Origin of the sequence: Flavobacterium sp. N502540 (assembly GCF_025947365.1) — a bacterium.
Lineage (GTDB): Bacteria > Bacteroidota > Bacteroidia > Flavobacteriales > Flavobacteriaceae > Flavobacterium.
Window position 1 is genome coordinate 2883170 of record NZ_CP110012.1, and the last position, 115343, is coordinate 2998512.

The 115343-nt window shown below is 37.0% G+C and carries 69 protein-coding genes, 6 tRNA genes and 3 rRNA genes (2 of these 78 running past the window's edge); 46 read left to right on the forward strand and 32 right to left on the reverse strand.

The window, feature by feature from the left end; genetic code table 11:
* On the forward strand, positions 1-112 hold the final stretch of the coding sequence (locus OLM58_RS12390) for a TonB-dependent receptor (protein ID WP_264529152.1). Its footprint begins 2264 nt before the window's first position; only the last 112 of its 2376 coding nucleotides appear in the window; its start codon lies off the left edge, out of view; its stop codon occupies positions 110-112.
* A 104-nt stretch (positions 113-216) separates the two neighbouring features.
* On the opposite strand, the gene OLM58_RS12395 is transcribed toward OLM58_RS12390, so the two are convergent.
* On the reverse strand, positions 217-1227 hold the full coding sequence (locus OLM58_RS12395) for an OmpA family protein (protein WP_264529153.1): 1011 nt from the start codon (positions 1225-1227) through the stop codon (positions 217-219).
* 199 nt (positions 1228-1426) lie between these two features.
* Positions 1427-2083 carry a ribonuclease HII gene (locus OLM58_RS12400; protein ID WP_264529154.1) on the reverse strand — a complete coding sequence of 219 codons (657 nt, stop codon included), beginning with the start codon at positions 2081-2083 and terminating at the stop codon, positions 1427-1429.
* A 385-nt stretch (positions 2084-2468) separates the two neighbouring features.
* On the opposite strand from OLM58_RS12400, the gene OLM58_RS12405 reads away from it, so the two are divergent.
* The 6 genes from OLM58_RS12405 (at position 2469) to OLM58_RS12430 (ending at position 12556) form a co-directional block, all read left to right on the forward strand.
* Positions 2469-5573, forward strand: a complete 3105-nt coding sequence (locus OLM58_RS12405) for a SusC/RagA family TonB-linked outer membrane protein (protein ID WP_264529155.1) — start codon at positions 2469-2471, stop codon at positions 5571-5573.
* 5 nt (positions 5574-5578) lie between these two features.
* Positions 5579-7150, forward strand: a complete 1572-nt coding sequence (locus OLM58_RS12410) for a RagB/SusD family nutrient uptake outer membrane protein (protein WP_264529156.1) — start codon at positions 5579-5581, stop codon at positions 7148-7150.
* Between the two features lie 183 nt (positions 7151-7333).
* Positions 7334-9304, forward strand: a complete 1971-nt coding sequence (locus tag OLM58_RS12415; RefSeq protein ID WP_264529157.1) for a putative porin — start codon at positions 7334-7336, stop codon at positions 9302-9304.
* Positions 9305-9353: 49 nt separating this feature from the next.
* Positions 9354-10715 carry a pyridoxal-phosphate dependent enzyme gene (locus OLM58_RS12420; protein WP_070905500.1) on the forward strand — a complete coding sequence of 454 codons (1362 nt, stop codon included), beginning with the start codon at positions 9354-9356 and terminating at the stop codon, positions 10713-10715.
* A gap of 189 nt (positions 10716-10904) precedes the next feature.
* A complete protein-coding gene (locus OLM58_RS12425) occupies positions 10905-12173 on the forward strand; it encodes a DUF2851 family protein (RefSeq protein WP_264529158.1) in 1269 nt (422 codons plus the stop codon).
* Between the two features lie 155 nt (positions 12174-12328).
* The gene (locus tag OLM58_RS12430; protein ID WP_026985787.1) at positions 12329-12556 is read left to right on the forward strand and encodes a PspC family transcriptional regulator; all 228 of its coding nucleotides are present in this window, start codon (positions 12329-12331) and stop codon (positions 12554-12556) included.
* Between the two features lie 38 nt (positions 12557-12594).
* Here the strand turns inward: OLM58_RS12430 and OLM58_RS12435 are convergent, their stop codons facing one another.
* The gene (locus tag OLM58_RS12435) at positions 12595-14064 is read right to left on the reverse strand and encodes an APC family permease (protein WP_264529159.1); all 1470 of its coding nucleotides are present in this window, start codon (positions 14062-14064) and stop codon (positions 12595-12597) included.
* Positions 14065-14338: 274 nt separating this feature from the next.
* On the opposite strand from OLM58_RS12435, the gene OLM58_RS12440 reads away from it, so the two are divergent.
* The 19 genes from OLM58_RS12440 (at position 14339) to OLM58_RS12530 (ending at position 32038) form a co-directional block, all read left to right on the forward strand.
* Positions 14339-15226: a ComEA family DNA-binding protein gene (locus OLM58_RS12440; protein ID WP_264529160.1), complete on the forward strand. Its 888-nt coding sequence runs from the start codon at positions 14339-14341 to the stop codon at positions 15224-15226.
* Between the two features lie 17 nt (positions 15227-15243).
* A complete protein-coding gene (locus tag OLM58_RS12445) occupies positions 15244-16386 on the forward strand; it encodes an acyl-CoA dehydrogenase family protein (protein WP_017496719.1) in 1143 nt (380 codons plus the stop codon).
* A gap of 180 nt (positions 16387-16566) precedes the next feature.
* Positions 16567-16761, forward strand: coding sequence for a 30S ribosomal protein S21 (rpsU, locus tag OLM58_RS12450; protein ID WP_070905495.1), 195 nt, complete (start codon positions 16567-16569; stop codon positions 16759-16761).
* 140 nt (positions 16762-16901) lie between these two features.
* On the forward strand, positions 16902-17798 hold the full coding sequence (locus OLM58_RS12455; protein ID WP_264529161.1) for a tyrosine-type recombinase/integrase: 897 nt from the start codon (positions 16902-16904) through the stop codon (positions 17796-17798).
* A 31-nt stretch (positions 17799-17829) separates the two neighbouring features.
* Positions 17830-18132, forward strand: a complete 303-nt coding sequence (gene hpf / locus OLM58_RS12460; RefSeq protein ID WP_017496722.1) for a ribosome hibernation-promoting factor, HPF/YfiA family — start codon at positions 17830-17832, stop codon at positions 18130-18132.
* 91 nt (positions 18133-18223) lie between these two features.
* A tRNA-Thr gene (locus tag OLM58_RS12465) sits at positions 18224-18297 on the forward strand.
* A 122-nt stretch (positions 18298-18419) separates the two neighbouring features.
* Positions 18420-18500 (forward strand) — tRNA-Tyr (locus tag OLM58_RS12470).
* An 84-nt stretch (positions 18501-18584) separates the two neighbouring features.
* Positions 18585-18656, forward strand: a tRNA-Thr gene (locus OLM58_RS12475).
* A gap of 55 nt (positions 18657-18711) precedes the next feature.
* Complete coding sequence (tuf, locus tag OLM58_RS12480) at positions 18712-19899, forward strand: elongation factor Tu (RefSeq protein WP_017496723.1); 1188 nt, start codon at positions 18712-18714, stop codon at positions 19897-19899.
* A gap of 61 nt (positions 19900-19960) precedes the next feature.
* Positions 19961-20031: transfer RNA gene (locus tag OLM58_RS12485), tRNA-Trp, on the forward strand.
* A 19-nt stretch (positions 20032-20050) separates the two neighbouring features.
* Positions 20051-20248: a preprotein translocase subunit SecE gene (gene secE / locus OLM58_RS12490; RefSeq protein WP_008466927.1), complete on the forward strand. Its 198-nt coding sequence runs from the start codon at positions 20051-20053 to the stop codon at positions 20246-20248.
* A gap of 11 nt (positions 20249-20259) precedes the next feature.
* Positions 20260-20811: a transcription termination/antitermination protein NusG gene (gene nusG, locus OLM58_RS12495; protein ID WP_017496724.1), complete on the forward strand. Its 552-nt coding sequence runs from the start codon at positions 20260-20262 to the stop codon at positions 20809-20811.
* 67 nt (positions 20812-20878) lie between these two features.
* Positions 20879-21316, forward strand: coding sequence for a 50S ribosomal protein L11 (gene rplK, locus OLM58_RS12500; RefSeq protein WP_008466923.1), 438 nt, complete (start codon positions 20879-20881; stop codon positions 21314-21316).
* Positions 21317-21329: 13 nt separating this feature from the next.
* On the forward strand, positions 21330-22019 hold the full coding sequence (gene rplA / locus OLM58_RS12505) for a 50S ribosomal protein L1 (protein ID WP_017496725.1): 690 nt from the start codon (positions 21330-21332) through the stop codon (positions 22017-22019).
* A 22-nt stretch (positions 22020-22041) separates the two neighbouring features.
* Entirely contained in the window at positions 22042-22545 is a 504-nt protein-coding gene (rplJ, locus tag OLM58_RS12510; RefSeq protein WP_017496726.1) for a 50S ribosomal protein L10, read from the forward strand.
* Between the two features lie 92 nt (positions 22546-22637).
* Complete coding sequence (rplL, locus tag OLM58_RS12515) at positions 22638-23009, forward strand: 50S ribosomal protein L7/L12 (RefSeq protein WP_007807437.1); 372 nt, start codon at positions 22638-22640, stop codon at positions 23007-23009.
* A 264-nt stretch (positions 23010-23273) separates the two neighbouring features.
* Entirely contained in the window at positions 23274-27086 is a 3813-nt protein-coding gene (gene rpoB / locus OLM58_RS12520) for a DNA-directed RNA polymerase subunit beta (RefSeq protein ID WP_017496728.1), read from the forward strand.
* A 320-nt stretch (positions 27087-27406) separates the two neighbouring features.
* On the forward strand, positions 27407-31714 hold the full coding sequence (gene rpoC / locus OLM58_RS12525; RefSeq protein WP_264529162.1) for a DNA-directed RNA polymerase subunit beta': 4308 nt from the start codon (positions 27407-27409) through the stop codon (positions 31712-31714).
* Between the two features lie 12 nt (positions 31715-31726).
* Positions 31727-32038, forward strand: a complete 312-nt coding sequence (locus OLM58_RS12530) for a DUF3467 domain-containing protein (RefSeq protein ID WP_017496730.1) — start codon at positions 31727-31729, stop codon at positions 32036-32038.
* A gap of 612 nt (positions 32039-32650) precedes the next feature.
* Here the strand turns inward: OLM58_RS12530 and OLM58_RS12535 are convergent.
* Both OLM58_RS12535 and OLM58_RS12540 read right to left on the reverse strand, forming a co-directional pair.
* On the reverse strand, positions 32651-34243 hold the full coding sequence (locus OLM58_RS12535) for a peptide chain release factor 3 (protein ID WP_264529163.1): 1593 nt from the start codon (positions 34241-34243) through the stop codon (positions 32651-32653).
* A gap of 154 nt (positions 34244-34397) precedes the next feature.
* Complete coding sequence (locus OLM58_RS12540; protein ID WP_264529164.1) at positions 34398-35840, reverse strand: alpha-amylase; 1443 nt, start codon at positions 35838-35840, stop codon at positions 34398-34400.
* Between the two features lie 538 nt (positions 35841-36378).
* Here OLM58_RS12540 and OLM58_RS12545 point away from each other — a divergent pair.
* Together OLM58_RS12545 and OLM58_RS12550 are read left to right on the forward strand one after the other, a co-directional pair.
* Positions 36379-37812 (forward strand): peptidylprolyl isomerase, encoded by a 1434-nt coding sequence (locus tag OLM58_RS12545; RefSeq protein WP_264529165.1) that lies wholly within the window; start codon positions 36379-36381, stop codon positions 37810-37812.
* 78 nt (positions 37813-37890) lie between these two features.
* Entirely contained in the window at positions 37891-38844 is a 954-nt protein-coding gene (locus OLM58_RS12550; protein WP_017496734.1) for an AAA family ATPase, read from the forward strand.
* A gap of 60 nt (positions 38845-38904) precedes the next feature.
* Here the strand turns inward: OLM58_RS12550 and xrtN are convergent, their stop codons facing one another.
* Both xrtN and OLM58_RS12560 read right to left on the reverse strand, forming a co-directional pair.
* Entirely contained in the window at positions 38905-40140 is a 1236-nt protein-coding gene (gene xrtN, locus OLM58_RS12555; RefSeq protein WP_264529166.1) for an exosortase N, read from the reverse strand.
* On the reverse strand, positions 40140-42638 hold the full coding sequence (locus OLM58_RS12560) for an XrtN system VIT domain-containing protein (protein WP_264529167.1): 2499 nt from the start codon (positions 42636-42638) through the stop codon (positions 40140-40142). The genes xrtN and OLM58_RS12560 overlap by 1 nt, the downstream gene beginning before the upstream one ends.
* Positions 42639-43081: 443 nt before the next feature.
* Here OLM58_RS12560 and OLM58_RS12565 point away from each other — a divergent pair, with 443 nt between their 5' ends.
* The 3 genes from OLM58_RS12565 to OLM58_RS12575 all read left to right on the forward strand — a co-directional run bounded on the left by OLM58_RS12565 (position 43082) and on the right by OLM58_RS12575 (position 49766).
* On the forward strand, positions 43082-45853 hold the full coding sequence (locus tag OLM58_RS12565; protein ID WP_264529168.1) for a bifunctional aconitate hydratase 2/2-methylisocitrate dehydratase: 2772 nt from the start codon (positions 43082-43084) through the stop codon (positions 45851-45853).
* Positions 45854-45979: 126 nt separating this feature from the next.
* Positions 45980-48244: an aconitate hydratase gene (locus tag OLM58_RS12570; protein ID WP_264529169.1), complete on the forward strand. Its 2265-nt coding sequence runs from the start codon at positions 45980-45982 to the stop codon at positions 48242-48244.
* Positions 48245-48617: 373 nt separating this feature from the next.
* Positions 48618-49766 carry an NlpC/P60 family protein gene (locus OLM58_RS12575; protein WP_264529170.1) on the forward strand — a complete coding sequence of 383 codons (1149 nt, stop codon included), beginning with the start codon at positions 48618-48620 and terminating at the stop codon, positions 49764-49766.
* A 3-nt stretch (positions 49767-49769) separates the two neighbouring features.
* Here the strand turns inward: OLM58_RS12575 and OLM58_RS12580 are convergent, their stop codons facing one another.
* A complete protein-coding gene (locus OLM58_RS12580; protein WP_017496742.1) occupies positions 49770-50159 on the reverse strand; it encodes a response regulator in 390 nt (129 codons plus the stop codon).
* Positions 50149-51573 (reverse strand): sensor histidine kinase, encoded by a 1425-nt coding sequence (locus OLM58_RS12585; protein WP_264529171.1) that lies wholly within the window; start codon positions 51571-51573, stop codon positions 50149-50151. Before OLM58_RS12585 ends, OLM58_RS12580 begins: the two co-directional genes overlap by 11 nt.
* 525 nt (positions 51574-52098) lie before the next feature.
* Between OLM58_RS12585 and OLM58_RS12590 the strand changes: the two genes are divergently transcribed.
* Complete coding sequence (locus OLM58_RS12590) at positions 52099-53511, forward strand: APC family permease (protein ID WP_017496745.1); 1413 nt, start codon at positions 52099-52101, stop codon at positions 53509-53511.
* Positions 53512-54003: 492 nt separating this feature from the next.
* Here OLM58_RS12590 and OLM58_RS12595 read toward each other — a convergent pair whose 3' ends face one another.
* The 5 genes from OLM58_RS12595 to dinB form a co-directional block, all read right to left on the reverse strand.
* Entirely contained in the window at positions 54004-54465 is a 462-nt protein-coding gene (locus OLM58_RS12595; protein WP_089077068.1) for a DUF1810 domain-containing protein, read from the reverse strand.
* Positions 54466-54639: 174 nt separating this feature from the next.
* Complete coding sequence (locus OLM58_RS12600; protein WP_017496748.1) at positions 54640-55266, reverse strand: alpha-ketoglutarate-dependent dioxygenase AlkB family protein; 627 nt, start codon at positions 55264-55266, stop codon at positions 54640-54642.
* A gap of 48 nt (positions 55267-55314) precedes the next feature.
* A complete protein-coding gene (locus tag OLM58_RS12605) occupies positions 55315-56703 on the reverse strand; it encodes an exonuclease domain-containing protein (protein WP_264529172.1) in 1389 nt (462 codons plus the stop codon).
* 107 nt (positions 56704-56810) lie between these two features.
* Positions 56811-59864, reverse strand: a complete 3054-nt coding sequence (locus tag OLM58_RS12610) for a DNA polymerase III subunit alpha (RefSeq protein WP_264529173.1) — start codon at positions 59862-59864, stop codon at positions 56811-56813.
* Positions 59864-61045, reverse strand: a complete 1182-nt coding sequence (dinB, locus tag OLM58_RS12615) for a DNA polymerase IV (RefSeq protein ID WP_264529174.1) — start codon at positions 61043-61045, stop codon at positions 59864-59866. Before dinB ends, OLM58_RS12610 begins: the two co-directional genes overlap by 1 nt.
* Before the next feature lie 85 nt (positions 61046-61130).
* Here dinB and OLM58_RS12620 point away from each other — a divergent pair, with 85 nt between their 5' ends.
* Positions 61131-61904, forward strand: a complete 774-nt coding sequence (locus tag OLM58_RS12620) for an XRE family transcriptional regulator (RefSeq protein WP_026110019.1) — start codon at positions 61131-61133, stop codon at positions 61902-61904.
* A 164-nt stretch (positions 61905-62068) separates the two neighbouring features.
* On the opposite strand, the gene OLM58_RS12625 is transcribed toward OLM58_RS12620, so the two are convergent.
* Entirely contained in the window at positions 62069-62830 is a 762-nt protein-coding gene (locus OLM58_RS12625; RefSeq protein ID WP_264529175.1) for a phosphatase PAP2 family protein, read from the reverse strand.
* A 247-nt stretch (positions 62831-63077) separates the two neighbouring features.
* Between OLM58_RS12625 and OLM58_RS12630 the strand changes: the two genes are divergently transcribed.
* Complete coding sequence (locus OLM58_RS12630; protein ID WP_264529176.1) at positions 63078-63215, forward strand: hypothetical protein; 138 nt, start codon at positions 63078-63080, stop codon at positions 63213-63215.
* On the opposite strand, the gene OLM58_RS12635 is transcribed toward OLM58_RS12630, so the two are convergent.
* The 9 genes from OLM58_RS12635 to OLM58_RS12675 form a co-directional block, all read right to left on the reverse strand.
* Positions 63212-64933, reverse strand: a complete 1722-nt coding sequence (locus OLM58_RS12635; RefSeq protein ID WP_264529177.1) for a sensor histidine kinase — start codon at positions 64931-64933, stop codon at positions 63212-63214. The genes OLM58_RS12630 and OLM58_RS12635 overlap by 4 nt on opposite strands.
* An 89-nt stretch (positions 64934-65022) precedes the next feature.
* The gene (locus tag OLM58_RS12640) at positions 65023-66144 is read right to left on the reverse strand and encodes a universal stress protein (protein ID WP_202702665.1); all 1122 of its coding nucleotides are present in this window, start codon (positions 66142-66144) and stop codon (positions 65023-65025) included.
* 79 nt (positions 66145-66223) lie between these two features.
* Entirely contained in the window at positions 66224-67300 is a 1077-nt protein-coding gene (locus OLM58_RS12645) for a porin (RefSeq protein WP_264529178.1), read from the reverse strand.
* A gap of 384 nt (positions 67301-67684) precedes the next feature.
* On the reverse strand, positions 67685-68236 hold the full coding sequence (locus OLM58_RS12650; RefSeq protein WP_264529179.1) for a K(+)-transporting ATPase subunit C: 552 nt from the start codon (positions 68234-68236) through the stop codon (positions 67685-67687).
* A 96-nt stretch (positions 68237-68332) separates the two neighbouring features.
* Entirely contained in the window at positions 68333-70366 is a 2034-nt protein-coding gene (kdpB, locus tag OLM58_RS12655) for a potassium-transporting ATPase subunit KdpB (protein WP_264529180.1), read from the reverse strand.
* Between the two features lie 106 nt (positions 70367-70472).
* Positions 70473-72191, reverse strand: a complete 1719-nt coding sequence (gene kdpA, locus OLM58_RS12660) for a potassium-transporting ATPase subunit KdpA (protein WP_264529181.1) — start codon at positions 72189-72191, stop codon at positions 70473-70475.
* A 130-nt stretch (positions 72192-72321) separates the two neighbouring features.
* On the reverse strand, positions 72322-72399 hold the full coding sequence (gene kdpF, locus OLM58_RS12665; protein WP_072975519.1) for a K(+)-transporting ATPase subunit F: 78 nt from the start codon (positions 72397-72399) through the stop codon (positions 72322-72324).
* Positions 72400-72593: 194 nt separating this feature from the next.
* A complete protein-coding gene (locus OLM58_RS12670) occupies positions 72594-72875 on the reverse strand; it encodes a hypothetical protein (protein WP_070905468.1) in 282 nt (93 codons plus the stop codon).
* Between the two features lie 293 nt (positions 72876-73168).
* On the reverse strand, positions 73169-74512 hold the full coding sequence (locus OLM58_RS12675; protein ID WP_264529182.1) for a sigma-54-dependent transcriptional regulator: 1344 nt from the start codon (positions 74510-74512) through the stop codon (positions 73169-73171).
* A gap of 438 nt (positions 74513-74950) precedes the next feature.
* Here OLM58_RS12675 and OLM58_RS12680 point away from each other — a divergent pair, with 438 nt between their 5' ends.
* The 6 genes from OLM58_RS12680 (at position 74951) to rrf (ending at position 82299) form a co-directional block, all read left to right on the forward strand.
* Entirely contained in the window at positions 74951-75955 is a 1005-nt protein-coding gene (locus OLM58_RS12680) for an LLM class flavin-dependent oxidoreductase (RefSeq protein WP_264529183.1), read from the forward strand.
* A 1035-nt stretch (positions 75956-76990) separates the two neighbouring features.
* Positions 76991-78504: ribosomal RNA gene (locus OLM58_RS12685) — 16S ribosomal RNA — on the forward strand.
* A gap of 125 nt (positions 78505-78629) precedes the next feature.
* Positions 78630-78703, forward strand: a tRNA-Ile gene (locus OLM58_RS12690).
* Between the two features lie 152 nt (positions 78704-78855).
* A tRNA-Ala gene (locus tag OLM58_RS12695) sits at positions 78856-78929 on the forward strand.
* 195 nt (positions 78930-79124) lie between these two features.
* A 23S ribosomal RNA gene (locus tag OLM58_RS12700) occupies positions 79125-82005 on the forward strand.
* Between the two features lie 184 nt (positions 82006-82189).
* Positions 82190-82299, forward strand: a 5S ribosomal RNA gene (gene rrf / locus OLM58_RS12705).
* Together the 16S, 23S and 5S rRNA genes with 2 tRNA genes alongside form the textbook arrangement of a ribosomal RNA operon.
* A 490-nt stretch (positions 82300-82789) precedes the next feature.
* Here rrf and OLM58_RS12710 read toward each other — a convergent pair.
* Entirely contained in the window at positions 82790-83812 is a 1023-nt protein-coding gene (locus tag OLM58_RS12710; protein ID WP_264529184.1) for a proline-specific peptidase family protein, read from the reverse strand.
* Positions 83813-84071: 259 nt separating this feature from the next.
* Here OLM58_RS12710 and OLM58_RS12715 point away from each other — a divergent pair, with 259 nt between their 5' ends.
* On the forward strand, positions 84072-84908 hold the full coding sequence (locus tag OLM58_RS12715; RefSeq protein WP_264529185.1) for a helix-turn-helix domain-containing protein: 837 nt from the start codon (positions 84072-84074) through the stop codon (positions 84906-84908).
* A gap of 87 nt (positions 84909-84995) precedes the next feature.
* Positions 84996-85541 carry a YbhB/YbcL family Raf kinase inhibitor-like protein gene (locus OLM58_RS12720; protein ID WP_264529186.1) on the forward strand — a complete coding sequence of 182 codons (546 nt, stop codon included), beginning with the start codon at positions 84996-84998 and terminating at the stop codon, positions 85539-85541.
* Positions 85542-85685: 144 nt separating this feature from the next.
* Here OLM58_RS12720 and OLM58_RS12725 read toward each other — a convergent pair whose 3' ends face one another.
* From OLM58_RS12725 to OLM58_RS12755, 7 genes are all read right to left on the reverse strand, one after another.
* On the reverse strand, positions 85686-94223 hold the full coding sequence (locus tag OLM58_RS12725) for a hypothetical protein (RefSeq protein WP_264529187.1): 8538 nt from the start codon (positions 94221-94223) through the stop codon (positions 85686-85688).
* A gap of 10 nt (positions 94224-94233) precedes the next feature.
* Complete coding sequence (locus OLM58_RS12730) at positions 94234-95766, reverse strand: hypothetical protein (protein ID WP_264529188.1); 1533 nt, start codon at positions 95764-95766, stop codon at positions 94234-94236.
* A gap of 6 nt (positions 95767-95772) precedes the next feature.
* Complete coding sequence (locus OLM58_RS12735; protein ID WP_264529189.1) at positions 95773-99270, reverse strand: hypothetical protein; 3498 nt, start codon at positions 99268-99270, stop codon at positions 95773-95775.
* Positions 99271-99413: 143 nt separating this feature from the next.
* A complete protein-coding gene (locus OLM58_RS12740) occupies positions 99414-99884 on the reverse strand; it encodes a hypothetical protein (protein WP_264529190.1) in 471 nt (156 codons plus the stop codon).
* A 41-nt stretch (positions 99885-99925) separates the two neighbouring features.
* Positions 99926-100312 (reverse strand): hypothetical protein, encoded by a 387-nt coding sequence (locus OLM58_RS12745; RefSeq protein ID WP_264529191.1) that lies wholly within the window; start codon positions 100310-100312, stop codon positions 99926-99928.
* Between the two features lie 283 nt (positions 100313-100595).
* Positions 100596-100925 carry a hypothetical protein gene (locus OLM58_RS12750; protein WP_264529192.1) on the reverse strand — a complete coding sequence of 110 codons (330 nt, stop codon included), beginning with the start codon at positions 100923-100925 and terminating at the stop codon, positions 100596-100598.
* 485 nt (positions 100926-101410) lie between these two features.
* Entirely contained in the window at positions 101411-102169 is a 759-nt protein-coding gene (locus OLM58_RS12755) for a response regulator transcription factor (protein ID WP_264529193.1), read from the reverse strand.
* A gap of 253 nt (positions 102170-102422) precedes the next feature.
* Between OLM58_RS12755 and OLM58_RS12760 the strand changes: the two genes are divergently transcribed.
* The 4 genes from OLM58_RS12760 to OLM58_RS12775 all read left to right on the forward strand — a co-directional run.
* Positions 102423-103109 (forward strand): hypothetical protein, encoded by a 687-nt coding sequence (locus OLM58_RS12760; protein ID WP_264529194.1) that lies wholly within the window; start codon positions 102423-102425, stop codon positions 103107-103109.
* 251 nt (positions 103110-103360) lie between these two features.
* Positions 103361-103894, forward strand: coding sequence for a UpxY family transcription antiterminator (locus tag OLM58_RS12765; protein ID WP_264529195.1), 534 nt, complete (start codon positions 103361-103363; stop codon positions 103892-103894).
* A 177-nt stretch (positions 103895-104071) separates the two neighbouring features.
* Positions 104072-113413, forward strand: coding sequence for a non-ribosomal peptide synthetase (locus OLM58_RS12770; protein WP_264529196.1), 9342 nt, complete (start codon positions 104072-104074; stop codon positions 113411-113413).
* Between the two features lie 322 nt (positions 113414-113735).
* Positions 113736-115343, forward strand: the 5' portion of a protein-coding gene (locus tag OLM58_RS12775; RefSeq protein WP_264529197.1) for a non-ribosomal peptide synthetase. 4818 nt of this gene lie beyond the right edge of the window; only the first 1608 of its 6426 coding nucleotides appear in the window; it begins with the start codon at positions 113736-113738; its stop codon lies off the right edge, out of view.

Here is a 115343-nt window from a genome sequence, read left to right on the forward strand (position 1 = left end):
AACCAACCATACCAATATCTTTACGAAGGAGTATAATCGTTTAACGAATAGTGTAAATCAGAAGGATCAGATTGGATTCTCTCCTGATTTTGGATATAAATTTCAGTTTTAAAATTATTAAGAGTTTAGCTTACAGAACAAATGCAGACAAAAGATCATCTCTTGTCTGCATTTTCGATATTTAAGATTCATTGCGGATTTAAGCGGGGATCTGTATTATAATTTTACAATTTCCACCCTGCGATTTTTTGCTTTATTTTCTTCGCTTGTATTTTCAACAATGGGTTTATCAGAACCCCAGCCTTTTGTTTGTAGTCTTGAGGAGTCTATTCCTTTAGAAGTTAGTGCCGCTTTTACAGCATTTGCTCTCTGTTCTGAAAGTTTTTTATTGTGGGCTGCGTCGCCACTATTGTCTGTATGACCTTCAATAGCGATTTTAAGATTAGGATTGGCCGTTAGCAATTTCTGAATCTCATCAATTATAGGTGCAGATTCTGTTTTTATAGTAGCCTTATCGGTATCGAAATTAATATACAAAGCGATGTGTCCTTTAGTATCAAGTTCTTTTTTTATGGCATCCGCTTTGATAAGAGAGGCGGTCATCTTAAAAGGTTTTGTTTCCAAAACCATCCATCCCGCCGAAACAGCATCATCATAAGGAGTAAGCTGAATCCAGATATTTCTGTCTGCACGTCGAATCAAATAGGTAGTGGTAATGGCATTTGCCATGAAACCGTAACCATTCATATATTTTACACGATTGTTGTCTGGAATTGTATGTGACGAATCTGCAGGAACTTTCATTTCAGAGATTTTTACTCCGTCTACACTTTTAATCAATTCATCTAAATTTCGTGCTACTTCGAGATCGCTATAAGATTTTCCTTCTTTTGCTTTAATTCTGGAATAGAAAATTTTTCCTTCCGGTTTTTCAAAATGATCTTTTACCCAAAAATAAGCAACGTCATAATCAGCAATAGTGTTCTTGGAAGTGTCTTCGTAATTTTCAGGTAGATTAAAATAAGGGAATGTGCCAAGTGTTTTGTCTGAAATTGGTACAGAATTGAGATCAAATTTTTTAGCCGACGATGGTCCGGAAGTGGTTTCGGCAGCAGGGGGTGTTACAAGAGAATCTGTGGTATCCGTCACATCATTCTGCTTTTTATTAGAATTACATGCTGCGATCATGCATGTAATTAGAAGTAATGTTAAAGTTTTGATTTTCATGCGGTTAGTTTTTTAGAGAATCAAAGATAACAAAGCAAAAAGATTTTAACAAAGAAAAAGATTCAATTTGATTGATTTTTTTTGAGTGTAATGTTTTGAAAAAGTGATGGTTATTATTGTTTGGATTCTGTGTTTTGTGACATGTTATTTGCCTTGCATTTTATATGAAAACAATTTGTCTGTCGCTATTTTATTTTTTTTAGAAAAGCTCCAATTGAGTAGGAAGTAGCTTAAAAGACATTCGATGGTATTTTGTTGTGCCATATTTTTTAATGGCTTCGCGGTGTTCCGTTGTTGGATAACCTTTGTTTTTTTTCCAATTATACATTGGGAACTCTTCATGAATTTTATCCATGTATTCATCGCGATAAGTTTTAGCAAGAACCGAAGCAGCTGCAATACTTAAAAATTTAGCATCACCTTTTATGATACTTTGATTAGGGATTGATTTTAGTAATTCGATTTCCGTTGAAGAGAATTGTTTTCCGACGGTATTCTTTAATCCTAGTTTAGCGTTCAGCGATCGGTTCCCGTCAACAATAATAAATTCAGGTAGGGTGTTTAACTTTAATACACATTCCTGCATTCCTTTCATCGAAGCATTCAGGATGTTTATCTCGTCAATTTCATCAGGCAGTAAATGTGTAACCGCAAAACTGATGGCCTGCTCTTCTATAATAGGTCTTAGTAAGAATCGTGCTTTTTCAGATAATTGCTTACTGTCGTTTAAAATTTGGTTTTCAAAATTGGCAGGCAAAATTACGGCTGCTGCAGTTACCGGACCGGCAAGACATCCTCGGCCCGCTTCATCAGTTCCGGTTTCTAAAAGATATCCTGAGAAGTTTTTTTGAAGCATTTTCTGGGTTTTTATATTCAAGGTCACAAATATTGTAATTTTTTTTAAGAGTGCTAAAAAACTTTTTTAATTAATAGCTTGGATTTACGAAAAAGAAAATAAAAGATTCAATTTTTACGAGGTTCATAAAAGGGGGTGTTGTTTTTTAAGATGCTTGCTTTTTCGCGGGCTCAACTGTTAAAACCATGTTAAGTGTTAAATTTACATAAATCTATGTTTTTAGCATAAATTAAGGAATATTGCTACTAAAAAGAATGGAATCCAAATAAATTATGATAGATATTGTTATATGTTTAAGTATTTAGGCTAAAAATAAGTTAAAAAATTTTGGTGTTTTAAGAAATAATTAAGATGTTTGCGACATACTAATTCAAAATAAATTAAAATGAAATTAAAATTTAAATGGATTTTTACGCTGGTTGTGGCGTTATCTATGCAGTTTTCTTTTGCTCAGGAGAGAACTGTAACCGGAAAGGTCTCTGATAAAACAGGGGTAATTCCGGGAGTAAATGTTCTTGTGAAGGGGTCTAAGGCCAGTACTCAAACTGATTTTGACGGAAGTTATTCTGTTAAAGCAAAAACTGGTGATGTGTTAATCTTTTCATATGTTGGTATGAATAATAAACAAGTAACTGTTGGTTCTTCAAACTCATTAAATGTAGTGCTGGAATCAGAAGCACAATTAATGAACGAGGTCGTAGTTGTTGGTTACGGTGTACAAAAGAGAAAGGAAGTAACTGGTTCGATCTCTAAAATACAAGGAGCGGACATCGCTAATTTAGTAACTCCAAGTTTTGAAGGAGTTTTGGCTGGTAGAGCAGCTGGGGTTCAGGTTTTAACGAACACCGGTATTATTGGTGTTGCTCCAAAAATCAGAGTTAGAGGAGTATCTACGATCTCTGGACTTACAGAACCATTGGTTGTGGTTGACGGAATGCCAATTGTAACAGGAGACGTTGGTGGTTTAGCAGCTGCTAATGGTTTAGGAGATATTAATCCTGCTGATATTGAGTCTTTTGAGGTTTTGAAAGATGGTGCGGCAACAGCAATTTATGGATCTCGTGCTGCAAATGGAGTTATTTTGATTACTACAAAAAGTGGTAAAAAAGGAGCTCTAAAGGTTAATTTTAGTACTGTAATGGGTGTTGCTAGTGTTTATAAAAAATATGACGTTTTACAAACACCAGATTTTATAACTATATCTAATGAGAAAAGGGCTAATCTAGTTCCTGCTGTTGGTCCATGGGCTGCAGGTAATCAATATAATACTGACTGGCAAGGTGCTATATTTAGAAATGCACCACAATTAACTACTAATCTTTCGTTCAGTGGAGGTTCTGATAAAACTAAATATTTCTTGTCTCTAGGAGTAACAGATCAGGAAGGTATCAATCTTTCTAATGATATGAAAAGATACTCGATAAGAGCAAATATTGATCAGGATATCAATAAATGGTTAAGTATTGGTACGAATTTAAATGTTGTTAGGACGGAATACAACGGTTTGTCTACTGCTACAAGTGCGCTTTCAGGGAATATTTTTAATGCAATCAGACAGTTGCCTAACACACCAATTTATGATGCAAGTAATCCAACAGGATATAATATGACTGCCGCGACTGTAGGTCAGTGGGATAACTTAGCTCCTGTAGGAGATAATATTACTAATATTGTTTATGTTTTAAAGGAAAATAAATTTACTTCAACAGTAAATAGAGTGTTAGCAAATGTTTTCGCAAACGCAAAAATAACATCTGATTTATCTTATAGATTACAGGTTAGTGCTGATAACACTAATACAGGAGGATTTAGATATCAAAACCCAATCCAGGGAGACGGTCGTAATTCTAATGGAACTTTAGTAAATGATCATACAGAATATTTAAGATGGAACTGGCAAAATATCATTAATTACAAGAAGACATTTGCTGAAAATCATAATATAGGTATAACAGCTGTGGCTGAATATCAAAAACAAAGATACCAGTACTTCTTCGGATCAGGGTCAAATTTACTAAGTGAATTTTATAATAAAAATTTAGTTACAAATTCATATGCGACTAAAGATTCTGGAGGGTCAGTGACTGAAAATGGTATTATTTCTTATTTAGCTCGTGCAAATTATAACTACAAAGAGAAATATTTTATTCAAGGATCTATTAGACGTGATGGTCTTTCTAAATTTGGAAAAGACACAAGATACAATAACTTTCCTGGTGTATCTGCTGGTTGGACAGTTTCTAAAGAAAACTTTATGCAACCAATTAGTAACACTTTATCTGAGTTTAAATTAAGAGCTTCTTACTCAGAGGTTGGAAATACAGATATCTTAGGTGGTTCAAATTATCCAAGTAAAGGGCTTACTATCAGTTCTCCTTATGGGACTTTAAATGGAATAGGATACTCTCAATTTGGTAATGATTTACTTCAATGGGAAACCAGTGCTAAAACTGATTTTGGAATTGACTTAGGTTTCTTTAACAATAGATTAAACTTAACATTTGACTATTACAAGAATGATATTAATGGAATTGTGTTAGCTGCGCCGGTTTCACCTTCTTTAGGTATTCCTTTTAATACAATTAATTCAAATATCGGAAGCATGTTAAGTGATGGATATGAGTTCTCTGCAAATTTTAAAGCAGTTAATAATGCAAATTTCACATGGGATGTGTCTGCTAACTTAACATTGGCTAAAAATAAAGTAACTGGTTTATATGGAGGTCAGGATATTGTAGGGGGTACTTCTTCTGATACTAATATTTCTCCAAACCTTATCTTAAGACAAGGAGAATCTTTGAATTCTTTATATGGTTACCAATATTATGGTGTAAATAAAGCAAATGGAAACCCAGTATATTATAAAGCTGATGGTACAATGGTACAAACGAAATTACCAGGACAAACTTTTGCGGTGTATGACCCAGCTAATCCAGCTGATGTTTCAAAAACAGGAACCCTTACAACTTCTGATAAAGTAATTTTAGGAAATACATTACCTACTTATTATGGATCATTTACTTCTAATATGACTTATAAAAACTTAGATTTCGGATTTATGTTCAGATTTAGTGGAGGTAATAAAATTTTCAACTACACAAGAAGAGAGTTAATGAATCAAAACTTTAACAATAATGGAACAGAGATTTTAGGAAGATGGCAAAGTGTTGATAATCCTGGTGACGGATGGACACCTAGATTATATGCTGGAGCTAATAATGGTGTTAACTTTTCAGGAAATGCAACTTCGCGTTTTGTTGAAAACGGAGATTTTATATCACTTGACAATATTAGTTTAGGGTATTCTTTGTCAAAATCATTATTGGATAAAATTAAGGTAGATAGCTTCAGACTTTTTGTTCAGGCTCAAAATGTTTGGTTAATTAGTGATTACAAAGGAATTAATCCTGAGATGGAAACAAATGGTGTAGATATTAATACGACACCTCGTTCCAAAGTGATATCAATGGGGATTAATGTAAGTTTATAAAAAATATGAAAAATTTAGTAAAAATACTTCTTATTTCTGTCTTAGCATTCGGGATGAATTCATGTACAGAAGAAAAAATATTGGACTTAGAGCCAATAAATAATATTGGTGAAGGTGACGCTTTTTCTACACCATCATTAATTGAAGCTTATATGAACGGTGTATATAATGCTGCTTCTATTGGTACGTATAATAGTGGAACTTCAAATGGAGGTAGAGGTTATATTTGGGGGGCAGCTTTTGTTGAGCAGGGAGATGTTAGAGGAGAGGATTTAGTTAATACGGCTACTTTCTACGAGTTAACATACAAAGCTCAAATTGATGCTGTATCACCAAATGCAGTGTACTATTGGGTTGATGGTTATAGATTAATCAACAGATGTAATTTAATGATAGAAGGTGTTACTGGTGCTGTTGCGAAAGGGATAATCACTAAAGCTGTTGGAGATGATTATATTGGTCAGGCTAAGTTTTTAAGAGCAATTACTCATCTTGAGTTACTGACATTCTTTGCAAAACCTTACAACTTTACGTCGGGAGCTACTCATCCAGGAGTAATTTACAGAGAAGTTGGTGTGAACACTCAATCAGAAATTAGTTCGGAAATAGGTAAGCCTAGAAATTCAGTTGCAGAATGTTATACAAAAATTATAGCAGATTTAAATGATGCTGAAGCTCTAATCACAACTGGTAATGGTACTACACTTGCAGGAAGAAATATTGCGAAAGCATCTAAATGGTCAGCAATTGCTTTTAAAACCAGGCTTTATTTACAAAAAAGAGATTGGGCAAATGTTATCACTGAAGGGACTAAATTAAATGGGGTATTTAGTTTGACTGCAACGCCAAGTGCGCCATTTGCTTCAACGGCCGCTAATTTAAATAACTCAGAGTCTATTCTGTCAATGCAGCATTCACCTACTTCGAACCCTAATACAAATGCAGCTTTAGCTAGTATCTTTAAATCTAGAACTTTGGTGGCAATTAGCCCAATTATTTGGAGAGATCCAAATTGGAAAGTAAATGATAAAAGAAGAGAAGAAGGTGTAATGGTAGTTACTGTTAATGGTAGAAAATATACTAACAAGTATAAAGATATTACAGATTTAACAGATGCAGCTCCTGTAATTAGATATGCTGAAGTTGTACTAAATATGGCTGAAGCTCAAGCTCGTTTGTCTGCAGCAAATTTGCCTGCTGCTATAACATTATTAAATTCTGTGAGAGATAGATCTTTAGCTTCACCGACAACAGAAAGATATACATCTGTAACTCTTCCTACACAAGTAGACGTTGTAAAAGCTATTTTAGCAGAAAGAAGAATTGAATTCTTAGCTGAAGGACGCAGATGGACTGATATTCACAGATTGCAAGGAGATGATTTAGCACCTATTGCTGGTATTCCTGCAAAATATGATAACATTCCTCCAGTTCCTGCTGATTATGCATTAGGGACTCCATACACAGGTTCTCGCCCAATCGAAGCTATACCATATACTGATAGACGATTCTTATGGCCAATACCACAAATTGAAACAAATACCAACCCAGGACTTGAACAAAATACAGGTTGGTAGAATTAAGATAAATATTTTGATTTTTTTTGAAAGCCCCCAATCATTTTTTTGATTGGGGGTTTTTGTTTTAACAATTTGGTTTGAAAAATAATCCGGATAACAATGATTTGTTTTTTTATACGTTTTTATCTTTTACCTTTGTCTGATAAATTTTATCCAAATAATTACCTATAAAACAATCAAATGAGAATATTCATTTTTCTATATCTTTTAGTTGTACCAACTTTAATCTTTTCTCAGGAAAAAACTACTTCTAAAAATAGTTTAGACATGAATACTAAATATTCAAGTATAACGGATACAGTAAAAAAGAAAAAAGCTAAGATCGCCACCATAGATCAATATCAAATTATCACATTGGAACACGATACGACATATGTAGATACTTCGTTAACTTTAAAAAGTGCTTACAGACAAAATCACCTTAGAAAAGACGATTTCGGACTTTTGGCCTTCTCCAATATTGGGCAAACATTTAATACATTACAGTACAGTCTGACCAGTTTTTCTCCTTATCCTGAAATTGGCTTTAGTGGTAAACATTTTAATTATATGCAAGCCGATCAGATTAATTATTATTCGGCAGCCACACCTTTGACAGAATTGTTCTTTAATACTACCATTAATAAAGGACAAAACGTAGACTCCTTTATCACTTTAAACACCTCAAAAAATCTCAATTTTTCGATTGCTTATAAAGGGTTGCGTTCAGAAGGAGATTATATTAATCAGCTGGTAAGTGCCGGAAATTTTAGGTTTACAACGAGTTACGCTACAACGGATAAAAGATATGCTATAAATGCACACTATACGTATCAGGATATTTCTAATGAAGAGAATGGCGGGATTACTACACCTACAGATTTTGAAAGTGATAACAAGGATTATAAAAACCGTCAGCGATTACAAGTGTATCTTACTGATGCAAAATCCTTTTTAAAAGGAAGACGCCTGTTTTTTGATCATGCGTTCAGAGTAAACCCCAAGAATGGGAACAACAATTTATATGTAACACATCAGTTTAACTACGAAAATAAACTTTTTGAATATAATCAGGCAACACTAGGTTCAAACATTGGTAATGGGACGGCGTTTCAACGCTTTGGAGATTCGTATGTTACAAGTGGTATTAACGATAAAACGAAATACGAAAGACTCTATAATAAGGCTGGACTTGCTTACGAAAACTCCCTTTTAGGAAAGTTTAATTTTTTTGTAGACGATTACCGATCCAATTACGAGTACGGGAGAATTATTATTAGGAAAGACAAAACGGTTGTACCGGATAATTTATTTGTACAAATTAATAATTTCGGAGGTCAGTACGAATACCAAAAGAATAAATGGAACGGTCGTTTTTTATATTCAAGATCGATTACAAATCAGTCGCTTTCTAACTTAGATGCGAAACTGAGATACGATCTGAATGATAAAATTCAGTTTGATTTCAGATATCGTAACATCAATAAATTGCCAAACAACAACTTTAATTTATACCAAAGCAGTTACACCGAGTACAACTGGTCGAATAATTTTAAAAATGAAAAAATTAACTCGCTTAGTGCCAATGTTTCTACACCTTGGTTAAATGCAGAAGTTCAGTATACCGTTTTAAATGATCATCTTTATTTTAGAGATAAATCTACTGATGCTCAGGCAGCGGCACATATTCAAATTATTGAACCGGCTCAATACGGGAATGCAATTAATTATCTGGAAATTAAAGCAAGCCGTGAGTTTAAATTTGGTCGATTTGCTTTAGACAACACACTTTTGTATCAAAAGGTAAGTCAGTCAGATTTGATTCTTAATGTACCTGATTTTGTGACCAGAAACACCTTCTATTATTCCGGTTACTTTTTTAAGAAAGCATTGTACATGCAATCTGGAGTTGTATTCAATTATTTTACAAAGTATTACGGAAATGACTATAATCCGGTTGTAGGAGAGTTTTTTGTTCAGAATAATAAAAAGATTGGCGGTTATCCGTTATTCGATCTTTTTCTGAACGCCAGAATTCGTCAGACCCGCTTTTATTTTAAAGCAGAACACATAAACGCTTTATTCTCAAAAAGCGATTATTATTCAGCACCTAATAATCCCTATCGTGATTTTGTAATCCGATTTGGTTTGGTTTGGAATTTCTTCCAATAAGATTAGGCGCTTCATAGATTAAAAACCAAATATTAAAATTCAAATAGAAATGGACTTTTCAAAAAACATTTTAGAAACAATAGGTAATACACCATTGGTAAAACTCAACAAAATTGTTGCTGAAATAGATGCACTGGTATTGGCAAAAGTCGAAACATTTAATCCCGGAAATTCTGTTAAAGACAGAATGGCTGTGAAAATGATTGAAGATGCAGAGGCAGATGGCCGATTAAAACCGGGAGGAACTATTATTGAAGGGACTTCAGGAAATACGGGAATGGGATTAGCACTTGTAGCGATTATTAAAGGTTACAAATTGATCTGTGTAATGTCTGACAAACAGTCGAAAGAAAAAATGGATATCTTACGTGCAGTAGGAGCTAAGGTGGTAGTTTGTCCTACCGATGTTGAGCCTACCGATCCACGTTCTTACTACTCGGTTTCAAAACGTCTGGCTAGTGAAACGCCAAATTCATGGTATGTAAATCAATACGATAACATGTCTAATGCATTGGCACATTATGAGCAAACCGGACCGGAAATCTGGAAACAGACAGAGGGAAAGATTACTCATTTTGTAGTGGGAGTAGGAACAGGGGGAACTATTTCGGGAGTTGGAAAATATTTAAAAGAACAAAATCCAAATATTAAGATCTGGGGAATTGATACCTATGGTTCTGTTTTTAAAAAATACCATGAAACCGGAATTTTCGACGAAAATGAAATCTATTCTTATATCACAGAAGGAATTGGGGAAGATATTTTACCTAAAAATGTCGACTTCTCTTTAATTGACGGATTCACCAAAGTAACAGACAAAGATGCGGCAGTTTACACCAGAAAAATTGCTTTAGAAGAAGCTATTTTTGTTGGGAATTCGGCAGGAGCTTGTATAAAAGGGTTGTTACAGTTAAAAGAGCATTTCAAACCGGATGACGTTGTAGTAGTGCTATTTCATGACTCAGGAAGCCGTTATGTAGGTAAAATGTTTAATGACGACTGGATGCGCGAACGTGGTTTTCTGGAAGAAAATGTAACAAAAGCAGAAGACGTTATTAAAGATCATATCGATAAACAATTAATTGTCGTTCGTACCGAAGAATTAGTTTCTCATGCAATCGAACGTATGCGTAAGTATAAAATTTCGCAAATTCCGGTTGTAGATATCAATGGATTTGTTGGTTCTGTTGACGAAACGGATTTATTCAGAAGTTACGTTGCTGATAAAAACGTTGCCGAAAAACCGATTAAAGAAGTAATGGGTAAACCATTTCCAATCGTAAAATTAGGAACTCCAATTGAAGAAGTTTCTAAGCTGTTTACAAAAGAAAATGATGCCGTTTTAGTAGATCTTGGAAACGGAAGTCATCATATTATTACAAAATATGATATCATCGGGTCAATAAAATAAGATCCTTTTTATACACTTTTAAATCCATAAATCTAGTTTTAAGCGACTAGATTTATGGATTTTTTGTATAAATATAAATCAGGTTAATTTTTGTAGTATAGATTTTAAGCAGATGAAAAATAAATTTTGTAAGAATATTAGTAAAATTTATTAATTTAGGACTGTCTAATCATTGTATAAGCCTGAATTATGAAAGAAGATTTTCTTCATTATCTGTGGAGATTCAAAAAGTTTGAAACTCTGGATCTTAGAACTACTCAAAATGAACCGCTCATCATTATTAAAACGGGTGATTATCTGGAACTTTCCGGGCCGGATTTCTTTAATGCTCAAATTAAAATAGGAAATCAAAAATGGGCAGGTAATATCGAAATACATCTCAAGTCGTCAGATTGGTATGTACACGGTCACGAAAAGGATACCGCCTATGACAATGTAATTCTACACGTGGTCTGGGAACATGATACAGCAATTTTTAGAAAGAATAATACCGAGATCCCGGTTTTGGTTTTAAAAGAGTATACTTCTAAAGAAATACTCACTAATTATAATGCCCTTATAACACCAAAATCATGGATATTCTGCGAAAAAAGCATCACTGAAATTGAGGAGTTTGTTTTTAAAAACTGGCAGGAAAGATTATTCTTTGAGCGTTTAGAACGTAAAGCAACATTCATTTACGATTTGTTAGAGGAATATCAACAGGACTGGGAAGCGGTTTTATTTTCATTGTTTGCAAGGAATTTTGGATTGAATACCAATGGAAATTCTTTTCTGCAAATGGCAAAATCCCTTCCGTTTTCAATGGTTAGAAAGGAAAGCTTTGAAGTTGAAAATCTCGAAGCGTTGTTTTTTGGCACCATTGGGTTGTTAGACGCTGATAAAGAAGATGTGTATTTTGCCGACTTAAAAATTAGGTATTATTATCTGTTGAACAAATACCAGCTAAAAAAGCGCCATATAGATCCGATCCAGTTTTATAAGCATCGTCCGGATAATTTCCCCACCATTCGACTCTCGCAACTTGCTAATTTATATCAAAAACAAAACCTGTTTTCAAAAATAGTTGCTGTAAAATCAGTTGAAGAAGTGCGCCAACTGTTGATCGTGTCGGCAAATCCATATTGGCAGAACCATTATCAGTTTGATAAAGAAAGTTCCAGGAAACCAAAGGCTTTATCTGTCGCATTTATAGATTTACTCATTATAAATACGATCATCCCGATTCAGTTCGCCTATGCGGCTGCAAGAGATGAATCAATTTCTGAGAAGTTAATTTCTTTTATGAATCAGGTAGTACCAGAAAGCAATGCGATTATTAGTAAATTTGAGTTCTTTGGAATAAAAGCTAAAAATGCTTTTGAAACTCAAGCGCTTTTAGAACTTAAAAAAGAATATTGCAATCAGAAAGCCTGTTTAAGATGTGCATTGGGAGTTGAGCTGCTTAAGAATAATTAGAAAATTAGATAATGAGGTAATGTGATAATTTTTTATTTTAGGGAAATGCTCACTTCAAAAATCTACAATGTGTAATTAGAAAACGAGACAATGTGATAATTTTGTACTTTTGTAGAAATAGACAAATCAAAAATCTACAATCAAAAATCAATAAAATGTCGGCTATTTTAAAACTTAAATTCTTTTTTGAAAAATATGGTTTTCACGTATCTTCAAGATTAGCTGATAAACTTGGAATGCGCGTGACAAGTGTGAGGTTGTTTTTTATTTACATTTCATTTGTTACCGCCGGGCTTGGATTCGGAATTTACCTTACTCTGGCTTTTTGGATTCGTTTAAAAGATCTGATTCGCGCCAAACGAACTTCAGTATTTGATTTATAAAAAAAGCTCCAAATTTTATTTGGAGCTTTTTTAGTTTTTTATTCTTCGATTTCGTTATTGTTAAGTCTTGATCTCTTCTTACTGTATCCAAAATAAACCAGAATACCAACTGCCAGCCAACCAAGCGAAAGTAGTTGAGCATCATGGCTTAAATTGATCATTAAGTAAGTATTGATAGCGATACCTAAAACAGCAATGATTGGTAAAGCAGGAACCTTGAAAGTTCTCGTTAATCCAGGTTGTTTTACCCTTAAAATCCAAACGGCGATACAAACCATTGTAAAGGCAAACAAAGTTCCAAAACTCGTCATATCGGCTAGTTTATTAATAGGTGTAAAAGCAGCAACTGTAGCAATGATACCACCTAAGATGATTAGATTCGTTTTTGGAGTTCCTGAAAGCGGGTTTACTTTAGAAAACACAGCAGGAATTAATCCATCTTTCGACATACCAAGGAAAATTCTGGATTGCCCCATGATCATTACCATTAATACAGAAACAAGACCTATTGTTGCAGCAATTGTAATAATAAAACCAGCCCATCCTTGTCCGGCAATATCAAATGCATACGCAACAGGAGCTTTAATAGCATCAGGATATTTTCCTAGTGGATTAAAATCTTTATAGTTCATCATTCCTGTTAGTACTAAAGAAACAAGAATATATAAGGTAGTACAAATTAATAAGGAAGCAATGATCGCAAACGGAACATCTTTTTTAGGGTTTACTGCTTCTCCGGCCTGAGTCGAAACAGCATCGAAACCTACATAAGCAAAGAAAATTGCAGCAGCACCGGAAACAATTCCTCCAATACCGTAAGCATTGTGAGTAGTTTCTTTTTCAATAATTTGAGTAGCTGCCGGAATAAACGGACTCCAGTTTGCAGTATTGATAAAGAAAAGACCAGCGATAATTACAAATATTACAGCTGAAACTTTAAGAATAACAATGAAATTGTTTGCTTTTGCAGCACTTTTAGTTCCTTTAATAAGTAAAGAAATCACCAAAACAACAATTAAAAAAGCCGGAAGATTCATAGAAAAACCCTCTCCAGAGTAACTGGCAGGGTCTGTTGTGAGCCATTCGGGCAAATGGATGTGAAACATTTTAAGCAATTTGTTAAAATATCCGGACCAGGAAACGGCGACGGTCATCGATCCCATTGCATATTCGAGGATAAGTCCCCAACCGATAATCCAGGCGAAAATTTCTCCAATTGTTCCATATGCGTAAGCATAAGCAGAACCTTCAACAGGCAAAATAGAGGCAAACTCAGAATAACAAAGAGCTGCGAAAACACAGGCAATCCCTGCAATGATGAAGGAAACAGCTAAGGCCGGACCAGCGTGGTAATAGGCTCCGGTACCTGTAAGTACAAAAATTCCTCCTCCAATAATGGCACCAACACCAATGGCTGTAAGGCTCCATTTTCCTAAAACTCTTTTTAAATCACTTTTTTTCATATCGGCCTCAAAGGCTGATATAGGTTTAACTCTCCAAATTGACATATATTATATTGGTTTATTTGTTACTAAGCTCCAAATGTATCGTTTTTTGTAAAAAATAAAAACAATTATCTCATTTTTAGTTGTAAAATATTAAATATTTTGACAAAACCTCCGTTTATCAATCTTTCCGGGCTGAGATTCATTAAATTAATTAGTCATAAATAATGAAAAATGTAATTTTTTAAAACGCAACATTTTTGCTAATTTTCTTAATAAAGCTTTAAGTTTTTCTTATTTTAGCAATTTACAAAATGAAGGAAAATTTTTATTAAAAATGAATTTAAGGCGTTTTGATGTTCTTTTGAAGTTTACTCGAGAACAGCGTAAAGGAGTTTTTTTGCTTTTTATTATTATAGCTGTATTGCAGGCAGTTTACTTTCTCGTTGATTTTGATATTTCGGAGAAGATTGATCCTGAAGAAAAGCAGTGGATGGCTTTGCAATCCGAAATAGATTCTTTAAAGCTTTTAAAGTCTGGAGAGAAAAGAAAGGTCTATACTTTTAATCCAAATTTCATTACCGATTACAAAGCGTATAAATTAGGAATGTCTGTTCAGGAGATCGATCGTTTGTTGGCGTTTCGAAAAGAGAACAAATATGTAAATTCAGCAAAAGAATTTCAGGAAGTCACAAAAATCTCAGATTCTTTACTGAGAGTGATTTCTCCACTCTTTAAATTTCCGGACTGGGTTAAGAATAAATCAAGTCATAAGATGAAAAGAATCGAGTTTGTAAAAGAACCTGTTTGTAAAAAAGAGAAAATTATAGTGCTGGATATTAACAGTGCTGGTCAGGAAGATTTAGTCAAGATATATGGTATAGGGGAAGCTTTATCATTAAGGATACTTAAGCAAAGAGAAGTTTTGGGAGGTTTTGTTTCAATGGAACAAATGAATGAGGTTTGGGGGCTTTCATCAGAGGTCGTAAAAGAATTGACAGCGCATTTTAAAGTGGTAATTCCTTCCTCTTTAAAAAAAATCTCCATAAACGAAGCTTCTTTAAAAGAGTTGGCAAAGTTTCCTTACTTCCGTTATGCATTGGCTAAAGAAATTGTAACGTATCGAAGTATGAATGGAAATATTAATAATATTGAGGATTTGTCAAAAATTAAAGGTTTTCCTATTGAAAAAGCAAAAATAATTAGTTTATATTTGGAGTTCTAAAAAAAAACAGAATTACAATGGATTTTCAATATAATGAAACGCAATTGATGATTGCGCAATCAATAAAAGATTTTGCTGAGAAAAATATCCGACCAAATATCATGGAATGGGATGAATCTCAAATTTTTCCGGTTTCCCTGTTCAAGCAATTGGGAGAAATGGGGTTTATGGGAGTTTTGGTTCCTGAAGAGTATGGAGGTTCCGGTTTAGGGTACCACGAATATATCACCGTTGTAGAAGAGATTGCAAAAGTCGATCCTTCAATTGGTTTATCTGTTGCAGCTCATAATTCATTATGCACGAATCATATTTTGACTTTCGGTAACGAAGAACAAAAGAAAAAATGGCTGCCAAAACTGGCAACAGCGGAACATATTGGAGCTTGGGGACTAACCGAGCACAATACCGGTTCAGATGCGGGTGGAATGAATACGACCGCAGTTAAAGAGGGAGATGAATGGATTATAAACGGCGCGAAAAATTTCATTACACATGCTATCTCCGGAGATATTGCAGTAGTAATTGTTCGTACCGGTGAAAAAGGAGACTCAAAAGGAATGACGGCTTTTGTTTTGGAGAAAGGAATGAAAGGATTTAGCTCAGGAAAGAAAGAAAATAAATTAGGAATGCGTGCCAGTGAAACTGCCGAGTTGGTTTTTGACGGCTGTCGTGTTCCGGATGCAAACAGATTGGGAGAAGTAGGACAAGGATTTGTTCAGGCGATGAAAATATTAGACGGTGGGCGAATTTCAATCGGAGCTTTATCTTTGGGAATTTCAAAAGGAGCTTATGAAGCAGCTTTGAAATATTCAAAAGAGAGATACCAATTTGGTCAGCCAATCAGCAATTTTCAAGGCATATCTTTCAAATTAGCAGATATGGCTACCGAAATAGAAGCCTCGGAGTTGTTATTGCATAAAGCAGCTTATTTAAAACAACAGCATAAGCCGGTTACAACATTAGGAGCTATGGCGAAGATGTATGCTTCCGAAGCTTGTGTGAAAATTGCCAACGAGGCGGTTCAGATTCATGGAGGCTACGGTTATACAAAAGATTTTCCGGTAGAGAAATTTTACAGAGATTCTAAATTGTGTACGATTGGAGAAGGAACAACTGAAATTCAAAAAGTAGTTATTTCCAGAAATTTGTTGAAAGAGTAAGGAATATAGAGTAAAGAGAACAGAACAAAGAGTATAGAGTAAAGAATGCAGGGTACATAGTACTGAAGTCTTTATTCTTTACTCTATATTCTATTTTCTAAAAAAAAATCACAATTTATAACTCATAATTCATAATTAATATATACTTTTGCAGCCTTAACGAGAGGAGGTGTCAATATTATGTTAATTATACCAATTAAAGACGGAGAAAATATCGATAGAGCATTAAAGCGCTATAAAAGAAAATTTGATAAAACAGGAACTGTTCGTCAATTAAGAGCACGTACTGCTTTTATTAAGCCTTCTGTTATCAAAAGAGCTCAAATTCAAAAAGCGGCTTACATCCAAACATTGAAAGATAGTTTAGAGAGTTAGTAGTAGCTTTTTTAGAAAATAATTACCGTTAGTTATCAAAAAGAATTAATTTTGATACTAACGGTTTTTTTGTGTTTAATTTTAAGCAGGGTTGTTTTTCTTTTTATTGGGCTAATAGGTGTTGTAAGAATTGTGTTTTTATGAAATCAAATATAGAGGCGTTTCGTGATTATCTGGAGTTGGAGAAGAAGTATTCGGTTCATACGGTTACGGCTTATTTGAATGATGTTTTTTCTTTTAAGGAATTTAATAGAGTTAATTTTGAGCAAGAGGGAATTGAGGGGGTGAATTATGGTCAAATTAGAAGTTGGATTGTTTTTTTAGTGGATGAAGGAGTTTCGAATGTTTCTGTTAATCGAAAAATGTCGTCTTTGAAAGCGTTTTATCGGTTTCTTTTGAAAACAAAACAAATTGAGGTGAATCCGATGTTGAAACATAAAGCATTGAAAACGCCTAAGATTGTTCAGATTCCTTTTTCTGAAAAAGAGCTGACTGATTTGTTGTTGGAAGTTGGTGATCCTTGTGGGTTCGAGGAGGTTCGTGACAGGCTTATTGTGGATTTGTTTTATGCTACCGGGATAAGGAGGGCTGAGTTGATTCATTTAATGAAGCGTGATGTTGATTTGTCTTCTGGTTTGTTGAAGGTTTTGGGAAAGAGAAATAAAGAGCGTATTGTTCCGATATTGCCAATAATTGCGGGGCAGATGAAATTGTATTTGCAGGAAAGGGCTTTGATTGAAAAGGTAGTAGATGAAGATTATTTTTTTATTTCAGGCAAAGGGTTAAAATTGAGTGAATCTTTTGTGTATCGATTAATAAATTCTTACTTTAGTAAAGTCTCTGAAAAGGTAAAAAAGAGTCCGCATGTGCTTCGGCATACTTTTGCGACTCATTTATTAAATAACGGGGCAGATTTAAATTCAGTTAAGGAATTATTGGGGCATTCGAGTTTAGCGTCTACACAGGTTTATACTCACAATAGTTTAGCGGAGCTTAAAAAAGTGTATGCAAATGCGCATCCTAGGAATAAACAATAGTTCTGAAATGTTTAACCCTAAAATTTGTATTATGAAGGTAGATGTTCATGCAGTTAACTTTACTGTTGACAGAAAATTGGTAGATTTTATTCAGGAAAGAATGGATAAATTGGAGAAATATTATGATCGTGTTGTTTCGGCGGATGTTTTTTTAAAAGTTGAAAGAACAAGTGATAAGGAGAATAAAGCAGTAGAGATTAAGATTAATGTACCGGGGGATGATTTTTTGGTTAAAAAGCAGTGTAAGACATTTGAAGAGGCGGTTGAGCTTTCGGCAGAATCTTTAGAAAGATTACTTGTTAAAAGGAAAGAAAAAATAAGAGCACATATATAATTGAAATTTTTTTTCAAAAAATGTTTTGATTCAAAGATAAAATAGCTACATTTGCAGTCCGTTAGAAATAGCGGACTTTTTTAATGTAATTGCCGATGTAGCTCAGCTGGCTAGAGCAGCTGATTTGTAATCAGCAGGTCGTGGGTTCGAGTCCCTCTATCGGCTCAAAAATGTTTCAAATGCGATTTGAAATTGGTTCTTAAAAATTATTGAAAAAGGTTTGTGGTTAGGAGGGTGAAGTTTTGGATTAGATCTAAAATCAGGATTCTGAAATCATAAATTATTAAGGGGAGATACTCAAGCGGCCAACGAGGGCAGACTGTAAATCTGCTGTGTGAACTTCGCAGGTTCGAATCCTGCTCTCCCCACAAATAAAGAAGAAGTTAAGGTTTTGGGCTATCGGTTTCGGATTTTTAAAATCGGAGATCTAAATCTAAAAGTCAGAACTCTCTGCCGACTTAGCTCAGGGGTAGAGTGCTTCCTTGGTAAGGAAGAGGTCACGGGTTCAATTCCCGTAGTTGGCTCAAGTAAGTAGGAAATTGAAAATTAATATATAACTAAGATTAAAAATTAAGTAAAATGGCAAAGGAGAATTTTAATCGTTCCAAACCGCACTTAAACATAGGTACAATTGGACACGTGGATCACGGAAAAACTACATTAACTGCAGCAATTACAAAAGTATTGTCTGATGCTGGTTACTGTCAAGCAAAATCGTTTGATCAAATCGATAACGCTCCAGAGGAGAAAGAAAGAGGTATTACTATTAATACATCACACGTAGAGTATGAAACAGCTAACCGTCACTACGCTCACGTTGACTGTCCAGGTCACGCGGATTACGTAAAGAACATGGTTACTGGAGCAGCTCAAATGGACGGAGCTATCTTAGTAGTTGCTGCTACAGATGGTCCAATGCCACAAACTCGTGAGCACATCCTTTTAGGTCGTCAGGTTGGTATTCCAAGAATCGTTGTTTTCATGAACAAAGTGGATATGGTTGATGATGCTGAGTTGTTAGAGCTTGTTGAAATGGAAATTAGAGATTTATTATCTTTCTACGAATATGATGGAGATAATGGTCCTGTAGTTCAAGGTTCTGCTTTAGGAGGATTGAATAATGATCCTGCTTGGGTACCAAAAATCATTGAATTAATGGATGCTGTTGATGCTTGGATCGAAGAGCCAGTGCGTGACGTAGCAAAACCATTCTTGATGCCGGTTGAAGACGTATTTACAATTACTGGTCGTGGAACTGTTGCTACAGGTCGTATCGAAACAGGTATTGCTAATACAGGAGATCCAGTTGAAATCATTGGTATGGGAGCTGATAAATTAACTTCTACTATTACAGGAGTTGAGATGTTCCGTAAAATCCTTGACAGAGGTGAAGCTGGAGATAACGTAGGTTTATTGTTAAGAGGTATTGATAAAGAATCTATCAAAAGAGGAATGGTTATCATTAAGCCGGGATCAGTAAAACCACACGCTACTTTCAAAGCAGAGGTTTATATCTTGAAAAAAGAAGAAGGTGGACGTCATACTCCATTCCATAATAACTACCGTCCACAGTTCTACGTACGTACAACTGACGTAACAGGAGTTATTACTTTACCAGAAGGAGTAGAGATGGTAATGCCAGGAGATAACTTGACTATCAATGTTGCTTTATTAAGCCCAATCGCTATGAGTGTTGGTTTACGTTTCGCTATCCGTGAAGGTGGTAGAACTGTAGGAGCAGGTCAGGTAACTGAAATCGTAGGATAATCCTATAAAAAATAAAAAAAAGCCAGCTGATTTTCTTAATTGAAATCACTGGCTTTTAATTACGGGCGTAGTTCAAGGGTAGAATAGCGGTCTCCAAAACCGTTGATGGGGGTTCGAATCCCTCCGCCCGTGCAATAAAAAAATATATCAAATGACAAAAGTTACTAATTATTTATCAGAGGCTTTCGAAGAGTTAAAGTCAAATGTTACTTGGCCAGCTTGGGCTGAGGTTCAAAAATTGACAATTGTTGTGGCTGTATTTTCGATTCTGTTCGCTTTGGCAACATGGGGAGTAGACGAATTTTTTGCAAAAGCTTTGGCTGGATTTTTTAACTGGTTAAAAGGATAATTTTTTTTGTGATGGCAGATAATAATGTGAAAAAATGGTATGTGGTTAGAGCTGTAAGCGGGCAAGAAAATAAAGTCAAAGCTTACATCGAAACCGAGATTGCCAGATTAGGTATGGGCGATTATGTTTCCCAAGTTTTAGTACCTACAGAAAAAGTAGTTACTGTAAAAGAAGGAAAGAAAATGTCTAAGGATAAAGTTTATTTCCCTGGATATGTTATGATCGAAGCCAATTTAGTTGGTGAGATACCTCATATTATTAAGTCAATTACTAGTGTAATTGGGTTTTTAGGTGAGATCAAAGGCGGGGAACCGGTTCCTTTGAGACTTTCTGAAGTAAATAGAATGTTAGGTAAAGTGGATGAGTTGGCTGTTAATACAGATACTCGTGCTATTCCTTTCAGCCTGGGTGAAACGGTAAAAGTGATCGATGGTCCTTTTAACGGCTTTAACGGTTCGGTTGAAAAAATCAATGAAGAAAAGCGTAAACTTGAAGTTATGGTTAAGATTTTCGGAAGAAAAACTCCATTAGAATTGAGCTTTATGCAAGTTGAAAAAGTATAATTTTTTGTTACACTATAATAAACCATTGTAATCGCTTCCATTGATTACAGTGATAAATTTTTTAAAAATGGCTAAAGAAATTAGTAAGGTAGTTAAACTACAAGTTAAGGGAGGTGCTGCGAACCCGTCGCCACCGGTTGGACCTGCTTTAGGAGCTGCTGGGGTTAACATCATGGAGTTCTGTAAGCAATTTAATGCTAGAACTCAGGATAAACCTGGCAAAATTTGCCCAGTGCAAATCACTGTGTATAAAGACAAATCATTTGATTTTGTCGTTAAGACTCCTCCAGCAGCAGTTCAGTTAATGGAAGCTGCAAAGCTAAAATCTGGTTCTGGTGAGCCTAATCGTAAAAAAGTAGCTAGCGTTACTTGGGAACAAATTAGAACTATTGCTGAAGACAAAATGCCGGACTTAAACGCTTTCACAATTGAGAAAGCTATGAGTATGGTTGCTGGAACAGCTAGATCTATGGGTATAACTGTATCAGGAGATGCTCCTTTTTAATTAAGAAAAAGACATGGCAAAATTAACAAAAAAGCAAAAAGAGGCTGCTTCAAAAATTGAAAAGAACAAATTATACTCTCTAAAAGATGCTGCGGCATTATTGAAAGTTGTTGCTTCTGCAAAATTTGATGAGTCTGTTGATATCGCAGTTCGTTTGGGTGTAGATCCTAGAAAAGCGAATCAAATGGTAAGAGGTGTGGTTACATTGCCTCACGGAACAGGTAAAGATGTTAAAGTATTAGCATTAGTTACTCCAGATAAAGAAGCGGAAGCTAAAGAAGCTGGTGCAGACTATGTTGGTCTTGATGACTATTTACAAAAAATTAAAGACGGTTGGACAGATGTTGATGTAATCATCACTATGCCAGCTGTTATGGGTAAATTAGGTCCATTAGGTCGTATTTTAGGACCTAGAGGTTTAATGCCAAACCCTAAAACAGGTACTGTAACTATGGATGTTGCAAAAGCTGTTGCAGAGGTTAAAGCTGGTAAAATTGACTTTAAAGTTGATAAAACTGGTATCGTTCACGCAGGAATTGGTAAAGTTTCTTTTGGAGCTGAGCAAATTGTTGACAACGCACACGAAATTATTCAAACATTAATAAAACTTAAACCAACTGCTGCTAAAGGTACCTACATTAAAGGTATTCACCTTACAAGCACTATGAGTCCTGCTATTGCATTAGACCCAAAAGCAGTATAATTGGTAGTTAAAAATTTTTAGTATGACTAGAGAAGAAAAATCAATCGCGATTGAAAATTTAACTGCGCAGTTAGCTGGTACAAATATCATTTATGTATCTGATATTTCTGGTTTAAACGCAGAGACAACTTCAAATTTACGTAGAGCTTGTTTTAAAGCTGGAATCAAATTAGAAGTTGTAAAGAACACTTTGCTTGCAAAAGCAATGGAAGCTTCTGCTAATGATTATGGTGATTTGCCAACAGTTTTAACTGGTAACAGTGCTATATTTATTTCTGATGTAGCTAATGCTCCTGGAAAAATTATCAAAGATTTCCGTAAGAAATCTGATAAACCAGTTTTAAAAGGTGCTTTCATTAATAATGAAATTTACATAGGAGATAATCAATTAGATGCATTAGCAACTATTAAGTCTAAAGAAGAACTTCTTGGAGAACTTATCGGATTATTACAATCACCAGCTCAAAGAATTATTTCTGCTTTACAAAACAAATTCGCAGGTAGCGAAGAAGAAACTGAAGCATAATAATTATCGCAGGGAGTTTATTCTCCTTGCTGCTTAAATAGCGCACAATAAACAAAATATAATTTTACAAATCATTTTAAACGATAGAAAAAATGGCAGATTTGAAACAATTCGCAGAACAATTAGTTAACTTAACAGTTAAAGAAGTTAACGAATTAGCAACAATATTAAAAGACGAGTATGGTATCGAGCCTGCTGCTGCAGCTGTAGTAGTTGCTGCTGGTGGTGGAGAAGGTGCTGCTGAAGAAGCACAAACTGAATTTACAGTTGTATTAAAAGAAGCTGGAGCTTCTAAATTAGCAGTTGTGAAATTAGTAAAAGAACTTACAGGTTTAGGTCTTAAAGAAGCTAAAGATGTAGTTGACGGTGCTCCAAGTAACGTTAAAGAAGGTGTTTCTAAAGAAGAGGCTGAAGGTCTTAAAAAATCATTAGAAGAAGCTGGAGCTGTAGTTGAGCTTAAATAATTTAACTCAGTTTTAAGAACTAGGTTTAGGTCCTGAGTTAACACTCAAAGGCCTAAACCATTTTTCGTATAATAAAATACATTAAATTTTATTATCAAATAGTTTAAAATACGGAAGAGTTTTTGATCAATACGAAGAAAAAAAATGGCGCTTGGTTTATCCGGTTTATTTTTAAAGATGTATTGATTCTAAAAAGAAAGTATAAACTAAACAATGTGTTTTACACAAAAAACTACTTTTTTTTAATCAAAATTTTGTTCATTGATGATAACAAATCAGACTGAAAGATTGAATTTTGCCTCTACAAAAAATATTCCTGACTATCCAGATTTTCTAGATGTTCAGGTTAAATCTTTTAAAGATTTTTTTCAATTAGAAACTAAATCTGACGAAAGAGGCAACGAAGGTCTATACAACACCTTCATGGAAAACTTTCCAATTACAGATACAAGAAACAACTTTGTATTGGAGTTCCTGGATTATTTTGTAGACCCACCACGTTATACAATTCAAGAATGTATAGAGAGAGGACTTACTTATAGTGTGCCTTTAAAAGCCAGGTTAAAACTATACTGTACAGACCCAGAACACGAAGATTTTGAAACTATTGTACAAGATGTTTATCTTGGAACAATTCCTTACATGACTCCAAGTGGTACCTTTGTAATTAATGGTGCCGAGCGTGTAGTAGTATCTCAGCTACACCGTTCTCCTGGTGTTTTCTTTGGACAATCATTCCACGCAAATGGAACAAAATTATATTCTGCCAGAGTAATTCCTTTTAAAGGATCCTGGATAGAATTTTCTACAGATATTAACAGCGTTATGTACGCGTATATCGATAGAAAGAAAAAATTACCGGTAACCACTTTATTCCGTGCTATTGGTTTCGAAAGAGATAAGGACATCCTTGAAATTTTCGACTTAGCTGAAGAAATTAAAGTTTCTAAAACAGGTATCAAAAAGTATATTGGAAGAAGACTTGCTGCGCGTGTATTGAACACTTGGCACGAGGATTTCGTTGATGAAGATACCGGAGAGGTAGTTTCTATCGAACGTAACGAAATCATCCTTGATCGTGATACGATTATCGACAAAGATAATGTGGAAGAGATCATCGATTCTAACGTTAAATCTATTTTGTTACACAAAGAGGATAATAACCAAGCAGATTATGCTATTATCCACAACACGTTACAAAAAGATCCAACAAACTCTGAAAAAGAAGCTGTTGAGCATATCTACAGACAATTGCGTAATGCAGAACCGCCTGATGAAGAAACTGCTCGTGGTATTATTGATAAATTGTTCTTCTCTGATCAACGTTATAACTTAGGTGAAGTTGGTCGTTACAGAATGAACAAAAAGTTAGATTTAGATATCCCTATGGACAAGCAAGTGCTTACCAAAGAAGATATCATTACAATCGTGAAATATTTGATCGAATTGATCAACTCAAAAGCTGAGATTGATGATATTGATCACTTATCAAACCGTCGTGTTAGAACAGTTGGAGAACAATTGTCTCAGCAATTCGGTGTTGGTTTAGCACGTATGGCGAGAACTATTCGTGAGAGAATGAACGTTAGAGATAACGAGGTGTTTACACCAATTGATTTGATCAATGCTAAAACATTATCATCAGTTATCAACTCTTTCTTTGGTACAAACCAGTTGTCTCAATTTATGGATCAAACGAATCCATTAGCTGAGATTACACACAAGAGAAGACTTTCTGCACTTGGACCAGGTGGACTTTCGAGAGAAAGAGCTGGTTTCGAGGTTCGTGACGTTCACTATACACACTATGGTCGTTTATGTCCGATTGAAACTCCTGAGGGACCAAACATTGGTTTGATTTCATCTCTTGGAGTTTATGCAAAAGTAAACGGAATGGGATTCATCGAAACTCCATACCGTAAAGTAACTAATGGTGTAGTTGATTTAGAAAGTACTCCAATTTACTTAAGCGCTGAAGAAGAAGAAGGAAAAATGATTGCTCAGGCAAACATTGAAATGGATGAGACTGGTAAAATTACGGCAACTAATGTTATTGCTCGTGAGGAGGGTGACTTCCCGGTTGTTGAACCTTCAGTTGTACATTATACAGACGTTGCACCTAACCAGATTGCTTCGATTTCGGCTTCGTTAATTCCTTTCTTGGAACATGATGATGCGAACCGTGCGTTGATGGGATCTAACATGATGCGTCAGGCGGTTCCTTTGATCCGTCCGGAAGCACCAATCGTTGGTACAGGTTTAGAGCGTCAGGTAGCTTCAGATTCTAGAGTATTAATTAATGCTGAAGGAGATGGAACTGTAGAATATGTTGATGCAAATATCATTACTATTAAATACGACCGTACTGAAGATGAAAGAATGGTTAGTTTTGATGCTGATGAGAAAACATACAACTTAATTAAATTTAGAAAAACCAATCAGGGAACAAGTATTAACCTGAAACCAATCGTAAGAAAAGGTGACAGAGTTGTTCTTGGACAAGTATTATCAGAAGGATATGCTACTCAAAATGGTGAATTAGCTTTAGGTAGAAACTTAAAAGTTGCGTTCATGCCATGGAAAGGGTATAACTTTGAGGATGCGATTGTAATTTCTGAAAAAGTAGTTCGTGATGATATTTTTACTTCTATCCACGTTGATGATTATTCATTAGAGGTTAGAGATACTAAGTTAGGAAACGAAGAGTTAACAAACGATATTCCTAACGTTTCGGAAGAAGCTACTAAAGATTTAGATGAAAACGGTATGATCAGAATTGGAGCAGAGGTTAAGCCTGGCGACATTTTGATCGGAAAAATTACACCAAAAGGAGAATCAGATCCTACTCCGGAAGAGAAATTGCTTCGTGCAATCTTCGGGGATAAAGCAGGTGATGTAAAAGATGCTTCATTGAAAGCTTCTCCATCTTTACATGGTGTAGTTCTTGACAAAAAATTATTTGCAAGAGCCGTTAAAGATAAACGTAAACGTACTCAGGATAAAGATGCTTTAGGCGCTTTAGAAATGGAATTCGAAACTAAATTTGTTGAATTAAAAGACAGATTAGTAGAGAAATTATTCCTGATCGTTAATGGAAAAACATCTCAGGGTGTAATGAACGATTTGGGTGAAGAAGTTTTACCAAAAGGTAAAAAATATACTCAAAAAATGCTTTACGCAGTAGAGGATTTTGCTCACTTAAGCAAAGGTCAATGGGTTGCTGATGACGCTACAAATAAAATGGTTAATGATTTAATTCATAACTATAAAATTAAGCTGAACGACTTACAAGGATCTTTAAGAAGAGAGAAATTCACCATTACAGTTGGAGATGAATTGCCATCTGGAATCTTGAAATTGGCTAAAATCTATATCGCTAAAAAACGTAAGTTAAAAGTAGGTGATAAAATGGCGGGACGTCACGGTAACAAAGGTATTGTTGCAAGAATCGTTCGTCATGAGGATATGCCATTCTTAGAAGACGGAACACCGGTAGATATCGTATTGAATCCACTTGGGGTACCTTCTCGTATGAACATTGGTCAGATTTATGAGACTGTTCTTGGATGGGCCGGTATGAACTTGGGTAGAAAATTTGCTACTCCAATTTTTGACGGTGCTTCTTTAGATCAAATCAATGCTTTGACTGATGAGGCTAACGTACCACGTTTCGGACATACTTACCTTTATGATGGTGGAACTGGAGAGCGTTTTGCACAAAAAGCGACTGTGGGTGTAATTTACATGCTTAAATTAGGACACATGGTTGATGATAAGATGCACGCACGTTCTATCGGACCATACTCATTGATTACGCAACAGCCACTTGGAGGTAAAGCTCAATTTGGAGGTCAGCGTTTCGGAGAGATGGAGGTTTGGGCACTTGAGGCTTATGGAGCTTCTAGTACACTACGTGAAATCTTAACTGTTAAGTCTGATGACGTTATTGGTAGAGCTAAAACTTACGAGGCTATCGTTAAGGGTGAAACTATGCCAGAACCAGGTTTACCAGAATCGTTCAATGTATTAATGCACGAATTGAAAGGTCTAGGTTTAGATCTTCGTTTGGAAGAATAATAAATGTTTTCAGTTACGGTCTCAGTATTCAGTTTAACACTGAATTCTGGGACTTTAGCTGTTTACTAAATGTTAGAAGTTTTTAAAGATTTATACCCGTAACCCGTTCCGATTTTTTATAGTAATGCTAGGCATTCTATAACTAGCGCTTCAAATTAAATTTTGAAGTTTAGAGAAGTAACCCGAGGTAGTGTTTTAAGTCAAAAGTTTGAAAGTCCAAAGTCTAAAGTCGTTCCTGACTTTAAAACTTTATGACGTTTGACTTTAGACTAGACTAAGAATCAATTTTTTAATTGCAAAATAAATCAATAGTAAAAACTATGATGAATAACAGAAACAATAAAGACAAAAATCCGGTAAAAAGATTTAACAAAATTTCTATTGGATTGGCTTCACCAGAATCTATCCTGAAAGAATCAAGAGGAGAGGTTTTAAAGCCAGAAACAATTAACTACAGAACTCACAAACCAGAGCGTGACGGACTTTTCTGCGAAAGAATCTTCGGACCAGTAAAAGATTTCGAATGTGCTTGTGGTAAGTATAAAAGAATTCGTTACAAAGGTATCATCTGCGACCGTTGTGGTGTTGAAGTTACAGAGAAAAAAGTACGTCGTGACAGAGTAGGACACATCAATCTTGTTGTGCCAATTGCTCACATCTGGTATTTCCGTTCTCTTCCAAACAAAATTGGTTATATCCTTGGTCTTCCATCTAAAAAATTAGATATGATCATTTACTACGAAAGATACGTAGTAATTCAAGCTGGTATTGCTAAAAATGCAGATGGAGAATCTTTACAAAGATTAGATTTCTTAACTGAAGAAGAATACTTAAACATTTTAGATACTCTTCCACAAGAGAATCAATATTTAGATGATTTAGATCCAAACAAATTCGTTGCTAAAATGGGAGCGGAATGTATCATGGATTTATTAGCTCGTATTGACCTGGATGCTTTATCTTATGAATTAAGACACAGCGCTAACAACGAGACTTCTAAACAAAGAAAAACGGAGGCTTTAAAAAGATTACAAGTTGTGGAATCTTTCCGTGAGTCTAACGAAAACCGTGAAAACCGTCCGGAATGGATGATCATGAAAGTGGTTCCAGTTATTCCGCCGGAATTACGTCCGCTTGTGCCACTTGATGGAGGTCGTTTTGCAACTTCAGATTTGAACGATTTATATCGTCGTGTAATCATCCGTAACAACCGTTTGAAAAGATTAATGGAGATTAAAGCTCCAGAAGTGATCTTAAGAAACGAGAAACGTATGTTACAGGAATCTGTAGATTCATTATTTGATAACACTCGTAAAGCATCTGCTGTTAAAACAGAATCAAACAGACCATTAAAATCATTATCTGACTCTTTAAAAGGTAAACAAGGACGTTTCCGTCAAAACCTTTTAGGAAAACGTGTGGATTATTCTGCTCGTTCGGTAATCGTCGTTGGTCCTGAGTTAAAATTATACGAATGCGGATTGCCAAAAGATATGGCTTCTGAATTATACAAACCTTTCGTTATCCGTAAATTGATCGAAAGAGGTATTGTAAAAACAGTAAAATCTGCTAAGAAAATAATCGATAAAAAAGAGCCGGTAGTTTGGGATATCCTTGAAAACGTAATTAAAGGACACCCGGTATTACTAAACCGTGCTCCTACTTTGCACAGATTAGGTATCCAGGCATTCCAGCCAAAATTAATTGAAGGAAAAGCGATCCAGTTACACCCATTAGTATGTACGGCGTTTAACGCGGATTTTGATGGTGACCAGATGGCGGTTCACTTACCATTAGGACCAGAGGCTATTTTAGAGGCACAATTATTAATGTTGGCTTCTCACAATATCCTTAACCCTGCAAATGGTGCTCCAATTACTGTACCTTCTCAGGACATGGTCTTGGGTCTATACTATATGACCAAAGAGCGTATTTCTACAGAAGATCACAAAATTATCGGTCAGGATTTGACTTTCTATTCTGCTGAAGAAGTAAATATTGCATTAAACGAAGGAAGATTAGAATTGAATGCTCGTGTGAAAATTAGAGCTAAAGATTTTAATGACGCCGGAGAATTAGTGTTCCAAATTATTCAAACAACTGCTGGACGTGTATTATTTAATGAAGTAGTACCTGAGGCAGCCGGATATATCAACGACGTATTAACTAAGAAAAACCTTAGAGATATTATCGGACACATTTTAAGTGTGACTGATGTACCTACAACGGCAGCTTTCTTGGATAATATGAAAGATATGGGTTATAAATTTGCATTTAGAGGAGGTTTATCATTCTCTTTAGGTGATATTAGAATCCCAGAACAAAAAACGAAGTTAATTGCAGATGCCAGAGAGCAAGTTGAGGGTATCTCAACTAACTATAACATGGGTCTTATTACCAATAACGAGCGTTACAACCAGGTTATTGACGTATGGACTTCTGCGAATGCTCAGTTAACAGAGTTAGCAATGAAAAATATTAGAGAAGACCAACAAGGTTTCAACTCTGTATATATGATGCTTGACTCTGGGGCGAGGGGTTCTAAGGAGCAGATTCGTCAGTTAACAGGTATGCGTGGTTTGATGGCTAAGCCTAAAAAATCTACTGCCGGTGGTGGTGAGATTATTGAAAATCCGATTCTTTCTAACTTTAAGGAAGGTCTTTCGATTCTTGAGTACTTCATTTCTACTCACGGTGCTCGTAAAGGTCTTGCGGATACCGCTCTTAAAACGGCGGATGCTGGTTACTTAACAAGAAGGCTTCATGACGTTTCTCAGGATGTTATTGTTAACATCGAGGATTGTGGAACTTTAAGAGGTGTTGAAGTTTCTGCATTGAAGAAAAATGAGGAAATCGTTGAATCATTAGGAGAAAGAATTTTAGGACGTGTTGCATTGCAAGATGTTATTAATCCTTTAACTAATGAAGTATTAGTTCAATCAGGTCACCAGATTACGGAGGCTATTATGAAGACTATCGAAGCTTCTCCTATTGAAAGAGTAGAAGTTAGATCTCCATTAACTTGTGAGGCTTTAAAAGGTATTTGTGCTAAATGTTACGGTAGAAACTTAGCTACCGGTAAAATGACACAAAGAGGTGAAGCTGTCGGAGTTATTGCAGCTCAGTCTATTGGAGAGCCTGGTACACAGTTAACACTTCGTACGTTCCACGTTGGAGGGGTTGCAGGAGGTATCTCTGAGGAGTCTAGTATTGTTACAAGATTTGCAGGTAGACTTGAGATTGAAGATTTAAAAACTGTTAAAGGTGAGGACAGCGAAGGTAATGCGGTAGATATCGTAGTATCACGTTCAACTGAATTAAAATTAGTTGATGAGAAAACTGGAATCGTTTTAAATACACATAATATTCCTTACGGTTCTAGTATCTTTGTTCAAGATGGTGAAGCTGTAGCTAAAGGAACTGTAATCTGTAAGTGGGATCCATATAACGGTGTAATTGTTTCTGAATTTACTGGTAAAATTGCTTACGAAGATTTAGAGCAAGGACAATCGTACATGGTTGAAATTGATGAGCAAACTGGATTCCAGGAGAAAGTAATTTCTGAGGCGAGAAACAAAAAATTAATCCCAACTTTATTGGTTTACGGTAAAGAAGGTGAATTGATTCGTTCGTACAACTTACCGGTAGGTGCACACTTAATGGTTGAGAATGGTGAGAAAATTAAAGCAGGTAAAGTATTAGTGAAAATCCCTCGTCGTTCTTCTAAAGCGGGCGATATTACAGGAGGTCTTCCAAGAATTACCGAGTTGCTTGAGGCTCGTAACCCTTCAAACCCGGCAGTTGTTTCTGAAATCGACGGTGTTGTTTCTTTCGGTAAAATCAAAAGAGGTAACCGTGAGATCGTTATCGAATCTAAATTTGGTGAGATTAAAAAGTATTTAGTTAAACTTTCAAGCCAGATCTTAGTTCAGGAAAATGACTTCGTAAGAGCAGGAGTACCATTGTCTGACGGTGCAATTACACCAGATGATATTTTAAGAATTCAAGGACCAGCTGCTGTTCAACAGTACTTGGTAAATGAAATTCAAGAGGTATACCGTCTTCAAGGGGTAAAAATTAATGACAAGCACTTTGAGGTAGTTATTCGTCAAATGATGCGTAAAGTAAGAGTTCAGGATCCGGGTGATACTTTATTCTTAGAGGATCAATTAATTCACACTAAAGATTTCATCGTTCAAAACGATAAATTATACGGTATGAAAGTAGTTGAAGATGCTGGTGATTCTGCGGTATTGAAACCAGGTCAGATCATTACTCCTCGTGAATTACGTGATGAAAACTCATTGTTGAAACGAAATGATAAAAATCTGGTTGTAGCCAGAGATGTAATCACTGCAACTGCAACGCCAGTTTTACAAGGTATTACAAGAGCTTCGCTACAAACTAAATCATTCATTTCTGCGGCTTCATTCCAGGAGACAACGAAAGTACTTAACGAAGCTGCTGTAGCTGGTAAAGTAGATGATTTAGAAGGATTGAAAGAAAATGTAATTGTTGGACACAGAATTCCTGCGGGAACTGGTATGAGAGAATACGATAACACTATCGTAGGATCTAAAGACGATTACAATGAAATGATGGCTAATAAAGAAGAATATATTTATTAATATTAGGAACCTATGAGTAATCCGAACCAACAACAAGAACAGATTAATATCGAGTTAGATGAAACTATTGCAGAAGGAATTTATTCTAATCTGGCGATTATCAATCACTCATCATCAGAATTTGTTTTAGATTTTGTGAGTATTATGCCTGGTATTCCTAAAGCCAAAGTAAAGTCAAGAATTGTCTTGACGCCACAACATGCTAAAAGATTATTAAAAGCAATTGGTGAAAATATTCATCGTTTTGAAGTCGCTCATGGCGAAATCAAAGAGACAGAACAAGCTCCAATACCGCTTAATTTTGGTCCTGCGGGACAAGCATAAACTTTAAAAGCCCCAGTAATGGGGCTTTTTTTATGGAAAAACAAATTTTTAAGGCAAATTTTGGTTCAGTACAAAATGTTGGGAGTTGATAGAAGTTACTCCTTTATTAACGATTTCAGCTCTTTATTTAAGAGTTCATTTTGTTACGGCTGATTTTATAATTAGTGTTCTCTGCCGGTATAAATATTTGAAATATTTAAAAATGGGCTGAAAGCCCAAAAGCATAAAAATAGTGCAGAGCACTATAAATTAAGATAGTGAATCATATTGCCCTGAAAGGGCATAAGCAGTTGCAGGAAAGTCTGGTAAAGAAAGTTTTGATGACTTTTACCACTGTGATAAAACGGACGTGTGTGAATTTTGTCAATCGCTAAAAATCCTTGTGCATTTGCGAGTAAAATAATCAAGAAATGCTGTTCAACGGATTTATTTTTACTTTCGTCGACAAAATTTCTTGTTTTAAATGAATTGTGCTAGCTTGTGACCGCTTATATAAAAAGATATTAATTTTTGGAGTATAAAAACTAATTAAGGTTGGATTAATTCAAATTAAAAAAAAGCGCTAATTGTAAAAAATTAGCGCTTTTTTTATAGTTGAAATTTTGAAATTTCTTAGTCAAATTCCGAAGTGAAGAACAGTTTTACACTTGGGTATTTGCTTTGTGTCATTTGTATCGTGAAGTCAGAATCTGCCAGGAATACCAACTGACCATATTTATCATGTGCAAGGAATTTTTGTTTAATACGTTTAAATTCTTTGAATTCATCATTTTTAGCATCATTAGGTTTTACCCAGCAAGCTTTGTGAACCGGAAAGTTTTCATAAGTACATTTTGCACCATACTCGTGCTCTAAACGATACTGAATTACCTCGTATTGAAGTGCTCCAACAGTACCAATTACTTTACGGTTGTTCATTTCTAAAGTAAACAACTGCGCCACACCTTCATCCATTAACTGGTCCACACCTTTGTCTAATTGCTTAGCTTTCATAGGATCGGCATTGTTAATGTATCGGAAATGTTCAGGAGAGAAACTTGGAATTCCTTTGAAACTCATTATTTCGCCTTCCGTTAAGGTATCCCCAATTTTGAAGTTTCCGGTATCGTGTAGTCCGACAATATCTCCAGGGTAAGAAATGTCTACGATTTCTTTTTTCTCGGCAAAGAAGGCATTCGGGCTCGAGAATTTTAAATTTTTCTTTTGACGAACGTGGTAATAAGGTTTGTTTCTTTCAAAAGTTCCTGAAACAATTTTAATAAAAGCCAAACGGTCTCTGTGTTTAGGATCCATATTCGCGTGGATTTTGAACACAAAACCGGACATTTTTTCTTCTTTCGGGTCAACCAAACGGGTTTCGGAATCTTTTGGTCTTGGAGATGGAGCAATGGTAACGAAACAATCCAACAATTCACGAACTCCGAAATTGTTCAAAGCTGAACCAAAAAATACAGGTTGCAGTTTACCATCTAAATAATCCTGACGATCAAATTTTGGATACACTTCGTCAATCAGTTCTAATTCTTCACGAAGTTTTTCAGCTGCTTTTTGCCCCACAATTTTATCTAATTCCGGATTGTTCTGAACGTCAGAGAAAGCGATTGTCTCTTCGATATTTTTACGACTGTCTCCACTAAAAAGGTTGATGTTTTCTTCCCAAAGATTGTAGATTCCCTGAAAATCATATCCCATACCAATCGGGAAACTTAAAGGTGTAACTGTAAGTCCAAGCTTTTGTTCTACTTCGTCCATCAAATCAAAAGCATCTTTTCCTTCGCGGTCTAATTTGTTGATGAAAACAATCATAGGAATGTTACGCATTCTACAAACTGCGACTAATTTCTCCGTTTGTTCCTCGACCCCTTTGGCAACGTCAATTACAACAATAACACTATCTACAGCAGTTAAAGTTCTAAAAGTATCTTCAGCAAAATCCTTGTGTCCCGGAGTATCAAGAATGTTGATTTTTTTGTCTTTATAATTAAAAGCAAGTACAGAGGTTGAAACCGAAATACCTCTTTGGCGTTCGATTTCCATGAAATCACTCGTTGCTCCTTTTTTAATTTTATTGTTTTTTACAGCTCCCGCTTCCTGAATAGCCCCTCCAAACAACAATAGTTTTTCAGTTAAAGTTGTTTTACCGGCATCAGGATGCGATATAATTCCAAATGTTCTTCTGCGTTGTATTTCTTTTAAAAAGCTCATATTTCGTATAAATAGGTTGCAAAAGTACTATTAATTACGGCTTAATAAAAATATTCACTTCTTAAATTGGGAAGACTTGTGTTTATTGAAGTTACATTGTTAAAAAAAATAAGGCTGTTTTTTTAGAACAGCCTTAGAATTGTAAGTTTTTAAATTATTGATTAATTGACCAAATGGAATATCCTTTTGGAGGGCATTGTATTTTTACCCATTTATCGGCCTGAGTCGTAGGATACCAGCTCGAATTTCCGGTGAAATCTTTAATTTGAGTATTGGCCCAATTGGTCTGAATCCATCTCTCCTGCCAGGTATCAGAGTTGTTAATGTAAACAACCAATCCGGGATTTCCGTTATAACCGTTTCTTCTTGCTACGTATTCATCATTGTCGGCGTATAAAATAGAAGTGGTTCCGGTCGCTTTATTGTTATGAATCCAGATCAGATTGTTTAGTTTGTTCTTGTCCAGCCATTCTTCATAATCTCTGTAGAAAATGGTAGGATAACCTTCATGTGTCAGGATATAAGAATAAGCTAATAGTTTACTCCAAATTTCATCGGTATCATGATTGGTCACGAAGGTCACTGCTTTGTACGGATTTCTTTTCCACATCATGTCATCATTCAAAAGGGCCAGATTATTTCCGTCGAAAGCATCATTCATTTTATAGTAACAAGCGAAATCGAATACAGAGCTGTTAGCATTGTTTGCCCAGTCATTCAGAGTATTTACATTAGAATCCCATAATTCACCAACAGAAAACCCGCCTACATTAGCATTCCATGAGTTTACGACCCAAGCGCCAAAACCTTTTACATAATCGAATCTCCAGCCGTCAAATTTCATCGTATTTTTATAATATTTCCCCACTCCGTCGGCTCTCAGCCATAGCCAATCTTGTACATGTGGGTTTGCGTGGCACAAATCAGGGAAACCACCAAATGCGCCTTCATCATTATTACCATAGCTATTTTTGTAAAAATCGTTATAATTACGAGTGAATTTTCCCGAAGCAACTCCGCTAAAATTAGTCCAGGTGTTTGTTCCGGTAAAAGGATTTGCTTCCGATTGTCCACCGCTATTGTGATTGATCACAATGTCTGCGTATACTTTTAAATTCTCGGCATGTGCATTAGTGATTAAGTTAACCAGTTCGGTTTTTGAACCAAAACGGGTTTCGACAGAGCCATTTTGGTTGTAATCTCCAAAATCAAAATAATCTGTCGGGTCATATCCCATGGAGAAGGCACCGTTTTGTGCTTTAGAAGCCGGAGGAAGCCATATCGAACCAATTCCTGCATTAGACCAGGCGGTTACTTTACTGCTCACCGTGTTCCACCAAGTTCCTCCCGAAGGAACATCCCAGTAAAAGGCCTGCATCATAACACCGCCTCCGGGATTGTCTACATATTTTCCGGTCGATGATGAATTAGAAGTTCCGGTACTAAATGGTCTTCCATCGTGATGTGTAACGTTAATAATTTCGAATTGTTCGCTCTGAGCTTTAGAATCTTTTTCAGTGGTTTCATTTTGCGAACATGAACCTAAGAATGCAGTAATCGCTGCAATCAGGTAAAGTTGTAAAATTGGTTTTTTCATGATTTTCGGTTTGGTTTAAAAAGTTAATAAAGTTTGTAATTATAGTTTTAGGAGGTAAAAAGAGTTATTATTCGTAATTTATCTCTCTTTAAATTAGCAATTACATATCTAAAGTATGTGTTTTTTGATTTCATTTGATTTTACGGGAAATTAGTTATCCAACGAAAACGTTGTAGTATGGATAGCTTTTTTAGGGTAGGGGAGTTTAATGGCTTGGGATGTAATAGAGTATCGTTATGCAACCCATTTTTTCAGGGTTTAAGGATGGACATCTGCTGGTTTTTCGGAACCATTGAACAAGACTTAGAAGTTAGTTCCTTTGAAAATTGAGATACATCTCTATAATTTTTTGTTAATAGTATAGCCGATAGTTGTATTATGTAATTGAATTGTTATTTTTGTTCGTTATAAGTCAAGATGAACTAGATCTTAATTGTTTAATATTTCAGGAATTATACGCCTGAGGTATTTTGAAAATGATTTTAGTTTATGACAAATTCTAAAGCAGGATCTTTACATTCAAATTAAATTTTAAATAATGTTATTAAAAAAATTAGCGCTAAAAACAATTGATTTCCGATACGTGTTGACAATGTGTTTTTTATTTTTTTTCAACTCAATTATTTCGGCACAAGAAGTTATTAAGGATACAGTAGTCAGCAAACCTGCCATTACGATGACATCCGGACAGAAGTTGAAAGTTGATGGTATTATTGCTACAGTTGGAGATTATATTGTTTTAGATTCAGATATTGATAAAGCATTTTTAGAAATTTCAGCACAGGGCGGATCTACAAAAGATATTACAAGATGTCAGATGTTAGGGAAGCTTTTAGAAGATAAACTTTACGCACATCAGGCAATTCAGGATAGTATCGTAGTTAGTGATGCCGAAGTAAGAAGCATGATGGACGAACGATTGAATTATATGGTACAGCAAGTAGGTGATATCAATAAAGTTGTAGCCTATTATAAAAAGAATTCTGTAGAGGAATTTAAAACCTATTTTGCAGATATCTTAAAAGAACAAAAATTAGCGTCAGAAATGACAAAGAAAATTGTTGATGCTGTAGAAATAACTCCTGAGGAAGTTCGTAACTTCTTTAAGAAGATTCCTAAAGATGAATTACCGACTTTTGGAGCTGAGATGGAAGTAGCACAGATTGTTGTGGAGCCAAAGGTTTCCAAAGAAGATGAGCAGAAGGTAATCGACAGACTGAATGCGATAAGAAAAGATGTTCTTGAGGGATCCAGTTTTGCGACAAAAGCAGTATTGTATTCACAAGATCCCGGATCTGCACCAACGGGAGGTTTTTATAAAATGACCCGAAAGACTCCTTTTGTGAAAGAATTTAAAGATGTAGCTTTTAGTTTAGCACAGGGAGAGATTTCCGAACCTTTTAAAACTACTTTCGGATACCATATTATCATGGTTGAAAAAATTAAAGGACAGGAAATTGAATTACGACATATTTTGATTCCGCCAACAGTTTCTGAAAATGCATTGAAAGAAGCAAAAGAAAGAATCACTAACGTTAGAAATAAGATTGTAAATAAAGAGATTACTTTCGCAGAAGCTGCAAGAACAGAATCTGATGAAAAAGAGACAAGAGCAAACGGAGGAACACTAGTAAATCCAAATACTCAGGATACCCGTTTTGAACTGACTAAAATGGATCCAACTTTATACGGTCAGGTTTCAAATTTGAAAGACGACGAAATTTCACAGCCACTTTTAAATACAGACGATAAAGGGAAAAAAACATATAAGATAATCACAGTTACAAACAGAATTGAACAACACGTTGCTGATTATGCTAAGGATTATACTAAAATTAAAGAACTGGCATTGAAAGAAAAACAGATCACAACCATCTCGAAATGGTTTGATACTAAAATAAAAGATACTTATATCAAAATTCTTGGAGAGTACAGAGATTGTAAATTTGTCTACAACTGGTTAAAAAAATAATTTTTATTAAATAAAGAAAAAGAGTTAGTTTTATGAATTCATAATACTAACTCTTTTTAATTTTAAAAACATATCTAAATGTCTGACGTAACAGCAATTCATAATTTAGTTCAGAAACGAAACGAATTAAAAAACGAAATAGCAAAAATTATTGTTGGCCAGGATGCCGTAGTAGACCAAATTTTACTGTGTATATTTTCAGGTGGTCATGCTCTTTTGATTGGTGTTCCGGGCTTGGCAAAAACTTTAATGATTAATACTTTGTCTCAGGCTTTAGGTTTAGATTTTAAAAGAATTCAGTTTACACCGGATTTAATGCCTTCAGATATTTTAGGAAGTGAGATTTTGGATGAAAACCGACATTTTAAATTCATTAAAGGACCTATTTTTTCAAATATCATTTTGGCTGACGAGATCAATAGAACTCCGCCAAAAACACAAGCTGCTTTATTGGAAGCCATGCAGGAGAGATCGGTTACCATTGCGGGGCAAAACTATAAGTTGGATTTACCTTATTTTGTATTAGCTACTCAAAACCCAATTGAGCAGGAAGGAACCTATCCGTTACCGGAAGCACAGTTAGACCGTTTTATGTTTGCTATTAAGCTGGAATATCCAACTTTCGAGGAAGAAGTTCAGGTAGTGAAACGCACGACTTCTGATGCTAAGACAGTCATTAACCCATTATTCAGTGCGCAGGAAATTATTGATTTTCAACATTTGATTCGCAGAATTCCCGTAGCCGATAATGTAATTGAATATGCCGTAACTTTAGTAAGCAAAACGCGTCCCGATAATGCTTTGTCAAATGATTTCGTTAAAAATTATTTGGACTGGGGAGCAGGACCAAGAGCTTCTCAAAACTTGATTTTAGCAGCAAAGGCGCATGCCGCTTTCAATGGAAAATTTTCTCCGGATATCGAAGACGTCAAAGCAGTGGCAACCGGAATTTTAAGACACAGAATCATTAAAAATTATAAAGCAGATGCCGAAGGAATAACGGAAGAAGTTATTATTAAGAAATTGATGTAATAGATTCAATAAAAAAGCAGAAACCCAAACTAGTAATGATCTCTGGTTTGGGTTTTTTATTTAATTTGATTTTAAGGTTTCGTTTATTAAAAAAATGGGTTTGCCATAAATCAATTTTATGAGTAAAACTTCAATTAAAGAGCTGTATTTTTTGCCATTAGATTCGTACCACCAATATGATTTATAATTTTGGTTGTCTTTCTCCATTTTATTAAACCATATTTCTTCTTTGTTTACCAGGATTTTCTTCGATTCAATAATTTTGTATCCGGAGCCAGTCCAGCAAACCATCGGATTGTGAGATGGCGTTTTTATATAAGTCAATTTCTCGGCAGTTTCAATTTTGAAAACGTCTTTGTTTACCCAAGAGCCTTTTTTTGTATTATACTCAGCACCAACTTCCTGATGAAAATTAGTTTCTGTTTCATTTTTGATTTTTATACTGGTCACTAAAATGAGTGTAAATGATACCAATACAATAAGTATTTTAGGTTTGATTTTGGTTGAATCATTATGTCCGATTTTTGGTTTTATATATTTGATAATTAGTAGCATCGGTATAATTTGATAAACGGTAAAACAGATTAAACCAATGGCATGATGCAAAAAGTTTTCCTGAGTACAATTGAAAAAAATTAAAGTTACGATTCTAAAATAATTAGAGGTAATATTGAGTGTTATTATAAGTAAGCAGAAAGAGAGTATCTGAAAAACGCTGAAATACTGTTTGAGCCTTCTTTCTTCCAGAGTCATTAAAATTGCGCCAAACAATAATCCTGTCTTAAACATTGACAATCCCATACAGGCAGTGTCGATGGTGATTTTTGCATTATTGATGTAAAAATTAACACCTTCGATTTTATTTATAGGTATGAAATTCTTTAGTGTAAGATAAACTACATAACAAAGACTTTGTTTTATTTCTGAGGTTAAGTGTGCAAAAAAAGCACTAAAAAGAGTCGAAAATAAAACAAGGCAAATGAAAGCAATAAAGGAAAATTTCCCAGTGAAATAATGGAAAACCAAACACAGAAATAATAGTATAGAAAGAAAATGAACCGATTTTGTGTTTAAACGCCAGCTGATGAATTCTAACAATAGAATACTTAGAATTAAAAAATAATTAATTCTGAAATTTGTTTTTCTCCCACCAACGATAAAAAGACAAAGAGAACCTAGGATTCCAAGGAAATCGTTGTTTAGATTTAAAACCAATATCTTGCTGTTTATTGTAAAAAGCAATAAGATTGCAAAAACAGCAAGTATTGGTTTTTTATGTAGAATTAAATCCTTCATTAATTCGTTAATTTTTGCTTTCTGTGATAGAATAAAATGGCAGATAAAACGATGAATAATAGTGCCCATTCGTGCGGTTCAGGTACCGCTCCGTCATTATTGATGGAAGCATTTCCTAAGGTATTAATGTTTTTCTCAATTCCGTTGTTTTTGTAATCTTCATCAGTCTCAAGTACGATTAAAGAAGAAATTGGAGTTACAATATTAGCGTCTTTTGCCAGGTCAACATAGTTGTTTTGTTTTAAGGTATCAGCCTGAATTTCGACCTGATCGTTTAGAACTTTTCCAAAACAGAACATTCTGTATAAATGATTTGAACCAGTATTAGCTGTTTGCTGGATTTCTGAATTTTCATGGATTGAGATTCCGGCAGTTTCTAAATTAATACTGTTTTCATTAGTTTGAAATTTTATAAAATGCTTTTTACTGATAAGGTCTGTACAGGTATTAAGATTTGTTTGTATAAAATTTACATATTTCTGTTCCTTTGCGGTCTGCCAAAACGGATTTATTTCATTCGAAATATTGATAACTTTTAAGTCTTTGTTTTTTGTTCGTTGTCTTATTTTTTCTAAATATTTTGAAGATTCTAATTCTTCAAAGTTTGAAGAAAATGTACCGCATTTTGTGATAATCAAAGTGTTTTCCTGTAAATCAAAAAGTGGCAGAAGTGAATAATTCAATTCATCAAATTGGTTCCAGATACTCTCGTAATTGGAAGCATTGATTTCTTGTTTCGTATTATTAAGAAGGACAAAATATTTGTTTTTCGAGAGATTGAGTATCGATTCAAGTTCTTCTATTTTCCAGTTGTTATTGAGATCAAGAATGATTTCGCTTGGTGTAAAAGCAATTCTTTCTTTAATAAGGGGTTTAATTTCATAGCTTTTATTCTTCCAAACAAATGCACTGCTCAAAGGTTTTTTGTTTAAAGGAAATTCAGCTTCCCATTTGTCCAGGCCTTTAGATTCATTTATGTGGTAATTATCCGCAAAGTCAAAATGTTTTGAAGTCTTAAACTCAGTATTTCCATTAACCTGAAATCTCGAAATAGTCGCAGCATTATTGATGTTTGGACCTTTTATATTTAAACTTTGATAGATCAATTTATCGTCTGTAACTTTTAAAGGTGTTGTAAAACCACATTTAACAGTTCGTGGTAATTCGTTTGTAATTGGAAATACGCGAACTGTAACTCTGTTTCCTTCTTTCCATTGCATTAATGAAGGGTCTCTTGCCTCAATGCCCACAACCTGATGGTATGCTTTTTTTGCTTTTTCTTTGGTAGTCAAAACACCTTTTCTTTCTATTCCATTAACCCATAATGACAAAGAAGTTGCAACAGAGCCTTCTGGTAGCTGGAAGGAATAAATAGCTTCTTTCTGACCTCTGCTTTCTTTTTCGCAGACCACATCCATTGTAATTTCGGTGTAAGCGAGTCTGTCATTTGGATAAATTTTTACATCTTCCTTAATGTTTTTTGTAATAAGATCTCGTCCGCTCCATAATTGCTCTTCGGATTCAAGTCTTTTATCAAAATTAGATTTCAGAATATTGACTTTATCATCATCACTCAAATTGATGTTTTCTGCAAAATGATAAGCGATATTTAAAAAGGGATTGTGAGTCTTTCTTTCGTGATACTGAACATTGCTATTAAATCTGCCAAAGCCATCTAATTCAAAGAAGTCTTCTGATGCAATGTATACAATGTTTTTCTTTAGCAGAATTTCATTAAAAAAATTAGGCTTAAGATTCTGAGAAACTTTAATGTAAGTTGGTAAATCGGTATTTTCTTCAAATGTTTTGGTAATGCCATATTGGTTTATTTTTTGACTTTCAATATTCAACAAAAAAGTGAATATAATAAGGCTGGTTAAGATGATCCCGATGCCTGAGAAGAACGCATAGGTGTTGTTTTTTTGTTCAAAAAGAACCCTAGATAGGATGTAAGTGTGAATTGCAAGTACAATCCCGGGTACTAATCCATAAAAGCCTAGTCCTAAGGCAAGAATTCCTATAATAGAAAACATGCTTATTGGTATCAGGAATACAACATAATATAAGATTAAGAGATAAGAGCAGCCGTTGATGAAATAAGAAATTAAGTTAATGTAGCGATTTGTTATTTCACGATTGTAAATTGCAAAGTTTGAAAAGCAAAACAGAAACGTTGTGCAATACACCCAAATGGGTAAATTTTCGAAAACATTTACATAAACATTGGTAGAGAAACATCCGATAAACCAATTGAGAAATAAGAAAGGAAGTAAATGAAGGTAGTCCTTTTTGTTTCTTAACAGGTTGTAAGTTAGGATAGCGCCGTACGGGAGCAGAATAATGATATTGAGCACAGAAAGCATTTCAAAGCTTTCGTAATCGAATCTACTTCCCAATAAAGAAAGTGTCAGCATTGTTGTGCTGAATAACGTAATAATAAGGCTAATTTTTACTCCAATTTGGTCATTTAAAAAAGAGTTTATTTTGGTTGTATTCATAGAAAGTATTTTTTAATTAAAAGAACTTTGAATTGCAAAGTTATAATAATAATTGGAAAATAAACTTTTTGTTTCGTTTTTTTGATTTAAAGATTTCTTTAAATATTCTTAATGATTTTTTGGTTTTGAAAGAGGCTGATTCGAGAAGACAAATCGGTTACTATAACGTTATAATTGCTTATTTAGAAAGGTTCTTTGTTAAAGTTGGGGTAAAATCTCACTTCATTTATAGTGTCAAATTTCGACTTTGCTAAAGAAAGGATTTTAAAATGGCAATAATTCATTTTTTTAATATAAAATTGAAATTTTGGCAAAAATAAGTAATGAAAATTGTTTTTTAGCAATAATAATGTTTGAAAAGGCGAGTTCTGTTATATTTTTTTTAATTCTCGGCTTTAATAGCTAAATTTGCAAACAAAAAATAAAAAGACTTCTATAATATTATGAATACTTATCAAGATTACATTAAAGAAATCGAGGAAAGAAAAGGCCAAGGTCTTCATCCAAAGCCAATCGATGGTGCAGAATTAGCAAGCGAAATCATTTCACAGATTAAGGATGTTAACAATCCGTATCGAGAAGATTCTCTTAAATTTTTTATTTATAATACTTTGCCGGGTACTACAAGTGCTGCAGGTGAAAAAGCTGAGTTTTTAAAAGAAATTATTCTTGGAGAAGCTGTAGTAAGTGAAATTACTCCTGCTTTTGCGTTTGAATTGTTATCTCACATGAAAGGTGGTCCTTCTATCAAGGTACTGCTTGATTTAGCTTTGGGTAATGATGTTGCCATTGCAAAAGATGCAGCAAAAGTTCTTAAAACACAGGTTTTCCTTTACGAAGCAGATACAGATCGTTTAGTAGAGGCATTCAAAAATAATAATGAAGTTGCGAAAGAAATTCTGGAAAGCTATGCACAAGCAGAATTCTTCACGAAACTTCCGGAAGTAGCAGACGAAATTAAAGTAGTTACTTTTATCGCAGGAGAAGGAGATATCTCAACAGATTTACTTTCTCCGGGTAATCAGGCGCATTCGCGTTCAGATCGTGAACTTCACGGACAGTGTATGATTACACCACAAGCACAGCAGGAAATTAGAGCTTTACAGGCACAACATCCTGATAAAAGCATAATGTTAATTGCTGAAAAAGGAACAATGGGAGTTGGTTCTTCAAGAATGTCAGGTGTGAATAACGTAGCGCTTTGGACAGGAAAACAATCAAGTCCATACATTCCATTCGTAAATATTGCTCCAATTGTTGGAGGTACAAATGGTATCTCTCCAATTTTCTTAACTACGGTTGATGTTACCGGTGGTATTGGTCTTGACCTTAAAAACTGGGTTAAAAAGGTGGATGCAGCAGGTAATGTTGTGCGTAATGAAAATGACGAACCAATTTTAGAGCAAACTTATTCTGTAGCTACAGGAACTGTTTTAACAATTAATATTAAAGAGAGAAAACTTTACAATGGAGATCAGGAACTGATCGATATTTCTAAAGCATTTACTCCTCAAAAAATGGAATTTATCAAAGCTGGTGGTTCATATGCTATCGTATTTGGTAAAAAACTTCAAACATTCGCTGCAAAAACTTTAGGGGTTACAGCTCCGGTTGTATTTGCTCCTTCAAAAGAAATTTCTCATGACGGACAAGGTCTTACAGCAGTAGAAAAAATCTTTAACAGAAATGCTGTAGGTTCGACACCAGGAAAAGTGTTACACGCTGGTTCTGATGTTCGTGTTGAAGTAAATATTGTAGGTTCTCAGGATACGACTGGTCTTATGACAGCTCAGGAATTAGAATCTATGGCGGCAACTGTAATTTCACCAATCGTTGATGGTGCTTATCAGTCAGGATGTCACACTGCTTCAGTTTGGGATAAAAAAGCGCAGGCAAATATTCCTAAGTTGATGAAATTTATGAATGATTTCGGTTTAATCACAGCTCGTGATCCGAAAGGTGTTTACCATTCAATGACAGACGTAATCCACAAAGTATTAAATGATATCACTATTGATGAGTGGGCGATCATTATTGGTGGTGACTCACATACAAGGATGTCAAAAGGGGTTGCTTTTGGTGCGGATTCAGGAACTGTTGCTTTGGCATTAGCGACAGGAGAGGCTTCTATGCCAATCCCGGAATCTGTAAAAGTAACTTTCAAAGGAGATATGAAAGGATATATGGATTTCCGTGATGTGGTTCATGCTACACAAGCTCAGATGTTGCATCAGTTTGGTGGAGAGAATGTATTCCAGGGTAGAATTATTGAGGTTCATATCGGTACGTTAAATGCAGATCAGGCGTTTACATTTACAGACTGGACTGCAGAGATGAAAGCAAAAGCTTCTATCTGTATTTCTGAGGATGATACTTTGATCGAATCATTGGAGATTGCTAAAGGCAGAATCCAGATTATGATCGACAAAGGAATGGATAATGACAAACACGTTCTTCAGGGATTAATCAATAAAGCCAATAAGAGAATTGAAGAAGTGAGAACTTCTGAGAAACCAGCTTTAACGCCGGATTCAAATGCGAAATATTATGCTGAAGTTATAGTTGATTTGGATCAGATTTCTGAACCAATGATTGCCGATCCGGACGTAAACAATGCTGATGTTTCTAAACGATATACTCACGATACGATCAGACCATTATCTTTTTATGGAGGAGAGAAAAAAGTAGATCTTGGATTTATCGGATCTTGTATGGTTCACAAAGGTGATATGAAAATCCTTGCTCAAATGTTGAAAAACGTGGAAGCGCAAAAAGGAAAAGTTGAATTTAATGCGCCTTTGGTTGTTGCTCCGCCTACCTACAATATCGTAGACGAATTAAAAGCAGAAGGTGACTGGGAAGTTTTACAAAAATACTCTGGTTTTGAGTTTAACGATAGCGCTCCAAAAGGTGCAGCACGTACAGAATACGAAAACATGTTGTACTTAGAGCGTCCGGGATGTAACCTTTGTATGGGGAACCAGGAAAAAGCAGCAAAAGGAGATACCGTAATGGCAACTTCTACACGTCTTTTCCAGGGAAGAGTTGTAGAGGATACTGAAGGTAAAAAAGGAGAGTCTTTACTTTCTTCTACACCGGTTGTGGTATTGTCTACAATTTTGGGTAGAACTCCAACACTAGAAGAGTATACCACTGCAGTTGAAGGAATTAATTTAACTAAGTTTGCACCTTCAAACAAACAGTTAGTAATGTAATTTACGATTAGTTATAATCATTATATATAAAGAGCCCGAGTGATAAACTCGGGCTTTTTCTTTAATAACTCCTCTATTTTTTGTAACTTGGGATGTTCAAAAAAAAACACAAAAACAATTATACTTATGGCTTTTGATATTGAAATGATTAAAAAAGTGTATGAGAACATGCCCGGTCGTGTTGATAAAGCACGAGAGCTTGTTGGTCGCCCACTTACGTTAACAGAGAAAATTTTATACAATCATCTTTGGGACGGAGCACCGTCTCAGGTGTTTAAAAGAGGAGTAGATTATGTTGATTTTGCACCGGATCGTGTAGCCTGTCAGGATGCAACAGCACAAATGGCATTATTGCAGTTTATGCATGCCGGAAAATCTAAAGTAGCAGTACCTACAACAGTACATTGCGATCACCTGATTCAGGCAAAAGTAGATGCTGCAACCGATTTGGCAAGAGCAAAAACACAAAGTAACGAGGTTTTTGACTTCCTTTCATCGGTTTCAAATAAATACGGAATTGGCTTCTGGAAACCGGGAGCGGGAATTATTCATCAGGTTGTACTTGAAAATTACGCTTTCCCCGGCGGAATGATGATCGGTACCGATTCTCACACCGTAAATGCAGGTGGTTTAGGAATGGTTGCGATTGGTGTTGGTGGAGCTGATGCTGTAGACGTGATGTCAGGTATGGCTTGGGAGTTGAAGTTTCCGAAGTTAATAGGAGTAAAACTAACCGGTAAGTTATCAGGTTGGACAGCTCCTAAGGATGTTATTCTTAAAGTAGCCGGTATACTTACGGTAAAAGGTGGTACAGGAGCTATTGTTGAGTATTTTGGCGAAGGAGCAACTTCTATGTCCTGTACCGGAAAAGGTACTATTTGTAACATGGGCGCCGAAATTGGAGCGACCACTTCAACTTTTGGATATGATGCTTCTATGGGGCGTTACCTGCGCTCTACAAACCGAGCCGATGTTGCCGATGCTGCCGATAAAGTGGCTTCTTATTTAACAGGAGATCCGGAAGTATATGCTAACCCGGAACAATATTTTGATCAGGTGATCGAAATTAATTTATCTGAATTAGAACCGCATTTAAATGGTCCTTTCACACCGGATTTGGCGACTCCAATTTCTAAAATGAAAGAAGAGGCAATCAAGAACAACTGGCCGTTACAAATTCAGGTAGGGTTAATAGGTTCTTGTACCAATTCTTCTTACGAAGATATTTCCCGAGCAGCTTCTTTAGCCCGACAGGTAAGTGCGAAAAACTTAAAAACAAAATCTCAATTTACAATAACGCCGGGTTCTGAAGTAGTTCGTTATACTATCGAGCGTGATGGATTTATTGATACCTTTCATAAAATTGGAGCGACTGTTTTTGCTAATGCCTGCGGACCTTGTATTGGTATGTGGGACAGAGATGGAGCAGAGAAAGAAGAAAGAAACACCATTGTGCACTCTTTCAATCGTAACTTTTCTAAACGTGCAGATGGTAATCCAAATACTCTAGCCTTCGTAGGTTCGCCCGAATTGGTAACTGCTATGGCTATTGCAGGAGATTTAAGTTTTAATCCGCTTACAGATACTTTAATCAATGAAGATGGAGAAGAAGTAATGTTAGAGGAACCTACAGGAGACGAATTGCCTCCAAAAGGATTTGATGTTAAAGATCCGGGATTCCAGTCCCCGGCTGAAGACGGTTCAGGGGTTCAGGTGGTGGTAAGTCCAACATCTGAACGTTTGCAATTATTAGCGCCTTTTGATGCTTGGGACGGTAAAAATATTACGGGTGCTAAATTGTTGATCAAAGCATTCGGAAAATGTACTACCGACCACATTTCTATGGCAGGACCATGGTTGCGTTTCCGTGGACATCTGGATAATATTTCGAACAATATGCTGATTGGTGCCGTAAATGCCTTCAATCAAAAAACAAATTCGGTTAAAAATCAATTAACAGGGCAATATGATGCTGTTCCTGCTGTGGCACGTGCCTACAAAGCTGCCGGAGTTCCATCTATTGTTGTGGGAGATCATAACTACGGAGAAGGTTCTTCGCGCGAGCATGCCGCTATGGAGCCTCGCTTTTTAGGAGTTAAAGCGGTGTTGGTAAAATCTTTTGCCCGTATCCACGAAACCAATCTTAAAAAACAAGGTCTTTTAGGATTGACTTTTGCTAATGAAACCGATTACGATAAAATCAAAGAAGATGATACCATCAATTTTACTGATTTAACCCAGTTTGCTCCCGGAAAACCATTAACATTAGAGTTCGTTCACGCCGATGGCACTAAAGATATTATTCTCGCAAACCATACTTATAACCAAGGTCAGATTGGCTGGTTTGTTGCAGGTTCAGCTTTGAATTTAATTGCAGCCGGAAAAGCCTAATCTTTAAGATTCATTCATATTAAAAATGCTCTGTGAAAACAGAGCATTTTTTTATGCAGATTTTCAAAATTCACACTAATAAACACATTTGCAGTATTCAATAAGTTTATTAGAAAGTTGCTTCTGAGATATGATTTTAGTTTTAATCGGCTTAAAAATGATACTTCTTATAAAAAGCATTATTTCAGGGGTTTGGATCAATTTTTATGCCGCGTTTGTTAATTTCAATAAAATAAGTTGTTAAAAAAGGTGCTTTTTTTACTTTAAAAAGTTAAATTCGCTTATCGGGTAAAATAATTACTTTTTTGGAGCATAAATTTCCGAAAGTAATTGCATTCAGAGCGTATAATAATAGATGTAAATGTAACAGATAATGGTTTTCAGGTTAATAGCAATTTTGTTTTTTTTCAGTGTTGGTGCTTTCTCACAAGAAAAGTATATTAAGCATAAAATCTCACAAGGAGAAAATCTTACTGTAATTGCTAAAAAGTACGGAGTAAAACCAAAAGATATTACAGCAGCAAATCCTAATGCACCCAAAGTTCTAAAGTTAAATTCGGTTTTGTTAATCCCAAATCGCAATAAAACAGTTGCTAAAGCAGCTGCCAAAAAGACTGAAGAAATTATTGCAAATGTTACTCCGCAAACTACTCCCGGATCCCATGAAGTTGCTGCCAAAGAAACACTTTGGGGAATTTCCAAAAAATACAATGTTTCAGTTGATGACTTAAAAAAAGCCAATCCACTTCTGGAAAGTGAAGGTTTAAAAATCGGACAGCAAATTAATATTCCGTCTAATACAGCTACAACAGCTGTAGCAGCTGTACCTGTAATCGAAAATGTTCAGGAGCCTGAAATGGTTGAGGTAACCAGGGAAGTTTTGTCAAAAGAAACGAAATATGCGATAGCAAAGGAGTTTGGGATAACCGTAAAAGAACTGGAAAAACAAAATCCTGCAATTAAAAAGAGGTTAAAAGTGGGGTACCTGCTTAAGATTAATGTTTCTCCGGAAAAAGCGGCAGCCTTACAAGAAGTAAAACCTATCGAAACCACGACATCGACACCATCCATACAAATTGCTGAGGAAACTGTTGTGAAAAAAGATTCCACATTTGTTAGAGGAATAAACAATAATTCGGAACTTATTGAGCAATTGATTGTAAATGCAACAGAGAATATTGGAACGCGTTACCGGTCAGGCGGAACTACAAAAGCTGGTTTTGACTGCTCAGGATTAATGATTTGTACCTTTAATAATTTTGACATTAAACTGCCTAGAAGTTCGATAGAACAATCCAGAATTGGAGTTAGAGTTGACACTGATGCCGCACAAAAAGGAGATTTAATTTTCTTTAAAACTAACGGAAGACGCCGTATCAATCATGTTGGAATGGTTGTCGAAGTGACCGAAGGAGAGATTAAGTTTGTACATTCTTCTACACACGGCGGGGTAATGATTTCATCCACAAAAGAACCTTATTACCAAAGAAGTTTTTCTCAGGTAAACCGTGTTCTTCAATAGTTTTTAATAGTTAAGCAGTATTGTTTTAAATTCATCTATTGGAAACGGCTTGTTTAAAAAAGCACTCACATACTTATTTGCTGTAATTGCAGCAATTTCGTCAGGATCTAAAGTCGATGAAAGTATGTAAATTTGAATTCCTTTTTTTATTCCTTTTTTTAATTTATGAAATTCCTCTAAGAATTCAAAACCATTCATTATTGGCATTTGAATATCCAGTAAAATGATAAGCGGGTGGTCATTGTTTTTAGTAACAAGCCACTGAATTCCTTCTCTGCCATTATTCGCAATGATGATCTGATCGATATCAAGGACTTTTGTCAGTAGTTGTTTGATGACAAGCTGATCAATCAAATTGTCTTCAATGACCAGGAATATGGGCTTAATTTCCATGATAATTTGGAATTGCTACAATAAATTTACTTCCGATAGTGTTTTCAGAGAAAACAGAAATACTTCCTTTGATGTTTTCTACAGCTTCTTTTACAATGTAAAGACCTAATCCCGAACCTTTGTTTTTGTTCGTACCAAAATACATTTCAAAAATATTGTTTTTAAATTCATCTTTAATTCCAATACCGTTATCTGTTATTTCAATTTTGTTGTACCCCTCTTCCGTATAAGTTTTAATTGAAATAAACATTTCCTCCTTATTAATATCGGCATATTTTATAGCATTTGAGAGTAAATTCGAGATAATGATTCTCAGACGCAAGTCATCGCTTTGAATGGTATCGATTAATAGTTCTTTTGTGAATTTTATTTTATTGGCATTTTCGATATGCATCAACTGCGAAATAGATTCGTCTAATAATTCCTTTAAACTCACAGGCTCTATGATGATTTGTTTGCGTTTATTTTTAGAGTAATCTATAATATCAACTATAAACTGATCTTGTCTGACAAGGCTTTTGTGCATGAGTGTTAAATAGTCTCTGACTTGTTCAATATCATCCTCTAGTTGGGTAATTTCGATCAACCCTTTTAGTGATGTTATAGGTGACCTTAAATCATGTGATGCACTATAGACAAATCGGTCCAGTTCATGATTTACATGGATTAGATTTTCATTTTTTTCTTCAATTTCTTTTTTGGAGATGACTAAACGTTTTACCATAATCGAATAATAAGTGCATACGCTTATTACAATGATCAGAATAAAAATAATATTGGTAATGATCAGAAGACTTTTGATTTTTCGTGTTCCTTCTCCCAGAGTATTCAGGAAGTTACGTTCGTTAATAGTGAGTTTATCGCTGATAGTACTAATTTCGTTAAGAAATTTTTGCTGACTGGCCGGAGTCAGCAGATTTTGTTTGATCTGGGCATCGACTTGCTGACCCAACTTGGATAATTTAGCGATTAATTCGTCACCCTGACCCCATTCGTGAATCGCTTTTGCCAAAAAAGATACATCTTTGAAGTTTACAAACAGCCAGACAATGTCATCCAGGTCATCTTTATGATTTCGTCCTGTTAGAAAACCTCTTCGGGCAATTTCGTTGTCTCCATATTTCAAAAGCGATCTTCTGGCAATACCATCACCCTGAGGGACTTTTAATTCCTGAGAAAAGAGCTTCCATTGGTTTGTATCTTTAGTGAAAAGGTACATAATGAGATATCGTGCAGCATCCTTTTGTCCTTTTGAATAATGTGATTCACCATGAACATAAGCTCTGTTTGCGGAAAGTATTTTTATTGTAAAAAAGTTGATACAGATAAGTAAAGCGCAGGAAATAAATACAATTATCAATAGAATGAAAACATTCGGGAAGCGTATATTTTTAAAAAACGGACTCTTAGACATAGTTTTCAGATTTGGAGGTTAATACTGCTTTTTCTGTTAAGAGCGCTTATTGTTGAAGGAGTCCTTTAAAAAAAATCAGGTTACTGAGAGTGTTGTCTTTTGACGGTTTTAAAATAAACAATTGTTAATAAAAGATTGATTTTTCAAAATTGTTTTATGCATGCATAAATTTAGTAAAAAAAGAACAGAATTTTAGAATTAGTGTTTTTTTTCTTACGGGATAATTAATTTTTGTTCCTGTTTTGTTGTAAATAAATAAAATGTATTCTGTGAAGGCTCTTGTTTTAAATTAGTAAGAGTAAGAAAAGGAAAACAATTTTAAAATTTAATATATAAGAACAAACTGAAAAGGGTTAAACAGAAAAGTTTTTGTTTAACAATTCATTGATGAATTAAAAAAATCTTCTCGCTTAGTGAATAGGATTTACTCCGTCTAAGGATTATAAATTAGAATCTAAAATCAACACTCTAAAATCTTAAATTTCAGAAAAAAGTATATCTTTAACCAACCGAAAAACTAAAATTATGCAAGAAAACGACCAGGAACATTTTAAAAGAGAACTTGGATTATTAGACGGAACCATGCTTGTGGTAGGTTCTATGATTGGATCAGGAATATTTATTGTGAGTGCCGATATCGCCAGACAGGTAGGTTCGGCAGGATGGCTAACTCTAATTTGGCTGCTCTCCGGACTGATTACGGTTATAGCCGCAGTGAGTTATGGAGAACTTAGCGCGATGTTTCCAAAAGCGGGAGGACAGTACGTGTATTTAAAGGAAGCTTACAATAAGCTAATTGCCTTTTTGTACGGATGGAGCTTTTTTGCTGTAATTCAGACCGGAACAATTGCTGCGGTAGGAGTTGCTTTTTCAAAATTTGCGGCTTATTTGTACGAACCATTGAGCGATGAAAATATACTTTATGAATTAGGTTTCTTTAAACTCAACGCCGCTCAGTTGGTTTCGATTTTTACAATTATTGTATTGACGTTTATTAATAGTAGAGGGGTGAAAAACGGAAAAATTCTGCAAACCGTTCTAACTATCATCAAAATTTTGTCATTGCTGGGATTAATTGTTTTTGGCTTAACCTTAGGTGCAAAAGCTTCAATATGGGATGCCAATTGGACTGATGGCTGGGTGACCCGTAGCTATAATGCCGAAAGTGGTTCATGGCTGCCTATTAGTGGAACCACTTTGATTACCGGAATTTCTGCCGCAATGGTAGGGTCATTATTTTCCAGTGATGCCTGGAATGGAGTTACCTTTATTGCAGGAGAAATAAAAAATCCAAAACGAAATGTAGGTCTAAGTTTGTTTTTAGGAACTTTTATAGTAACGATTATCTATGTGCTGACCAATTTGATGTATTTGGCGGTAGTTCCGTTTGAAGAGATTGCTACAGCTAAATCAGACAGAGTAGCGGTAGTGGCTTCACATTACATTTTTGGCAATATGGGTACATTGATTATAGCAATAATGATTATGATTTCGACTTTTGCCTGCAACAACGGATTAATTATGGCAGGTGCGAGAGTGTATTATACGATGGCAAAAGACGGTGTTTTCTTTAAAAAAGCAGCTGTTTTAAACGAGTCCAGTGTTCCTGGATGGGCTTTGTGGGCACAGTGTTTCTGGGCTTCGGCTTTGTGTTTGACAGGAAAGTATGGAGATCTGCTGGATTTTGTAATCATCATTGTATTGATTTTCTATATTTTAACGATTTACGGTATTTTTATTTTGAGAAAAAAAATGCCGAATATTGAAAGACCTTACAAAGCTTTTGGATATCCGTTTTTGCCTATGCTGTATATTGTAATTGCAAGTGCAATCTGTATTTCGCTGTTAATTACCAAATTCTCAACCTGTGGATGGGGAGTTTTAATTATGTTGACCGGAATACCGGTGTACTACCTGAATAAACCGAAAGAAGAATAACATAAGGTTGTAAAGGTTCAGAGAGGCAAAGGTTCAAAGGTTAAGTTTGTTTACAAGTTTTATGTACCAAATGGGTGCCTGCAATTTTTTAACTTTGATGTTTACTTCAAAATATAGATGCCTTGTCTTTGACAAGGCATTTTTTTAGTCATAAAATTTAGTGTTTCCGGAAATTTGACAGATCTGCATGCAAAAAAAGAGATTTTCTTAGGTGGTTAGTCTGGCTGAGTGAAGTCGAAGCTCCTTTTTTATATGAAATTTTTCTTAAAAGAGACTACAGATAGGTGTGTTCTGAAATTGCTCCAAGGGATCAAAATATTTATAAAGTATGTGATTTCGCAAGATCAAAAGTTCCAACGGAGCGCAACAGAAATCTTTGAGAGAGTCCTTTTTTGGTGCTCTGTCCTGATAATAAAAAAAAACACTACTTATACGCAAAAGCAAAAAGTAGTGTTTTAAATGTAAATAATCCTGGAAGCGAGCTTGTGTAAATTAAGCGATTTCGGCTTCAACAGTTGATTCTATCGTTGAATTAATAATAGATAAAGTAAGAGGATCTGTTTCTCCAGAGAAAAAAGCATCCAAAATTTCCTGAAATACAGGATTTGTATTTTCTACCAAAGAGAAAAGCGTCATAGACGAACGTAATTTACGGGCGTCTAAATCTCCTAAAATTCCATCGGCTGATTTTCTTTTAAAAGTTAAAAACAGTTCAGAAATTTCGATAAGATGTTTTCCTAAAATAGGGTGTTCTAAAAACTCGGTTGCTTCTTTTAGATCGTTAATGGCGTAATAATTTGCTGTATCGCTCTTACCCAATCCTTTTATCTGAGGAAAAATGAACCACATCCAGTGTGTCTCCTTTTTTCCTTTTTTGATTTCGGAAAGAGCAGTAAGATAAAGTTTGTTTTGTGCATCTAAAAAACGCATTAAATCATTGTTTGAATAAGCCATTGTGGTAATGTATATGTAAAAAAAGGTTGCAAAAGTAGTAAAAAAGATAGGGTTTTCCTAGTAAAAGGTTCATACACTGAGGATTTTAACTTTTTGAGGAGGAATTTTCTACACTATTTTAGAATAGAAATAACGCCTTTTCAGTTATTATATTTCAGTACAAGTTTTAGAAAATCAGCTTTTTCTGTTCGTTCTTCTAAAGGTTAAGTTGATTCTGGGTAAAACATCTCGTGCCGTTTTTGGAACCTGATGCTGCCAAAAACTATTGGTCGTTCCTGACATTAACAGAAAGGAACCATGATGGAGCGGAATTTCCACTTGTGGGATTTCTTTCCGGAATTTATGACGCAATCGGAACATTCTAGTTTCTCCAAAAGTGACCGAAGCAATAATGGGGTCCGGTCCGGAGTTATGTTCTTTATCGCTGTGCCAGGAAACACCATCATTGCCATTTCGATATAAATTAAGCAGGAGACTATTAAATTCAAGCTGGGTTTCTCTTTCGACACGGCCTCTGATCGTTAATAATTCATAAGTCCAGTCAGGACCATTTGGATCTGCTCCAACATTATCTTTATCTTCGTACCATGAAATCATTCGGGGAGCTGTAACAATTTTATCATACATTTCCATTTCATATTCTCTCCATTTAGTTTGATGAAGTATTTTTTCATAAAAACGATCGGATTCTTCTTTGGTAAAAAAGTTGTCGATCAAAATAAGTTCTGCATCAGGCAAATCAAATATTTTTTTTCCTTTCAAACCTGTGGCAAATAATTCGGTATCGCTAAATAGTGTCATAAGTCAATACTTTAAGTTTATAGCTCTATTTTAAAAATTAGATTAGTTTTATATTCTTGATGTCAGCAAATTTTTGTTGAAAAAAACTTTTCGGGGATTCTTCTCTGCATAAGCAAAAATCAACTGTACAATGTATTGATTGCTTTTATAAGGCGTTGCATAATTTTTTACTTCTGAAGGATCCGTAATCGCAACATCCAACGGAATATATCCCATACCATAAAAATGACCATTTTCTATCCAAATGCAACTGCGTTCGTGTGCTGTTCTTCCTTTTTCTATAATGGCAAAAGTGGGTCTGTTATTTAGTAAAAAATCAATAGCATTGTCGACTTGCTCATTGTGGAGGAAGGTATCCGGAAAATCTGTTACATCATTATTTTGAAATAGTTCTCCTTCTTCAGGTTTTGAATATTTGCAAAATCTATAATCAATTTCAAATCGTTCTGCTAAACCCCGCAGTATATTTGTTGCTTCGTGTAAACTACTGAAGTGTTCAATACACGACTGAAATTTATTGAGTTTTCCGATAGCCAGATACTTATATCCATTACGGGCTTCATATTGGTACAATCCAAATTTTGGTTCAAATCGTTTTAAAGCTCTATTGTAAGTTGGCCAAAGATGTTTGATTTCAGTACATTCTAACAGAAGTGCCATCAACTCGTTGCCACAAATTTCATAGGAAATGGAATAAATATCCCGTAAGAAATGTTGCCTTTGCGGATTGATATTATGACCGCTGAAATGAGAGGCAACGCGTTTTTTTATATTGACCGCTTTTCCCACGTAGATTACTTTTTTTACCTCATTATAAAAATAATATACACCTGGTTTTTCCGGTAAATTATTAAAATCTTCCGGCGGAAGGTTAGGAGGTAAGCGCTGATCCTGTGCCGTGTTCTTGATCATTTGTTCGATATGACCTTCGTCGTCCCATTCGAGTAATCGCGAAAATAATATAGCAGTAGCTTCTGCGTCGCCTCCGGCACGGTGCCTGTTTTCTAAAGGGATGTCGAGCGAATTGCAAAGTTTTCCTAAACTATAGGAGGCAAAACCCGGTCTGATTTTTCTGGCTGCGCGAACGGTACATAACTTTCTGGCTGTCCATTTGAATCCGGATGCCTCAAGCTGGTGGCGAACAAACGAATAATCGAAATTGACATTATGAGCAACAAAGATCCGGTCGTTTAGCAATTCCATTACTTTTTCGGCAATATCATCAAAAATAGGAGCATTGGCTACCATTTCATTATTAATACCCGTTAAGGCAAAAATGGGAAGCGGTATTTCCTTCTGCGGATTTACGAGCGTCTCAAAGCGTTCTATTACTTTTTTGCCATCGTGAATGACAATGGCAATTTCTGTAATGCAGCTGCCACTGGCGTTACCACCTGTGGTTTCAATATCGACTATGGCATATTCCTGCTTTTTCATCTTATTTGTATAACGTCTAACTTATTTCTTTTTAGTTTTCAGTCTCAGGGTACACTTTTTTAATGACTGTTTATTTGGCTGAAAACGGTGTCGACTGCGATTGAAAACTAAAACTTCATTCGGTGTCGGGGTAAATTAATTTCATGTCCTTGCGGATAAGGCTCCCGATGTGTTGGACTGACATCTTCCTTAATCTGGCGCTGTGTTTTAAACTGATCTTTGGCGTCCATATAACGCGGATCGGGAATAAAAGGCATTTTGGCCATTTTGGTTATGGTAATGGTTGGAAAATGATAATCGACTTCGACATTTCCCAGCAAAAGATAACATCCGCCACCCTGAAAAGGATAGTTTGTCAGACTGTCCGGAAAATGTGCGGTGTCAAAATATGTGCCTTCATGATCGATCCAGGTGCCAAAATACATGGTTCCTTTTTTGGTTGGAACCTGTTTTCTTGAAATCAGATAAGCAAGCATACGAACCTGTTTTTTATGGCAGGCTGTTAAATCCCGGGCCATAATATCACCACGATATTTGGTTTGCAAAAGATCAAAAACGGTACAGGATACAGGAAAACTCAAGAGCTCAATCTCATCAAAGGCATCTTCGTATAAAGAACGTTCTAAAGTTGGGAGTTTGTATTCTTTTACCGGTTCCTGTATCAGCCTCAGATTTCTGTTTTCGGGTTTGAAATTGTTTAAAAGCAAACTGGCAACAACTAAAAGCTGATTTTTGGTTTTTCCTGTAAAACGAAAAGCATCTATAAAAATTAGAATTTTCATGTTTTCAATCCCGATAGGAATTCTGTTGATAAAATCCTCCAAAGAAAGAAAGTCACCATTTTTCTCCCGCTCCGATTCGATCAAATGAGCTGTTTTGGATTCCAGACTCTGCACATGCATAAAGCCCAGATAAATGTCTGTACCGTATAAAGTAGTCTGATATTCGCTTTTATTCACACAGGGGTTGTGTATGCTTCCGCCAGACATACGTGCTTCGTGTACATAAACCTCAGTTCGGTAAAATCCGCCCTGATTGTTGATTACCGCCGTCATAAATTCTACAGGATAATAAACTTTGAGGTACAAACTCTGATAACTTTCTACAGCATAAGAAGCCGAGTGTGCTTTGCAGAACGAATATCCCGCAAAAGATTCAATTTGGCGGTAGATCTCCTGACTCAGTATTTCGGGATGTCCTTTTTGAGCACAGCAGGTAAAAAAGTTGTCTTTTACTTTTTGCAAGGCTTCGAGAGATCTTCCTTTTCCGGACATCGCTCTACGCAGGATATCGCCATCTGCAGCGGGTAGTCCTCCATAATGCTGTGCGATTTTGATCACATCTTCCTGATAGACCATAATGCCGTAAGTTTCGCCAAGCTGTTCCTTAAAAACGTCATGGAAATACTGAAACTGATTGGGGTTATTATGGCGAAAAATATATTCTTTCATCATTCCGGATTGTGCTACACCAGGGCGAATGATAGAGGAGGCTGCTACCAGAATTTTATAATTGTCGCAATTCAGCCGGCGTAGTAAACCGCGCATGGCAGGGCTTTCGATATAAAAACAGCCAATAGTGCGACCCTGAGCCAGATAAATGTTGCATAAAGCCTCGTCTTTAGAAATCGAAGTATTGCGAATATCAACTTTTATCCCTCTGTTTTTCTCGATGAGTTTTACACTGTCATCAATATGACCAATACCACGCTGACTTAAAATATCGAATTTTTCAAAACCGATTTCTTCGGCAATGTGCATGTCGAAAAGCGCGATAGGAAAGCCTTTTGGGGGCATTTCTAATGGCGTATAATTCGTAATGGGTTCTTCGGAAATCAAAATACCACAGGCGTGCATACTGCGTTGATTGGGGTATTTGCTGAGCATCTGACCATAATACTGAACCTGTTTTACAATTTTATTTGTTTCATGAAGCTCCTCGGGATTTTTGGCGAGCATATCCAGTTCTTCTTTCGGAAGACCAAATACTTTTCCCACTTCTCTATAAATAGAACGGTATTTAAATTCGACATTGGTACCGCAAAAAGCCACATGATCTTTGCCGTATTTTCCGAAGATATATTCCAGAATTATATTGCGTTCCTGCCAGCTCCAGTCAATATCAAAATCGGGAGGAGTTTTGCGGTTGAGGTTTAAAAACCGTTCAAAATATAAATCCAGTTCAATAGGGCAGATATCGGTGATTCCGAGACAATAGGCAATAATGCTGTTGGCACCGCTTCCGCGGCCAATATGCATAAACCCCTGACTGTTGCTGTACTGAATAATGTCCCAGGTGATTAAGAAATAGCCGCTGAATTCTAATTCATCAATAACTTTCAGTTCTTTTTCGACACGTTTTTTGGCTTCCTGATTTTCGCTTTCATAACGGTTTTTGAATCCTTTCCAAGCCAGATCAGTCAGTTTTTCTAAATCTTCCTGACGACTATTAGTATAGAATTTTTTGTTTTTCGGAACTCCAAAATCATATTCAAAATTACAGGAATCAATGATTTTCTGAGTATTGGATATAATTTGAGGATATTTTTCATAAAAAGGCAAAAGAGATTCCAAGGATTGCAGAATTTCAGAATTTTTGCAGTAATCAGATTCAGTTAGTTTAGATAGAATAACATTAGTATCAATTGCCCGGAGAATTTTATGCAGATTGTGTTCTGTTTTAGTCCTAAAAGTAACAGGCTGTAAAACGACCATCTGATTCATTTTATTTTTGTGTTCGGATGTAAGAAGTCTGGACACTTCTTCAGGACGAATCCCGATGAATTCATTTTCGCGAAGAACTTCCGGAGCATTTTCTAAAGTATAAATCACGAAAACGGATTTAAATTCAGGTGCAATTGAAGGCAAAATTTCTCCGCTGAAATTATGATGAGTTAAGAAGCGGTTCATTTCGCCCAAACCTTCTGCATTCTGTGCCAGACCAATATATCTGAATTGATGACGGCATCGAAATTCTATTCCTACTAAAGGTTTAATCTCTTTTTCCTGACAGGCTTTTATAAAATCATAAATTCCGGTAACGGTATTAATATCTGTAAGCGCCATTGCTTTTACCCCACAAGAGACGGCCTGGCTAACCAATTCTTTAAGCGGAATTGTGCCATATCGTAATGAATGGAAGGAATGACAATTAAGATGCATTATTTGGTACGTTTTAAAATTTCGTCTTTACTATTTGGCTTAAAAGAAGCCCCTGCACAACGCATTACAGCATCATAGCCATAACGGTTTTTTATTCGGTCCATAGCGGCGTAGAGGGATAACATTTCCTGAGTATCTTCAAAAAGATCAATTTGGTAGGTTCCCCGCACAAGCCCGCTAAAGCGAATACCAATTAAGCGAAGCCGCATTCGGCGTTGGTAGACTTTATCAAATAATTCTGTTACATTTTTGGTCAGAATATGATCTGCTGAGGTATAGGCAATTTTAGATTGTTTGGTCTCGGTATCAAAATTGGCGTAACGTATTTTAACCGTAATGGTTGAGGTCAGCCATTGTTCGGCGCGAAGCTGGAAAGCCAGTTTTTCGACCATTCCTAAAAGTATTCTTTTGAGTTTTGCAATGTCAATCGTATCCTGAGAAAAAGTAGTTTCGGTAGATATTGATTTTCTTTCCGTATAAGGTTCAACAGGAGTGTGGTCGATTCCGTGTGCTTTTTTCCAGAGCTCCAGACCGTTTTTACCAATCATTTGCTGTAAAACCTCGGCAGGCATTTCGGCCAGCGTCTGAATTTTGCGAATGCCAATTCTGGACAAAAGCTGAAAAGTAACTGCTCCGACCATTGGAATTTTCTGAATCGATAAAGGATTTAAAAAGTCCTGTACCTTCTGTTCCTGAATTTCAAGATTTCCTACCGGTTTGCCTTCTCCGGTTGCAATTTTAGAAACCGTTTTATTAATCGATAATGAAAAACTAATAGGCAGTCCGGTTTCTTTCATTACAGATTGGGCCAGCTCATTGGTCCATTTATAACTGCCGTGAAATTTATCCATTCCGGTAATGTCGAGATAAAATTCATCGATACTTGCTTTTTCTAAAACAGGTGCTTTTTCCTGAAGAATTTGTGTAACATCATGCGATAATTGCGAATACAATTCCATATCGCCTTTCATTACTTTTGCATCAGGACAGAGTTTTAATGCCATACGAATGGGCATAGCAGAACGGACTCCAAATTTACGGGCTTCATAAGAACAAGAGGCAACAACGCCACGATCACCACCTCCAATAATTAGAGGTAATCCTTTTAATTGTGAGTTGGTTAACCTTTCACAGGATACAAAAAAAGTATCCAGATCCATGTGTACAATTGCCCTTGCCATTTTCTTGTTTTTTGGAATAAACAAAATTAGCACAGATAATAACATTTTTCATATATTTGCTGTTCCAAATTATAACAAATTAATTATGTCCTTATTTTCAGACAACATCAGAGCATTAAGGGTTAAGCATAAAATATCGCAGGAGAAATTAGCTGAAAACCTGAGTATTACAAGAGGAAGATACGTGAAATATGAAGACGGAACTTCGGAAGCACCGTATGATATTTTAAAGAAAATCGCCTTGTATTTTCATACCAGTATCGATTTATTATTGTCAGTCGATATTCGGAAAATAAACATCGAAAATTTGATAAAACTCGAAGGGAATCGGCTTATTCTACCTATTCAGGTTGATAATTTTGGAGAGAATTATATCGAAATTGTATCCCAAAGAGCAAAAGCAGGTTATCTGAATGGATATGCCGATCCGGAATATATTGAAAGTCTACAGCAGGTTTCTCTTCCGTTTTTAGGTCCTGGGAAACATCGCGGATTTCCGGTAGAAGGTGATTCGATGCCACCACACGAAGACGGATCGATTATTATTGGACGTTATGTGGAAAGGCTGGGAGAGGTGATGGACGGTAAAACGTATATCCTGATTACCAAAAATGAAGGAATGGTGTACAAGCGTCTGAACAAAAACAAAAAAAATAGTCTGGTTTTAGAATCGGATAATAGTTTTTACCCCAATTATGAAGTGAAAGCTTCTGATATTTTGGAGATTTGGGAATACGAGTGCAACATTGGCCGTTCGGACAAAAAGCAGCAATTGTCTGAAACTGAAAGCATGAAAGAACTGCTTCTTCAGGTTAAAAGAGAGGTGATGGAGATTAAGAATAATACTTCGAATACATAAGATTTTAGAATGAAGATTAACGATTTTTGATCTAAACCCGATTTATAATTGATATCCGTTTGTCGGTCTGAGCGGAGTCGAAGACCTTTTGTGCCAGGAAGCCCTTCGACTCCGCTCAGGAAGCCCTTCGACTCCGCTCAGGGAGACTATAGTCAATAAAAAAACTAAAAAACCTTCACAAAACCCAATCCATATTGTTTACCATTATAAAACGGCATTACCATAGAAGTGGATTTGTTTTCGGAAGAGGATTTAAAAAGTTTTTTGGTGATGTACGGATTCAGCCAATAGGCAATTTTAGTACTCAAAATTCCAATTCCGGCTCCGGCAGCAACATCCGTTAGCCAATGACGGTTGTTGTATATTCTGAAAAGGCCCGTTCCGGTGGCTACGGCATAACCCGCAATTCCGTACCAAATTGATTTGTCTTTGTATTCCTGCCATAAAAATTCCGCTCCGGCAAAAGCAGTTGCTGTATGACCTGAAGGGAAAGAGTTTTTTGAACTTCCATCAGGCCTCTCTTCATGGGTAATCGATTTTAAACCCAAAACAGTTGAAGCCATAATAACGTATGAAGTTACAAAAATAACAGAGCGGTCACGTATATTATTTTTTCCCTTTACACCAAAAGCATTCAGGGCATAAACCGAGGCTGCAGGCGCGTATTGCGAGAAATCATCAATAGTGATTTTTTTGTCAATGTCTTCAGTAACTTCGTTTTTAATTTGCGAATTGAAACTCAGCAACTGATCACTTTCAAGCCCAATAACTCCGTAGCCAATTAAAACGCCTGGAATGATTAGCTGCTTGTAATTGAATTTTAATTGTTGTGAAGTACTGTCAACTTTCGTGATCGAATCATTTTGCTGTGCGTGAGCACCCAAAAAAACAAATAAAAATACCAGAGAAATCGTTTTGTAAAACATCTTTCGTTATTGTTAAAAGTTGCAATATTAACGTATGTATACACGAAGTATTTTTGGTTTAACTGAACCTTAAGCGAATATTAACCTGCTGGCTTTAAAATAAATAATTGAATTAAGATTGACTAAATATTATGCCGCTTTGGATGGTCACCTGAGCGAAGTCGAAGGATCTTGTAGTAGAAAAGGTCTTCGACTTCGCTCAGACTGACGAATGTCATAAAATTGAATTTGGCTGTCCGCTAAACAGATGAATAACACAGATGAGGCAGATTTTCACCGAATAGAAATAAAAAAATCCGTTTTTATCGGTTTAAATCCGTGTCATCCGTGTGCCATTTTAAAATTAGCACAAGTAACAGATCGTTATCAAATTGAATTTATCTAAACCTTCAGTGAAAACCAAAACGTACTTCCCAGGCCTAAATTACTCTCGACACCAATTGTTCCGTTTTGAGCTTCGATAAATTCTTTACTGATGGCGAGCCCCAATCCGGTTCCTGATTTCTGACTTCCCGGAATCTGAAAATATTTATCAAAAACTTTGTCTTTGTAGCGTGCATCAATTCCTTTTCCGGTATCGATAACCTGAAACGTAATTTGATCGTTTTCTTCTTTTAAGCGGATGATAATTGTACTTTTTTCAGACGAGTAGGTGATCGCATTCGATAAATAATTAATCAAAACCCATCCTGTTTTTTCACTGTCGGCTTTTACATTTTGCAGATGTTCATTGGCCTCAACGATGAGTTTAATTTGTTTTTGCTCTGCCTGAATTTTTACCGCTTCGGTTGCATAATTTACAATGGTGTACGGATTGCTTTTCTCGATGTTTAACTGAATATTACCAGTTTCTAATTGAGATAAATTAAGCAATTCACCCGTAATTTTCAATAAACGCTGACTGTCTTCTTTGATGCTTTCGACGAGTTGTTTCTGGTCGTCGTTCATCTCTCCCGTTTTATTATTCTGAAGCAATTGAAGGCTCAGTTTTATAGACGCAATCGGTGTTTTTAATTCGTGTGAAACAGTTGCAATAAAATTAGTTTTTGCAAAATCGAGTTCTTTAAATAAGGTAATATTTCGAAGGATGATAACATCTCCAATATTAATTTCTTTTTCTTCGCCTGTTGGAGTTATGGTAATATTGATCGTTTCTTTATCAAAATAACTTTCTTTTCCGTGGGCAAAAATCTTCATCGGCTGTTTTTTCTGAGAATCATTTGCCGGTTCTTTCAGAATCAAAGAGCGAATCAAATCATTGGAAACTGCCAAAGCAGAAGCAGATTGACCAATAACATCTTCCAGTTTCATTCCGATAATTTTCAGAGCTTCGTCATTCACAAACAAAATAACACCTTCATGGTCTAAGCCAATAATGGGATCGTGCATGTTATTGATTAAAGTTTCCAGACGTTTTTTCTCAAAGAATAATTTGTACAAGTTACTATTGTTGTATTCCTGAAGTTTTTGCGCCATTGTATTAAAGGATTTTGCCAAATCACCATATTCATTGTGATTGGTAAAATGCACCCGTTCTGAATAATTTTTATTGGCAATTTCTTTAATACTCTGGGTCAGTTCCTTAATCGGATTGGCGATATTATTGGGCAGATTAATCAGTAAATTAAAGGCGATTAAAAAGCAGAGCGTTCCTACAATAGCAATCCACAGATTGGCATTTTCGGCGGTATGTTTGGCAATATCGCTTTTTTGTTTGATGGCATCCAGATTGAGTTTCATAATCGAAAAAATATCCTGCCTGATTTGCGCTTTCACCGTTTCGTTAGAACCGTTTTTTTCTAAAAGGGCAAAGTCATTTTCCAGTTTGGCAGTGGCTTCTTTTTCTCCGGGTTCTGTAACATTGCGGGTCTGTTTCTCCAGATATTCCTTAAAAGTATGAATCGTACTATCACTATTCACTTTGATTTCATCTAGTGACAAAATCATATTTCTGGAATATTCCAGCGTATTGTAATTTGCTTTCAGAATATTTTCGGTATCTGCTTTTATCAAAAACACAGCATATCCGCTCACTAATGAGAGTATAATAATCATTAAAAATAACAATCCGACTCCCAGATTCAATTTGGTTTTAATTCTCATATTTTATTTTTTCTAGTAAAAAGTTAGTTGTGAAATGTAAAATGTATTTCACAAAAACATCTCACATCTCACATTTTACATAAAACATTTCACGATAATATAACAAGATCCACATTTGATAAAGACAGACTATTTAACAAACGTCTGAAAATGGTTGTAGACAAAATTACTTTAAATAAATTTAAATGTGGTTTTCCAATACAAACCGTTGTGATTTGTTTTTCTTCAACAGTCATTAAAATAGCATCTGCGATGTTTTTATTCTCTACTTTAATCACTTCGGCGCCCAGCTGTACAGCCAGTTTAAAATTATTGATCAGATAACGTTGTTTGTCTAATGCAATTTTGGTGCTGCTTTCTTTGGGAGTTTCTACATACAAAACATACCAGGAACCGTTGTAATAACTAGCCAGACGCGCCGCTTTTCTGATTACAATTTTGGCTGTTTTATCGTTGCTGCTAATACAGGCCAGTAATTTTTCGTGTCTTAAAGCATGTAGTTGAGGTACTTCGTTCTCTACTTTTCGAACGACCTGACTGGCTACTTCTTTCAAAGCCAATTCGCGCAGTTGTAAAATTTGTTCCGATTTGAAAAAATTAGACAAAGCGGTCTGAATTTTATCTGCTGTATAAATTTTTCCTTCTTTTAGACGTGCAATCAAATCTTCAGAAGTCAAATCGATGTTTACGACCTCGTCGGCCAATCGTAAAACATTGTCCGGAATACGTTCCTGAACATCAATGCTTGTGATGCGTTTAACGTCTTCATTTAAACTTTCAATATGTTGAATATTTACTGCCGATATCACATTGATTCCGGCTTCGAGAATTTCCAAAACATCCTGCCAGCGTTTTTCATTTTTGCTTCCTTCAACGTTGGTGTGTGCGAGTTCATCTACAATTACAACTTCGGGTCTAAGGTTGATAATTGCCTGTACATCGAGTTCTTCCAGCTCTTTCCCTTTATAGAAAATGGTTCGCCGTGGAATCACAGGCAAACCAGATAAAAGCTCATGCGTTTCTTTTCGCATGTGCGTTTCGATGTAACCAATTTTTACATCAATTCCATTTCTTAAAAGTGAATGTGCTTCCTGCAGCATCCGATAGGTTTTACCCACACCGGCACTCATTCCGATATAGATTTTGAATTTTCCCTTTCGTGATTTCTGAATTAAATCGAGAAAGTGCTGTGCATTATTTTCTTTTTCCATATTTTTTTGCTTTAAGCAATAAGCAGTAGGCAATAAGCAGTAGCACGAAAGCTTACTGCTTATTGCCTATAGCCTAAAGCTAAAAAGAAATCGCCAGCGAAGTCGTTACAAACGCGTTCGTATTCGTTGGAAGATTGTTCTTTGTAAATATTTCGTCTTTACTGGAAAGATTTCTTGCTTCTATTCTAAACATTACATTGTCAGTCACTAAGTAATCAAAGTTAGCTGAAAATCCGTAAGTTTTAAAACCATTTGGAGTTTCTGTGGTAATAATTACTCCTTTTTCATCACTATAATATTCACCTCGGGCTGCCAGCTGGATTTTATCAGTAGGTTTGTATTGAACAATCAAAATCGGAGAAAACCAGGTGTCGTATTTGTTACTGTTTTTAGCCGACTGTTGTGTTCCAATATCAAAACCGGCTGTAATATTTGTTTTATCCGTTACTTTAAATTGTCCGTAGAAATTATTAAAGTAACGCCATTTTTTGTTGATATCCGGTTGTTCATTTCCAACATAAGTACTCCAGTTTAAAACCACTTTGTCCGTTGGTTTGTAAGTGACCTGAGTTCCAAAAGCAGGAGTTTGATTGCCTTCTACTTTTTGGATACGCTGCCAGCCGTTCAAATACATACCGGCTAAATACCATTCTCCGGACTCCGAAGTGTAGCCAATTTTAACCCCCGTTTCATAATAAGGAGAGTTTTCAGCCAAGATGCTTCTGGTTAGATTTTGACAATCTTTTCCAATAGCACTTTCAAAACCAAGATGCGAAGGCATAATTCCCGCATCGACCCATAAATTATGAGAAGAAGAAATCTTCACTCCCACATTTGCTTCATATACATTTTTTAATAAACCTTGCTCGGCAGCCAGGTTGTATTCGGCATAAGTTCCGGCCATCAGCGCAAAATTTCCGCGAACATTGCCTTTGCTGTAGTTTACTTTTGCCAATCCTAAATTAATGTTCATTTCATTACTTCTATTGTAGTTGTAAATAAATCCCGGACGAGTATGATTATCCGGTTTTGCGAAATCATAGCTGTAATAAACGTCTACATATCCTGAAAATGTAAACGGACTTTTAGATTCTTCCTGAGCGTGTAAATTGCTAAAACCAAAAGCGATTAAAGCAGTAAGTATTGTTTTTTTCATTTTTGTGGTATTCAATTATTTATTTAGTAGATTTTTTAGGAGCTAATCCCGCTATCCACTGCAATCTTTTGTGTCCTCCGCGGTGGACACAAAAGGATTTCCGTTTCTATCGGGGCTAGGGTATTTGGGGCAAAAAGGGGTTTTGTATTATAATTGATTTTATATCCTAACAGGTTTCTAAAACCTGTTAGGTATTTTTTAAAATTATTTTCTATTCTGATTTTACGTTCTGTTTGTCATTTCGACGGAGGAGAAATTTTCACAAGAAACTCCGTAATAAATATCAATCTTTGTCGATTCAGCAACGAAGATTTCTTCTCCGTCGAAATGACAAGAATACGCTGGTAAAATCTCTGAATCTTTGTTACTTTGAATCTTTGAGCCTTATTTTAAAGCATCCAAAGCCACATTCAGTTCCAGAACATTAACCGTTGCTGGTCCCACAACAGCGGTATTGATTTTAGATTCTACCAAAGCTTTCACTTTAGCCTCGTCTAGTTTTCTTTCTTTGGCAATGCGCTTTACCTGAATCAAAGCACCTTGTGGTGAAACATTCGGATCTAAACCGCTTCCCGAAGCTGTAACCATATCTGCAGGAATCTCAGATTTTTTCAGGTAGGGATGAACGATTAAGAAAGTATCCACTCTTTTTTGAACTAAAGCCAGATATTCCGCATTGCTTGGTCCTTTATTGCTTCCCGCACTTCCGGCAGCATTATAATCTACTGCCGAAGGTCTTCCCCAGAAATAATTGGGTTTATCGAATTTCTGACCAATTTTTTGGTACCCTACCACTTTTCCGTTAACCGAGATTGTTTCTCCTTTTCCTTGATTTGGAGCAAATTGAGCGATTCCGTAGATTGCTAGAGGATAAATAACGGCAAACAGAATTACGGTGATCAGTGTAAGTTTTAATAGTGAAAGTATATTTTTCATTTTTTTTATTTTTTAAGTTTCTGAGGCGCTAAGTCTCTAAGATGCTAAGGGAAAAACTCAGAATCTTAGCAGCTTAGTCCCTTAGTAACTTCATATTTACATAAATAGAGCAACAACTATATCAATTAACTTAATTCCGATAAAAGGCACAAGCAAACCGCCTAAACCATAGATCAATAAGTTTCTTTTTAAGATCGCACTTGCTCCGATTGGTTTATAATCGACACCTCTTAAGGCTAATGGAATCAATATAGGAATAATCACCGCGTTAAAAATTACAGCCGATAAAATCGCACTTTCCGGACTGTGCAGACGCATGATATTTAAACCTTCCAATGCCGGGATTGCCGTGATGAAAAGAGCAGGAACAATAGCAAAATATTTCGCTACGTCATTGGCAATGGAGAAAGTAGTCAGCGTGCCACGAGTCATTAATAATTGCTTACCAATTTCGATGATCTCGATTAATTTTGTTGGATCATTGTCAAGATCCACCATGTTTCCGGCTTCTTTAGCAGCCTGTGTTCCACTGTTCATGGCAACACCCACGTTAGCTTGCGCAAGAGCAGGAGCATCGTTGGTTCCGTCACCCATCATGGCTACCAGTTTACCCAGATTTTGCTCGTTTTTAATGTAGTTCATTTTATCCTCAGGTTTTGCTTCGGCGATAAAATCATCCACACCGGCAGCCTCGGCAATAAACTTAGCAGTAAGCGGATTATCTCCGGTTACCATCACCGTTTTAACGCCCATTTTTCTCAAACGGTCAAAACGTTCTTTCATTCCCGTTTTAATGATATCCTGTAATTCGATAACACCTTGTACCTCATTGTTTTTAATGACAACTAATGGCGTTCCTCCTTTAGAAGAAATATCAATAACCTTTTGAGCAATATCTTCCGGGAAAGAGTTTCCAGCCTGAAGTGCTATGTTTTTTGCAGCATCCTGAGCTCCTTTTCTAATATTGGTTCCGTCTTTTAAAACAACTCCGGAAGTTCGGGTTTCTGCGGTAAATTTGATTAAAGTAGCACCTTCAATAGATAATTTACTGGCAATATCTGCTCCTGCCAATTCTACGATACTTTTCCCTTCCGGAGTGTCATCTGCCAATGAACTTAGCACGGCCGATTTTATAAAGTCTTCCTGAGTAACTCCTTTTGCAGGATAAAAATTAGTTGCTTTTCTGTTTCCTATTGTAATGGTTCCGGTTTTATCTAAAAGTAAAACGTCGATATCTCCGGCAGTTTCAACTGCTTTTCCTGATTTTGTAATAACGTTAGCACGCAACGCTCTGTCCATACCCGCGATACCAATAGCTGAAAGCAAACCACCAATTGTAGTTGGAATTAAACAGACAAATAAAGAGATGAAAGCCGCAATTGTGATAGGTGCATTTGCATAATCTGCGAATGGTTTTAAAGTCACACAAACAATTACGAAGATCAAAGTAAAGGCAGCCAGTAAAATCGTCAAAGCAATTTCGTTTGGTGTTTTCTGACGGCTTGCACCTTCTACCAGAGCAATCATTTTGTCCAAAAAGCTTTCACCAGGTTCGGAAGTTACAATTACTTTGATTTTGTCTGATAATACTTTTGTTCCACCGGTTACAGAGGATTTATCACCTCCGGCTTCTCTAATTACAGGGGCACTTTCTCCTGTAATGGCACTTTCGTCAATGGTAGCCAATCCTTCGATAATTTCACCGTCAGTGGCAATTAAATCACCTGATTCACAAATGAAGATATCTCCTTTTTTCAATTCAGAAGAACTGATGTTTTTGATTTCTCCGTTAGGTAAAATTTGTCGGGCCGGAGTTTCTTCACGTGTTTTTCTTAAACTGTCGGCTTGTGCTTTTCCTCTGGCTTCAGCAATAGCTTCAGCAAAATTAGCAAACAATAAAGTGGCCAGTAAAATTAAAAATACAATTAAGTTGTAAATAAAACTACCCTGATCTGCAGCTCCCATTAAAATGGAAACACAAACAGCAAACATAATGGCGGTTCCTATTTCTACGGTAAACATTACCGGATTTTTGATCATCAATTTTGGATTAAGCTTTACAAAAGACTGCACCAAGGCTTCTTTTACCTGTTTGCTTTCAAACAATGATGTGGATTTATTATGAGTCATTTTTCTTTGTGTAAAATGTTATTTGTGAAATGTTATTTGTGAGATGTAAGATGTAAAATGATAATTGTGAATACGATTTCATTTCACACCTTATATGTCACATTTTTTACATTGTAAAGTATTCTGCCAATGGACCTAGAGCCAACGCTGGGAAGAATGATAAAGCAGCAATAATTGCGATTACGGCAAAAACCATTATTCCAAAAATTGTAGTATCCGTTTTTAAAGTTCCTGCACTTTCCGGAATGTATTTTTTACCTGCCAGTAAACCTGCGATAGCCAATGGGCCAACGATTGGAATAAAACGGCTTAACAATAAAACAATTCCTGTAGTGATATTCCAAAACGGATTATTATCTCCCAAACCTTCAAAACCCGAACCATTGTTGGCTGCACTTGAAGTATACTCGTATAACATTTCTGAGAATCCGTGATGTCCCGGATTGTTAAGCCAGCCTGTTGCGTTTCCGCTAAACCACCATCCCATTGCAGTGTCATTGGCTGCAAAATAAGAAGCTAAAGCAGTTCCGGATAAGATCAATAATGGGTGTAGAATCGCAATAAAAGCAGCGATCTTAACTTCGCGGGCTTCGATTTTCTTTCCTAAAAATTCAGGAGTTCGTCCTACCATCAATCCCGAGATAAATACAGCAAGAATAATGAAGATATAGAAGTTCAGAATACCAACACCACAACCACCGTAGAAGGCATTTACCATCATGGCAAGCAATTCCATAGCTCCTGAAACCGGCATCGAACTGTCGTGCATGCTATTTACAGAACCTGTAGAAATTACTGTTGTAGCAATACTCCAGAAACCTGAAATGGCTGGTCCTAAACGAACCTCTTTTCCTTCCATTGCTCCGGTTGTCTGAGCGATTCCCATTTTTTCGATGGCTGGATTTCCGTTTATTTCGCTCATTACTGTTGGGATAACAAGCAAGAGGAATCCCACCGTCATAACGCCAAAAATAACATAAGATAATTTTCTTTTTTTCAGATAAAAACCTAAAGCAAAAATCATGGCAAACGGAACAATCAATTGTGCCCATAACTCAACCGCATTACTAAAATAGGTTGGGTTTTCCAGCGGATGTGATGAATTGGCTCCAAAGAATCCACCACCGTTTGTACCAATATGTTTAATCGCAATAAAGGCAGCAGCAGGTCCGCGGGAAACTTCTACCTGGTCACCTTGTAAAGTTGTAATAGCATCTTTTCCTTCAAACGTCATAGGAGTTCCACTAAACAATAGAGCAACTGCTACAATAGCCGAAAGAGGCAATAAAATACGCGTACAGCTTTTGATGAAATAATTATAAAAGTTACCCAGTTTTTCAGTTGTTCTTTCCTTCATTGCAGTGAAAACCATTGCAGCTGCGGCCAGTCCTACACCCGCAGAGACAAATTGAAGAAACATTAGGAACATTTGTGACAGATAAGAAACACCGCTCTCTCCTGAATAATGCTGTAAATTACAATTGACAACAAATGAAATGGCAGTATTAAAAGCCAGATCCGGACTCATCGACGGGTTGTTATCGGGATTTAAAAATAATGATCCCTGGAACAATAAAATAAAGAAGCAAAGAAAGAACCAAATCATGTTAATACCTAAAAGAGCTTTTAAGTGTTGTTTCCAGTTCATTTCTTCAGTGGAATTGATACCACTAATTTTAAAGATAATTTTTTCAATTGGATTGAAAATCGGGTCAAAAAGTGTTTTGTCACCTAAATAAACTTTAGCAATATATTTTCCTATTGGAATGGCTAAAACTATCGTGATGATAAAAATACCAATGACACCTAATAATTCTGTATTCATATTTTGTTTGTTAGAAATTAAATAAAGTTTAAGCTTTTACAAATACATGATGAGTATGATAAAGGCTAATGTCCAAGCCATGTAAACAGATACCAGAAATATTTTTTTGGATTGTGACTTTTTCATTTTTTTAGAATTTTTCGGGTTTAATTAATACGTAAACCAAATAGCCAAAAACGGCGATCGAAATAATAAATAGTGCTGTCATGATTTAGATTTTTTCAAAAAATTCAACAGATTTGAAACAGATGCCAAAGAGCAGGGAACCCAGTGCGAGTAAAAGAAAGGTGATTAACATAGATTATTGGATTATTAGATTTGTTATTTGTGATATGTGAAATGTTAGTTGCAAGTATGATTTCATTTTACAGTTCACATCTTACTTTTTACATTTTGCTGAAATCAGACTCCTGAAGTATTAATTTGTCTGATATATTCTGCTCTAAGCGTTTGTGGAAAAAGATGTGAAATATTGCAGTGACGCATTTCCATAAAAGAAGAAACAGAGAAAACATACACATTTGAAATGGCGTTTTTAGTTTCGAAACTTCCGCTGATGAATAGGCGTTCAGCAAGTGCAAGACATTTTTTTGCCCGAACAATATTGCCGGATATAATTGATTTTTTGGTTATCTCAGCAAAGCGTTCTGCTTGTTTGTAGATTGAAGTGACTTGATTTTTCATGAGAATGAATTTTTGTGTTCTTCCCACTTATGCCAAAAGTCAGACCTAAATTGTAAAGGAATAGGTAAGGTGTTGCTGATAAACGAATTGCGGGTTTGTGCCAAAAATGAGGCATAAAAAAAGCCTATCAAAATGATAAGCTTTTATTGAAATGATAAGGAAATTTTAAGTTGCTTGTGAAGTGTGAAAAGTAAAAAGTAAGATGTGAAAGGTAAAAGGTGAAATAGGATATTTAAAAAGTAAAAGGTCAGAATTTCACAAATCGCATTTCACATTATCACATTGTCACATTACTACTGAATCCCATACTCGTCTAATTTTCGGTACAAAGTTGCAATGCCAATTTCGAGTAAACGGGCAGTTTCGGCCTTATTCCCTTTGGTATAATTTAAAACCTTCTGAATGTGCAGTTTTTCAATACTCTGCATCGAAAAGGCCGACATTTGCTTAGTGTTTTTCTCTGTTTCCTGCTGCATTTCGTATGGTAAAACAGCTGAGGTCAGTGTATCGTTACTGCTTAGAATAACCGACCTTTCGATAATGTTCTTAAGTTCACGAATATTTCCCGGCCAGGAATAATGTTCTAATTTTTGGATAAAATCATCACTTATTTGTAGTGTCTTTTTATTCGTTTTCTCAGAGAATTGTTTGACAAAAGTATGTGTTAAAAGCGCAATATCTTTTATTCTTTCACGCAAAGGTGGAAGTGTAATCTCAAAAATGTTTAGACGGAAATACAAATCCGAACGAAAACGGTGTTCTTCGCTTTCTGCTTTTAAATCTCTGTTTGTTGCGGCAATCAGTCTGAAATTTGATTTCTTTGGAGTGGTATCTCCAAGCGGAATGTACTCGCTGGTTTCTAAAACACGTAATAATTTGGCCTGCAGTTCAATAGGCATTTCCCCAATCTCATCCAAAAATAAAGTACCGCCATTGGCCTCTTCGATAAAACCTTTTTTATCTTTTAAGGCTCCCGTAAAAGCACCTTGTTTATGTCCGAAGAGCTCACTTTCGAGAATTTCTTTGCTGAAAGTACTGCAGTTTAGAGCCACAAAAGATTTACCTGTACGATTACTGTTTTCGTGAATAGCTTGCGCAAAAACCTCTTTTCCTGTGCCGGTTTCTCCGGTTAGCAAAACAGTCGAGTCTGTTTTAGCTACTTTTTTGGCTAAATCGATCACCTGTTCAATTCCTTTCGATTTTCCTATGATGGTACTGAAAGAGTATTTATCTCCGATGCGTTTTTCAAGCTGTTTTACCTTTTTTTGCAAATGTACTTTTTCGACAGCTTTATAGAGTAGTGGAATAATTTTATCATTATCGTCACCCTTTACAATATAATCGAAAGCGCCATTTTTCATGGCCTGAACACCATCCGGAATATTCCCGAAAGCGGTAAGTAAAATCACTTCAATTAAAGGAAAGCTGGTTTTTATATTTTGCAAAAAGTCAACGCCATTTCCGTCAGGCAATTTTACATCACATAAAACGACATCAATATCAGTTTGTTCGAGTTTTTTAAAACCCGATTTTAAATCTTTGGCTTCAATCACTTCAAATCCTTCCGATTTAATAATGCGTGCAAGCAGACTTCTTAGTTTTTCTTCGTCGTCTATAATTAAAATTTTATGTGTCATTTGGGGATATTGTTAAAGCGGGGAGTTAATTTCGAGATACAAATTTACTCTTTAAATCTTTTGGCTTACGTATTGTGGGATAAATTTGAAGAAAAAATGGAGGGTTAAATTTAGGTTTAAAAAGTAAAGCGTCCTGTTTTTTCTGAAATTGCTCCGGCAGAGCAAAATGTTTTTAGCAAATGTAAATTTCAGGTATTAAAAGCTCCAGAGGAGCGAAATATAAATCTTTTGTGATATTCCTGTATGAAGTGAAATGTTTTTTATAAATATAGAATCTATGTCTCTATTAGTTAAAAGCAATTATGCTAAGAGATTATTGAAAATTGTATTTATTATAGTGTTCTGTTCTTACGAAAGAAATATTATAAATCTATTAACAACAGAAAGCAAAAGGTATCCATGTAAATGAAGTAGTTTTGTATTCTAGCATTTTTTTATATGAAAAACCCAATTTCAGTCTCATTATTAGAGCTCGCTATCATCACTCAGGATAGCAATGCCAAAGAAACATTTCAAAAAACAAAAGAAATAGCGCAACTAGCAGATAATTTAGGATACAAGCGATTCTGGCTTGCAGAACATCACAATATGTCACATGTTGCCAGTTCGGCTACGGTGGTATTAATTGGTTACATTGCCAGTCAGACTCAAAATATTCGGGTAGGTTCCGGTGGAATCATGCTGCCCAATCATTCTCCTTTAATAGTAGCAGAGCAATTCGGAACCTTGGAAATACTTTATCCGGGTAGAATCGATTTAGGCTTAGGAAGAGCGCCCGGTACAGATCAACCAACAGCTGAAGCTATTCGAAAAGATTTCTTTGAACAGGCACAGCGGTTTCCGCAAAACGTAACCAAACTTCAGGATTACTTCTCGGTAGAAAATGCAACAGCAAAAGTACGAGCATTCCCGGCCGAAGGAACAAATGTTCCTATCTGGATTTTAGGTTCAAGTATGGATAGTGCTGCCCTGGCTGCTGCTTACGGATTGCCTTATGCGTTTGCCGGGCATTTTGCTCCGCGACAAATGATACAGGCATTTGAATTCTATCGTGAAAATTTTCAGGCATCAGATACGTTGGATAAACCCAAAACCATGGCGTGTGTCAATATCGTTGCCGCAGATACCAACGAAGAAGCCGAAAGATTGTCTACAAGTCTCTATCAGATGTTTTTAAATTTAATTCGAAACGACCGCAAAGGATTACAGCCACCTGTAGATTCCCTTGATGATATTATGAGTGAAGAAGAACGCTTCCATGTGAATCAAATGACAGCTTGTACTTTTACAGGAGATCAAATACAGCTGGAGGCAGATCTTAAAAAGTTTATCAATTATGCACAGATCGACGAGTTAATGGTAACCAGTCCGATATTCGATCGTCAGGCTAAACTTAAAAGTATTCAAATTACAAAGGAAGTTATCGATAGCCTAAATAAATAACTATATATATGTAATAGTAGATTTGTTTATTGTGTCTATATAGTTTACAACCCGACAGATTTTCAGAACCTGTCGGGTTTGTTTTTTACTACCTATATATTAAGGATTGCTTCTGTTTGGCTGAGCGAAAATGCAAGAAAAGTAGTTTCTGTCCAGCTGAGCGAAGTCGAAGCTTTCAGGTTTTGAATTTTGAATTTGAGATTCTATACTATATATAAGAGTAGTTTTTCTGTCCAGCTGAGCGAAAATGCAAGAAAAGCAGTTTCTGTCCAGCTGAGCGAAGTCGAAGCTTTATCCCGCTATCCGCTGCAATCTTTTGCTTTTTAAAGGAAAAATCAAAAGGATTTCCACTTCTATCGGGGCTAGGGCATGGGTTTTCAAAGGAAAGATCGGTCATAAAGCAAAAACTTCGCGTCTTGGCATCTTTGCGAGAGTGGTAAAATAGGGATGTTTCAAGGGTAGTTGTAGTATTGAATCTAATTCATTAAAGAAAAATCTTTCAAATACAGAAATAGTTTAATTTGTAAAAGAGGTGTTGTCAGAGTGTTAAGAAAAAGTTTTAAAAAAGATTAAAAATAAGTTTAGAAAAAGCTTGTGAAAGCGGATAAAGTGACTACTTTTGCACCCGCAACAGCGATAAACGTTCACAGAAATACTGACAAGCTAAAGGAATCAAAATGAAAATTTATTTTCAAAAAAGATTAAAAAAAGCTTGTGAGTAAAGAAAGAAAGTTTTAAGTTTGCACCCCGCAAAACAAGGGAAGTTCATTGAAAGATTGGTAAGGAGAGGAGTTAAAAAAGAAAAGAAATTTTCTAAAAAAAAAACTTCAAAAAACTCTTGCCGATTAGAAATAAGTTTTCTACTTTTGCACCCGCTTTGAGAAACAAGCGAGATTAAGAAAAAAGAATACGTTCGTAGACATATTGAATTGACAGCCGTTTCGATGAAAATCGGAACAAAAGAATAAGAGTAATAGAATCGTAAGATTCGAAAAGAACCGATAGATATTCATCGCAATATAATATAAAAAATATACGATGAAGAGTTTGATCCTGGCTCAGGATGAACGCTAGCGGCAGGCTTAACACATGCAAGTCGAGGGGTATATGTCTTCGGATATAGAGACCGGCGCACGGGTGCGTAACGCGTATGCAATCTACCTTTTACAGAGGGATAGCCCAGAGAAATTTGGATTAATACCTCATAGTATAGTGACTCGGCATCGAGATACTATTAAAGTCACAACGGTAAAAGATGAGCATGCGTCCCATTAGCTAGTTGGTAAGGTAACGGCTTACCAAGGCTACGATGGGTAGGGGTCCTGAGAGGGAGATCCCCCACACTGGTACTGAGACACGGACCAGACTCCTACGGGAGGCAGCAGTGAGGAATATTGGACAATGGGCGCAAGCCTGATCCAGCCATGCCGCGTGCAGGATGACGGTCCTATGGATTGTAAACTGCTTTTGTACGAGAAGAAACACTCCTTCGTGAAGGAGCTTGACGGTATCGTAAGAATAAGGATCGGCTAACTCCGTGCCAGCAGCCGCGGTAATACGGAGGATCCAAGCGTTATCCGGAATCATTGGGTTTAAAGGGTCCGTAGGCGGTTTAGTAAGTCAGTGGTGAAAGCCCATCGCTCAACGGTGGAACGGCCATTGATACTGCTAAACTTGAATTATTAGGAAGTAACTAGAATATGTAGTGTAGCGGTGAAATGCTTAGAGATTACATGGAATACCAATTGCGAAGGCAGGTTACTACTAATGGATTGACGCTGATGGACGAAAGCGTGGGTAGCGAACAGGATTAGATACCCTGGTAGTCCACGCCGTAAACGATGGATACTAGCTGTTGGGCGCAAGTTCAGTGGCTAAGCGAAAGTGATAAGTATCCCACCTGGGGAGTACGTTCGCAAGAATGAAACTCAAAGGAATTGACGGGGGCCCGCACAAGCGGTGGAGCATGTGGTTTAATTCGATGATACGCGAGGAACCTTACCAAGGCTTAAATGTAGTTTGACCGGTTTGGAAACAGATCTTTCGCAAGACAAATTACAAGGTGCTGCATGGTTGTCGTCAGCTCGTGCCGTGAGGTGTCAGGTTAAGTCCTATAACGAGCGCAACCCCTGTTGTTAGTTGCCAGCGAGTCAAGTCGGGAACTCTAACAAGACTGCCAGTGCAAACTGTGAGGAAGGTGGGGATGACGTCAAATCATCACGGCCCTTACGCCTTGGGCTACACACGTGCTACAATGGCCGGTACAGAGAGCAGCCACTGGGCGACCAGGAGCGAATCTATAAAACCGGTCACAGTTCGGATCGGAGTCTGCAACTCGACTCCGTGAAGCTGGAATCGCTAGTAATCGGATATCAGCCATGATCCGGTGAATACGTTCCCGGGCCTTGTACACACCGCCCGTCAAGCCATGGAAGCTGGGGGTGCCTGAAGTCGGTGACCGCAAGGAGCTGCCTAGGGTAAAACTGGTAACTAGGGCTAAGTCGTAACAAGGTAGCCGTACCGGAAGGTGCGGCTGGAACACCTCCTTTCTAGAGCCTTAATGTTAGCCTAGTGCACGTTAAGGAAAAAAGATGACTATTTATGGGTCTCTGAATTGGAGATTGTATTACTCTTGCTGTTAATTTAAAAAAATGAAAGAATTAAGTAAAAACAGAGTCTCGTAGCTCAGCTGGTTAGAGTACTACACTGATAATGTAGGGGTCGGCAGTTCGAGTCTGCCCGGGACTACTTTTTTAGAGTTTTGAATTATGAGTTATAAATTATAAGTTATAAAAAGAAAGATCAACTAAGAAAGACTGAAAGCTTAATTTACAAGGAAATTTTAGAGGTTGAGAGCTTATGAGCATAACTCATAACTAATAACTCATCACTAAAGAAATGGGGGATTAGCTCAGCTGGCTAGAGCGCCTGCCTTGCACGCAGGAGGTCAACGGTTCGACTCCGTTATTCTCCACTGGTTAATTAGATAATTAGCCAATTAGAATATGAGATAATTAATTATCAAATTGACTAATTACTGTATTATCTAATTGATAAAAGTTCATTGACATATTGAGATAAGAAAATAATAAGAAAGTAGAAAGCGTTTTTTATTAGTAATAATAAAAGACAAAAAAAAACGGTCTTGTTTTAATTAACAAGATTGGTACAATAAGCAAAATAAGGGCGTATGGGGGATGCCTAGGCTCTCAGAGGCGAAGAAGGACGTGATAAGCTGCGAAAAGCTACGGGGACGAGCACACATCGATTGATCCGTAGATATCCGAATGGGGCAACCCACTATGTTGAAGACATAGTACACCGATAGGTGGGCAAACCCGCTGAACTGAAACATCTAAGTAGGCGGAGGAGAAGAAAACAAAAGTGATTCCGTAAGTAGTGGCGAGCGAACGCGGATTAGCCCAAACCAATGATGTTACGGCATTGTTGGGGTTGTAGGACCACGATATTTTATGTACAAGGAACCAGAATCGACTGGAAAGTCGAGCCAAAGAGAGTGATAGCCTCGTATGGGTAACAAGTATAATAGATAGTGGTATCCTGAGTAGGGCGGGGCACGTGAAACCCTGTCTGAATTTGGCGGGACCATCCGCTAAGGCTAAATACTCCTGAGAGACCGATAGTGAACCAGTACCGTGAGGGAAAGGTGAAAAGAACCGTGAATAACGGAGTGAAATAGATCCTGAAACCATACGCTTACAAGCGGTCGGAGCCCTTAAGTGGGGTGACGGCGTGCCTTTTGCATAATGAGCCTACGAGTTAACGTTGCTGGCAAGGTTAAGTGATTAAGTCACGGATCCGTAGCGAAAGCGAGTCTGAATAGGGCGCTTTAGTCAGTAGTGTTAGACGCGAAACCGTGTGATCTACCCATGGGCAGGATGAAGCGCTGGTAACACAGTGTGGAGGTCCGAACCGGTTGACGTTGAAAAGTCTTCGGATGACCTGTGGGTAGGGGTGAAAGGCCAATCAAACTCGGAAATAGCTCGTACTCCCCGAAATGCATTTAGGTGCAGCGTTATTTTAGTTATATAGAGGTAGAGCTACTGATTGGATGCGGGGGCTTCACCGCCTACCAATTCCTGACAAACTCCGAATGCTATATAATGATTGATAACAGTGAGGGCTTGGGTGCTAAGGTCCAAGTCCGAGAGGGAAAGAACCCAGACCATCAGCTAAGGTCCCCAAATATATGCTAAGTTGAAAGAACGAGGTTTGTCTGCCCAGACAGCTAGGATGTTGGCTTGGAAGCAGCCATTCATTTAAAGAGTGCGTAACAGCTCACTAGTCGAGCGGACGAGCATGGATAATAATCGGGCATAAGCATATTACCGAAGCTATGGATTTTGTAGTAATACAAAGTGGTAGGGGAGCATTCCAGCAGGGTTGAAGGTGTATCGTAAGGTATGCTGGACTGGCTGGAAAAGAAAATGTAGGCATAAGTAACGATAATGCGGGCGAGAAACCCGCACACCGAAAAACTAAGGTTTCCACAGCTATGCTAATCAGCTGTGGGTTAGTCTGGTCCTAAGGCGAACCCGAAAGGGACAGTCGATGGCCAACGGGTTAATATTCCCGTACTACTAATTACTGTGATGGGGTGACGGAGTGATGAAAGCGCCGCGAACTGACGGAATAGTTCGTTGAAGTACCTAGCTATATTCTCTATAGGCAAATCCGTAGAGAATGGTGAAATACGATAGTACTCGGAGTCTTCGGACAAAGAGATAGTGCGCCTAAGGGCTTCCAAGAAAAACCTCTAAACTTCAGGTAATTAGTACCAGTACCGTAAACCGACACAGGTAGTTGAGGAGAGAATCCTAAGGTGCTCGAGAGATTCATGGCTAAGGAATTAGGCAAAATAGACCTGTAACTTCGGGAGAAAGGTCGCCCCCAGCAATGGGGGCCGCAGTGAAGAGGTCCAGGCGACTGTTTATCAAAAACACAGGGCTCTGCAAAATCGTAAGATGAAGTATAGGGCCTGACACCTGCCCGGTGCTGGAAGGTTAAGAGGAGATGTTATCTTCGGAGAAGCATTGAATTGAAGCCCCAGTAAACGGCGGCCGTAACTATAACGGTCCTAAGGTAGCGAAATTCCTTGTCGGGTAAGTTCCGACCTGCACGAATGGTGTAACGATCTGGACACTGTCTCAGCCATGAGCTCGGTGAAATTGTAGTAACGGTGAAGATGCCGTTTACCCGCAGTGGGACGAAAAGACCCTGTGCACCTTTACTATAGCTTAGTATTGACCTTGGATAAATGATGTGTAGGATAGGTTGGAGACTTTGAAGTGGCGTCGCCAGGCGTTGTGGAGTCATTGTTGAAATACAACCCTTTGTTTATCTGAGGCCTAACTCTTCGATGAAGAGGACAGTGCTTGGTGGGTAGTTTGACTGGGGTGGTCGCCTCCAAAAGAGTAACGGAGGCTTCTAAAGGTTCCCTCAGTACGCTTGGTAACCGTGCGTAGAGTGCAATGGCATAAGGGAGCTTGACTGAGAGACATACAGGTCGATCAGGTACGAAAGTAGAGCATAGTGATCCGGTGGTTCCGCATGGAAGGGCCATCGCTCAAAGGATAAAAGGTACGCCGGGGATAACAGGCTGATCTCCCCCAAGAGCTCATATCGACGGGGGGGTTTGGCACCTCGATGTCGGCTCGTCACATCCTGGGGCTGGAGAAGGTCCCAAGGGTTGGGCTGTTCGCCCATTAAAGTGGCACGCGAGCTGGGTTCAGAACGTCGTGAGACAGTTCGGTCTCTATCTACTGTGGGCGTTAGAAATTTGAGTGGATCTGATTCTAGTACGAGAGGACCGAATTGGACAAACCTCTAGTGTATCTGTTGTCCCGCCAGGGGCACCGCAGAGTAGCTACGTTTGGAAGGGATAAGCGCTGAAAGCATATAAGCGCGAAACCCACCACAAGATGAGATTTCTTTTAAGGATCGTGGAAGATGACCACGTTGATAGGCTATAGATGTAAAGGCAGTAATGTCATAGTCGAGTAGTACTAATAATCCGTAAGCTTATGTACACCCTTTTCCCTCTCGTCCCAGACGAGAGGGAGGAAACTTTCTTAACAAAAAAACTTATTTGTTTCTTTATCTCAGTATGTTAAAATATTAGCTCGACGCGAGCAGTCTTTAAGTCGAAAGATTAAAGTCATAAAGTTGAAAGACTTTAAAACTTTAAGACTTGTGACTTTAGACTAAAAACCTTAAGGTGGTTATTGCGGCGGGGCTCACCTCTTCCCATCCCGAACAGAGAAGTTAAGCCCGCCTGCGCAGATGGTACTGCAGTTATGTGGGAGAGTATGTCGTCGCCTTTCTTTTAAGAACCCTATCCAAATCGGATAGGGTTTTTTGTTGTATAACGTTTTTTAAATCCTTACGTGCTTTGCGTTTAAAAAAAATTTACACGGATGATACGGATTGGCTAAGCGAAAACGCGGATTAGAACGGATTTTTTATTGGCTGTAGGTGGCTTTTGCCCTTTCAGGGCGATGTTTGCTGTTTATTTTGTGGCATAGTGCTTCGCACCATGCTTTTGCTTTTCGGGCTTTCAGCCTTTTTTCCTTGCGTGCTTTGCGTATACCTTTGCAGACTTTGCGGTTAAAAAATAGCTCAAGGATGATTGGTCCTTTTTTCTTTAAATATTCTTTTTATTGCACGCTGCGTTAGGGATGGAAGCGGTATCCTTTTGCGATGACCGTTCATTTAAAAAATCCCTGAAACTTCTATCGCAAAAGATTTAGCGGACAGCCCGACCCGAAGGGGAACGCCATAATAATTGTTATTTTTAATAGATTGATGTTTTTGTTACTGAAAAACTTTGTTGTCGACATCGTTTATAAACTGAATTACTCCATTCATGAAGATTTTTTGATCGTCCCACATGGCGAGATGACTTCCGTTTGGGCAGTAGAGATAACGTCCTTTTTTGACTAATTTGCTTTGTTCTTCCATAGCTTTTGGGTCCATTGTATCGTATTTTGCGCCAATCATTAAGGTTGGAATTGTAATTTCATGCAAGCGATTTTTAATATCCCATTTGGCTAAACGACCACTGATACCAAATTCGCTCGGGCCTTGCATTAGCGTATAAATTTCACCATTGATATGTTTGCTGGCACGATTGAGGCCGTCCGGCCATTCTTTTAGTCTGCATAAGTGTTTCTGATAAAAATTAGGAATAAGTAATTCCATATATCGTGGGTTGCTGAAATCTTTTTTGGCTTCAAGGGCTCTGATTTCTGCTAATATTTCCGGTTTCATTTGTTTTGAAAGTACTTCAGCTGCATATTTTCCGTAATCGGGGGCACTGGCCATCATGTTGGATACGAGTAGACCTTTCATGTTTTGTTGATACTTTAGGGCGTATTCCATGGCTAAAATTCCACCCCATGAGTTTCCAAGGACGTAAAAATTGTTGTGATCGGCACCGATTGCTTTGCGTACTTGTTCTACTTCTTCTACAAAACGCTTTGTAGTCCATAAGCTGCTGTCTTTTGGCTGATCGCTATAATATGATCCTAACTGATCGTATTCGTAGAACTCAAATCCTTCGCGCTGAAAGAATGTTTCAAAACATTCCATATACTCGTGCGTCATTGCGGGGCCTCCGTGAAGTAACAGTATTTTTATTTTTGGATTGTTTCCAAAACGTTTTGTCCAGACTTTAAATTCTCCAACTGGGGTTTTTATAGGTATCATCCTGACGCCAGCCGATTCTACATCTGATTCCTTATTGTAGGTAAAGTAGTTGGATAATGAATCGGTTTTAGATTCGTTTTTGCAAGAAATCAGCAGTAAAAAGGTAAGAATGGCAATACTATAACGCATAATTTTAGAATTAGTGATTTAGAACATTCGTTTCTGATTAAAAATACGAATTTATTTTTGATTGGGCTCAAGGAGTAATTGGTATATGATTGATTGAGAATTTACTAAAAAACTCTTAAATCAGTAGAGGAATGAAAGTGTAGAAAAAGTTTATATTTACATCTTGTTTATAATTGCCGTAAGAATTCAAATTTGCTATCTGCAAATGATAAAGAATTAGTTAACCGTGCGATTAAAATTCAATTCTTTTTTTGTTACTATGAATGTACTAACGCTTCCTGACGAGTTAAATTTTGATCAATCAAGATTGATTAACGTCTATGATTATACTAGTTCGAAGAGGATCTCCAAACAGCAAATTATTCTGAATCAAAATGTATTTAGTTTTTTAATAGAAGGGACAAAGGAAGTTGTTTTTGATAATTCGGCTGTATCGATCGATGCGACGAAGTTTCTTATTATGAAATCGGGACATTGTTTAATGACAGAAAAGCTTTCGGATTTGTCTAACTATAGAAGTGTAGTTTTATTTTTTTCGAATGAGATCCTGTTGCGATTTATTAGAAAAATGGAATGGAGAAAGGGGGAAGTTGAAGAATGTAAGTCTGTCCGCGCTTTTGAATATGATTTGTTTCTTAAACGGTTTGTAGATAGTTTGGTAGATATTTCAAAACTTTCGACTGAGATTAAAAGTAAGTTGCTGGAAGTTAAGTTTGAAGAGTTAATGCTTTATTTGGTGGGGATGTACGGTACAGAGTTTTTGTATTCTTTAACAGTAAACAGCGATGATTCTTCACAGAAGTTTTTTCAGATTATTGAAAGTAGTTATCTTAGTAGGTTGTCCTTAAAAGAGTTATCTTTTTTATGTAATATGAGTGTTTCAACTTTTAAAAGGGAATTTGAAAAGCACTATTTGGAATCACCCATTAAATGGTTTCAGCATAAAAGATTAGAGTTTGCTCATTATTTACTTCATCAGGAGCGAAGAAGTCCTTCAGAAGTTTGTTTTGAAGCAGGTTACGAAAGCTTATCAAGTTTTACTCAGGCTTATAAGTCAAAATATGGAGTGACGCCAAAACAGGCACAGAAAAAATGAGCTTTTGGCTATAGTTTTTGAGCCTTTGTCTTCATTTACTTTTTATTTTCAAGATTAAATTTGTTTAAAATCTTAAACTATAAAAGAATGAAAAAAGTAAATGCAATTTTGATAATGTCCTTAATTTTTACCACAACAATTTTCGGACAGAAGACTTTTACACTAACCAGTAAAGATTTGGGAGGTGAGCTTACTAAAGTACAGGAGTTTAAAGGATTTGGCTGTACCGGAGAGAATCAATCTCCTCAGTTGCTTTGGAAGAATGCGCCAGCCGGAACAAAAAGTTTCGCTGTGACCATGTATGATCCTGATGCACCAACGGGAAGTGGATTTTGGCATTGGATTGTATTTGATATTCCTTCAGATGTAAACGAACTGGTAACTAATGCGGGCGCTAAAGATAAATTTTCGATAAAAGGTGCTGTTCAAAGCATTACAGATTATGGAATAAAAGGATTTGGGGGCCCTTGTCCGCCGGAAGGCCATGGATTTCATCAATATATCATTACTGTTTATGCGCTTAAAACGGATAAATTAGGGCTTGATGAAAATACTAATCCGGCTATCGTAGGGTTTAATTTATGGAATCAGACTTTGGCAAAAGCAAGTATTGTTGCTTATTATAAAAGGTAATTTTCTGTTTAAGAAAAAGTAAAGGGAATCTCTAACGATGAGATTCCCTTTTTTCTTTAAGATATTGCAGCCAGTTTTGATGTTTGGGCAGCTTTGTTATGACGTTTATATTTCATCTTTTATGCATAAGTGACAGGGATTTAATTATGTGGTAATATCTGCTAATAACAAGGTGAATGGAATTTGTAATATGGGTACATAACTATCGGTTACGGAATAAGCCGTCAGCATGAAAGCAAAGGTTCCTGCATTGGTTTGAGGATTATTGGTTTGCATCCAGCTGTTTATTCCTTCCGTGATCATATCGGCTATATCTTTTCCATGATCGGCAACGGTTAGTGTGGTTGGGGTCACCAATAAGACTGGTACATCTATTGGGAAAGTGGTTCCCGGAATAATGTAGGTATAGTCACATTGCATCTTAATGGTAAATTCTGTAATAGCACTGTTTATATTTTCGGTTAATGCATCAAACAATGCCAATAACTGAACGTTAAGGGTACGGGTTGGCTGTACCGGATAAGTTGCTGTTCCGATGGTATTAATATCTATTGCGCTGTTTGCATTTAGTAACGGAATCAGCTTGTTGTAGAACATTACCTGTGGGGTCTGGTAGATAAATAGCGGATTGGTGGTTTGCCAGGTTCCGTCCTCATTTTCTAATAGTTCTTCGTTTCTGATTACTGCTACACTGCTCCAGGCATTTTGTGCGCTTAAAATATCTAAACCATTGAGCAGAACCGTTCTTGATGGATCATTATTTCGGTCTTCATACGGCAGATAGACGCGATTTCCGTCATTGTCCACATAATAGTATAAGTACTCATTTGTTTTGTTCTCAATAAGTTCACTGGTATAACCGGTAATAGAAACATCAATGGTCACATTAGCCGATTGCTGGTTAGTAGAATCAATAGTTACAATTAAGTATTCGGTGGTCTCTTGCGGACTTTCGGTGATGGTATAAGCCAACGTAAATGGCGGAGCCGGCGCGGCATCGAAAGCTCTTGCATTAAAGGTTACCTTTCTCGGATTAACCTGATTGGTTATCGACCATTGTGTCGCTACCTCATTAACAATATCAATAAAGGCAAGCATGGCATAACGGGCATTAATAGCCAAAGTGGAATCGGCTTTTAGAGTTGTGGGAGTTAGCATGGCAAGGCAATTATCGAAATCGGCATTGATTAGCGGATAGGAATCGATGAATTGAGCAAAAGCCTGATAAAGCCCTAAATTAGGGGTATTGGCATTGGCGTTGTAACTTTGATTTTCGTCGGTAACGTTAAATTGGATTTCGGTTACAACAGTATCCTGAGCTGCAGAAGGATTTTGGTACGTATAGTAATACTCCCATATACGGGCCTCCTGTATGGTAATTGGCTGCTGCTGGCTGGTATCATTTACCGGATAATCAAAGTTCTGTGCCGATATCGACGGTGGTGTCGGATAGGCGCGCAACGGTACCGGTATGGTGGTTTTACCAACATCACTCATGCCAGCAAGTGGGCTCTCTTTATGATCTATTTCGGCATCCAGAGGTACAATAAAGGTAAGCCATGAAGAAGCAAGATAATCTGCTAAATCAGGTACTTGTGTAATGTCAAATTCCAGATGGCTCACTTTGTATTCCATATCGCCAAAAGAGAAGCTACGGCTGTCGGCAGCATCTTTGGCTTCAAACATATAAGTTAACCAGGAATTGCCATTAGCCGTTGGAACTTTTGCGGTAGATAAAGAGTACTCGGTCGATTTCAGAATGGTATCGGAACCGTCAGCAACCGGATCAATACCTAACATTTTTCCATATAAATTCGGAACATAAGGCTGCTGCGGAGGTACATTGTTGGAATTTGCATATTCAGTGCCTTTATAAGCCGAACTTATACTCGCCGTGGTCTGTACAGAAGCGATATAACGATAAGCATTCGCCAACTGAATGAGAATTTGCTGTTTCCATTTTTCCTGTGCATTACCAATATTCGAAGGGCCTTTTCCGGCATTAGGTTCAATAATAAAGTCGATGGTTCCTTCAATCGCTTCGGCCAGTTTTTGCTTGGCATCCAATATCAATTGCAGGTAATCCGGATCTCCAGAAAATACTTCATCTGCGGTCAGTAAAAATGCAGGAACTGAATAGGTAGGGCTTAGGAATTTATCAACGGCTTGTAAAAACTGCAAGCCCCAACTGTCCATATCAATACTGGTGTAATTTTTAGTTACACCACTATCAGTCGGATAAGGTTTACCTTGCTGATAGGTGTTTATTTTAGCAGAGAACGATTGTAAGCTGGTTGCCAACGGAATCGGAGCGAAATAGTATACCTGCTGATTATTGAATCCGAATTTAAGACCATTTGCTCCGGTGCTGTCAAAACGAACCATCCAGAGCGGTGCATTTGCGGTGGTATCACTATTGCCTTTGGTGAGATTGGCTCCGGTCGCAGCTTTAAGTACGATGCCCGTGTTAGGCTGATTGATAAAAGCAGCTTCAAATTGTTCTGCAAAATAGGTCAGTGCCAGCATACCGTTCACACCGTTTTCTGATAGAGGCTGTATAACTGTATTGGATGAAGCGACTCCCGCAACATTGGCAAAATTAGGATCTAAGTTTGCGATACGTTTCATGGTTAAACTTGTAGCAACCAATGAAATTTCGGCCAAAGTCGTAATATTAGCAGTGTTTACTACTGCATTTATGGTATAGGTTTGAATCGCTGCAGGCTGCTGTCCTGCAATGATTGCATTTAAATATACGATGATAGGATTGATAAAATTGGTCAGTAAGTCGATATTGGCAATACTATGGTCTGTTGGAGTAATTACCCCTTGTGCATTGGACTGATCTTCTACGGTCGTGGTGTAATGAATAACCATATCACTGCTGCTAAGCTGATAATAGAGATTCATAAACGTAATAATATCGATCTGAGCATTATTCTGAGCTCCGTCACCCACATAGCGAACAGTATTAAAATTAAAGTTTAGACTGATGTTGGGTTTACCGCTTACCGGACTGAATAAATACGATACCGATACCGATGGCCATTGACTGAGCGCAATAATGGCATCAGAATATAGCAGCTGCATAGACGCATTCAGCGGAGTTGTACCGCTTGGAGGGATATTTCCGAACATGTCCTGCCAGTTCATTACCATTTGTACTGTAGTTCCAATACCGGCATATGGGTTTGGGTATTTAGGATCAGTGCCCTGCTGTTGTACATATTTGTAATATGGTACAACGGCGCTGTAGTTCCAGTCTTCAACATCATCATTGGCCGAAGCGTTTCCGTTTTTGGTATTTTGAATAGCCTCGTCGTCCATAGAATCTACTGGTCCTGCCGGTGTCGGGTTGATATAAGCCGGAATGGCCGGTACCGTTAATCCGATAAGGTTGAACTGAGTCTGCAGGTATATTTGATCTTCGGCTAATGTTGGTACAGGCTGCGTAGGGATATAATCTCCCGGATTTTTGCGGGAAACTTCGTAACCAACTGTTCCCGGTAATAAAGTAGCAACACGTGTAGTATATTGCTGAGCCACAGGAGCGGTGTCCGGAGACTGTACATAAACAGAGGTATTTGTAGTGTCAATTGTATCGCCAATCACAACGCTGTTTACAAACGGACTTAAGATCAAATTGTCATAAGTTATGACTAATGCGATATTTGCCATTCCGGTACCTGCAAATAGTGTATCCGGCAAGCCTTTATTCTCGCTGTTGTTGTAATAGAAGTAGAAACCACCACTGCGAACAATACTGCACTCCCACAATAATTTAATAAAATCTCCTGCATTGTTTAGGGTATTGTAATCTCGTTCGGGAGTTTCAAGGACAAAACTTCTTGCCAGCATTCCTTCTACAGGATTCGTTTCTGTAGACAAATTGGCTTGTACAATGGCGGTTTTATAGCCTCCGTTGGCATCTGAAATATAACCTCCTTCTGAGTTTTGAGTCGGATCAGGCTGATACAGAATCTGAATTTGCTGTATGGTTTTGGTTCCGTCGCTGTCACCATGTGTGTTCAGGTAGGTCAGTAATTCCTCTAAATAAACAGTTCCTGCATCGTCGGCACCTACCAGATTGTACATGTTGTTTGACAGAGGAGTAACCTGACCGTCGACTGCTGTTATTTTTTGTAAAGAGAAATTAACAACTGTACCCCAGGTATAATTTTTTACCGTTGCCTTAGTGGTCCCTGTACTGGTTGTGGTTAAAGTTTTAACGTCAAACTGCCAGTTTCCTTCCTCTGTAAAAATGGTAGTTAAGTTAGACGGTAATTTCCAGATGACCGGTTTGTTGGTAATACCGGAATAATAATCCCCCGGATATTGCCATAATGCAGGAGCTCCTAATGAGAAGGTCTGCGGAGTATCATTATAATTGATAAGCGCGGTTGGACCATAAGTAAGAGTTGGTGATAAGCTAATCGATGCCACATCATGTATGTGCTGAATTTCACTGTCGTCAATCGTTATGGTTAAAGTATTATTGGTACCTGATACCATCGTAATCCAGTTTGCATTAGGATTTTGTAACAGTACAGAATATTTATCACCTGCTTTTAAAGTCGAAGGAATTGCAATCTGCTGACCTGTTAAAACATATAATGGTTGTGTTGTTCCTTTGGATGCATCCGGTGGCTGCGGCAATCTCAGACCATGAAGCATAAAACGCGATGCCATACCGCCAATTCCCTGTACGCTGTCTGTAACTGCATTAGAAACCACATCGCTTACTTTGGCGGAAAGTGTTTCCTGCTTGTCCAGATAATCTGCCGCCGCCTGTAGCGCTTGTTTAGCCAGTAACGCTACAAAATCGGTAAACATAAATGTAGGGAACGATAAGTTTGGCTGATCTTCATACGTTGGATCACTTACATTGCTGCAATCAGTAGAATCGTAATATTCTGCTGTAATGCTGGATTGATACTCTACTGCAGATGAGGCAAGTAATACGGTGATGTCGCTAATATAATTTTGAGTTCCCGTCATGCTCTGGGTCGCAAAATTAATCGGGGTTCCCGCAGTACCATTGAGATCAGTGTTTAAAATCAATTCAGGAACTACAGGGAAAACAGCTGCGTCCATACTTCCGTTTTGCGAAGCATCAACGGCACGAATGTTTAACTGGAAGTAAGTACTGAAAAAGGTTCTGATATCATTGTTCGACGTATTGCTATAGTTGAATGGCGCTACATGATTAGGTCTTGTATTGAAGTAGCAAAGCAGTGTACTGATTTGATCGGCAGTCAGGGCTTGCTCTTTCAGCCAGTTCAGACCGGTATTTTCGCTTGTATTTCCAATTAAGGCATTAATAGCCCAATAGAGCACTCCTTCGGTTAGAGCCGCAAGACTGTTATCGTTAGGATCTGTGTTGATATACAACATCGAGGCATATTGCGGTCCTGCTGATGATACGGTTAATTGTGGGAAGAACAGTAAATCCAAAGGTACTTTTGTAGCAGGCTGTATTGGCTGCCATTTTAAATATACCGGTGCGGCGTTAAGGCTCATCATACTTAGATTGCTGCTGGTCATATCCAATGCTGCTCGTTGTCCCGATCCTTTTACCGGACAATAGTTCCATGGTGCAAGAGCCGAGGTATCGCTGCCAATGATAAACGAAGCGGTGATTGTAGCGCTAAAGTGTAATGATACTTTAATAGAGAAGAATCCTAAGTTGATTTTTACAGTTAGTTTTACCGAAACACCGGCTTCAAAAGTAATCGGTATTGGTTTGTAACTTTCGATGATCATGGTGATATAGGCATAGGCCATAATATCAAGTCGGGCCGAGATAATCGCAAAATTGATCTCGCCGTAAATGTGTCCGGTTAAACCAAAAGTTCCCTGAATTTTAAAGTACGTTTCATCGTGCGTACTCAGAGAAGTATTGGCGCTGAAAAAGCCGAGAACTCCCTGAAAGATCCCCACAGCAGTCAGGGAAAGTCCTGCTTTTAAAATACCCTGATCGACAGTTTTACCTACTCCTAAGGAAAGGCCTAAACCAAATTCGATCACCGGATTAAACACACCACAAGTGGTAGTCGGAACACTACTGGACGTGGCTCCGCTTAGGTAGCCGAAATAGAATCCTCCGAAACCTACAAACGGAAATACCTGTACCGAGAAGGAACGGGAGAAATCAGTAATGCTGGCCGGGAATCCAAAATCCAGAAAGAAGTTTCCATTGGTGTATATTTTTACACCAATAATCGGAAGGGTAATTGAAACGGCTCCAAATTCTAAATGTCTGAACTGATCCGGCAATTGCAGATCAATCTGATACATTCCGATAGAGTCGTTTATTTTTTTATATAAAATTTCAAATTGAAGGTTCTTGAATGCACCTGCTTCCTTACTTACTCCAACCAACAATCCATACATATTAGGGTCGTTGAATACAGCTGCGATACGATAAAATTTAGCCACCGTAAAGTCAGTTCCGATTAACCAGTTGCTGTCCTGATCAAAAACAAGTGTTCCCGGCTTGGTGGTGGAGGTTGCTGCCGGTACGGGTATCGCAGTGGAACTTTCATCGGACGAGCTGGTAAATGCGGTAGATAATGCTGTGATGGCGGCATCTACGGAGTCCAGACTTGGAACGTCGTACATCGTAACATGCTGTCCCATAGCGAGTAGTTTCAGGTCGAAAAACTCGCTTCCCATTCCCGGTACAGCAGGCATTTTAGTGGCATCGCTTCCTTTACCGTCTTTTTGTAATGGAGAATCACTTTCGATAGGCAATCCTAAGAAAGTACCGTCAATATAGATATAAACGCCACTATTGGCAATCGATTCATCTTTGGTGATTTTGAGTGCTTTTATATTAATGAAACCTAAATCTACCTTTATCGGAATACTGGCTACAATTGTACTTTTAGCTGAATCTTTGTAACGGGTGTATTTAAACTCGAAACCGGAAAGATCGATACTATCCAGTAAATTCCATGGAGCCGATAAACTGAAACCGGGGCTAAAAGTTCCAACCAGTGTTGTGATAATTTCACCCAGTGATATTTTATCAAATCTAATATCGATAATATCGTAATTGATATTACTGGTGTAAGTAATGGTACTGGAAAATTCCGGAATTTTTAAATATACTTCGGTGTCGGGTGTACCAAATTTGTATCCGACTATAAAGGTCAGTCCGAGCATTTGTCGGGCATCGGCTGTACCGGTAATGGTTCCCGATGTTTTTCCATCGGTGTAAGTAATGTCAACATTGGCGCTCAAATCCAGATTGAAAGAGCTGTATTGTAAATGCCAGGCGACATCACCTTTTATGTTGTAGATCGAAGATTTTGCTTTATCATTAGGCAGAACATCTTTAAAACTCACATTGCTGATGCTCGGCAAATTGTCTTTTACCCAACTCGGAATGGTATCGTAACCCATACCAAAGGCCTGCAGAAAAGTAACCGCAATATCACTTAAAGAAATTACCTGATCGGTTCCGGTACTGGCACCAAAAGTCCAGGCTTCTGCATCATAGTTGGCATATATGTTTAAGTCAACTCCTGAATCGGGAGTGGAAGGACCTATATGAAAGGTTCCGTTAATCTGACCTGTTGCGGTTCCCTGTAAACTGCTTATTTCAAAACCTAAGCCGGTCATGGTAAAACTTAGGTCAGGACTTTGTATGCTAAAGAAAGTCCAATCAGCAACAATATCACAACTTAATAAATATTCTTTTGAGGTTGGCTCAATATCCATTTGAAATGCTGTAATTTCCGATTTCAAATCAATCTGTACACTAGGGAGAAACATGGTAAGTAAATCTCCCAATTGAATGGTCCCTTCTATTAATTGTACGCCCATTGCAAAAGGAGCGTAGTAGGCTGATGCTTTTATGGTATTAGGATAGTCACCTGTTGTCGGATCTTTTTCACCAATATTAAAATAACCATCGATCTGCACATTAGTATCGCGCAATGAGGAGTCTCCGGGATAGGAAACAGAGAGCCCTATTTCGAGATTATTTAAAGTCAGATTGCTCAATAATAACCAGGGTTCATTGGTTTTTGCGGTTAATCCTATAGAAGAGATAATACTCTCACCAGCATCATACACCATGCTGATCTGACTAATTCCGATATCTGTAAAAGCATTTAACGGAGCGGGTAGTACACTCGAAATATTGATACCGCCTATCAGTTGTGAAAAATAGGATATACTAGGATAATCCGTTTCAAAATCAGCGTTAAGTACCCATTCGTTAAGAGTGATAGGTAAATCCATTGCCAGTTTTAAAGGAATACCAATATTAATTTCCCCCCCCATACTTCCGGTTACTGGTGTTTGATCGTTAGCAGCATTTACCAGTATAAAAGGTTTACCAATGGAAAACCAGCTTACTCCCGCAATATCCCATGTTCCGTCGATCAATAATCCATTTAATACAGATATTAAAAAATTATTAGGTTCGGTAAAATCCATTTCAACCGGAAAGTTAACAATACCTAATATTGATGCTGTTCCATTTTTGATAGAAACGGTTTTTCCATCAGCTGATTTTTCAACAGTACCATTATTGATTATGAAAGGCTGATTGGCAGTAAGTTTTAAATAAAAATCAGCAATTGGACCACTGGAAAGGACTCCCGGTACCAGGTTTAAGTGTCCGGATGAATTGGCATTTACCAGTTCTGTATATAGTTCATCAAGTGTCATTGGTCTGCTGTTAAGGATTAATAATGTTACTGTTCAGGTATATCAGGGCATCTAATAATTTGTCATATTTTTCATCATGAAAATATTTTTCTATTTTTTTAAAGTACTTAGTTTGTTTATTATCAGGATTAGGTATTAAAGTATCGTAGGCATACTTACCAAGAACATAAGCAGGGCTTAATTGATTGATTCTTTGAGGTCTGGCTTCTAAACTATCTTGGGCAGTAAGTTTCGTTTTTGTATCGACTGTCCAACGTGAGGGAAAGGTGCTTAGTTTAGAAGATATCATAGTGGCAATCTCTCCATTTAGGTTATTACTGGAACCATTGCCGACAGGCACGTTTGGAAATAGAATTTTATTAAAATATGCTCCCGGTGTTGTTAATTGCAGGTAGGCTCTGCCAAAGTTCATCGCCAGTGTAGCCGTGTTTTGCCCTTCAAAAACAAAGGGCAAATTGGCCATATAATAGGTATAATTGAATATAGGAGCCGGTACGGGACCAATTTGAACCACTAGTATCTGTTTGTCCTTTAATCCGTTTATTAAATCACTCAACTCTTGTGGATTTGTACCGCTGTAATATTGTACTCTTGTTGCTAATTGCGAAGAAGTAAGATAGTTCAAACAATTGGTTGTTGCATCATAAAAACCACCTTTGCCAGGATATTTACCAGTATCAATTAACCCTTTTAAAGTAGTTAAATTAACATTGTTGTCTTGTCCCGGCTGACTTACTGGCGAGAAGCTAACAATTACAGCCTTTCTTGCGTCCCCTCCACTTTGTTGATAAGAGATTCCACAACACATATTAAAAAGAGCAAGTATGGGGTCTATTGATCCTGTATTGATTCCGTACATTGGGGCCAGTAAAAATTTTTTGTCCGTTCCGTATAAGTTCAATAAAGTTGTGGTTAGATTTACTGTAGTATTCCATGAAGGTAATGCTGCCGGGAATTGCGCCCAAAAGGCATCGTTTCTGGTTGGGTTCTCAATATAGAAAGCTTGTTTATTAAAATTATTAATTTCTACATCTAAATCTACAGTAGCTCCATTAGAGTTAACATAAATGGCATTTTGACCCAGTTTCCAATCGTAAGGTTGTAATTCTATAATATATTTTGCATTTAGCCCCGATAATGTCACGACACCATTATCGTACCCCCCGGTTAAAGCCAAATCACAATCTGCCTGTGGTTTGGTAAAAGACAGAAAAGTTACAAGTATATCCCCGGTATCGGTTGAATTTCTAAAAGTAAGCGGCTGGGGGTTAGCAGGATCAATAGGCAAGAGGACTTTTAGTTTATTAAGAGCATCCTGATCCTGATAAACTATTATAAAATTAGCGTTACAGCCTAATCTTATCATGTTAAACAATATATTAATCGATGAAGACTGATGCCCGAAGTTTCGACTGGTAGCAATAAAAATCTTTACTGTATTCAATGTTTGCAGATAGAGTTGTACCTCTGCTTTGGCTAAAGGAAAACGTTGATCGTTTTCGTCGCTGACAGATTTTATTAGTTCATTAAGATTGAGTACCATATTTATTTAACTTTTTACGTATGATCCGTACCAGCCTAAACTCTCAGGTTTTGCATTGGCGGCTGGGTTGCCAAATAGCATAAAACATATATTTCCTCCCGGTGGAAAAGATAAACTGAATACCTCTAAAGCAATATTATTAATCTTCATCAGATAAGCAGTAGTCTCTGTACCGGTTGCTTTTTGCAGCATAATGGAGCCAATATTTAACTTTAATACACCCTGCAGACTAAAAGAAGGAGCCTGCGGATTAACTCCCGGTAATTTTACTCCTGCCCAGGCACCTTTTGCACCTACACACCAGGCCATCATAAAGGTTGAGGTAAATCCGGCAGAGCTTGCCAGTGATCCCAGTGTTCCCATGTTAAGGTTAAATACCAATGCATACCATTGACCGCTTACACTTTGCTGTTGCTGCAAAGAGGGAATGGCTACATTCAGATAGCCCTGAGAAGTTGGACTATTGGTGGCATCTCCATTGGTTATACCTGACAATTGTAAAGGAAAATGAGAATATAAACTGTCTTTTCGTGGAGTACTTTGCCCCACATCAAATGACATCTGACTGATATCAAATACAAAAGTTTTGGTCGTTGGAGTTTCTAACTGAAAGGTAAGGTCAACATACATATTAGAATAAGACAATCCTCTGAAATTGTTTGTGGTACTCTCGGGTTCCGTTCCGAAAGAGAATAAATCAAAACCTTCCAGATCATTGTAATTGATAAAACCCCAGAAAGAGAATTTAGCATTAACCGTATCACTCGTCACATCGTTTTGAGATACAACTGTAATAAAAGCAGTTTTTATAAACTCAATATCCGTTATGATATTGGTATTTACAGGATTCAGAACATTATCGGAGGTATTGGTAAAAGCATACGACGGAACTCCATTATTGTTTTCGTAAGTGCCTGTGAGTACAATTAAATTGGCACGGTTGGTGGCATCAATGGTTTCTCCAAAGAGTTTGTTAACCGTTAGTGCCAGATAACTGTTGTAGTTGTATATTTTGCTGTTGGTAAATACAATTTTTAATTGCAGTACCACAAAATCATAATCTACCGTACCGTTGATTGGAGCCGTATTTTTGTAAGTCACAGGATCTGAGCCCATACCTTCAAAAGTAGGATCTTCGTAATCGATTAAGGCAAACATCGAACTGGTAGGCTGCATAGAGACGTTACCTTTGTCATTGTTAACAATACTGATGTCAACCCCAAAATGATGCGCATAAAAATTATCTAAATCGATACCGGCAAGGAGCCCTTGTAGTTCTTTTGGGAAATCCTGTACACTGATATCAACTCCCAATGAGATAATTCCCTGCCAGTTAGGATTGGTCGCAATGTTGTAAAAATTTAGATAATCATTATCGTGCTGCACCGTATACTTGTCCATTCCACTTTGGATGTATTGTTCTAACCACATACTCAGGTTAGGCAGCCCATTACTGCTGGTATCATTAAAAGTATCCGGAGAATTCCAGCCCTGAATATTTTTTACTTTATCGGTTAGTTTTCCGGTACAGAATTTAAAGATGATGACATTTTTGTATTTGCCATTCATGGGGTCTTTCGGGACATTCAATACAAAAGGCCATTCTGTAATCTCCATTTCATTGCTGAAATTATCCAGGACATAAGTTCCGTCGCTCAGTTTTTGATTGTATGAAATCACCAAAAACAGCTGATTGGACTGTAAGGCGGTTTGTAATGTTGAACTTGGCGGTGTAAATTGTAAGTTAAATATTTTAGAAAGAGTGCCGTTTGATGTCAAAAATTGATTGCTGGCCAATTGTAACGTATTCCATTTGCCATCGTTAGGATTTACATTTACATAAAATCCTTGCGGACTGGTCGAGGATATCCCACTTTCGTTATCGTTTACGCTTGCTCTGGCATTCAATAATCGGCTGGCAGTAGGTGGAAGATTTTCAGTACTTACTACATTGGCGATAATTGCTTTTCTTGTTGGGTTAAGTATTTGTTTTTCGAACAAGGAGAAATCAACATTTTTAGATGGAGTAGCCGTTACAGCTCCGTAGGGTACTAAAGGAAAAAATATAGTTTCTTTAGCAGCAGATAAGACGCCTGATCCGGTTGTCAGGTGACTGAACAATGGAGATTGTGCATCTTTATCAGGAGAGAATAGAGGAGACCCTTGAGGCTGGGCATGGTAAACGACCGGTGTTTGTTCAGAATTGGCCAAAACTACACCATTCCATGCTGTAATATAGCTGTTCGCCAGCCATTCCTGAGTGGTATTACTGCCTACAACATTTTGAGTAGCCTGAATAGGGAACTGTGGCGCAAATGCATTCTGATTGGTCTGGTAGTAGAGCCAGTCTCCCGCTCCGGTAATGGTATTGTTGACATCGATAAACTGAGGCGTAAAACTGATGGTTTCTGTAGAACCCAGTCCGCACATCAATTGTACCTGATTGTTAGCGTCTACATTGCTTTGATACGAAATGTCAAGTGTTAGAGATGATGCGCCTTGAGGCGTCATGTACCAAACGGCATTCGGGTCGTTCGGAGTCTGCTCGCTAAAAACCAGCATCGAACTGTTTTGTGTTGGGTAATTTAGGGAAACGCCATTGTTTGTGAAATTCGTATAGGGAATTAAAATGAGCGGATATCCAAAATTAGTCAGATAATAAGAAGAAAGCGTTGAAAGTCTGCTTTGTTGAGTAAAGGTATTGTAAGTTAATCCCAAATAAGCAAAATAAGTATTTACACCGGACTTATTCAGTAAATCACAAGGGAAAATACTACTCTGCATGGTGATCAAATCGTTCAGACTTCCAGCTTCGATCAAGGCGAAAGTAACCCTTGTTAATACGCCGCTGTTTGCATTATTATTAAAACTATATTGATTGCTTACATTAAAACCGATAAAGTCTGAAGCGGCATCAAAACCAAGTACAAACCTGATGTGACCTTGGCCGACACCGGTAAGAGGTATTTCGATGGTACTTTGAATCTGACTTGAAGAAGCAATATTATTGGGTCTGAAACTATAGTTGGCCGATCCTTGCTGACCGGATATTGTCATCGTGTTATTGGTAGTATCGAGTGTTAGTAAGACATTGTTATTGCTTATAAAAAGCGTTGCAAAATCATTCCCGAAACTGTAGTTAAACCCTGTTAGAACAGAATAGATCCCATTGGTGCCTCCTGTTAAAATTAGTTGGGTAGTATTGCTTGCAGTCAGTGCTGTATTGGGATTTTCAAACCAAACAACCGATGCTGACTGATAAGTTTGCAGCGGACCAAGAAATGAATATACATTATTTACAAACGTATTGATGTCAATGGTGGGGGCATTTAAAGAAAATAAAAAGTAACCGTTGTAACCGGAAAGTTCATCCAGACCTATTGAACCACTTGCAGGTCCTGTAACTCCATTTGCCAGTAAATAGGCACACCAACTGTTATCTTTTGCTGCCAGATACAAGGAAGAATTGCCTGACGAAGTATTTGTGAATTGTAAGGTTGCCATATCTTTTTTGTCTAAAGGTCAAAGGTTGAAAGTTTTTTAATTTCAAGTTTCAAGTTTCAGGTTTCAAGTGAGACTGCGACTGAAAACTGCGATTTCTGTTTATAGTTCCATTTCACAACTCAAATTTCACATCCCACAACTGGTTACTCATAAACATACCATCCTACTAAGTCACCCTTAAAGGGAAAACTGGTATTATTTTCTTTGACCGTATAGGTCAAATCTGCTTTCAGGGTTGAAACTAACGGAGAGAAATTCAGATAAATACTGAGGCTTCCGCTGGTAGCACTTGCTCCTGATTTCAGATCAAACTGATAAATTGGATTAGTGGGAGTTAAAGATTCTACTCCTACCAAAACGGTGGATAAATATAAAGTACAGACTACAATTTTGCCCGTGGGATCAATAGCGTAATGTATTAATAAATCACCAAAATAACGTTCTCCTGTAGTTCCGCTTGCGACTATAGGCGGAGCTATTTTTTCAAGAGGTACCGGTAGGGTATCCTGAGCCAAAGCAGCTATAGGTAATGTGACAAACATCAGAATAAATATCACTTTTAAAAGGATATTTTTATTACAAATGGAATAGCTATAGACTGTTTTTGATTTCATAAATACAATTGACTCCAGAGGGATTTGTCTTCTGATTTTAGTTAAGACCAGGCCGCGATTTGTTTGGCGAAAGGAACTTCGTTTTCACCGTTCAAGTCAGTGGCTTTTCCATGACAAGTCACCTGTCCGGTATCTAATCCAAATTGCGCCCGGAAAGAGATGAGGTCTATTTGTAGTTTTTGAGGTCCAATGGTAAAGCTCATGTTTACTGCTTTTGACTGTACAGGAGAAAGGGTCACCGATCCTAAAATCCCGTTTTGTATCACAGGTCCGGGACCTAAAGGAGGACCTACAGTTGAAGCTTCGCCTCCCAGTGCAGAAGTAAAGGTTGTTGTTGATACTTCCATGCCATCAATAACTGAAACAACGGTGGATGCTTTGATGCTGTTTACTAATATCGCATCTTCTGAGTAAGGATAAGTTGCCATAATTTTAATACCAATTTTATTTCTATTGTAGTCCAATGTTTTCTGGTATAATGCCGATGTAATATGAAAATAGTGCAATGAAATTGGACTATATTGAATATACAATCGGTATAAGTAGGATAAAAGGAGATTTCCTGGGCTAACGAATAGTTAGGAAGTATGGGATAAACCAGTAAAGACTGTTATCGATATAATATTTATAGTGTAGATTGGGGTCTATACAAGCAGTTTCCTACTTCATAAATATAATTTTATCCCAGGAAAATATCCTGGTTGTTTTTAATTAAGACCAACTTGCGATTTGTTTCGCAAAAGCAGTTTCGTTGTTCCCGTCCTGATCTGTTGCACGCCCGCTTGCTGTAACCTGACCACTGTCAAGACCGAATTGTGCTCTGAAACTGATAAGGTCAATTTGTAGCTTTTGCGCCCCAGCTTTAAACTCTACATTTGTAGCTGTTGGCTGTACAGGTGAAAGGGTGATTTTTCCTAAATCTCCTGCTGGTGAAGTAAAAGTAGTAACCGATACTTGCATTCCTGACACAATAGAAACTACTGTCGTTGCTTTGATACTGTTCACTAAAAGTGCTTCTTGTGAATACGGGTAAGTTGCCATAATTTATTTGTTTGTTTGTGTTTCCTACTCATAAGGCTTTTCGGAATCCGCCTCGTTTTTTTGTAAGTGGGTTCTGACTCCACTGTTTTTGGTACATACAATATTAGATAAAATATGGTTTTTTAAAACGCGTATAAATACTTGTTTTTAAATTGATTACAATTTTTTAACAAGACAATGCTTTATTGTTTGAATTGCCGATAGTGCCCAATAGATCTGGGTGAAACTAACGGTGTAATTTTGGCAGAATAGATTTTAAGAGATGTGAAAAGAGTAAAGAGTAAAGAGTAAAGAGTAAAGAGTAAAGAGTGTCTCATAGAAACACATTCCTCTATTATAATGCTCTGCGTTTTATTAAAAGTGAAACGCCTTATTTTAGGCTGTAAAAGTCTATGTTTCTATGTGTTTAAACCATAGCCACAGAAAAAATCTGCGTGAAAATACTCCACGCATTGAAACATAGTTTTTATAAGAAGAAAAGAATATTAAATCAGTTTATTACTGGTGGCATAAGCAATGGCCTCAGCAATATTTCCCACCCCCAGCTTGGTGAATAATTTTCTCTTGTGAAACTTAATAGTATCAGCCGATACAAACATGCTATCAGCCATGTTGGCAATGGTAAAACCCCTGATAGAATACTGTAAAACTTCCTTCTCACGGCTGGTTAGTTCTATCTTTTTCAGCACCTTCCAGAAACTCCCCTCAAGGTCATAACTGTAGATCTTATTTTCTCCTTTTTTATAAATTTTAATATTCCCCGACTGCAATTCAGAAGAAAGCGAGATAATGCAAATCGATTTCCAGATTTTACCGTCATTGGTCAGGAAAACAGGAGTCAGTTTTTGATTCACCAAAAAAGTCTTTCCATTGGGATTTTTCAATCTAAAGTCATAGGAGATGGTATGATTCAGGCGTTCTTCTACAGGAATGTTTTGATAAAAATCAAAACCTATAGTGTTGATTTTTAGTAATAAATCCAGGTCTTCTTTGACCACATACTTAAAATAAAAGGCATATCCAAGTTCCTGAACCTCTGCCGGAGTGTGATCACATAAGAATAATGGATTTTCGGACACATACTCAAACCCCTTTTTTTCGTAATCAATAATATAAATACTGCTGTAAGTTGTTCTGGCAAATGCTTTGACCAGTTCTAAATAATTTCCAAGTTTGTCTTTTTCATCTTCAGAGATCTTCTGAACGGTGTTGTTTGTGGAAAAAAAGTCGTTTTCAATTACCATATTTTAATAGTTTTTTAACAGGTTGTGAATATAGGAAAAATTGGAGATATGATGTTAAATTAATTTTATTTCTATACGAATTTAACTTCATTTCAATAAAAATGATATTTGGGTTTTTGGCCGTTTTTTTTCTTCTAAAGTCCATTTTTAAAAACTACACTTAAGGGTAGTTTTTGATTAAAATACTGTAAACTAGTATTTTGTGTAATATGAAGCGTAAATTGTGGTGATAGTTTTGGAGAAAACAAACACTATGAAACTCGCCAAAAACAACCACACCGCAATTAGTCGGAATGACATCTTCCGTATGTCAAAATTTGTAGTCACAGAAAACTTCAATCACCACTCTAATGAAGTTTTTCCGGGCCACTATCAAAAAGATATTGATGCCGTTTACAAAGAAGAAATGAAGTTCCTTGAAAACTCCAAAATATTCGCCTTCAAAAACGAATTGGGAGACTTTACCGGCACGATCAGAGTTCTAAAATGGGATTTTATTACTCCACTTCCTATTCAAAAAATGTTTGGGATCAACCCTTTTTTATGTGCAGAAGGAGATGCCATCAATGAAATCTGGCACATTGGACGTTTTGCCATTAAAAAAGGTGTTCGTGATGTTAACCTGCTAAAAAAACTATTGGTTTGTGCCATTGCACCGGTTTGCAAACACAAAGACAATATGGCCTTTGCCGAAATCGATGCCAAACTGCTTCGCGTACTAACCCTAATGGGCATCAAAGCAAAAATTGTGGGCAAATCAATCGAATACCTGGGATCAGAAACGATACCTGTATCGATGTCTTATAATGGTCTTATTACTTTTTACAACGAGAACAAACATTTAGTTACACCGGAAGATTTTGAGCTTTCTTCTGTAAAGGATAAACTACCCAATAAGGTAGTATTTAACGCTAACCAATTGAACTACACTTTGGTGTAGTAGCATTTGAAAACCTATATTGTAAATTTACTTCAGTAAAAATAAGTAGTTGGATTAGCAACTTTCAGATTTTTACAACACACTCAAAAGGAATCAAAATTTACCTTGAGAGTTCCAACAAAAACATCATTACCAAAATTACTTTAGAGTAAAAAAGGTAAAGCTATTAAACCAAAAAACGTATCTAAAAAAAATAACCATGTGACTGGTAATAGCGCAGCTATGTCCGGTGACGAAAAAAACCAAATAATATGGATCGAAAACAAGGTTGGCATGTCCTTTATGTAAAGTACAGACATGAGAGTAAAGTCTACAAAGAATTAATGGAAAAAAAATTAGAAGCTTTTTTGCCTATGGCCACCAGCATTAGACAATGGAGTGACCGAACCAAGAAAATTGAAATTCCGTTATTTCCCAGTTATGTTTTTGTAAACATTAAAAACAACAAAGACTTTCATGATGCTTTAAATGTAGAGAGCGGTTGTTCCTACTTGTCTTTCGGCAAAGAATACGGCAAAGTTTCCGAAGAAGAAATCGCTTATATCAAACTCTTTACCCAGGGAAAAGAGATCACCGATGTTCAAGTCGAATCGGCACTGCCAAAAATAGGCGATAAACTTAAAATCGAGCATGGTGAACTATCAGGTTTGGAATGCGAAGTTTTCAGAGTCGACAATCAGCACAGAATCAGTGTAAGATTAAGTTCATTGCGCCAGAATATATCAGCGATAATACCTTTGTCGTATTTATCCAATCCCGAAGAAAACGTCTTTGCAAAGGCGTAGTTTTTAGACACCTCATTTCCTTATTTTCAAAGGAAAACACCCTATAAATCTTACTATACTATCAATTACCCTCTGTAGTGAAATCAGGGGGTGGTTGTTTTTTACCCATACTACAAATCAAAATGGTACGATAACCTTACGTTTTCAGTATTTATTCAAATTATAAAAAGCAGACTTATGAAAAATAATGTCACAAATGTTCAGAAATATATCTGGCTTGATCAGATACTTGACAATGAATCACCAAAATACAATATTGGCGGTTATGCATTTATTAACGGAAGTGTTGATGTGGAGCGTTTTAAAACAGCATTCAATATTCTGATTAAAGAGAACGATATTTTTTCTTTTGTTTTTGAAGAAAAGAGTGGTTTTCCTGTATATACACTTCAGGAAACAAACAGTGATTTGGCATTAACCTGCATAGAAGAGTCAGATGAATTAAAAGCGATTCAAATGATAGAGAAAGATTTTATAGTGCCTTTTGATATAGAGAAGGATAAACAGCTTTATAAAATGTGGCTGATTCAAACAGCTCCTGAAACGTATATCTGGTATTCGAAACTTCATCACATTATAGCAGATGGATTTTCGTTTCAGTTGTTGTTTAACAAAGTGAAAAGAATCTATGAACAATTAGGCACAGCCGCTGTATATGATGAGGTATGTATAGAGAAAAACAAAATGTCTTATGAGTCTTTTATAGCATTAGACAGTGTTTACAGAGCTTCAGATGATTTTTCGAATGACAGAAAATTTTGGTTAGGACGTTATGAAAATTTACCTTCTTTGATTTATACCGGTACCAATAAATCGGCAAGTCACAGTAATATTGAAATGGTACTTACCGAAGCAGAAAATGAAGCTTTATGGGCATTTGTAAAAGCAGAAAGACTAAGCATTTTTCACTTGTTGATCGGGTGTTTCTCTATCGTATTGTCTAAATATTACAACAGAGAAGAAATTAATTTGGGGATGCCTATTTTAAACCGAAAAAATGCTGCCGAAAAAAATACATTCGGGCCATTTCTTAGCATGTTGCCATTAAAACTTTCTTTGGAAACAACAGCAACCGTAAGTGATTTTATCAAAGAGATTAAAAGCACGCTTTTTATGTGCTACAGACATCAGCGTTTTCAGCAGGCCGACATCCTGCGAAATCTGCCACAGGAAACCTCAAAGCTTTATGATGTACGATTGTCATACGAGCGCATGCAATACGAATCTGAATTTTCGGGGAATAAAGCGAGCATACATCCATTGTCTAATGACAGTGAAGAAGATCCTATTTCTATTCACGTTTTTGAAGGGATCAATGGAGATCTTAGTTTTAGATTTGATATCAATGAAAAATATGTGTCAAAATTTGAAGCCAATCAGCTGATTGCTTCTTTCAGAAAAGTATTGACAGAATTACAGGAGACCAATCATACTGTTATAGCCGAGATTGAAATTTCGAGCAAAGAACAGTTAGAAGAAATACAAGCAATTTCAAAAGGACCTGTTGTAAAAAGACCGGAACAGACTTTCTTAAATCTTTGGAATGCTGCTGTAGCGGGCTATAGTTCAAAAACAGCGGTTTCTTGTCAAACTAATTTTTTAACTTATGAAACCCTTGATGCACGAGCTACTATTATAGCTTCCTATTTACAGTCCAGCGGCGTTAAAAAAGGAGATAAGGTAGGAGTGATGCTTTCGAGATCTGAAAAAAGTATTATTGGAATTTTGGCAGCCTTAAAAACGGGAGCTGTTTATGTACCTATTGATAATGCATATCCGGAGGAAAGAAAACACTATATTATAAAAGATGCCGGCTTAGGTTTTATCTTAACAGATTCATTTTCCAATTCTATTTCAGAAGACAAAGAATACAATATAGATCGTATTCCGGAAGAGCATAAAATAGCGAAAAACTATATTCCTGTTGCTTTGAAACCTGAAGATGAGGCTTATATTATTTATACTTCCGGTTCAACAGGAGACGCTAAAGGTGTTGTTATCAATCATGCTTCTTTATACGATTATGTGCTTACATTTGGCACTTATTTTAATCTTACTGAAGAAGATATTGTACTACAGCAGGCTTCTACTGCTTTTGATACTTCTGTAGAAGAAATTTTCCCGATTTTATCAGTAGGAGGGAATTTAGTGATTGCTCCTGATACAAAAGATTTTAATGAATTACTGAAAGATTGTGAGCGTTTCAGAATTACTTTATTGAGTACGAATCCTTTTGTACTGCAATACCTTAATGACAATCATAAAAATTACAATTTTAATTTTAAAAACATTATTAGCGGAGGCGATACACTAAAACCACACCAGGTAGATCAGCTTACCGCTAGTTATGATATCTACAATACCTATGGCCCTACAGAAAGTACAGTCTGTGCGACCTATTATAAAGTGAATGAAACAGACACTTCATTTCCTATCGGGAAACCAATTACCAATAGAGGAGTATACCTATTAGACGGAACAAAAATATTACCAAAAGGAGCCATTGGAGAAATTGGACTTTCCGGTTTAGGTTTGGCAGTTTCTTATCTCAATAAAAAAGAATTGACAGCTAATGCTTTTGTCCATATAAATGGAGAACGTATCTACAAAACCGGAGATTTAGGAAAGTGGAGCATAGACAATAATTTGATTTTTTATGGCAGAAAAGACAGTCAGCTTAGTTACAAAGGATATCGTATTGAAGTAGGAGAAATCGAACAGGCCATACAAAAAGTAAATGCATACGTGGTAGACAGTTATGTGTGTATTAACGAAGTGGGAGGAATGCCAATTTTGATTGCTTATTTAGTAGCAAACGAGTCTTTTATAAATATATCTTCTTTAGTAATTGATTTAAAAACTCATTTGCCGGAATTTATGATTCCGACGCATTTTGTAATCTTAGATGCTATTCCTTTAATTCCTAACGGAAAAATTGATATTAAGAGTTTACCGGAACCTAAAACCGTAAACATCGCAGAAGCTGTTCAATTGCCGGTAACACCCGAAGAAAAAGAGATCGCCTCAATCTGGCAGGAATTATTACGCCTTGATCAGGTTGATGTAAACGTGAGTTTTTTCGAATTAGGAGGACACTCTTTATTGGCCAATCAGTTTATAAGCAGTTTACGTGATCAAAAAGGAATTGAATTGTCGTTAAGAGATTTTTACAAATCTCCTACTATCAAAGAAATCAGTGAACTGGTTCCTACTTTAAACAAAAAAGAAGTTCAAAATATTAAAGCTCCTGAGCAAGAGTTGTACCCGTTGTCTTTTTCACAAGAAAGATTATGGTTTTTAAATCAGCTGAATACTGCCGATACTTCTTATCACGTATCAAGAGCAATGAAATTAAAAGGTTTTGTTGAGGTTGCCGCACTCGAAGAAACGTTTGCAAAACTGATCAAAAAACATGAGATTTTAAGAACTGTTTTTGTGAATCAGGAAGGTAAGCCTTATCAAAAAATACTACCTCCATTTGGATATACCATTCCAGTTGTAGATTATACCGGAATAAAAAATAAAGAAAATAAAGAGAAAGTAATTGCCGATAGTCTGGAAAGAATAGAGAGCCGTGCTTTTGAAATTGAAGAAGGACCGCTTTTTAGAATAGAATTATTAAAGTTCTCCGATCAGGAAAGTGTACTCGTATTTTGTGAGCACCATTTAATTTTAGACGGATGGACTCAGGGAATCTTATTTAGAGATTTCGTTGATATTTATAATGAATTAAAAAGAGATCCTGATTTTGAGGCAGAGAAGCCTGAAGTTACTTTTAAAGATTATGCTTATTGGGAAAGAAATAGTCTGAACGAAAGTGTTATCAGCGAAAAATTGAATTATTGGGAAAACAAATTTGAAGGTTTTTCTAACGGATTGTTGTTGCCTTTAGATTTCGAAAGAGAGGAAACTGCCGTGAAAAAAGGAGGTACGATAGAGCACGTATTTTCATTAGATTTTTCCGAAAAACTACGTCAGTTTTCCGAAAAACAAGACGTATCGTTGTTTATCACAATGCTCGCAGCTTTTAAAATAGTGCTGCATAAATTTAGCAATCAAACCGATATTTCTGTGGGGACAGCTGTTGCCAACAGACGTTATAAAGAATTTCAGGAAGTTTTAGGTATGATTGTAAATACGATTGCATTACGTACTACGTTTAGCAATGAAAATTCCTTAACGGAGGTACTTAACGAGGTGAAAGAAACCTGTCTGGATGCTTATTCTTATGATGATACCCCTTTTGGAAAAGTGGTAGAAAGAATAAATCCGGAAAGGAGTTTAAATCTGCATCCGTTATTTCAATACATGTTTAGTTTTGTGAACGTTCCGGTACAAAGCATGTCTTTGCTGGATGCAGACATCGAAATTTTGAACGGGCACAATAAAACATCCCGATTTGATATTAGTGTAGTTATCAATACCGTATACGAGCAAATCGATTCTTTAACAGATAATAAACCGGACAGAAGAATTTCGGTCGAATGGGATTACAATGCAGGGATCTTTAAGCATGCCACAATGAAACGTGTCCTGAAAGCATACCTTAAAGTTTTAGAGGCTCTTGTTGAAAACCCTGCGCAATCACTGGCAAGTTTGGATTACATTTCAAGTTCAGAGAAAGCGATCCTTCTGGAAGATTTTAGTACTTCAAAAACGGAAGAGGCAGTAGCAATTACAGCCGTTGAAATGTTCGAACAGCAAGTGGTGCAAACCCCTGATGCTGTAGCAGTAGTTTTTGAGAACAGATCGCTGACTTACAAAGAACTCCATGAGCTTTCCAGCCAGTTGGCACATTATTTATTGAATGAGTATGAGATAAAAACAGAAGACCTTATTGCTGTAAAATTAGAGCGCAGCGAGTGGATTTACACCTCTCTTTTGGCCGTATTGAAGACCGGCGGTGTTTATGTTCCTATAGATCCGGGTTATCCGGAGCAAAGAATTGCTTATATCGAGCAAGACAGTAAATGTAAAGTTGTTATTGACGAGAAGTTATTGGCGAATTTCATCTCCCGTCAGGACAATTATCCAACCACATTACCTGTTATTTCTTTGACTCCGGAGAACCTCATGTATGTCATTTATACCTCAGGTTCCACAGGACAGCCCAAAGGAGTAATGATCGAGCACAAAAGTTTGGTGAATTATATCCTAAACCAAAAAGAAGAATTCGGGTTTGATGCGTCCGATCGTATCGTACAATTCTCCAACAACGCTTTTGATGCGTCAATGGAACAGATCTTTTTAGCTTTTTTTAGCGGAGCCACCCTGATAGGCGCTTCCAAAGAGCGTATTATTGATCTGACCGACTTTATAAACCTATTGAAAGAACATAGTGTAACCCACCTGCATGCCACCCCGGGTTATTTGTCACATTTAGAGCATCTTTCTGCCTGCAAGACCCTAAAAAGAATCGTTGCAGCAGGAGAAGTATGTCCAAAAAATCTGGCCGAAAAAATGATCAAAATAGCCGACTTCTACAACAAGTACGGCCCAACAGAAACCACCATTAGTGCTGTTATGGGAAGAGTAGAGCAGAGCGATCTGCAAAGAAATCTCATTCCAATTGGTAAACCCTTAAAAGACAGCCAGATCTATATCCTGTCCGATAACCTGGAATTACAGCCCATTGGTGTATTTGGAGAACTGTGCATCTCCGGAAACAGCCTGTCCAGAGGATACCTGAACAACCCTGAACTCACCGAAGAAAAATTCATCGCCCATCCCTTCATTGCAGGGGCCAGACTCTACAAAACAGGCGATCTGGGCCGATGGCTACCTGACGGCAGCATCGAACTCACAGGTAGAAAAGACCAGCAGGTAAAAGTAAGAGGCCACCGAATAGAACTTGGTGAAATCGAACATGCCTTATTAACACAAGACAGTATCAGTCAGTGTGTTGTGGCCGTACAAAACATAGAGGCAGAACCCGCAATAGTAGCCTATGTGGTAGGAGAAAAAGAGCTTGACAAACAAGAACTTCGTGCCCAATTGAGCCAATATTTACCCGATTATATGCTTCCGGGTTACTATGTCCAATTAGACGCCATTGCATTAACCTCCCATGGTAAAGTGGATCTAAAAGCATTGCCTAAAGTGGATGTAAACGACAAGATTCAGCAAGAATATACCGCTCCGGAGACCGTTTTAGAGAAACAACTCGCTGCAATCTGGGAAGAAATATTGGGCATAAATACCATTGGAACCACAGACAATTTCTTCGAATTGGGCGGACACAGCCTGAAAGTAATTTTAGTAGCCAATAAAATCAACCGACAATTAGGCTATCAGATCAGCGTAAAAGACGTCTTTTTGAACCCAACCATCTCAGGAATCATCAGCAAACTTGAAGAAGGAACCTTCACGGCCATACCCAAAGCAGAGCAGCAGGAAAGCTACGTTTTAAGCTCCTCTCAGCACCGATTATGGATCCTGAGCCAGTTTGAAGGCGGGAGTCAGGCCTACAACATCCCCGGTTCGTTTGAAGTAGACGGGAATTTAAACACAGCTCAATTAGCAGAAGCTTTCAACCTTCTTATAGCCAGACATGAAACCCTAAGAACCTATTTCAAAAGAGACGATCAGGGAGAAGTGCGTCAATTTGTAATCGATGCCAAAGACATTGACTTCAAAGTAGATTATGAAGACTTCAGCACAATCGAAAATCAAGAAGAAGCCCTGGAACACAGCGTTGCCCAAAGTTATGGATGTCAATTTGATTTAGAGAAAGCCCCTTTGGTAAACCTGAAACTCATCAGACAATCAGAAAACAAACACCTGTTACTTTTCAACATGCACCATATTATCAGTGATGGCTGGTCCATGGGGATTTTAAGCCAGGAACTCATCACCATTTACGATCATCTCATACAAAACAAAAACATCAGTCTTCCGGAGCTAAGCATACAATATAAAGACTATGCCACCTGGATGAGAAGTGAAGAACAAATCACCAAACTAAAAAAATCAGAAGCATACTGGCTGGACACCTTTAGCGGTAATCTGCCCGTATTAGAACTTCCGACAGAGAAAATACGACCAAGAATAAAAACGTATGCAGGAGATTCCATCACCCATAACTTTACCAAAGATGCAAGTGCTACCCTGAAAACATTCTCAGAGCAACACAACAGCAGTCTTTTCATGACCCTGATGGCAGCAATCAACGGATTACTCTCGAGATACACCAACACCAGAGACCTTATTTTAGGAACACCAATTGCCGGAAGAGAACACAGTGATCTGGAAAATCAAATAGGACTTTATCTCAATACCCTAGCCATTCGAACTCGTTTTGAAGAAAACACCAGTTTTGAAGAACTATTAACCATACAAAAAGAAACCCTGCTTGATGCCTATTCCCATCAGGAATATCCACTGGACAATATGGTAGAACAATTAGGTTTAGGTAGAGATACAAGCCGATCAGCACTTTTTGATGTACTGGTAGTTTTGCAAAATCAACAAGATTTATTTGACTCAAATGCAGAACAAATAGAAAGTTTAACCTTAAAACCTTATAAAGCCAATCCGAGAAAAGTAAGTCAATTCGATTTAAGTTTCGTCTTCTCCGAACAACAAGGAGAGTTGAACCTTCACATCGAATACAATACTGATATTTACGAACCAGAATTTGTGGCACGACTAGCGGCTCATTTAGAGAACTTTTTAACCAAAGCCATCCAAAATCCGGAGCAAAAAGTAGCTACACTCAGCTACCTGAGCGAAGCCGAGACCACACAATTGTTACAGGATTTTAACGACACAGCAGTAGCGTATCCTAAGGATCATACAATGGTTGACTTATTTGTAGCCCAGGCGAAGAAAACCCCGGAACAGATTGCTTTAGTAACCGATACAAAAAGTTTTACCTATCAAGAACTCGATGAAATCTCTAATGAATTATCACACTACCTGTTAAGTAATTACAACTTAGCCGTAGAAGATTTGGTAGGAGTAAAACTCGGTCGCAGTGAGTGGCTGCCTATTGCTTTATTGGCGGTTTTAAAATCAGGATGTGCTTACGTTCCGATCGATCCCAACTATCCGACACAGCGTATCGAATACATCGAGCAAGACAGTAAATGTAAAGTTACCATAGACGATAACTTTATAACAACTTTCAAACAAGCAGAATCCATATCAAAATCATTGCCGCAGATCACTTTCAGTTCGCAGCATCTGGGCTACATCATCTACACCTCAGGATCCACAGGAAAACCAAAAGGAGTTATGATCACCCATCAGAACGCTGTGGCCATGTTATGCTGGTCGCAAAGAGAATTTAGCGATACCGATTTTGATATTTTATACGCCGTAACCTCACACTGTTTTGATCTGTCCGTTTACGAATTTTTCTATCCTTTAAGTATCGGAAAACAAATACGTTTACTGGCCAATGGATTATCGATAGGAGATTACATTCAGAACGACAAAAACGTACTGATCAATACCGTTCCATCGGTAATTCATACTCTGATTGAGAAAGGAACTACCTTTGAGAATACTGTTGGTATCAATCTTGCAGGAGAGGCATTCCCAGTGAGTATCGCCAACCATTTTACCAACTCCGGCATCGCTATTAGAAATCTGTACGGTCCTTCAGAAGACACTACTTACAGCAGTTATTACCGAGTAGAAGGGGCTTATGAAAATTCTGTACCTATTGGAAAAGCACTGGACAATACCCAGTTTTATGTACTCTCAGAAGACTTGGCCTTACAGCCTGTGGGGGTAATTGGAGAAATCTGTATCTCAGGAGACGGTTTGTCCAGAGGATATTTGTATCAGCCTGAATTAACCGCAGAAAAGTTTATTACAAATCCATTTAACGATACTACTAAACTTTATAAAACAGGTGATCTGGGCAAATGGTTGCCTGATGGCAACATCGCTTACATAGGCCGAAAAGACAGTCAGGTTAAAATCAGAGGGCATCGTATCGAGCTCGGAGAAATCGAGCAGGTACTACAATCTCAGGAAGATATTGATCAGTGTGTGGTCATCACAGCAACTGTAAATGGAGATCCTGTCATTGTCAGTTATCTGGTGAGTACCGCAACTATTGACAAACAACAGCTTCGTCAATCACTTTCGAGAGAATTACCAGAGTATATGCTGCCAAGTTATTATGTGTTCCTGGATAAATTTCCACTAACACCCAACGGCAAGATCGACAAAAAAGCATTGCCATCGGTAAGTACAGAGGATGTTATCCAACAGGAATATGTGGCTCCAACCAATGAAATCGAAAAAAAATTAGTAGCCATATGGCAGGACATTCTAAAACTGGAGAAAATTGGTATTACTGATAATTTCTTTGAATTGGGAGGAAACAGTTTAAAAGCTACTGTTTTAATCAACAGAATAAACCGGGCTTTTGATACAAGGCTTTCTATTCAGGATTTATACAAAACTCAGGACATCACAGGAGTTTCCAGGAAATTAAAATTTATACTGTTTCAAAATGAATTAGCTGTAGAGACAGCTGATGACCTGGATGAGATATTGATATAATTTATGGTGTTTACTATTTTTTACCCCAACCGTTTAATATAAAATTTAATCGCGAGTTTCATTTTATATCATAAGCATGGCTATACTTTAATAGCCATGCTTTTTTTGCAACATCTAATACGCTCAATTTTTGAGTGTAATTCACAGTATTACTATATCCGTTTTAAGGACGTAGATTTTTTCCAGAAAAAAGAGTGTTTCTATTTTTTAAAATTAATTATGGTCAGCAGGTAGGTGCATTTAGCTGCCAACTATTGAGATAGATAGTGCCATGGTTTTAAAAAATCATATAAGCATTCCAACCTACTTTAAAAATCATATCATGATAAAGAATCTAATACAAACGTTACAATCGTTAAATATCAGACTTCGGATAGAAAATGGAGATCTGAAAATTAATGCTCCGAAAGGTGCTTTGACTCCTGAAATTATTGAAAGCATTAAAGCCTGTAAAAAGGAGTTGATCAAACTACTTTCATCTTCAGAGTCTATCCCAAAAGCTGCGATAAAAGAATCATATGCACTTACTTCGCCCCAACAGCAGCTATGGACTTTAAGTCAGTTTGAAGGAGGTAATTCGGCTTATAATATTTTTGATGCCTATGAATTTAAAGGCGCGTTAAATTTTGAAAAGCTGAATCAGACTTTTAAGATTTTAATGGAACGACATGAGAGTCTGCGTACCGTTTTTAAAGAAGATGAACAAGGAATTTTGGGACAGTATATCATCCCTTTTGCCCAATACAGTGGGGTTTTACAATTTACAGATTTAAATAATGCTACGGCTGAAGTCCTGAGCAATCATGCTAATGCACTTCAAAGGCATACTTTTGACTTAGAAAAAGGACCACTTTTTTTAGGAGAGATTGTAAAGACAGCCACAGATCATCATATTTTGATGCTTAACATGCATCATATTATAGGCGATGGCTGGTCGATGGGAATATTGAGTAAAGAGTTTATGGCCATTTACAATGAACTGGCCATAGGAAACGAGATCATATTACCCGATTTGCCTATTCAGTATAAAGATTATTCAGAATGGCAAAACAGCCCGTCCAGACAAGCAGTACTGCAAAAATCTAAAGCTGCATGGCTAGAGACATTCTCGGGAGATTTACCGGTTTTAGAATTACCATCTGACAGGACAAGGCCTAATTTTAAAACTTATAACGGTTCAGGAGTATATCATTTTTTTTCAAAAGAGAGTACCACTGCGCTTAATGCCTATGCCCAGCAAAATGGCGTGACCCTTTTTATGCTTTTAATGGCTGGAATAAACGGATTACTTTCCAGATATGCCAATACCAGAGATATTATTTTAGGAACTCCGGTAGCAGGAAGAAAACACGGTGATCTCGAAAATCAGGTTGGGTTGTATTTGAATACGCTGGCCATTCGAACCACTTTTGAAGAAACAGTAAGTTTTGAAGAATTACTAACGGTACAAAAAGAAACCTTATTAAAAGCTTATTCCCATCAGGACTATCCTTTCGACAGTTTGGTAGAAGCGCTTAATCTTAAAAGAGACTTAAGCCGATCAGTTTTGTTTGATGTTTTAGTGGTATTTCAAAACCAGGAAGAGTTATTAACATCACAGGGGCTAGTACTAAATGGTCTTGAAATAACACCTTATAAAAATCAGGAAAAGTCATTTAGTAAGTTTGATTTGAACTTTTCTTTTTCAGAAAAACAAGGTGAATTGTCTTTGGTTATAGATTACAATACTGATATTTACGAATTGGATTTTATAACACGCCTGGCTTCTCATTTGGATAGTTTTTTAAGGAAAGGAATCCAAAATCCGGATCAAAAAGTAGCCAGTATTGATTACATTTCAAGTTCAGAGAAAGCGATCCTTTTGGAAGATTTTAGCACTTCAAAAACGGAAGAGGCAGTAGCCATTACAGCCGTTGAAATGTTCGAACAG

Bases quoted from the DNA above. Each gene is read 5' to 3' on its own strand.
- OLM58_RS12395 (WP_264529153.1), bottom strand. From the start codon at position 1,227: ATGAAAATCAAAACTTTAACATTACTTCTAATTACATGCATGATCGCA.
- OLM58_RS12400 (WP_264529154.1), bottom strand. From the start codon at position 2,083: ATGCTTCAAAAAAACTTCTCAGGATATCTTTTAGAAACCGGAACTGAT.
- OLM58_RS12405 (WP_264529155.1), top strand. From the start codon at position 2,469: ATGAAATTAAAATTTAAATGGATTTTTACGCTGGTTGTGGCGTTATCT.
- OLM58_RS12410 (WP_264529156.1), top strand. From the start codon at position 5,579: ATGAAAAATTTAGTAAAAATACTTCTTATTTCTGTCTTAGCATTCGGG.
- OLM58_RS12415 (WP_264529157.1), top strand. From the start codon at position 7,334: ATGAGAATATTCATTTTTCTATATCTTTTAGTTGTACCAACTTTAATC.
- OLM58_RS12420 (WP_070905500.1), top strand. From the start codon at position 9,354: ATGGACTTTTCAAAAAACATTTTAGAAACAATAGGTAATACACCATTG.
- OLM58_RS12425 (WP_264529158.1), top strand. From the start codon at position 10,905: ATGAAAGAAGATTTTCTTCATTATCTGTGGAGATTCAAAAAGTTTGAA.
- OLM58_RS12430 (WP_026985787.1), top strand. From the start codon at position 12,329: ATGTCGGCTATTTTAAAACTTAAATTCTTTTTTGAAAAATATGGTTTT.
- OLM58_RS12435 (WP_264529159.1), bottom strand. From the start codon at position 14,064: ATGTCAATTTGGAGAGTTAAACCTATATCAGCCTTTGAGGCCGATATG.
- OLM58_RS12440 (WP_264529160.1), top strand. From the start codon at position 14,339: ATGAATTTAAGGCGTTTTGATGTTCTTTTGAAGTTTACTCGAGAACAG.
- OLM58_RS12445 (WP_017496719.1), top strand. From the start codon at position 15,244: ATGGATTTTCAATATAATGAAACGCAATTGATGATTGCGCAATCAATA.
- rpsU (WP_070905495.1), top strand. From the start codon at position 16,567: ATGTTAATTATACCAATTAAAGACGGAGAAAATATCGATAGAGCATTA.
- OLM58_RS12455 (WP_264529161.1), top strand. From the start codon at position 16,902: ATGAAATCAAATATAGAGGCGTTTCGTGATTATCTGGAGTTGGAGAAG.
- hpf (WP_017496722.1), top strand. From the start codon at position 17,830: ATGAAGGTAGATGTTCATGCAGTTAACTTTACTGTTGACAGAAAATTG.
- tuf (WP_017496723.1), top strand. From the start codon at position 18,712: ATGGCAAAGGAGAATTTTAATCGTTCCAAACCGCACTTAAACATAGGT.
- secE (WP_008466927.1), top strand. From the start codon at position 20,051: ATGACAAAAGTTACTAATTATTTATCAGAGGCTTTCGAAGAGTTAAAG.
- nusG (WP_017496724.1), top strand. From the start codon at position 20,260: ATGGCAGATAATAATGTGAAAAAATGGTATGTGGTTAGAGCTGTAAGC.
- rplK (WP_008466923.1), top strand. From the start codon at position 20,879: ATGGCTAAAGAAATTAGTAAGGTAGTTAAACTACAAGTTAAGGGAGGT.
- rplA (WP_017496725.1), top strand. From the start codon at position 21,330: ATGGCAAAATTAACAAAAAAGCAAAAAGAGGCTGCTTCAAAAATTGAA.
- rplJ (WP_017496726.1), top strand. From the start codon at position 22,042: ATGACTAGAGAAGAAAAATCAATCGCGATTGAAAATTTAACTGCGCAG.
- rplL (WP_007807437.1), top strand. From the start codon at position 22,638: ATGGCAGATTTGAAACAATTCGCAGAACAATTAGTTAACTTAACAGTT.
- rpoB (WP_017496728.1), top strand. From the start codon at position 23,274: ATGATAACAAATCAGACTGAAAGATTGAATTTTGCCTCTACAAAAAAT.
- rpoC (WP_264529162.1), top strand. From the start codon at position 27,407: ATGATGAATAACAGAAACAATAAAGACAAAAATCCGGTAAAAAGATTT.
- OLM58_RS12530 (WP_017496730.1), top strand. From the start codon at position 31,727: ATGAGTAATCCGAACCAACAACAAGAACAGATTAATATCGAGTTAGAT.
- OLM58_RS12535 (WP_264529163.1), bottom strand. From the start codon at position 34,243: ATGAGCTTTTTAAAAGAAATACAACGCAGAAGAACATTTGGAATTATA.
- OLM58_RS12540 (WP_264529164.1), bottom strand. From the start codon at position 35,840: ATGAAAAAACCAATTTTACAACTTTACCTGATTGCAGCGATTACTGCA.
- OLM58_RS12545 (WP_264529165.1), top strand. From the start codon at position 36,379: ATGTTATTAAAAAAATTAGCGCTAAAAACAATTGATTTCCGATACGTG.
- OLM58_RS12550 (WP_017496734.1), top strand. From the start codon at position 37,891: ATGTCTGACGTAACAGCAATTCATAATTTAGTTCAGAAACGAAACGAA.
- xrtN (WP_264529166.1), bottom strand. From the start codon at position 40,140: ATGAAGGATTTAATTCTACATAAAAAACCAATACTTGCTGTTTTTGCA.
- OLM58_RS12560 (WP_264529167.1), bottom strand. From the start codon at position 42,638: ATGAATACAACCAAAATAAACTCTTTTTTAAATGACCAAATTGGAGTA.
- OLM58_RS12565 (WP_264529168.1), top strand. From the start codon at position 43,082: ATGAATACTTATCAAGATTACATTAAAGAAATCGAGGAAAGAAAAGGC.
- OLM58_RS12570 (WP_264529169.1), top strand. From the start codon at position 45,980: ATGGCTTTTGATATTGAAATGATTAAAAAAGTGTATGAGAACATGCCC.
- OLM58_RS12575 (WP_264529170.1), top strand. From the start codon at position 48,618: ATGGTTTTCAGGTTAATAGCAATTTTGTTTTTTTTCAGTGTTGGTGCT.
- OLM58_RS12580 (WP_017496742.1), bottom strand. From the start codon at position 50,159: ATGGAAATTAAGCCCATATTCCTGGTCATTGAAGACAATTTGATTGAT.
- OLM58_RS12585 (WP_264529171.1), bottom strand. From the start codon at position 51,573: ATGTCTAAGAGTCCGTTTTTTAAAAATATACGCTTCCCGAATGTTTTC.
- OLM58_RS12590 (WP_017496745.1), top strand. From the start codon at position 52,099: ATGCAAGAAAACGACCAGGAACATTTTAAAAGAGAACTTGGATTATTA.
- OLM58_RS12595 (WP_089077068.1), bottom strand. From the start codon at position 54,465: ATGGCTTATTCAAACAATGATTTAATGCGTTTTTTAGATGCACAAAAC.
- OLM58_RS12600 (WP_017496748.1), bottom strand. From the start codon at position 55,266: ATGACACTATTTAGCGATACCGAATTATTTGCCACAGGTTTGAAAGGA.
- OLM58_RS12605 (WP_264529172.1), bottom strand. From the start codon at position 56,703: ATGAAAAAGCAGGAATATGCCATAGTCGATATTGAAACCACAGGTGGT.
- OLM58_RS12610 (WP_264529173.1), bottom strand. From the start codon at position 59,864: ATGCATCTTAATTGTCATTCCTTCCATTCATTACGATATGGCACAATT.
- dinB (WP_264529174.1), bottom strand. From the start codon at position 61,045: ATGGCAAGGGCAATTGTACACATGGATCTGGATACTTTTTTTGTATCC.
- OLM58_RS12620 (WP_026110019.1), top strand. From the start codon at position 61,131: ATGTCCTTATTTTCAGACAACATCAGAGCATTAAGGGTTAAGCATAAA.
- OLM58_RS12625 (WP_264529175.1), bottom strand. From the start codon at position 62,830: ATGTTTTACAAAACGATTTCTCTGGTATTTTTATTTGTTTTTTTGGGT.
- OLM58_RS12630 (WP_264529176.1), top strand. From the start codon at position 63,078: ATGAATAACACAGATGAGGCAGATTTTCACCGAATAGAAATAAAAAAA.
- OLM58_RS12635 (WP_264529177.1), bottom strand. From the start codon at position 64,933: ATGAGAATTAAAACCAAATTGAATCTGGGAGTCGGATTGTTATTTTTA.
- OLM58_RS12640 (WP_202702665.1), bottom strand. From the start codon at position 66,144: ATGGAAAAAGAAAATAATGCACAGCACTTTCTCGATTTAATTCAGAAA.
- OLM58_RS12645 (WP_264529178.1), bottom strand. From the start codon at position 67,300: ATGAAAAAAACAATACTTACTGCTTTAATCGCTTTTGGTTTTAGCAAT.
- OLM58_RS12650 (WP_264529179.1), bottom strand. From the start codon at position 68,236: ATGAAAAATATACTTTCACTATTAAAACTTACACTGATCACCGTAATT.
- kdpB (WP_264529180.1), bottom strand. From the start codon at position 70,366: ATGACTCATAATAAATCCACATCATTGTTTGAAAGCAAACAGGTAAAA.
- kdpA (WP_264529181.1), bottom strand. From the start codon at position 72,191: ATGAATACAGAATTATTAGGTGTCATTGGTATTTTTATCATCACGATA.
- kdpF (WP_072975519.1), bottom strand. From the start codon at position 72,399: ATGACAGCACTATTTATTATTTCGATCGCCGTTTTTGGCTATTTGGTT.
- OLM58_RS12670 (WP_070905468.1), bottom strand. From the start codon at position 72,875: ATGAAAAATCAAGTCACTTCAATCTACAAACAAGCAGAACGCTTTGCT.
- OLM58_RS12675 (WP_264529182.1), bottom strand. From the start codon at position 74,512: ATGACACATAAAATTTTAATTATAGACGACGAAGAAAAACTAAGAAGT.
- OLM58_RS12680 (WP_264529183.1), top strand. From the start codon at position 74,951: ATGAAAAACCCAATTTCAGTCTCATTATTAGAGCTCGCTATCATCACT.
- OLM58_RS12710 (WP_264529184.1), bottom strand. From the start codon at position 83,812: ATGCGTTATAGTATTGCCATTCTTACCTTTTTACTGCTGATTTCTTGC.
- OLM58_RS12715 (WP_264529185.1), top strand. From the start codon at position 84,072: ATGAATGTACTAACGCTTCCTGACGAGTTAAATTTTGATCAATCAAGA.
- OLM58_RS12720 (WP_264529186.1), top strand. From the start codon at position 84,996: ATGAAAAAAGTAAATGCAATTTTGATAATGTCCTTAATTTTTACCACA.
- OLM58_RS12725 (WP_264529187.1), bottom strand. From the start codon at position 94,223: ATGACACTTGATGAACTATATACAGAACTGGTAAATGCCAATTCATCC.
- OLM58_RS12730 (WP_264529188.1), bottom strand. From the start codon at position 95,766: ATGGTACTCAATCTTAATGAACTAATAAAATCTGTCAGCGACGAAAAC.
- OLM58_RS12735 (WP_264529189.1), bottom strand. From the start codon at position 99,270: ATGGCAACCTTACAATTCACAAATACTTCGTCAGGCAATTCTTCCTTG.
- OLM58_RS12740 (WP_264529190.1), bottom strand. From the start codon at position 99,884: ATGAAATCAAAAACAGTCTATAGCTATTCCATTTGTAATAAAAATATC.
- OLM58_RS12745 (WP_264529191.1), bottom strand. From the start codon at position 100,312: ATGGCAACTTATCCTTACTCAGAAGATGCGATATTAGTAAACAGCATC.
- OLM58_RS12750 (WP_264529192.1), bottom strand. From the start codon at position 100,925: ATGGCAACTTACCCGTATTCACAAGAAGCACTTTTAGTGAACAGTATC.
- OLM58_RS12755 (WP_264529193.1), bottom strand. From the start codon at position 102,169: ATGGTAATTGAAAACGACTTTTTTTCCACAAACAACACCGTTCAGAAG.
- OLM58_RS12760 (WP_264529194.1), top strand. From the start codon at position 102,423: ATGAAACTCGCCAAAAACAACCACACCGCAATTAGTCGGAATGACATC.
- OLM58_RS12765 (WP_264529195.1), top strand. From the start codon at position 103,361: ATGGATCGAAAACAAGGTTGGCATGTCCTTTATGTAAAGTACAGACAT.
- OLM58_RS12770 (WP_264529196.1), top strand. From the start codon at position 104,072: ATGAAAAATAATGTCACAAATGTTCAGAAATATATCTGGCTTGATCAG.